The sequence below is a fragment of the Paracoccus sp. Z118 genome (assembly GCF_019061185.1).
GTDB lineage: Bacteria > Pseudomonadota > Alphaproteobacteria > Rhodobacterales > Rhodobacteraceae > Paracoccus.
Genome location: NZ_JAHQZU010000009.1, coordinates 1 through 113721, shown reverse-complemented (window position 1 = coordinate 113721; position 113721 = coordinate 1). Strand labels below are relative to the sequence as shown.

The window sequence follows — 113721 nt, the reverse complement described above, 5'->3', positions numbered from 1 at the left end:
GCAGCGGGCGAGTTCCGCGGTGTTTCGAAGATTACTGCGCGGCGCTGGCCAGCTCGGCATTGGCGGGCGCGGCCTGCGCCAGTGCGGCGTCGATGCGCTCGCGCGCCTTCTTGGGCAGCTTGCCCTCCGCCAGGGCGGCGAGGTTCGAGGCGTCATCGCCGACCTGGATCAGGCCGACCATGCCCATGCCCAGATGCGGCTTGCACTTCACGCCGTAAAGGCCGGGCTGATCCACGGTGAGGACGTATTCCTCGTTGATCTTCGAGGCGAATTTCTCGACGCCCTCGGGCAGCATCCCGTCGATCGATTCGACGTTGTGGCTCTTGTCGGTGGGCAGGAAGGTGATGGTGTCGCCGGGCTGCGCCGCGACGAAGGTGGGCTCGAACACCATCATGCCGGACTCGCCCTTGTTGAGCATCTTGACCTCGTGGTTCGCGGCCATGGCCGGGACCGCAAGACAGGCCAGAACGGCTGCAAGGGTGATGTGGCGTTTCATCTCGTTCGTCTCCTTCAAGAAATCGTCTTCTTGTCCGAAACGACTCATACGGGGCGCAGACCGACCGCTCTTTGCGCTGGCACAACCATTCCGACCAAATCGGTCAGAAGAGAGGCCGGCGGCCCGAATGACGCGGCGTCACTCGGCCGCCGGACCGGGTTGCGGCCGGGCGGCATGGCCCGATTCGTCATCCCGCGGCGCGCGCGGCAGGAAACGTCCGGCGAAGCGGCCGAAGCTGTCCAGATAGGTCAGCATCACCGGCACCACGACCAGCGTCAGCAGCGTGGACGAGATCAGCCCGCCGATCACCGCATGGGCCATGGGCGCGTTCTGGCTGCTGCCCTGATGCAGGTTCAGCGCCAGCGGCGTCATCCCCAGGATCATCGCCAGCGTCGTCATGATGATCGGCCGGAACCGCACCCGCCCCGCGGACACCAGCGCATCGTAGAGGTTCGCGCCGCCCTCGCGCACCTGCTGGTTGGCGTTGTCCACCAGCAGGATCGCGTTCTTCACCACCAGACCCATCAGCATGATGAAGCCGATCATCGACATCATGTTCAGCGTCGAGCCGCCCACCAGCAGCCCCAGCACCACCCCGATCAGCGACAGCGGCAGCGAGAACATGATGGCGACGGGTTGCAGGAAGCTGCCGAACTGCGAGGCCAGCACCAGATAGATGAAGATCACCGCCAGCAGCAGCGCCGACCCGGCGGATGCCCCCGATTCCGCCAGCGCCTCGGCATCGCCGCCAAGGCCGAAGCGGTAGCCGTCGGGCAGCACCATTTCCTGCGTGATCGCGCCGACCTGCGCCAGCACGTCGGGGGGCGCGGCGGGGGCGATGTTGGCGTCGATGGTGACGCGCCGGTCCAGATCCTGACGCAGGATCTCGGCCTGCCCCACCGTCCGGGTGATCGCCGCGACCTGATCCAGCCGCGCGATCTCTCCCGTCTGGGCGTTCGCCCCGATGGGCAGGTTGCCGAGCGCGGCGATCTCGCTGCGCGCCGCCTCGTCCAGCCGCACGACCACGTCGTAGCTTTCGCCGTCCGGCGCGGTCCATTCGGCGACGTTCGTCCCGCTCATCATCGGGGTCAGCGCGCCGCTGATCTGTTGCAGCGAGATGCCCAGTTCGCTTGCCAGCAGGTTGTCCACCTGGATCGCGATCTGCGGCTGGGCGGCGTTCATCGACGAATCGATATCCGCCAGCCCGTCGATCTGCGCCAGCCGCGCGGCGATCTGCTCGCCGATCCGGGCCAGCGTTTCGGTGTCGTCGCCATAGACGATGATCTCGACGGGCTTGGAGCCGGGGCCGAAACTGTCCTCGGCGCTGACCACGGTCTCGAGGCCGGGCAGCCATTGCAGCGTCTCGCGCGTGCGGGCGGCGAATTCCTGCGCGGTGATCGCGCGCTCGTCATGGGGGACCATCGTCACGGTGATCGTCCCCGCATTGGCGGTGCCCGAGCCGACCACCGCCCCCGCGATGGAACTGTAGGTCGAGGCGACCGCCGGGTCCGCGCGCAGCATCGCGTCGATCTGCGCGGCGCGCGCGCCGGTGTATTCCAGCGACGATCCCGGCAGCGTCTCGAGCGTGACCGTCACCTTGCCGTTGTCCTGAGAGGGCAGGAACTCGGTCCCGACCAGCGGGATGAGGGGGAAGCTGCCGATGAACAGCCCGAAGGCCACCGCCAAGACGGTCAGCCGGTGGCGCAGCGCCCAGCGCAGCACGCCGACATAGCGCAGCGTCATGGCGTCGAACCAGCGGTTGAACGCGGCCACCGCCCGGCCGATGGGGCCGCGCTTCGCGTCCGGCTCGGCGTCGGGGTCATACCAGACGCTCGACAGCATCGGGTCCAGCGTGAAGGCCACGAACAGCGAGATCATCACCGCGACCGAGACCGTCACCCCGAATTGCAGGAAGAACCGGCCCATGATGCCTTCCATGAACGCGACGGGCAGGAACACGGCGACGATGGACAGGGTGGTCGCCATCACGGCAAGGCCGATCTCGCGCGTCCCTTCCAGCGCCGCATCCCGATGGCCCTTGCCCATGTGCAGGTGGCGCATGATGTTCTCGCGCACGACGATGGCGTCGTCGATCAGGATGCCGACCGACAGCGACAGCGCCATCAGCGTCATGATGTTCAGCGAGAAGCCCAGCAGATACAGCGCGAACATGGTGCCGATGATGGAAATCGGCAGCGTCAGCCCGGTGATGATGGTCGAGCGCCACGAGTTCAGGAACAGGAACACGATCACCACCGACAGGATCGCGCCCTCGATCAGCATGTTCTGGACCGCCTCGACCGAATCCTCGATGGCGGTCGCGTCGCTGGCGATCACCTGCACCCGCACGTCGCCCGGCAGGACATCGGCGCTCAGCCGTTCGGCGGCGGCGACGATGTCGCGGGCGACCTGCACGGTATTGGCGCCCTGCACCTTCATCACGTCCACGGCCAGCGCCTGCTCGCCGTTGAGAAAGGCGAGGCTGGTCGCCTCGGCCGGGCCGATGCTGACATTGGCGACATCGGCCAGATAGACCGCCTGCCCGCCCTGCCGGCCGACGATGATCCGGCGGAAATCCTCGACCGTATCGAGGCTGCCGCGGATCTGGATCGACTGCTCGGTCGCGCCCTCGTTGATCTCGCCCGCCGGCAGGTCCGAGGCGTTGTCGTTGATCGCCGCCATCACGTCCGTCACCGGAATCCCCTGCGCCGCCAGCCGTTCGGGGTCGATGGTCACGTCCACCTGCGCGGGCAGGCCGCCGACGACCGAGACGCTGCCGACGCCGCTGACGTTGCGCAGCGGGTTGACGATCATGTCCTCGGTCAGCGTGGTCAGTTCCGGGATCGACCGCACCTGCGAGCTGACCGCGATCGAGATGATCGGCATGGCCGAGGGGTCGAAGCGCAGGATCGTCGGCGCATCGGCCCGGTCGGGCAGCGCCGCCTGCACGCCCGACAGCTTGTCGCGCACGTTGTCCATCGCCTCGGCCGAGGTCACGTCCAGGTCGAACTGCAACAGCACCATCGCCTGCCCCGCCTGCGCGGTGGACTGGATCGTGTCGATGCCGCTGATCGTCGCCATCGAATCCTCGATGGGCTGGATGATGTCGTTCTCGACCGCCTCGGGCGAGGCGCCGTCATAGGCGACGACGACCGCGACCACGGGAATATCCACGTTCGGCAACTGCTCGACCGGCAGGCGCTGCCACGAGAACAGGCCGAGGATCACGATGGCCACCATCATCATGGTGGCGAAGACGGGGTGGCCGACGCTGATGCGGGTCAGGAACATTACATCGCCTCGGTCACGCGGACGGCCATGCCGGCGGTGAGGTCGGGCAGACGCCCGGACACGATCCGCTCGCCCGCCTCCAGCCCTGCCGGTATCCCGACCATCGTGTCGCCCTGCCACAACCGCCCGGTTTCCACCGGCTGGCGGACCAGCGCGCCCTCGACGATCTTCAAGACGAACTGGCCGGCGTCATCCTCGCGCACGCTGCTGCGCGGGACGGCGACCGCCTCCGGCTGGGTCCGCAGCAGGATCTCGCCGGTCGCGTACATGCCGCCGCGCAGGATTCCGTCGGGGTTCTCGACCACGATCGACACCGGCGCGTTGCGGCTGCCCGAGGCAGAGGTCGGGCTGATCCCCTCGATCCGCCCCTCGAAGCTGCGGCCCGCCAGCCCCTCGACGGTGAAGGCCACCGCCTGTCCGGTCTCAAGCTGCACGGTCCGCGCGACCGGCACCAGCACCTCCAGCGTCATCACCGACAGGTCCGCCAGCTGGAACAGTGCGGCCCCGGCCGTGACCGTCTGCCCCGGCTCGACCGAACGCTCCGCGATGATCCCGTCGATGGGCGCGCGGATGGCCGCGTCGTTCAGGGTGATCTCGGCGCTCGCGACGGCGGCTTCCTGCACGTTCATGTTGGCCTGCTGCACGGCGAGGTTGCTGCGCGCCGCCTCAAGCGCGGCCGAGGCGGAAACGCCCCGCCCAGCCAGTTCCTCGGCCCGCCGCGCCTCTGTCTCCGCCAGCGCGAACTGCGCCCGCGTCGCTTCCAGCGCGGCGACCTGCTGGGCAAGCTGCGCCCGCAGCGCCTCGGCGTCGATCTGCGCCAGCAGGTCGCCCTGGCTCACCCGGTCGCCGAGACGGGCGTTCAGCTCGGCGATGGTGCCCGACAGCTTGCTGTTGATCTGCACCTGCGTGCGCGGCTGAAGCGTGCCGCTGATCCGCAGCGTATCGCGCAAGGTGCCGCGCTCGACATCGGTCACGTCCAGCGGATGCACGAGGATTTCCCCCGCGGCGGCCGCGACGCCCGTCGAGGCGATGGTCGGCGGCGCGGCGTCCTGCCGGCTCTGCCACAGCATCGCGGCGGCAAGCGCGGCGGCCAGCAGCGCGACCACCGCCCAGGGCCAGCGGCTGCGCCGGGTTCCGCGCGCCTCGCGCCGCAAGTCGCGCGGGGTCTTGGCCCAGTCTGGTTTCACCGCAGGGGCAGGCCTGTTCATGTCGTCGGTGGGCAAGTCTCGGTCTTCCTTCCTGCCGGGTTTCGCCGTCAGGCGAGCCGTCTGCGGCCTTGTGCCACGCTCTGGCGCAACGGCCCCCAAATGGCCACTTGGGAACGCAGGACAACAAGCGGCTCAGGGGCAGGGTTCCATCGGCATGAGCGAGAGCATGGGGACGACAGGCTGCGGGCGCATGGGTTGGCGGGGCGAGCGCATCCCACGCGGGCGTGCTGCGCCATTGCCGCGGGGCCGCTTCGCCGACGCCGACTGAACCGGGCGGCTGACCGCCGCGGCCTACGCCCCCAGCATCCGCCGCTGCTCGGCCCGGATCTCCGCGATCGTTTCCGCGTCCAGATAGCGGGTGCGGGCCAGATCGGCGTCGCTGGCGTCCACCAGCTGCCGCAGGTTCTCGATCCCCACGCGGCTCAGCCCCTCGCGGGCCTGATGGCTCAGCACCAGATGCTTCACGGCGACGCGGTGCAGCTCGCCCGCTTCGACGAACGCCTGCATCATCCGTGCCATCGTGTCCGAGCGCAGGCGGTCGCCGTCGGCGCGGATGGGATCATGGGGATCGGACTCGCTCATGCCCGCCATGCTACATCCGCCGCCCCGCGCCGAACAGCCCCGGCTCCGAACAATCCCGGCCGGCGCTTGCCAGCCCCGCCCCGAACCTGCCATGCTCCGCTCGCGCATCGCAGGAGGAGAAGATGAGCAAGGCACAGATCGTCGGCTGGGCGCATTCCAACTTCGGCAAGGTCGAGGCGCCCGATACCGAAGCCCTGATGGCAGGGGTCGTGCCGAAGGCGCTCGACCACGCCGGCATCGCGCCCGAGGATGTGGACGGGATCTTCGTCGGGGTCTTCAACAACGGCTTTTCCCGCCAGGATTTTCAGGGCGCGCTGGTGGCGATGGGCGACGAGCGTTTCGCGCACACGCCCGCCACGCGATACGAGAACGCCTGCGCGACCGGCACGGCGGCGCTGCACGGGGCGATGGACTTCATCGAATCGGGGCGCGGCAGGATCGCGCTGGTGGTCGGGGCCGAGAAGATGACGGCGACGCCCAACGTCGAGGTGGGCGACATCCTGCTGGGCGCGTCCTACCGGAAGGAGGAAGCGGACGTCGAGGGCGGCTTCGCGGGCCTTTTCGGGCAGATCGCCGACAAGTATTTCCAGCGCCACGGCGACCGTTCGGAAGAGCTGGCGATGATCGCGTCCAAGAACCACCGCAACGGTCTGGAAAATCCCTACGCCCATATGCGCAAGGACTTCGACACCGCCTTCTGCAACACCGTCAGCGACAGGAACCCGCGCGTCGCCGGGCCGCTGCGGCGCACCGACTGCTCGCTGGTGTCGGACGGGGCGGCGGTGCTGGTGCTGGCCGACGAGGAGACGGCGGCGGACATGACCCGCGCCATCGGCTTCCGCGCCCGCGCGCAGGCGAACGACATCATGGCGATGTCCCGCCGCGACGTGCTGGAGTTCCGGGGCGCGCGGATGGCGTGGGCGAAGGCGCTGGAGCAGTCGGGCCTGACGCTGGACGATCTGTCGCTGGTCGAAAGCCACGACTGCTTCACCATCGCCGAGCTGATCGAATACGAGGCGATGGGGCTGGCCGAGCCCGGTCAAGGCCACCGCGTCATCCGCGAAGGGATCACCCAGAAGGACGGCCGCCTGCCGGTGAACCCCTCGGGCGGGCTGAAGTCCAAGGGTCACCCGATCGGCGCGACCGGCGTGTCGATGCACGTCATGGCGGCGATGCAGCTGGCGGGCGAGGCCGAGGGGATGCAGATTCCGGGCGCGAAGCTCGCCGGGGTGTTCAACATGGGCGGCGCGGCGGTGGCGAACTACGTCTCGATCATGGAGCGGGTGAAGTAGGGATCGGCCGCGCGGGCGGGTCCGGCGGGGTCAACCCGACCGGGGCTACCCGGCGGATTACCGCGCCGCGCCCACTCACCGAGGGGGCACCTCAGCCGAACACCTCCTCCGAGGCATCGCGCAGCCACGCCGCGACCAGCCCCGGCTGGGTGATCGGCAGCATGTGCCCGCCGGGCACCAGCGTCAGCCGCACCCGGTCGCTTTCACCGGCCAGCCGGATCGCGTGCTCGCGGGGATCGACGAGGTTGTCCTGCTCGCCCTGCAGGACATGGACCGGCACCGACAGCTCGCCATAGCGGCGCGACAGGCGCGGCAGTTCGGCCAGCGCCATCCGCAGGTCGCGCCCCACGACCGCGTAGTTGCCGGGGCGGGCCGGCATCAGCCCGCCGCCCTCCCAGCCGACCGACCACTCCCATTCCTCCGGCGCGAAGATGATCTCCGCCACCACCGGCGACAGCGCCAGCGAGACCGGCGTGGCGAGCGTCTGCGCGAAGGGTTGCAGCAGCGGCGGCGCCAGCAGCGCCCGCAGCAGGGCCGAGGTTCCGGGCGAACGCAGCCGGTGGGTCGCCGGCCCGATCAGCGCCGCGCCGCGGATCAGGCCGGGGAAATCCAGCGCCATCTGCAACGCGATGCTGCCGCCAAGCGAGTGGCCCACGACCAGCGGCCGGTCCAGACCCAGCCTGCGGATCAGCCCCGCCATCAGCGCCGCCTGCGCCTTCAGCGTCCCAGTGTCGCCCGGCAGGTCGTCCGAATAGCCCGAGCCGGGCCGGTCCACGATATGCATGTGATGGCCGGACATGCGGCGGCTCAGCCGCATGGTAAAGTTGCGGACCTGCCCGCCGAGGCCGTGAATCATCAGGACGGGCCGGCCGCTCCCCTCTTCGGCGACATGCAGGCGGGTGCCGTCCACCTCGATCAGCCGGCCGTCGCGGGGCACGGCGCGCTCGATCGCCGCCTGCAATCCGCGCGAGATCAGGGCCGAGGCGGCGAGGACGGAAACCGTCCTGGCGAGAGTCGAAGTCCTGCGGGGCATGTTTGGCCTTTCCTGCTGCTGGCACGCCAACGCACGAAGGTCCGATTCGGACCCGTTTACCGTTGCCGCCCCGGCCAGCCGCATGGCCAGCTTCCCCGATGCGGGTGGTCCCAGTCCGGCATGTCGAGCCACGGATACCAGCAAATCCCCGCGACGTTCACACCCGACAGGGCGATCTCGTCCCGCACATGGCTCAGCCAGCCCCAGCGGTCATGGACATGCGGAAAGCGGCGATGCGCGGCGGGCAGGCCGTCATGCCAGCCGGTCTCGGTAATCATCACCGGCAGGCGATAGCGGTCCGCCACGGTTCGCAGCACGACATGCAGCGGCTCGATGGCGTGGTGGGGGTAGTAGTTGATCCCAACCATGCGGATCAGGCCGGTCGCGACCAGTTCGTCCGTTGCCTTGAACACCGAGGGCGCGAGGTGGTGAAACGGGTCGCAGGTGGCGAAGCGCGGGGCGTTCGGCAGCATGTCCACGCTGGTCATCATCCGCTTGGCCGCGGCGATCGCCTTCGACGGCGTGATCCCCGACACCCGCCGCCCGACGGACGGCTCGTTCACCGCGATGGCCCACGACCCCGGCGGCAGCGCCGTCGCGCAGGCGATCGCGTGGGCGGCCGGTTTCGGCGGCAGGTCGAAATGGCAGAAGTCCCAGATCACCGGCAGCCCCTCGGGCGCGGCCTGCACCCGCGCCACGATGTCGTGCCGCCAGGACAGTCCGTCGCGGGCGCCCGCCACCCCCTGCTCCAGCGCGGTGGCGTAGTGGTGGGCCATCTGGCCATGCGGCAGGTGGTCGGTCGAATGCAGCAGGTCATGCCCGTTCCAGTGCAGCCGCCCGCATTCGAACCCGGCGAGGATCGGCGGCGTGCCGTCCTCGGTGCCGAAGCCGGTGTGATGGAGCGCGGCGAGGTCCTTCATGCGAATCCCCCTGGACAAAGCAGGAACGATCTACAGGAGTTCGGTGCGGAGGGACAACAGCCCATAGCCCACCTAATGGGACCGCTGTGCGACCTAAATAATTCGCGGCCTTTGCAAAGGCTTACTCGGCGCCGGAAGGAAATTGGAATATACGTCAGTACTGCTTACTTTTCCTGCTGAAGTCGCTGATTTACAACGAATCCCAGAGACGCAGCGAAGGACGCAGCCGATGGCCACGCAGAAGATGCTCAAGTTCGTGACGCTGGGTCGCGAGATGCCCGAGAAGCGCGGCGCAGGCGAACGCGCCGGCGACTTCCACGAGATCTACCGCGAATATGCCGACGCCAAGGCCGCCGAACAGGCCAGCCGCTGCTCGCAATGCGGCGTGCCCTACTGCCAGTCGCACTGCCCGCTGCACAACAACATCCCCGACTGGCTGCGCCTGACCGCCGAGGGGCGGCTGCAAGAGGCGTATCTGCGCAGCCAGGAAACCAATACCTTTCCGGAAATCTGCGGCCGCATCTGTCCGCAGGATCGCCTCTGCGAGGGCAACTGCGTCATCGAGCAGTCAGGCCACGGCACCGTGACCATCGGCGCGATCGAGAAATACATCACCGACACCGCCTGGGAGGAAGGCTGGGTCGAGCCGATCCGGCCCGTGGCCGAACGCACCGAAAGCATCGGCATCATCGGCGCGGGGCCTGCGGGGCTCGCCGCCGCCGATCGGCTGCGGCGGATGGGGTTCCAGGTCACGGTCTATGACCGCCACGACCGGGCGGGCGGGCTGATGATCTATGGCATTCCCGGCTTCAAGCTGGAAAAGCATGTGGTCGAGCGCCGCAGCCGCCTGCTGGCGGATGGCGGGGTCGAGTTCGTGCTGAACGCCGACGTGGGCGGCTCGGTCAGCTTCGACGCGATCCGCGACCGGCATGACGCGGTGCTGATCGCCACCGGCGTCTACAAGGCCCGCGATCTGGACATCGACAACCCGCCCGAACGCGGCGTGGTCGCGGCGCTGGACTATCTGACCGCCAGCAACCGTGTCGATCTGGGCGACGAGGTGCCCGACTTCGCGGATGGGGAACTGAACGCGGCGGGCAAACGCGTCGTGGTGATCGGCGGCGGCGATACGGCGATGGACTGCGTGCGCACCGCGATCCGGCAGGGCGCGACCTCGGTGAAGTGCCTCTACCGCCGCGACCGCGCCAACATGCCGGGATCACAACGCGAGGTGCAGAATGCCGAGGAGGAGGGCGTGGAATTCGTCTGGCTCTCCGCCCCCGCCGCCTTCTCGGGCCATGTCGTGGGCGAGGCCGCCCAGCGGGACGAAGGCAAGGTCGCCAACGCGGGCGGCGACATCGACGGCGACGGGGTGGGCGACAACCCCAAGCTCTCGCCTGCATGGGTCACGACCGAAACCGACCGCTCGACCGGGCCCGTTATCGGCCTGAAGGTCCAGCGGATGCGGCTGGGCGCGCCGGACGTGTCCGGCCGCCAGACTCCCGAGATCATCGAGGGCGCGATTCACGACGAACCCGCGGAACTGGTCATCAAGGCGCTGGGTTTCGAGCCTGAGGATCTGCCCCGCCTGTGGGGGGTGGAGGGGCTGGAGGTCACGCGCTGGAGCACCATTCGCGCCGATCACCGGACCCACCGCACCAGCCTGCCCGGCGTCTATGCCGTGGGCGACATCGTGCGCGGCGCGAGCCTCGTCGTCTGGGCGATCCGTGACGGGCGCGAGGCGGCCGATTCCATCGCGGACTGGCTGGGCCGGTCCGATAGCCGCATCGCGGCGGAATAGGGGAACGATCATGGCATATCCGACAGCATTCGCGCTCGCCTGCCTCGGCCTCGGCCTCGGCGCCGTCCAGCCGGCCGCGGCGGCGACCTTCACCCCGCCCGCCGGCTGCCGGCTGGAGATGACGGTCCAGAACCGAAGCTGCACCGTCTCGCAGCACTACCGCTGCGATGGCGACGCACCGGGCGATCAGTGGGCCGAGTATTTCTCGCGCGAGGGGGCCACCTACCGCTCGCGCATCGATGCCGAGACCCGGTGGATGGAAAGCAGTGACCTCGTGAACGGCATCACCGACCGGCTGGACGGCGAGACGGATCCGGCGAGCCTGACCGAGCTTCTCGCCACCGGGCGGGACGATTTCGATTTCTGGACCAACGCGGATGACGGCCAGCGGCTGCGCCATATCGGCCGCGACGACCTGACCGGCGAGACGGTGGATATCGGCGGGGTGCCGCTGCGCGTGACTCGCTTCCGGCTGCGGACCTTCGACGCCGACGGCAACCTGCTGATCCAGCGCGCCGGGCAGCAATTCGTCAACGAGGAGAACCGCCGCTTCCATGGCGGGATCGAGACGGCGACCGACTGGACCGGCGAGGTGCAGGAAACCAACGACTCGCCGGTGCGCTTCAGCTTCCCCGGCGATCCGGGCTTCGGCTCGATCACGCCGGAATACGACTGCGAGGTGCTGATGACGCGAGCGGGCCGCATCCATGGCTGAGCCGCTGAACGGAGCCTGCCTGTGCGGGGCCGTGACGATCACCGCCGCCCGCTGGAACGGAGAGGTCAGCGCCTGCCACTGCGCCATGTGCCGCCGCTGGGGCGGCGGGATCATGGCGGGATTCGTCGCCCCCGCCGACGCCGTGACCGTGACGGGCGAGGTCGCCCGCTACGCCTCGTCCGACTTCGCCGAACGCGCCTTCTGCCCCCGCTGCGGGTCCGGCCTGTGGATGCGCGACAATGGCGGCGACTACGAGCTTTCGCCCGGCCTTTTCGACGGGGCCGCCGCCTTCCCGCTGGTGCGCGAGGTCTATGCCGATCAGGCGCACCGCTTCGCCGCCTTCGAGGGCGATCATCCGCGCATCACGCGGGCCGAATACGAACAGGAACATCCCCACGTGAAAAGGGACGCATGATGCAGGACTGGCAAGCCGAGGAAGAATCCCGCCGCGCGTGGATGGCGGAGCATTCGCTCTATCGGGCCGAGGATGAGCATTCGTCCTGCGGCGTCGGCCTGGTCGTCAGCATCGACGGGACCGCCTCGCGCAAGGTGGTGGAGCACGGCATCGACGCGCTCAAGGCCGTGTGGCACCGGGGCGCGGTCGATGCGGACGGCAAGACCGGCGACGGGGCAGGCATCCACGTCCAGATTCCCGCGCCGTTCTTCGCCGATCAGGTGCGCCGCACCGGGCATGAACCCGACCTGACGAAGATGATCGCCGTGGGCCAAGTCTTCCTGCCGCGCACCGACTTCGGCGCGCAGGAACGCTGCCGGACCATCGTGGAATCCGAAGTGCTGCGGATGGGCCACTACATCTACGGCTGGCGGCACGTTCCGGTGAACACCGCCGTTCTGGGCGAAAAGGCCAACGCCACCCGCCCCGAGATCGAGCAGATCCTGATCCGCTGCGAAAAGGACATCGACGAGGAAACCTTCGAGCGCGAACTTTACATCATCCGCCGCCGGATCGAGCGGGCGGCGGTCGCCGCGCAGATCGCGGGGATGTATATCTGCACGCTCAGCTGCCGGTCGATCATCTACAAGGGGATGATGCTGGCCGAGCAGGTCGCCGAGTTCTATCCCGACCTCAAGGACGACCGCTTCCAGTCGGCCTTCGCCATCTACCACCAGCGCTATTCCACCAACACCTTCCCGCAATGGTGGCTGGCCCAGCCCTTCCGCATGCTGGCCCATAACGGCGAGATCAACACGCTGAAGGGCAATCTCAACTGGCTGAAGAGCCACGAGATCCGCATGGCCTCGTCGGCCTTCGGCGAGATGGCCGAGGATATCAAGCCGATCGTGCCGGGCGGCTCGTCCGACAGCGCGGCGCTGGACGCGGTGTTCGAGGTGATGGTCCGCTCGGGCCGGAACGCGCCGATGACCAAGACGATGCTGGTGCCGGAAAGCTGGTCGAAATCGGCCACGGAAATCCCGAAGGCATGGGCCGACATGTATGCCTATTCCAACGCCGTGATGGAGCCGTGGGACGGCCCGGCGGCGCTGGCGATGACCGATGGGCGCTGGGTCTGCGGCGGGCTGGACCGGAACGGGCTGAGGCCGATGCGCTATGTCGTCACCGGCGACGGGCTGCTGGTCGCCGGGTCCGAGGTGGGGATGGTCACGGTCGATGAGACGAGCCTGCGCGAAAAGGGCGCGCTGGGGCCGGGGCAGATGATCGCCGTCGATATGGCCGAGGGGCGGCTTTACCACGACCGCGAACTCAAGGACATGCTGGCCGCCTCGCAGCCCTTCGGGGAATGGGTGCAGAAGGTCGTGCAGCCCTCGGCGCAGATGCGCGAGCTGCCGGAAACCGTGGCCTTCGCCGGGGCCGACCTGCGCCGCCGCCAGATCGCGGCCGGCTACACGGTCGAGGAGCTGGAAACGATCCTCGCCCCGATGGTCGAAGACGGGAAGGAGGCGCTGGCCTCGATGGGCGACGACACGCCGCCCGCCGTGCTGTCGCGCCAGTATCGCCCGCTCAGCCATTTCTTCCGGCAGAACTTCAGCCAGGTGACGAACCCGCCGATTGACTCCCTGCGCGAGACGCGGGTGATGAGCCTCAAGACCCGGTTCGGCAACCTCAAGAACGTGCTGGACGAAAGCTCGGCCCAGACCGAGATCACGATGCTGGAAAGCCCGTTCCTTGCCAGCGCCGAATTCGACGCGCTGATGGCGGCCTTTGCCGACCAATGCACACGGATCGACTGCTCGTTCGAGCCGGGGCCGGACGCGCTGGGACAGGCGCTGCACCGTATCCGGGCCGAGGCCGAGGATGCCGTGCGCTCCGGCGCGGGCCAGATCGTGCTGACGGACGAGGCGCAAGGGGCGGACCGGATCGGCATCCCGATGGTGCTGGCGACCAGCACGGTGCATTCCTGGCTGACCCGCAAGGGGCTGCGGACCTTCTGTTCCATCAACGTCCGCTCGGCCGAGGCGGTGGACCCGCATGACTTCGCCGTGCTGATCGGCTGCGGCGCGACCACGGTGAACCCCTATCTCGCGCAGGACAGCATCGCCGACCGGATCGGGCGCGGGCTGATGGAGGGCGGGCTGATCGAGGCCATGAACCGCTATCGCGACGCGATCGACGCGGGGCTGCTGAAGATCATGGCGAAGATGGGAATTTCCGTCATCTCGTCCTATCGCGGCGGGCTGAACTTCGAGGCGGTCGGGCTGTCGCGCGCGATGGTGGCCGAGTATTTCCCCGGCATGCAGAGCCGGATTTCCGGCATCGGCCTGATCGGCATCCAGCGCAAGCTGGAGGCGGTGCATGAGCAGGCGTTCCACCGCCCCGCCGACCTGCTGCCCATCGGCGGCTTCTACAAGGCCCGTCGCTCGGGCGAGAAGCACGCCTGGGAAGCGAACACCATGCGGCTGCTGCAACTGGCCTGCGAGAAGGCGTCCTATGAGGTGTGGAAGCAGTTCTCCGCCGCGATGCGGGCGAACCCGCCGATCCACCTGCGCGACCTGCTGGACATCAAGCCGCTGGGCAAGCCGGTGCCGCTGGATGAGGTCGAGAGCATCACGAGCATCCGCAAGCGGTTCGTGACGCCCGGCATGAGCCTCGGCGCGCTGTCGCCCGAGGCGCACATGACGCTGAACATCGCCATGAACCGGATCGGGGCGAAGTCCGACAGCGGCGAGGGCGGCGAGGACCCGGCGCACCACGCGCCGCTGCCGAACGGCGACAATCCTTCCGCCAAGATCAAGCAGGTGGCCTCGGGCCGCTTCGGCGTGACGGCGGAATACCTGAACGCCTGCGAGGAACTTGAGATCAAGGTCGCCCAAGGCGCCAAGCCCGGCGAGGGCGGGCAGCTGCCGGGGATGAAGGTCACGAGCCTGATCGCGCGGCTGCGGCACTCGACGCCGGGCGTGACGCTCATCAGCCCGCCGCCGCACCACGACATCTATTCCATCGAGGATCTGGCGCAGCTGATCTATGACCTGAAGCAGATCAACCCGCGCGCCAGGATCACCGTGAAGCTGGTGGCCGGCTCCGGCGTCGGCACCATCGCGGCAGGGGTGGCGAAGGCCAAGGCCGACATCATCCTCATCTCGGGCCACAACGGCGGCACCGGGGCCAGCCCCGCGACCAGCATCAAGTTCGCGGGGCTACCGTGGGAGATGGGGCTGACCGAGGCGCATCAGGTTCTCGCCATGAACCGCCTGCGCGAGCGGGTGACGCTGCGCACCGATGGCGGGCTGCGCACGGGTCGCGACATCGTGATGGCGGCGATGATGGGGGCCGAGGAATACGGCATCGGCACCGCCGCGCTGATCGCAATGGGCTGCATCATGGTGCGCCAGTGCCAGTCGAACACCTGCCCGGTCGGCGTCTGCACCCAGGACGAGAAGCTGCGGGCGATGTTCACCGGATCGGCCGACAAGGTGGTGAACCTCATCACCTTCTACGCGCAGGAGGTGCGGGAAATCCTCGCCTCCATCGGCGCGCGCAGCTTGGACGAGGTGATCGGCCGGGCCGACCTGCTGACGCAGGTCTCGCGCGGCTCAACCTTCCTCGACGATCTGGACCTCAATCCGCTGCTCATCACCGTCGATGGCGCGGACAAGATCGTCTATGACCGCTCGCGCCCCCGCAACGCGGTGCTGGACACGCTGGACGCCGAGATCGTCAAGGACGCCGCCCGCTTCTTCGAGGACGGCGAGAAAATGCAGCTGTCCTACGCGGTGCGGAACACCCACCGGACCATCGGCACCCGCACCAGTTCGATGATCGTGCAGAAATACGGGATGCGGAACAAGCTCCAGCCCGATCACCTGACGCTGCGCCTGACCGGCAGCGCCGGGCAGTCGCTGGGGGCGTTCGCCGCGCCGGGGCTGAAGATCGAGGTTTCGGGCGATGCCAACGACTATGTCGGCAAGGGCCTCTCGGGCGGGACCATCGTGGTGAAGCCCGCGATGGGCTCGCCGCTGGTGGCGGCGGACAACGTCATCATCGGCAACACCGTGCTGTATGGCGCGACTGCCGGATACCTGTTCGCGGCGGGCCGGGCGGGGGAGCGCTTCGGCGTCCGCAACTCCGGCGCGAAGGTGGTGATCGAGGGCTGCGGCACCAACGGCTGCGAATACATGACCGGCGGCGTGGCGGTGATCCTCGGGTCGGTCGGCGCGAACTTCGGCGCGGGGATGACCGGCGGCATGGCCTATCTCTACGACCCCGAGGGGCGCGCGCCGCGGCATCTGAACATGGAGACGCTCGTCACCTGCGCCGTCACCCACCCGCATTGGGAGGCGCAGCTGAAGTCGCTGGTCGAACGCCACGCGGCGGAAACCGGCAGCCTGCGCGCGGCGGAGATCCTGGCCGACTGGCAGCACAGCAAGGGCGCCTTCCTTCAGGTCTGCGCGCGCGAGATGCTGCCGCATCTCAAGTTCCCGCTGGCGGAGACCGGCGATCTGGCGGCGATGCCTGCTGAGTGAACGGCAAAAGGGGGCAGCGATGCCCCCTTTCCGGGTCAGTGCTGCAATTTCCTGAGGATCGGGTAGCGATCCCGGACGTAGTGGCTGAAGAACGCGCCATGCGAGCCGGCAGCGAGAAAACCGCGATAGACGCGTTCGGGGACGCCATCATAGTCGTAGCGGTCGCCCGAGCGGAACCAGACCGAAAGGACATCCCCGCTCCATTCGATTCGCCGGATCGCGGACGATTCGACGTAGGGCATCCTCCCGCTCCCTCCCGTGCTTCCCAAGGACAGGACGCGCCCGGATGCCGGCGGTTCCCGGCCGCCGTCCCGCGGAACCGGCTGGCAGGCCGGGGGGTTGGTCGGCAACTCCATCTTTCGGAAGGAAGCCTCATGTCCGACCTGATCGTAATCGCCTTCGACGACGAGGATGACGCCTTCGCGCTGCGCCAGGACATGATCAAGGCGCAGTCCGAATACCTCGTCGATCTGGAAGACGCCGTCGTCGTCACCCGTCCGACCGAAGGCGAATACCAGCTTCATCAGGCCAACAACCTGACCGCCGCCGGGGCGATCGGCGGCACCTTCTGGGGCGGGCTGATCGGGCTTCTGTTCCTGAACCCGCTGCTGGGCGCGGCGGTCGGCGCGGGCGCTGGCGCGCTGGCGGGCAGCGCCACCGATTACGGGATCGACGACGACTTCATCCGCGAGATCGGCAAGACCGTTCCCGTCGGCAGCGGGGCGGTGTTCATCCTGTCGCGCAAGTTCAACCTCGACAAGCTGCTGCCCCGGCTGGAGCGTTACGGCAGCCGCTCGCACGTGATCCAGACCTCGCTGAGCAACCACGACGAGGCGCGGCTGCGCAGCGCGACGACCCGCCATCATGGAGCAGGCGGCGTTCCCGCGGTCGAGGCCGAGGACACCCCCGCCGAACCCACGGCCCCGCCCCGGCTGTGACCCGGCCGCCGCGACAAGGCGCCGGCGCGCGCGCAGGGCGGCGCGGAACTTGACGCCCCGCGCGGGGGCGTGACAGGACGGCCCCATGCGGCACGTCATCCCCCCTGCCCCGCCGATCGGCGGGGCCGACGATCGGCCTGCGCCACCGGCCCGGCGGCGCAGGCTTGGCCGTGCCCTGCTGACCCGCGTCTGGCGTCCCGTCCGCTGGTTCGGGCTGCGGGTGCTGGCGCTGATGGCGGGGCTGGTGGTGCTCTACTGGCTCATCAACCCGCCGACCACCTGGACCATCGTCTCGGCGGGCGAGACCGCGCCGCGCGAATGGGTGCGGATGGACGACATCGCCCCCGTGGTCGCCCGCTCGGTCGTGGCTGCCGAAGACGCGAATTTCTGTCTCCACTGGGGCTTCGACATGACCGAGATCCGGCACGTCATCGCCGCGGGATCATCGCGCGGCGCGTCCACCATCACCCAGCAGACGGCCAAGAACGTCTATCTGTGGCAAGGGCGAAGCTGGGTCCGCAAGCTGCTGGAGACCGCCTACACCCCGATGATCGAGGCGGTCTGGTCCAAGCGGCGGGTCCTTGAGGTGTATCTGAACGTGGCCGAGTTCGGCCCCGGCATCTTCGGCATCGACGCCGCCGCGCGCGCGCATTTCGGGACCACGCCGGACAAGCTGTCGGCGCGGCAGGCCGCCGCGCTGGCCGCCGTCCTGCCCGCGCCCAAGACCCGCGCGCCGAAGACCGGCTCGGCCCGCGCCCGCGCGATCGCGGACGGCGCGGCGACGATCAACGCAGATGGCCGCGCCGCCTGTTTCCAGCGCGATTGATCGCCGCCTCCGCGCCCTGCGGTTGAAACGCGGGCGTCCGGCGCGTATCACCGGCCAGTCCCGCTGAAAGCCCGTTGCATGTCCATGTCCGCTTCCCCCGTTTCCGCACCCGCGACCCCGCGCCTTTACCACATCACGCTGTCCCCCTTCTGCCGCAAGGTGCGGCTGGTGCTGGCCGAGAAGCGGATCGAGGTCGAGCTGGTCGAGGAACGCTATTGGGAGGCCGGGTCCGAGATCTTCAAGCGCAACCCGGCGGGCAAGATCCCGGTGCTGCGGCTGGACGGGCGGCTGATGGCCGAAAGCCAGGCGATCTGCGAATATCTCGACGAGACGGTCCCGAGCCCGCCGCTGATGCCGACCGGGGCGCTGGACCGCTATGAGGTGCGGCGCCTCTGCACCTGGTTCGACGACAAGTTCAACGACGAAGTCACCAAGCCGATCCTGTCCGAGCGGGTCTGGAAGAAGGTGATGAAGGCCGGCTATCCCGACAGCAGGCTGGTCAAGAGCGGCCTGCGCGCGGTCAAGGATCACATGGACTACATGACGGTCCTGCTGGAGCAGCGCAAATGGCTGGCCGGGAACGCGCTGAGCCTTGCCGATTTCACCGCCGCCGCGCATCTGTCCTGCCTCGACTACATCTCGGACGTGGACTGGGACCGCTCGGCCACGCTGCGCGACTGGTATGCGACGGTGAAGTCGCGCCCCGCCTTCCGCAGCGTGCTGGCCGATCAGGTGCCGGGCGTGACGCCCGCGCCGCATTATGCGCAGCTCGATTTCTGAGAAAGGGGGGGCGTTGCCCCCCGCCGGCGATGCCGGCTCCCCCCAGGATATTTGGGCGAAGAAGAATGCGCTGGTGGCGCAGGCGCTGGCCGAGGGGTTCACCGCCGCGCGCGTGACGACGCCGGACGCGATCCCGCAGGCGGCGGGGCGGCTGGCGGAGTATGTCGCGAAGGGGCGGCACGGGCAGATGGGGTGGATGGCCGAGCGCATGGGCTGGCGCGGCGATCCGGCAGCGCTGTGGCCGCAGGCGCGATCGGTGGTGATGCTGGCCGAGGCCTATACCCCGCCGCATGATCCGCGCGAGGATCTGGAGTGGCGGGAGCGGGGCGCGGTCAGCGTCTATGCGCAGGGCAAGGATTACCACGACATCGTCAAGGCGCGGCTGAAGCGCGTCGGGCGCTGGCTGATCGAGCAGTTCGGCGGCGAGATCAAGGTTTTCGTGGATACGGCCCCGGTGATGGAAAAGCCGCTGGCGCAGGCGGCGGGCCTCGGCTGGCAGGGCAAGCACACCAATCTGCTGTCGCGCGATCTGGGCAACTGGTTCTTTCTGGGCGCGATCTTCACCACGCTGGAACTGCCGCCCGACGCGCCGGAGGCGGAGCATTGCGGCAGTTGCCGGGCCTGTCTGGACGCCTGCCCGACCGGCGCGTTTCCCGCGCCGTTCCAGCTGGATGCGCGGCGCTGCATTTCCTACCTGACGATCGAGCACAAGGGGCCGGTGGACCCGGAACTGCGGCCCATGCTGGGCAACCGGATCTATGGCTGCGACGATTGTCTTGCCGCCTGCCCGTGGAACAAGTTCGCCGTTCAGGCGAGCGAGATGCGCTATCACGGGCCGCATCGCGCGCCGCCGTTGGCGGAGCTTGCGGCGTTGGATGATGCGGGCTTCCGGGCGCGGTTTTCCGGCAGTCCGATCAAGCGGATCGGGCGCGACCGGATGGTGCGGAACGTGCTTTACGCGATCGGCAACAGCGGCCTGCGCGAGTTGCGGCCCATCGCCGAAGGGCTGACCGGCGATCCCGATCCGGCGGTGGCCGATGCCGCCCGCTGGGCCGCCCGGCGGCTTGCATGACGCCCCACGGACTGCCCGCCCCCAGTCCTCTGCGCGGCATCCTGCTGAAGCTCGGCAGCGTGACGGTGTTCACCATCATGGGCGCGATCCTGAAGGCCACCGCCGATGACGTGCCGGTGGGCGAGCAGGTGTTCTTCCGCTCGTTCTTCGCCATTCCGGTGATCCTGTTCTGGCTGGCGCTGAACGGCGAGCTTGGCGTCGGGCTGCGGACCGCCCGGCCGATGAGCCATTTCTATCGCGGCATCGCCGGAACAGTGTCCATGGTCTGCATCTTCAGCGGGCTCGGCCTGCTGCCCTTCCCCGAGGCCACCGCCCTCGGTTACGCCATGCCGCTGCTGACGGTGATCTTCGCCGGCATGTTCCTGAACGAGCGCGTCGGCCTCTTCCGGCTTAGCATGGTGGGGCTGGGGCTGATCGGGGTGCTGATCGTGCTGTCGCCGCAGCTTCGCGGCACGGGGGACGGCGTCTCCACCGCCGAAAAGCTGGGCGCGGTGCTGACGCTGTCAGGCGCGGCCTTTGCGGCGATGGCGCATATCTTCATCCGCAAGATGGTCGCGCAGGAACGGACCTCGGCCATCGTGTTCTGGTTCTCGGTGACGTCTTCGGTTCTGTCGCTGGTCACGCTGCCCTTCGACTGGGTGCTGCCCGGTCTGGAAACCGGCGCGCTGCTGGTCGCGGCGGGGTTGATGGGCGGGCTTGCGCAGATCCTCGTGACCTCGGCCTATCGCTATGCGGATGCCTCGGTGGTGGCGCCGTTCGACTATGCCTCGATGATCCTCGCGCTCGGGATCGGCTGGTTCGTGTTCGGCGAGGCGGCGACGGCGACGATGCTGCTGGGCGCGGGGGTCATCATCGCGGCGGGAATCACGATCATCTGGCGCGAGCGCCAGCTGGGCCTGGAGCGGGCGCGGGCGCGCAAGGTGATGACACCGCAGGGGTGACGGCTCAGGGCCGGTCGGAGAAGCCGAAGGCGACGTAATCGCGCAGATAGGCCGCCTTGGCCGCCTTGCGCAGCGCCGGATCATCCAGCAGCGCGGGACCCGCCTCGGCCTTCGGCGGAGCCGCGTCGATCCCGGCGGCGCGGGTCAGGAAGGCGAGATCGTCAGCCAGCCGGTCCTCGCGCGCGATCAGGTCGGGCGCGCCGAAGCGGGAAAAACCCGAGATGACCTCGGACTGGGTGGCCCAGCCGGGATGGGTCGCGAGCGTCGTCTGGCCGTTCAGGTTGCGGCGCAGGAAGTCGAGAAAGGCGGCGAAGACGCGGGGCTGATCCTTCACCGCGCGCAGCCCGCCTTCGGGCAGCGGGACGCGGTGGGTGGACCGCAGCAGCTCGCGCAGTTCCACGTTGCCGCCACCCGCGAGCGCCGCAAAGGCCGCCCAGGCGCGGAGCAGCGGATGGCGCACGACCGTGAAGCCGCGATGGCCGGGGCGCTGGCGCTTCCACTGGCGCAGGGAGTTCTGGTTGAAATCGTCGGTGACGCCGCCGAGGCCGCGAAGCCAGCCGCCCACCACATCGGACGGCCCGCCCTTCACCGGCATGAAGACCAGCCCCTTCCCTGCGCTCGAGCCCATGAAGGACGGCACCGCCGGTCCCCGGCGCGGCTCGAAGCTGGGCAGGCGGCGGGACTGGAACGGGTCCATCGCCGCCAGCGCGGCCTGCATCTCGTCGAAGTTTTCCACCTTGTCGGCCAGCTCGCGCGGGTTCTGGGGCACCTGGTCGCTGGCGGCTTCCACCCGATCCAGATCGGTGCGGCCGAGCCAGTGCATGAGGCCGGTCATCACGCCGGTGTCGCGCAGATCCTCGTAGCCGAGCCAGAAGGCCGACTGTCCGCTGACCTGAAGCCGGTGCAGGATCTGCAACTGGAACTGCTCGATGTCCGACATCGTGCGCCCGAACTCGGCCGCGTCGAACTGGATGCGGGCGGGGATCGGGGTTTCCGTCTCGTTCAGCTTCCACTGGTTCGTGGCATAGGCGAGGCGGGTGGACACGTAGCTGTCCAGCGGGTTGCGGGCCAGCACGACCTTGGCGCAGCTGTGATCGTCCATGATCGCGTCCAGGATGCGCGGGTCGTGGTCGTGGAAATAGCGGAAGCCCGTCAGGTTCGGGTGCGAGCGGATCGCCTCGAACAGGACCATCGGGTCGGCGTCGCGCTCGGCCATCGTCACGCCGCGCAGCTCGTCCTTGTCGGGCCAGCCCATCATGTAGGGGTTGAACGCCTCGCCGTAGCAGGTGACGCGCTTGATGGCGTTCAGCGTCGCCTCCAGCAGGTTCGACCCGGTGCGCATCTCGGCGAAGATGACGAAGCTGCGGAAGGGCTGGGTCATGAGGCGTCCTTGAGCAGGGGCGCGCGGGCCGTGCGCTGCGGATGGCGGAAATCGCCCAGCTTTCGCGGGCGCAGGCCGGCATTGCGCAGCCGGTCGAGGAAGGGGCGCATCCCGGAAAGATCCGCGACCTGCGGGTGATCCTTTGGCAGATCGGCCCCCAGCAGCGCGGCCAGCGGCGCCTTAGGGTCGGTGCCGACCTGCGCCAGATTCCAGCGATGCACGTCTGCCTTGACCCAGACCGAATCGAGGATCTCCAGGAATGCCAGTTCGCGCCGCTGGAAGATCGCGGCGGCGCGGCGCACATCGTCGAACGGCATCCCCGAATGCAGCAACGGCACCGCCCAAGCGCCTGTGATCACGAGCAGCCGCATGTTGGGATCGGTCGCCATGAACCAGTTGAGGCTCTGCCGGTCGCGCGGGCTGAACTGGAACATCTGCGGCCGTTTCGTCACCCGGATCAGCGAGGTCAGGAATCCCTGCGGGTCCAGATCGCGCACCGCCGGGCTGCCCGCCAACCCGCCGGGGCCGATCCGCCGGCCGGCGCTGAACTCGACCTCGTGTTCGGCGAAAAGATGGCCGTGGACATCGGCATCCACCTTGCCCGGCAGCCAGTCCGGCAGGCCGGGGTAAGCCTCGGCAAGGCCGTAGAGCACGGTGTAGGGCGCGGCGGTCTTGCCGTTCTCGGCGTCCTTTCTGGGAAAGCGGCTCTGCATATACAGCCCCGGCCGTCCCAGATTGCGGCGGGCGACGGCGCTGTCGATCAGCTGGTCGATCAGGTAGCTGTCGGGCTCCTCGGTCCGGCTCTGCGCGGGGAAGGCGGCGTAAAGCCCCTCGGCCCGCGGCCAGATCTTGCGGGCGACGAAACAGCCCGACTGCATCAGCATGTCGCGGTGATCGTCGTAGAAGACATAGGGTTTGCCCTGCGCGTCGAACTTGGACAGCGTCAGCGACCGGCTTTCGATCCCCAGCGTGTGCCGCCGGGCGAGCGTCTGGAAATAGCTCTCGTCGGGTATCCAGACGCGGTGGAAGAAGCGGTCGAACTCGGCCCGGCGCGGATCGGTCAGGATCGCCGCCAGCGTCCGCGCCGTCAGGCACCACCATTGCGAGCCGAGATGCGGCGTGATCCCCTGCGGAACCTTGCGCTTTATCTTCAGCCTGCGCTGAAGCTTCACATAGCGGTCGAACAGCTGGCGCTGGCGGCGGAACGAGAACGGGAAGCGCAGCGTGAACCGTTCCATGTCCAGCCCGCCGACCGCCCAGCCGACATCCAGCGCGTTGACGCTTTCGATGAAGTCGCGGCCGGGATGGCGGGCGAGATAGGCGGCCAGCTCATGCACCGGACGCAGCGGCAGGCAGGCCCCGGACGCGGTCAGGACATGGGTGGTGTCGGACGCCGAGGCGAGCAGCAGCTCGGCCGCATCCTGCGTTGCGGCCACCAGCGAGAAATGCCCCCATTCGCAGCGCCGGCGCGGGGCGAACAGGATGCCGTCGCAACCCTCCAGCGCGCGGCGCATCTCGGCCATGTCCGCCTCGGGCACGCTGGCATCGACGTGGATGGCGACCGTCGCCCCGCCCTGCTGCCAGATCCGCGCCATCCGCGCGGCGAGCGGCAGGTTCTCGTGGCACAGCATCACGACCCCCAGCCGCACGGGGCCGGGGATTGGTCCGGGCGGGACCGGGCTCAGATGGGCGGCCCGCGTCATGCCCAGTTCCCGCGCGAGATCAGCCCCAGATGCTCCAGCTGCCGCCAGCCCTCGTAGCGCGCGGATTCGGGGCACCAGAAATCGGGCTGGTCCTGAAGGGCGGCGTGATAGGCCCTGTATTCGCGGCTGTCGGCGTAGTGCTGGCCGCGGTCCAGCTCCTCGGCCGATTTCTCCACGAAGGTGGACAGGAACTTGGTATGCAGCAGGATGCCCGACGCCCGCTCGCCCCCGCTCTCGTCATAGACGAGGTTCAGCGAGCGGGGCAGCAGCATGTGGGTCGAGCTGACATACGCGTAATGGCGCGACCAGCGCACCAGCGGGATCTTGTTCAGCGCCGGAGACTTCTCGGGCTCGTCGGCGAAGAAGGCGCGGGCGCGCGGGCCGCCCTGAATCCACAGATTGCCGAACTCGCCGTTCTTGCGGATCATGTAGTTCGCCGGGTCGAACCACGACGCGATCTCCAGCGGGTTCTGGCCGGGCGAATAGGGCTGGTCGGTGACGGCGCCCCGCGGATACATGTCCAGCAGCATCGCCGGGAACGACCGGATGGCCGAGCTGTCCAGCCAGTCGGTCAGCGCGCGCAGCGGGCGCACGTCGCTGTGGGGATAGACGAGGATCTCGTCGGGATCGACGGTCAGGCACCAATGACCGGCGCCGTGGCGCAGCAGCAGCCAGTTCAGCCAGTCCAGCCCGAACCGCGCGTCCTTGTAGCTGGCCGAGGTGGTCCACAGCGACACGTCGGGCTGGCGGGTGAGGAACTCGCGGCTGCCGTCGTCGCTGTCATTGTCCACGAACAGGAAATGATCGACGCCCAGCTTGCGGTAATAATCGAGGAACCACGGCAGGCGCACCGCCTCGTTGCGCTGGACGACGAAGCCGAGGATCGCGTCGGGGGCAATCCCCGAGGTGCGGTCCATCACCGGCGTGAGCACCCGCCGACGCCGGATCGCGCGGGCGAGCAGATACTGCCGCTTGGCCCGCAGCTTGATCCGCCGCCGGTATCTGGTCCACCACTTAGGCACAGAGGCCCCCGTCAGGTCACTTTGCCGCGCTGATTACAGCATCGGTGACGGTTCTGAAATGGTCTGGCCACCCCGGAACGGGAATTCCCGTCAAAGTTTCGCGCGGGAGGCGAGCGATCCGCGCGATCTCCGCAGCCCACGGGGCCGGATCGTCGGGGGAAAGCCAGATCGCGCTGTCGCCCAACAGGGCGCGGGCCGGCGCCAGCGGGGCGCTGAGAACCCGTGTCCCCCGCGCCGCCGCCTCGGTCAGCGGCAGGCCGAACCCCTCGCTGCGGCTGGGCATCAGCAGGGCATGGGCACGTTTCAGCAGCGCGGCCACGGCGCCGTCGGAAAGGTCGTTGAACTCGCGGACCGGGCCGCCCGGCGGCAGCGCATCCAGCCGGGCGAAGGTCGCCGCGTTCTCCCAGCCGCGACGGCCGACGATGAGCAGCTGCGGCATGTCGGCCGCGGGCAGGTCCCGCGCCAGCATCTCCCATGCGCCCAGCAGCAGCGCATGGTTCTTGCGCGGCTCGATGGTCCCCAGCGCGACGAAGAAGGGCCGCGACAGGTCCAGATCGGCCGGCAGGTCCGCGGGGACCGGAGCCGCCAGCGTGGTGCCGATGGGGGCGACCACGACCGGCGCCCGAGCGGCTATCCCCAGCCGGTCCCGCCAGCGCAGCATGTCGTCGCGGGTGGCCGCGCTGATCGTGGCGATCACGTCGGCATGGCGCAGCACCGATACCAGCCGCGCCCGGAACACGTCCGACTGCCCGGCACGGGTCAGTTCGGGGTGGTCCAGCGGGATGGTGTCGTGGATCAGCACCGCGCGGGTGGTCCAGCCCAGCCCCGACAGCCACGGCTCGGTCAGGTTCGTATGGCCGACATTCAGATAGGCCACCGCGCCGGGCAGGCGGCGGGAAACGCCGCGTTCCAGGCCCCGTCCGCTCTGCGGCATACGCCGCAGCGCCCGCCGCGCCAGCACCCGCTTGGCGCGGGGCCGCAGGGCGGATTGCCGCAGCAATCGTTCCAGCAGCGAAACCCTGGGCAGGCGGGACAGATCGCCGTTCGCCCACGCCAGCAGATCGGCCCCGGCCTCCACCGGCAGCAGCATCTGCGCGGGGCCGAGCCGTGCCACCAGCAGATGCGGGCGGCCCTGAAGATGGGACAGCCACGCCGCCTCGACCCGGTCGATGCCGGTCAGCGGCCCCTGGCCAAGGCGAGAGATCAGCCGGGTGACGTCCAGCAGGAAGGCCGGATCATCCGCCATAACCGCCGGTCTGGTGCCAGCGCCACGCATCGCCGATCATCTGCGGCAGGGTGGAGCGTTCGGCCTTCCAGCCAAGCTCGGCCCCCGCGCGGCCGCTGCCGGACACCAGCGCCACCGCATCGCCGTCGCGGCGCGGCCCTTCGGTCACGGGCACGGCGCGGTTGGTCGCCAGCTTCGCCTGGTCGATCACCTCGCGCACCGAAAAGCCCGAGCCGGTGCCGAGGCAGAACACGTCCGCCCCGCCCGCCATCCGCGCCTCGCCCGTGCGCTTGCGGCCGTCCTTCAGCCATTCCAGCCCCAGCACATGCGCGTCCACCAGATCCATCACATGCACATAATCGCGCACGCAGGTGCCGTCGCGCGTCGGATAGTCGCTGCCGTTGATCGTCAGCGCCGGCCGCTTGCCGTCCACGGCGTCGAGGATCAGCGGGATCAGGTGCGTTTCCGGCTGGTGGAACTCGCCCACCTCGGCTTCGGGATCGGCCCCCGCCACGTTGAAATAGCGGAAGATCACGCTGCGCAGACCATGCGCCGCGCCGAAATCCTTCAGCATGTCCTCGATCGCGCGCTTGCTGGCGCCGTAGGAGTTCAGCGGCGTCTGCGGGGTGTTTTCGTCCAGCACCACGCCGTCATGGTCGCCATAGGTCGCGCAGGTCGAGCTGAAGACGAAATCGAGGCAACCCGCCGCGACCGCCGCCTCGATCAGGTTCAGCGAGGCGCAGACATTGCCGCGCCAGTATTTCCCCGGCTCGGCCATCGCCTCGCCCACCTGGCTCAGCGCGGCGAAGTGCATCACGGCGATGGGCTCGTGTTCGGCGAACACCTGATCCAGCCGGGCGCGGTCCATCAGGTCGCCCTGCTCGAACGGGCCGAACTTCACCGCCTCGCGCCAGCCGGTGCAGAGATTGTCGTAGGTGACGGGCACGTAGCCCGCAGCGGCCAGCGCCTTGCATGCGTGCGAGCCGATATAACCGGCGCCGCCGGTGACCAGAACCTTGTCGGGCATACGGCTTACTCGGCCGCCTTGCGCATCGCCAGCACGTCGTGAAGATACTCCACGAACTCGTCCCGCAGCTCCTCGCGCTCCAGCCCGAAGGCGACCGTCGCCTGCAGGAAGCCCGCCTTGGACCCGCAGTCGTAGCGCTGGCCGCGGAAGCGCAGGCCGAAGACGTCGCGCCCCGCCTCGATCTCGTCGGCGATGGCGTCGGTCAACTGGATCTCGCCGCCCGCGCCCTGCTTGAGCTTGTTGAGGTTCCCCAGCACCGTGGGCGCAAGGATGTAGCGCCCGATCACCGCGAGGTTCGAGGGCGGGCTTTCCTTGGGCTTTTCGACCATGCCGCGCACCTTGACGATGGCGCCCATGTCCTCCTCGACATCCAGGATGCCGTAGGATTTCGTCTTTTCCTGCGGCACTTCCATCGTGGCGACCATGCTGCCGCCGGTCTCGGCGTGGGCCTCGATCATCTGCTGAAGGCAGGGCGGATCGCCCATCACGACGTCGTCGGTCAGGACCACGGCGAAAGCCTCGTCGTCGTTGATGAGGCGGCGCGCGCACCAGACGGCATGGCCGAGGCCCATCGCCTTGTGCTGACGGACATAGGCGATGGCGCCCGATTCCATGTTGGTCTGGCGCAGCAGGTCCAGAAGCTCGTCCTTGCCGGATTTCTTCAGGTGGTTTTCAAGCTCGTGCGAGTGGTCGAAGTAATCTTCCAGCGCGCCCTTGCCGCGCGAGGTGACGAAGATGAACTCCTCGATGCCGGCAGCGCGGGCTTCGTCGATCGCGTATTGAATGAGGGGCCGGTCCACGAGGGTCATGATCTCTTTCGGGATCGACTTCGTGGCGGGAAGGAAGCGGGTGCCGAGGCCGGCGACAGGGAAAACGGCTTTGGTGACCTTGCGAATCATTGGAATCCAGCTCCGTTCGGGATGCGCCGTGGGACGGCCCTGTTATGTCACCTTTGGCTTAGCCAGTGGCGGGACCTGCCGCAAGCAGTCCACCGGCGTGGACGGACGAATCCCGCCGGTTCGTGTCAATCGGGCCATCCGCGGGTGCGCCCGATCCGCGCCGATTCGCGGGTAATGCGGGCAGGCAGACGCCAGAAGGCGACCGACGAATCGCCCGGCTCCGACGGCCCCCACAGCCCGCCGACCTGTTCCCAATACCCGGCGGAAACAAAGCGGGCGCGATGCGGCAGCATCGTGGGCGTGAGCAGCAGCAGCGTGACGATCTGCCCCTCCCCGGCGGCGCGGGTGGCCTGCGCCCGCAACCGGCCCGCCTGCCGGTGCCAGCCGGCAATCAGCCGCGCGGGGCGGGGGCCGGTGCCGGGCAGATGAGTGGCCTCGGGCGCTGTTCCCGTCATGCTGACCGGCGCAGGCGGCGGGACGGCAATCCCGGTCGCGCCCGCGTGAAAGCCCCGCAGCAGCGGCCCCAGTTGTGGCGGATCGAGCCGCCCCGCCACCATCAGCCGCAGCAGCCGCCGCCACTGCCGTTCGGCCGCGCGCGCCGGATCGCCCCCATGGCGGGCGCAGAAGATTGCAGTGGAGCGCCCGATCGCCCGCAGGTCGGTCGGCACTCCGGCGCCCGTCCGGCGCAGATCGCCCGCCCAGCCATGCACGACCTCGGCCCCCGGCACGATGGCTGTCAGGGCCTCCGGCCAGCGGGCCGCCATCCGCATGTTCAGATCGCTCTCGTCCAGATGATAGGCGAAGGCCGGATCGAACCCGCCGAGTTCCAGCAGCGTGGGCCGCCGAAAGGCGCAGTTCGTGCCGAGCGTGCTGACCGGCTCGCCCTGCTCAGGGCGCAGAAGCTGCATGTCCTGCCCCGGCGGAATGGTTCGGGCGAGGCCGTCGCGGGTCATCCGCTCGGCCCGGACCTGCCAGCCCAGGCCGTCGCGTCCGCGCGTGACGCCGGTCGCCGCCAGAACCGCAGGATCGGTGAAGGGCTCGGTCAACCGGGTGAGCCAGGTCGGCTCGGCCACCGCATCGTCGTCGATGAAGGCCACGATCTCGCCCGAGGCCGCCGCGATCCCCGCATTCCGCGCCGCCGAGATGTTGGGCTCGTCGAAGCTCACCCGCCGGATCGGCAGGTCGGGGCGCAGGTTCACCGACTCCGGGTCGGCGACCAGCACCAGTTGAAACGCCGGATGATCCTGCAACGTCAGCGCCTGAAGGCAGACGCTAAGCGCGGCCGGACGGTGGCGCGACACCACGATCACGCTGACCGGGGGACGGCCCACGCCCCCCGCGCCGCCTCGGGTCAATCCAGCCCCATGCGCCGCATCATCGCCTCGATCCGCGGCACGTCCTCGGGGTTGTTCAGCTCCCAGAACTCGCGGCCCCGCGCCTCGACCTCGACGCAGAGCACCGGGCAGCCCTGCTCCAGGAAGCGCAGCTGCTCCAGCCCCTCCAGCCGCTCCAGCCGGCCTTCGGGCCAGGTGGCATAGGCGGCGAGCGGCGCGAAACGATAGGCATAGACGCCGACATGGTGGAACACCGGGCTGGGGGCGCCGGGGGCGACGTCATGCGGGACGAAGGGAATGACCTCCTTCGAGAAATACATCCCCATCCGGTCCGCGCCAAAGACCGCCGTGGTGCCGCCGACGCGGCCATGGGCGCGGTCCTCCAGCAGATCGGCCCGCATCGCCCCGGTGCAGTTGAGGACCGGCGTGGCGACCTGCGCGTGAGGGTGTTCGCGCAGGCCCGCGACCAGTTCCTCGACGAACCACGCGGGCGTCAGCGGGGCGTCGCCCTGCAGATTGACGACGATCTCGGGCGTGATCCCCAGCGCGGCGACGGCTTCGGCGCAACGCTCGGTCCCATTGCGGCAGGCGCTGCTGGTCATCGCGACCTCGGCGCCGAAATCCCGCGCGTGATCCGCGATCCGCTCGTCGTCGGTGGCGACGATCACCCGGTCGATGCCGCGGACCTGCATGGCCGCGTCCCAGCTGCGCCGGATCAGCGAGCGGCTTTCCCCCGACGCGCCCGCAAGCCCGACCAGCGGCTTGCCCGGATAGCGGGTGGAGGCGTGACGGGCCGGGATGACGATGACGACGGACATGGTGTCAGGCCTGCGGTTGCAGCAGCACGCCGGGGGCGTAGGCGATGAAGAACGGGTTCTCGAACCCCGTCTTGCCATAGGTCAGGGGTGTGTGATCGTCGAAACGCACGACCTCGCCCCCTGCCCCGCGCAGCACGGCATCGCCTGCCGCCGTATCCCATTCCATCGTGCGGCCGACGCGGGGGTAAAGATCCGCCTCGCCGGTCGCGACGAGGCAGAACTTCAGCGACGATCCCGCGCTCGTCATGTCGCGGACGCCGTAGCGGGCAATGTAGTCGTCGGTCGCCTGATCGCGATGCGACTTGGACGCCACCACCATCAGTGCCCGGTTGTCCGGCGTGGGGTTGACGCCGATGGCGCGAACTTCGCCCGGCTTTTCCCCGAACGGACCCGTCTCCTCGACCGAGCGGCCGTCCGGCAGCGTATAGAAAAGCCGGCGCTTGGCGGGCGCATAGACGACGCCCCGCACCGGCACGCCATCCCGCACGAGGGCGATGTTGACCGTGAAGTCGCCGCGGCGCTGCACGAACTCCTTCGTGCCGTCCAGCGGATCGACGATCAGGAAGGTCGAGAGCGTCTGGCCATGGGTGTCCGCCTGCTCCTCGGTCACCAGCGGGATATCCGGGAAGGCCGCGCGCAGCCCGGCCGAGATCAGCGCATCCGCCGCCTCGTCCGCCTCGGTCACGGGCGAATCGTCCTGCTTGCTGCGCACCTCGAAATCGGGGCCATCGTAGATTTCCATGATCCGCGCCCCGGCTTGCAGCGCGAGTTGCCGCATCACGGCGGTCAATTCATCGAATTGCATGCGCTTTTCCTTTCATTCGGTGCGGATCGGCCCGCGCGGATACCCGGCCCGGCGTTGAATCGCAGGGCCACGCCCCTTATGATCGCGGCAACCATTCCGGGCAAGCGGGGCGTGTCCGACGCCCCGTCCGGGCCTCGCCACATGCCTGCCCTGTCCCCCATTCGGGCACAGCGGCAGCCCGACAGACGGAATGCCGCACGGATGTTCGTTCAACGCCGCAACCGCAACATGGCCGAGGCCGCGTTCACCACGCTGTCGCTGATCTATCACCAGACGGTCTACAACCTGCGGAGGACGCACAGCAACGCGGTTATCGGATTGGTGATGCAGGTGGTGCAGTCGCTGATCATGGTTGCAGGCTTCCTGGTGATGTTCGTCGTGCTTGGGATCAGGAGTGCGCCGCTTCGCGGCGATTTCATGATCTTCATCATGACGGGTATCTTCCTGTTCATGACCCACACCAAGGCAATCGGGAGCGTCTCGGGAGCGGGGTCGTCCGTTTCGCAGATGATGAAGCACGAGCCGCTGAGCACGGCGGTCATGATCACTGCTGCCGGGCTCGCGGTGCTGTATCAGCAGATACTGGCCTGCCTCGTGATCCTGTTCTTCTATCATGTGCTGTTTACGCCGGTGGAGCTGGAAAACTGGGTGGGCGTCGCCGCCATGTTCCTGCTGGCGTGGGGCTCCGGCTGCGCGATCGGGCTGATCTTTCTTGCGGCGAAGCCGTGGTGGCCGTCGGGGATCGGCATCATCAGCAGCTTCTATCAGCGCATCAACATGATCGCCTCGGGCAAGATGTTCGTCGCCAACGTGCTGCCGCCGATGATGCTGAACCTGTTCGACTGGAACCCGCTGTTCCACGTCATCGATCAGGCGCGGGGCTTCGCCTTCATCAACTACACGCCGCACAACTCCTCGATCACCTATCCGATCTACGTCACGCTCGGCTGCCTGATGGTCGGGCTGATGATCGAGTTCGTCACCCGCAACTCGGAATCGCTCAGCTGGTCGGCGCGGTCCTGATCGCGAGGGGCGTCAGCCCGCGACGCGCAAGGTCAGATTGACGCGTCCGCCGCCGGGCACGAGGGCGGAGCTGCCCGGCTCGATCCGGTCGATGCCGTGGAAGATCAGCCGCGATTCCCCGCGCAGCACCATCACGTCACCCGAGTCCAGCCAGACGCTATCGGTGCGCCCTCCCCGCTCGGTCCCGCCCGCCCGGAAAAGCGCCCGGTCGCCGAGGCTGACCGAGACGACCGGGCACGAGAGGTCCGCCTCGTCCTTGTCCTGATGCAGCCCCATCCGGGCGCTGCCGCGATAGAGATTGACGAGGCAGCTGTCGGGCCGCCCTGCGCCTCCGGTGACGCTGTCCCACAGCGCCAGCAGACGCGGAGGAATGGGCGGCCAGTCGCGCCCGTCCGGCTGGCGCGGCTCATAGCGGTAGCCGCGCCGGTCGGTCGTCCAGCCGAGCGCGCCGGCCGAGGTCATCGCCACCGACATCGGCTTGCCCCAGCGGGTCACCGGCCTGACCGGCGGCGCGGCGTCCCAGATCGCCTGCACGTCCCCCATCAGCTCCGCCTGCGCCGCGTCGTCCAGACACCCTTGGAACAGCGGGATGCCGCGAAACACCCGAGTCGGACGCAAGGTCCCGGAAAATGGCTGTCCGATGTCGTTCACGCGGCGGTTCCGAGACGCTTGCAGGGCCAAAATGCCCTTCCTATATACCCCTTCGAAGCCGGCCGGGTAACCGGCCATCAACCCCAACGGGATAGGGTTCCGGGGGCCGCATATCGGACCCGCGACCCGCACCATCGCCGCAAGAAAGGTAAACGCATGGCCAAAGTCATCGGTATTGACCTCGGAACCACGAACAGCGTCGTCGCTATCATGGACGGCAGCCAGCCCAAGGTGATCGAGAACTCGGAAGGGCAGCGCACCACGCCCTCGATCGTGGGCTTCACCGAAAACGAACGCCTCGTCGGCCAGCCCGCCAAGCGGCAGGCCGTGACCAACCCTGAAAACACCGTCTTCGCCGTCAAGCGCCTGATCGGCCGCCGCATCGGCGAGCCCGAGGTGGAAAAGGACCGCAAGCTCGTCCCCTACACGATCGTGGACGGCGGCAATGGCGACGCCTGGGTCGAAACCCGTGGCGAGAAATATTCCCCCGCGCAGATCAGCGCGATGATCCTTCAGAAGATGAAGGAAACCGCCGAATCCTATCTTGGCGAAAAGGTCGAGCAGGCGGTCATCACCGTTCCGGCCTATTTCAACGACGCCCAGCGTCAGGCCACCAAGGACGCGGGCAAGATCGCCGGCCTCGAAGTGCTGCGGATCATCAACGAACCGACGGCTGCGGCGCTCGCCTATGGCCTCGACAAGAAGGACAGCAAGACGATCGCGGTCTATGACCTCGGCGGCGGCACCTTCGACATCACCATTCTGGAAATCGACGACGGCCTGTTCGAGGTGAAGTCCACGAACGGCGACACCTTCCTCGGCGGCGAAGACTTCGACATGAAGGTCGTCAACTACCTCGCCGACGAGTTCAAGAAGGAACACGGCGTCGATCTGACCAAGGACAAGATGGCGCTTCAGCGGCTCAAGGAAGCTGCCGAAAAGGCCAAGATCGAACTGTCGTCCTCCAGCCAGACCGAGATCAACCAGCCGTTCATCTCGATGGACAAGAACTCGGGCACGCCGCTGCATCTGGTGATGAAGCTGACCCGCGCCAAGCTGGAAAGCCTTGTCGGCGATCTCATCAAGCGGACCGTCAAGCCGCTGCAGGAAGCGCTGAAGGATGCCGGCCTGTCGAAAGGCGACATTGACGAGGTCGTGCTGGTCGGCGGCATGACCCGGATGCCCAAGGTCATCGAGGAAGTGACCAACTTCTTCGGGAAAGAGCCCCACAAGGGCGTCAACCCCGATGAGGTCGTGGCGCTTGGCGCGGCCGTGCAGGCGGGTGTTCTGCAGGGTGACGTGAAGGACGTCGTGCTGCTGGACGTGACGCCCCTGAGCCTCGGGATCGAGACGCTGGGCGGCGTGTTCACGCGCCTCATCGACCGCAACACGACGATCCCGACCAAGAAGTCGCAGACCTTCTCGACCGCCGAGGACAACCAGAACGCCGTGACGATCCGGGTGTTCCAGGGCGAGCGCGAGATGGCGGCCGACAACAAGATGCTCGGCCAGTTCAACCTTGAAGACATCCCCCCCGCGCCGCGCGGCATGCCGCAGATCGAGGTCACGTTCGACATCGACGCCAACGGCATCGTGTCGGTCAGCGCCCGCGACAAGGGCACCGGCAAGGAGCAGAAGATCACGATCCAGGCCTCGGGCGGCCTGTCCGACGACGAGATCGACAAGATGGTCCGCGACGCCGAGGCGAATGCCGAGGCCGACAAGGGCCGCCGCGAGTTGGTCGAGGCCCGCAACCAGGCCGAAAGCCTGATCCACTCGACCCGCAAGTCGCTGGAAGAGCATGGCGACAAGGTGGACGGCTCGACCGTCGAGGTGATCGAACTGGCGGTTGGCGCACTGGAAGACGCGCTGAAATCCGACGACGCCGGCAAGATCAAGGGCGGCATCCAGAACCTGATGGATGCGTCCATGAAACTGGGCGAGGCGATCTACAAGGCCGGTCAGACCGATACCTCGGCTGGCGGGGCGGATCGCGACGAAGGTCCTCGCGGCGTGGACGACGACATCGTCGATGCCGACTTCGAGGATCTCGGCGAAGAGAAGCGGAAGTAAGAGTTCCGCACCGCTTGGCCGGCCCGTGTTTACCCGCGGGCCGGCTTTTCTTTAGACAGACCTGACACCGGAAAATCATGGCAAAGCGCGATTTCTATGACGTTCTTGGGGTGGCGCGCGGCGCGTCGGCCGACGAGATCAAGAAGGCCTACCGCGCCAAGGCCAAGGAACTGCATCCCGACCGCAATCCCGACTGCGACAAGTCCGAGGGCCGCTTCAAGGAAGTGAACGAGGCTTATGACTGCCTCAAGGACCCGCAGCGCAAGGCGGCCTATGACCGCTTCGGCCATGCCGCCTTCGAGGGCGGCGGGGGCGGGTTCAACGGCTACGGCGGCGGGCGCGGCGGTAACGGCGATTTCGGCGCCGCCTTCGCGGACGTGTTCGAGGATCTCTTCGGCGAGATGATGGGCGGGCGCGCGGGCGCGAGCCGCAGCCGCGCCAGCCGCGGGCAGGATCTGCGCTACAACCTTCAGGTTTCTCTGGAAGAGGCGTTCGCGGGCCTGCAGAAGACGATCAGCGTTCCCGGCTCGGTCGCCTGCGGCGAATGCGACGGCACCGGGGCCGAGGGCGCGGTCGAGCCCGCCACCTGCCCCACCTGCGCCGGCATGGGCAAGGTCCGCGCCAGCCAGGGTTTCTTCACCGTCGAGCGCACCTGCCCGACCTGCAACGGCCAGGGCCAGATCGTGAAGAATCCCTGCACCGCCTGCGGCGGCGCGGGGCGCGTCGAAAAGCAGCGCGCGCTGTCGGTCAACATCCCCGCCGGGGTGGAAACCGGCACCCGCATCCGCCTTGCCGGCGAGGGCGAGGCAGGGCTGCGCGGCGGCCCGCCGGGCGATCTTTACATCTTCGTCGAGGTCAGGGAGCACCCGATCTTCATGCGCGACGGGCGGATGCTCGCCTGCCACGTCCCCGTCAGCATGACGACCGCCGCGCTTGGCGGCGAGGTCGAGGTGCCGACGATCGACGGCGGCCGCTCGCGCATCAAGGTGGCGCCCGGCAGCCAGACCGGCCAGCAGATGCGCCTGCGCGGCAAGGGCATGCCGCCCTTGCGCCACGGCCCCGGCATGCAGGGCGATTTCGGCGACATGCTGGTGGAGCTGTCGGTGGAAACCCCGGTGAACCTGACCGCGCGGCAAAAGGAACTGCTGCGCGAGTTCGACGGGATCGGCGCGGACAACCACCCCCAGACGTCCAACTTCTTCGGCAAGATCAAGACTTTCTGGGAAGGTCTGGGGGCCTGAGCTGCTTTCCGGGTCGGCGCTTAACCTCGCGTTAACGGCTTGCCGTCTAGCATGGCGGCATGTCCGGGAATCACTTTCAGGAAGCCTCACCGTCGCTGTTCCGGTTCGATCCGGCGGCCGACGACGTGCAGCCGGTTGACCTTCCCGCAAGGGGGGCGAGCGAGCCCAGCTACATCAAGGATCACCGCGCCCGCCTGCGCGACCGCTTCATGCAGGGCGGCGCAGCGGCGATGCCGGATTATGAGCTGCTGGAACTGGTGCTGTTCCGCGCAGTCCCCCGGCAGGACATGAAGCCGGTCGCCCGGCGGCTGCTGGACCGTTTCGGCGACTTCAACCGCGTGCTGTCAGCCGAACCTGCCCGGCTCGCGGATGTGGAAGGCGTCGGCCCCGCCATCATCACCGAACTGAAGATCGTGGCCGCCGCCGCCCAGCGTCTGGCCCGTTCGCGCGTCATCCAGCGCCCGGTGCTGACAAGCTGGGCCGCGCTGCTGGATTACTGCCACACCGCCATGGCGCATGGCGAGATCGAGCAGTTCCGGGTGCTGTATCTCGACCGCAAGAACGTGCTGATCGCGGACGAGGAGCAAGCGAAAGGCACCGTCGATCATGTCCCAGTTTACCCTCGCGAGATCGTGCGCCGCGCGCTGGAGCTGAACGCCAGCGCGATGATCCTCGTCCATAATCACCCCTCGGGCGATCCGACCCCCAGCCAGCCCGATATCGACATGACCCGGCGCATCGTGCAGGCGGCCGAGACGATGAGCATCACCGTCCACGACCACCTCATCATCGGCAAGGACCGCGAGCTGAGCTTCCGCGCCTCCGGGCTGCTGTAGGGGTCAACCCTGCCCGTGGAAATGATCGTGGATCGCGCGCGCCATGGTGTCCGAAATGCCCTCCACCGCCTGAAGATCCGCGAGGCCCGCCCGCGCGACCGCCTTGGCGCTGCCGAAATGCGACAGCAGCGCCCGTTTGCGCGCCGTGCCGACGCCCGCGATCTCGTCCAGCGGGTTCGCCATCGCCAGCTTCGTGCGCCGGGCGCGGTGGGTGCCGATCGCCCAGCGATGCGCCTCGTCCCGCAGGCGCTGGATGAAATACAGCACCGGATGGTTCATCGGCAGGGCGTAGGGCCGCTTGCCGGGGCGGTGGAACTCCTCCTTGCCGTGGTCGCGGTCCTGGCCCTTCGCCACGCCGATGATCGGAATGTCGTCCACGCCCAGATCGGCCAGGATCCCCTGCACCGCCGACACCTGCCCCGCCCCGCCGTCGATCAGCAGAAGATCGGGCCACGCCTCGGACGCGCGGTCCGGGTCGTCCTTGAGCAGGCGCGAGAAGCGCCGCGTCAGCACCTCGCGCATCATGCCGAAGTCATCGCCCGGCGTGATCTCCGTCCCCTTGATGTTGAACTTCCGATACTGGTTCTTCATCCAGCCCTCGGGCCCGGACACAACCATGCCGCCGACCGGGGCCGAGCCCTGGATGTGGCTGTTGTCATAGATCTCGATCCGGCGCGGCACGGTGGGCAGGTCGAAGACATCGGCCAGCGCCTCCAGCAGCTTGTGCTGGGCGGCGCTTTCGGCCATCCGGCGCGACAGACTCTCGCGCGCGTTGCGCAGCGCGTTCTCGACCAGCTCCGCCTTTTCGCCGCGCTGGGGGACGCCCAGCACGACCCGGCGCCCCGCGCGGTCGGACAGAAGCTGGGTCATCAGGTCCATGTCCTCGATCCCGTGGCTCAGCAGGATCATGCGCGGCGGCACCTTGCCGTCGTAGAACTGGCCGAGGAACGCCTCCATCACCTCGTCCGGGGATTCGACGCCGCCGAGCCGGGGATAGAAGTCGCGGTTGCCCCAGCCCTGGTTGCCGCGGATGAAGAAGACCTGCACGCAGGCCTGCCCGCCCTCGATGTGCAGCGCGATCACATCCGCCTCGGCCACGCTCTTGGGGTTGATCCCCTGCACCGACTGGACGGCGGTCAGCGCCTTGATCCGGTCGCGCAGCGCCGCGGCGCGCTCGTATTCCATGGCCTCGGCCGCCTGCGCCATCTCGGTGGCGAGATTGGCCTGCACGGCGGTGGACTTGCCCTTCAGGAACCGTTCGGCATCCGCGACCAGCGCCTGGTAATCCGCCAGCTCGATCCGCCCCACGCAAGGGGCGCTGCACCGCTTGATCTGATGCAGAAGGCACGGGCGGGTGCGCGAGGAAAACGTCGCATCCGTGCAGGACCGCAGCAGGAACACCCGCTGCAACTGGTTCAGCGTGCGGTTCACCGCACCGGCGCTGGCGAAGGGGCCGTAGTAATCCCCTTTTTCCGACTTCGCGCCGCGGTGCTTCTTGATCTGCGCGAAGGGATGCGATTTCGCGACGAGGATGTTCGGGAACGACTTGTCGTCGCGCAGCAGCACGTTGTAGCGGGGCTTCAGCTGCTTAATGAGGTTCTGCTCCAGCAGCAGCGCCTCGGTTTCGGTGCGCGTGCTCAGGAACATCATGCTGGCCGTGTCGCGGATCATCCGCGCGATTCGCGCAGAGTGGCCGGACGGCCGCGCGTAGTTCGACACCCTCGCCTTCAGGTTGCGCGCCTTGCCGACATAGAGCACGGCGCCCTGCGAATCGAGCATGCGATAGACGCCGGGGCTGCTGTCCAGACGGCGGCAGTAGTCCGCGATCAGCTTGTGGCCGGTCAGTGCCGGCGGGGGCTCGGACGGGGGGATGAGGGGGTCGGGTTCGTTCATCGCATCAAGAAAGTGATTCCCGCAGCACCCCGCAAGGGCGACCGGAGGACAAGAGGATTACTGTCCACGGAAACTGTGGATAACTCTGTGGAGCAGCGCCGGACTGAATCGCCCCATGCCAGCGTTTGAAGGGCTTTACGGAGTTTGCCTGTTTTCTGGGCAGTCTTGCAGGCCATTGATTTCCAACAGAACTTTATATCGGCGCGGGAAGGTCATGTTTTAGTTGACGGTTTCGCGACAATCTGGACGCGCTTTCGTGCGTGGTGGACAACCTGTCGCATGTGCAGAAATCTCGCCCTATTCAGGGCCGATGACATCCGGCGTTCGCCAGGCCAGATGCTGCCCGCCATCCACGCAGATCAACTGGCCCGTCACGGCGCGGGCTTTCAGAAGATAGTCCAGCGCGGCGGTGACATCGCCCGCATCGGCGCCGCGTTCGAGGATCGTCGCGGCCCGCTGGCGGCGGAAATGCGCTTCGGTCTGCCGCTCTCCCCGCATGGTCGGACCGGGGCCGATGGCGTTCACCCGCACGTATGGGGCGAGCGCCTGCGCCAGCGTTCTGGTCAGCGACCAGAGCGCGGCCTTGGCCAGCGAATAGGTCATGAACTCGGGCGTCGGCTTCAGGACGCGCTGATCGACCATGTTGACGATCAGGCCGTGCGCCTCGGGCTCCTGCCCCTCCGGGGTCGATGCGGGGGGCAGTTGGGCGGCGAAGTGCTGCGACAGCACGAACGGGGCGCGCAGGTTGGACCCGATGTGGCGGTCCCACGAGTTGCGGGTCGCCGTGGCGATGTTGTCATACTCGAAGATCGAGGCGTTGTTGACCAGAACGCCCAGCGAACCCAGCTGCTCGACCGCGCGGGGCACCAGCGCCTCGACCTGATCGAGGTCCAGCAGGTCCGCCCCAAGCGCGACCGCGCGGACTCCGAAGCCGCGGGCCTCGGCGGCCGTGCGCTCGGCCTCGTCGGCGGAATGGTTGTAGTGGATGGCCACGTCATGGCCCGCCTGCGCAAGCTGCAGCGCCATGGCGCGTCCCAGCCGCCGCCCCGCGCCGGTGATCAGCGCCGCGCCCTCAACGGCCACGGCGGATCCCCAGGACACGCAGCAGCATCCGGCGGAACGCCGGTCCCGTGAACAGCGCGACAGCGATCAGCAGCAGAAGGCAGAGGATGACGCCCTTGATCACGGCTCAGCCCCCCAGATCCGGCCAGCGGCTGCGCTCGGCCAGCGCATCCACCAGATCGTCCGCCGACATGCCCATCCGGCGAAGGAACGGCTTGCGCACCCCGTAGCGGCGCAGGCGCACGTCGTCGCCGTAAAGCTCGCGCAGCTTCGGTTCCATGTGGGCGATGCCGTCGGCAAGGCCCAGTTCGACCGCCTGCGGGCCGGTCCAGATGTCGCCGGTGAAGAGGTCCGTTTCCTGCGCCAGCCGCGCGCCCCGCCGCGCGACCACCTGCGCCTTGAAGGCGTCGTGCATCGGCCGCATCAGCCGCTCCAGCCGGGCAACGTCTTCGGGGTTTTCGGGCCGGAACGGGTCCAGCATCGACTTCGAGCGGCCGGCGGTGTGGACCCGCCGCTCGATCCCGTGACGGGCGATCAGGTCGGAAAAGCCAAAACCGGCCGCGATGACGCCGATCGATCCCAGAAGCGAGCTGTCGTCGGCCCAGATATCGTCGGCCGCGCTCGCGAGCCAGTAGCCGCCCGAGGCCGCCACGTCCTCGACGAAGGCATGGACGGGCAGCCTGTGGCGCGCGGCCAGCCGCCGGATGCGAGCGGCGATCAGCGAGGACTGCACCGGCGAGCCGCCCGGAGAGTTGACCGACAGCGCCACCGCGCGCGGCCGCCCCTTGCGGAACGCGCGCTCCAGCAGGGGGCCCAGGGCTGCATCCGACAGGCCCGCGCCGCGCGAGGCGGCGCCGATCGTGCCGTGCAGGCGGATCACCGCCACGGAAGGCGCGGGGTTGAGGAAGGGAAGGCGCATGGGTGGCAGATATGCGCTGCGGGCTGCGCCCGCAAGCGCGGCGGGTCAGGTCTGGCGCGACATGAAGGCGCGGACCTCGGCCAGGGTCGGCATGGCGTCCGCAGCGCCGGGGCGGGTGACCTGCATCGCGGCAGCGGCGGCGGCGTGGCGCAGCGCCCCGGCGGCAGTCTGCCCGGCATCCAGCCCCGCCGCGAACCAGCCGGTAAAGCAGTCGCCTGCCCCCGTCGTGTCCACCGGCGTCACCGCAAATGCCCCCTGTGACGTCACCTCCCCCGAGCGGAGATCGCGGTATTCCGCCCCGCGCGCGCCCAGCGTCACGACCATCCCCTCGCATGGCAGGTTGGCCCCGAGTTCCGCGGCAAGATGCGCGGCCTCGCCCGCGTTGACGGCGAGGATCGCGACATGGGGCATGACCGCCCGCACCGCCTCGACCTCGAATGGCGCGGCGGAGTAGATGACGCGGGCGCCAGCCGCGCGGGCATGTGCAGCGGCTGCCTGTTGATGCGCGGTTTCGTTCTGCAACAGCAGGGTGTCGGCGGGTCCGATTTCGGACAGCGCGTCCAGAACCGCCCGCTCGGCCATGGCGCGGTTCGCGCCGGCATGGACGACGATGGCATTCTCGCCGCTGTCCTCGACCATGATGATGGCGTGGCCGGTCGGCTCATCCGGCAGGCGGGCGATCCGCGACACATCCACGCCGGCCCCGCGCAGGCGATCCAGAGCCCAGCCGTCCGCTTCGCCCATCGCGCCGATATGCCGGACCTCGCGGCCTGCCAGCGCCGCCGCGATCGACTGGTTGGCGCCCTTGCCGCCCAGCCCCAGCGTCAGGCTGCGCGAAGCGATCGTCTCGCCGGGCCGGGGCAGCGTCTGCAGCCGATAGACATGATCGATGTTGATCGAACCGAAGTTGAAGATGGCCATGCCGCCCCTCCGAAAAGCCCACCCCCGAAACGAACGAACGCGCCCCCATGGGACGCGTTCTGTGTATCCAGCCTGGCGATCCGCTCAGCGGTCGTCGCCCAGCTTGTCCTTGCCGTGCTTGAGCGGCCACCACAGGCGCTGGTTGGTGAGATACAGCAGCACCGTCAGCAGGATCAGGAACAGCACCGAGACCAGCCCGACCTGCTTGCGGTCCATCAGCTTGGGTTCCGCCGCCCACATCAGGAAGGCCGACACGTCCATTGCAAGGTTGTGCAGGTCGGCGGGCGAGCCGTCCTCGTAGGTCACCATGTCGTCCATCAGCGGCGGCGCCATCGAGATCCAGCCACCGGGGAAGGTGTGGTTCTCGTAGTAGAAGGTGCCGGCCTGTTCGTTGGTCTCCTCGGTATAGCCGGTCAGCAGCGAGTAGATATACTCGGGGCCGCCCATCCCGCTGACGAGCTGGCTGATGCCGGTGCCGTAGGGACCGTGGAAGCCGGCGCGCGCCTTCGCCATCAGCGACAGGTCCGGGCCCATGCCCTCGCCGGTGACTTCGGGGAAGAAGTCGGTCGGCAGGCGCGGCCGTTCCTCGCCGGTTTCAAGGTCGATGATCGACATCTGCGCGGCATAGGCGCGGACCTGATCCTCGGGGAGGCCCGGCCCGTTCTCGTCGGCCAGCGTGCGCAGGGCCACCTGCTTCAGCCCGTGGCAGGCCGAGCAGATCTCGGTGTAGATCTGCAGGCCGCGCTGAAGCTGGAGCTGGTCGTAGGTGCCGAACGGCCCCTCGAACGAGAAGCTGACATCCTCGATATGCTGCTCGTGGGCGACCGCGACAGCTTCCTCGGCGACGACCTCCTCGGGCGGCACCTCGTCGGCGGCCGCCTCTTCTTCGGCCGGGGCTTCCTCGGCAGGAGCTTCTTCGACAGCCTCTTCGCCGGCGGGGGCCTCCTCGACAGCCGCTTCGTCAGCCGGGGCCTCTTCAACGGCCGGCGCGTCGGTTTCGACGACGACCGGCGCCGTCACGGCGTCGAGGGTCGCGGAGTCGGGCAGGCCTTCCTGCGGGGCGGCGGGCGGTTCGCCTGCCGTAACGGTCGGGACCGGCTCGGCGGGGGCGCCCTCGGGTGCGGCGGTGCCCGTCGCTGCGCGGGTCTGCGCCTCGGCCGGGTTGGCCTGCGGGGCCGGAGTCTCGCCCTCGGCGGTGGGCCGCGGGGTCTGCTCGGTCGTGATCGTCGGCGTGGGCTCCGCCTCGGCATCCGGGTCGGTCATGGGCAGCAGCGGCTGCTCGGCCGGAACGCCGGTTGCGCGGGTTGCGGCGGGATCGCCGGTGCCAGTGGTGCCCGCCGCGACGTTGCCCGGCCCGGCGCTCGATGCGCTCTCACCCGAGATGTCCGCGTCCGTGATGGCGGCGGTCGGCTCGGCCAGCAGGTCGGCGCTGCTCTCGTCCGCGTCGGCGATCGCACCCGGGACCGGCGCGCCGGTCTCGGTCGGCTCCACGTTCGCCTGCGAATCGGCGGTGCCGGCCTCATCGGCGGGCACGCCGCCGATGGTTTCCACGTTGCTCGTCCCGTCCGGGCCGCGCGTCACCACGGTGCCGGGGCCGGTCAGCGCCGGGGCGGCGGCGCCGGGCTCGTTCAGCGGCACGGCGATCGTGCGCTGCTCCTGCGCGTGGGCGGTCATGCCGAGCGTGAGCGCCGCGACCGCCGTCAGCGTAACGGTTCTGAAGGTCATCTCGACGTCTCCTTACTCGGCCGGATGGGCGGACTGCCCGTAGTGTTCGTTGAATTGCTGCTCGATCGTGGCAGGCATCGGGCTCGGCTTCTCGATCAGGCCCAGCAGCGGCAGGATGATCAGGAAGTAGGCGAACCAGTAGGCCGCGCCGGCGAGCGAGATGTAGGGATAGATCCCTTCGGCCGGCATCGCCCCGGCCCAGGTCAGGACCACGAAGTCGATGGCCAGCAGCCAGAACCACCACTTGAACTGCGGCCGGTAGCGGCCCGAGCGGACGCGGCTGGTGTCCAGCCACGGCGCCAGCGCCATCACGATGATCGCCCCGAACATCGCCAGCACGCCGAAGAACTTGGCGTCCACGATCCCGAAGGTGATCCAGTTGACGAACATCACGACCCAGACATCGGCGGTGAAGGCGCGCAGGATCGCGTAGAACGGCAGGAAATACCATTCGGGCACGATATGCGCGGGCGTCACCAGCGGGTTCGCCTCGATATAGTTGTCGGGGTGGCCGAGATAGTTCGGCATGAAGCCGACAACCGCGAAGAAGATCACCAGGATCAGGGCCAGCGCCACGAGGTCCTTGATGACGAAGTAGGGGAAGAACGGAACGGTGTCGCGGTCGGCTTCCTCGCGCGAGGTGCGGCGCACCTCGATGCCCGTCGGGTTGTTGTTGCCGGTGGTGTGGAACGCCCAGAAATGGACGACGACCAGCGCGGCGATCACGAAGGGCAGCAGGTAGTGCAGCGAGAAGAAGCGGTTCAGCGTCGCGTTGTCCACCGCCGGGCCGCCGAGCAGCCAGGTCTGGATCGCCGGGCCGACGCCGGGGATCGCGCCGAACAGGCCGGTGATGACGGTGGCGCCCCAGAAGGACATCTGGCCCCACGGCAGCACATAGCCCATGAACGCCGTCGCCATCATCAGGATATAGATCAGCATCCCGATGATGAAGGTGATCTCGCGCGGGGGCTTGTAGCTGCCGTAATAGAAGTTGCGGAAGATGTGCAGGTAGACGGCGAAGAAGAACAGCGACGCGCCGTTCATGTGCAGATAGCGCAGCATGTAGCCGCCGTTCACGTCGCGCATGATGTGCTCGACCGAGCGGAACGCCATGCTCACATGCGGGGTGTAATGCATCGCCAGCACGATGCCGGTGACGATCTGCAGCACGAGGCAGAAGGTCAGCACGATGCCCCAGATCCACATCCAGTTGAGGTTCTTGGGAGTCGGCAGGGTGACGAAATCGACGATCAGCTCGACGATCGGCAGGCGGCGGTGAAGCCAGCGCTCAGCCCTGGTCTTTGGTTCGTAGTGATCCGTGGGGATACCGGCCATGGTGTCGCGTCTCCTCAGCCCAGCTGGATGGTGGTGTCGTCGATGAAGGCGGCGACGGGAACCGGCAGGTTGGTCGGCGCGGGGCCCCTGCGGATGCGGCCCGACGTGTCGTAGTGCGACCCGTGGCAGGGGCAGAACCAGCCGCCGAAATCGCCCGCGCCGTCACCGATCGGCACGCAGCCCAGATGGGTGCAGACGCCGATCATGACCAGCCAGCGGCCTTCCTCGTCCAGCGTGCGGTTCTCATCCAGCGCGGGCTCGCCCGGCTTGTTGGCGTTCTCGGCACTGTTGTCGATCAGCGCCGCGTCGTCGTCGGCGCGGGCCTGGTCGATCTCGTCCTGTGTGCGGTGACGGATGAAGACGGGCTTGCCCAGCCACTTGACCGTCAGCTGGGTGCCTTCGGCGACGCCGCTGATATCGACCTGGATCGAGGACAGCGCCTGCACGTCGGCCGAGGGGTTCATCTGGTTGATCAGGGTCCAGGCGGCAGCCCCGGCCGCGACGGCGCCGGCACCGGCGGTCGCGTAGTAGAGGAAGTCCCTCCGGGTTGCGCCGTGATCTCCTGCGTTATCATCTGCGTGGGACACGGGCATTCTCCAATTCGGGGCCAGCGCGGAAGGGCCGGGCCGATACGATCATGGGGCCACCCTCGCCAGACAGCCCTCGCAGCCGCGGTTCTAGCCGTCAACATTCCGCCCGTCCAGCGGCGAGCCGCCTTCGCGGTGATGCATTTGGCCGCAGGTGTGGGATTTGTGACGCGGCCGCAGGGCCGCAGGGCCGCAGGACCCCGGCGGGCGCGGATGATCGCCGCGGATCAGTGCCGCGGCGCCTGCCCCGCCGCGGTCGCGTTCCAGCCTTCCATCGCGCCCCGCGAGGCCGGATCGGCCGCCCGCCGCGCCGCCGGCAGATGGGCGATGGCGAGGCCCAGCAGCCACCACGATACGAGCTCGATGCTTTCCTCGATATGTCCGGCCTGGGTATTGACGCGGGCGGAAACGGTGATTCCCACATCCAGCAGCTTGCGCCCCAGCCCGTCGAGCGTCTTGGCGGCCACCGTGAGAACCCCGGCAAGCAGGACCGCGATGGCGTGAAACTCGACCCGCTTCAGGTCCTGCCACCATGGCCGCGCATTGCGGGTGACGATCCGCCAGATCACCACCAGCGAAAAGAGAATCGCCAGACTGCCCAGAAGCTTGACCGCTATCGGCGCGTCGCCCGTATAGGTCCGCAGCTTCAGAAGGCCGTGCTCGGTGAAGCGCTTGTCGAAATCCATCTCGCGCATGGCGAACAGCAGAAGCAGGGCGGGGATCTGCCATTCGCGCCACCCCGCCCGGCCGTGGACGGCGAACCAGCAGATGATGGCCTGAAACAGCAGCACGACCGAGCAGAATTCGACCGTGCGCCCCTCCTTGAAGAACAGCGCCGGGTCGTCCAGCCAGAACCACCCGAGCGCCAGCATGAGCAGCGTGGGAAGGGTGATGAAAGCGACCAGGCGCTGCGAAAGCGACGCGCGCATCATGGCGATCTCCTGTGCCACAAATATGATCGTGTAACAGGGTGATGACGAAAGGGCCAGAATCGGGGGAACGGCCGGTCCGGGCGGATTGCCGTCCGCCCGGACCGGCGCAAGTCCCGCGCGGCTGGCGCCGTAAGCAAACGACGCGCCCCGGCTTCCTAACCGCGTCCGGGCCGTCCGTAGATGCGCCGGTCAAGGGCGTGCCGCTCCGCCTCCGGCCTGCCGATTTCCTCGACGATCCGCCGCTGGGCCAGCAGATCGCCGCGCCGCCGCGCCTGCATCAGCCGCAGCCGCAGCAGCGGCGACCAACGGGCCCGAAGCCGGCCAAGGCCGCTGCGGGTCACATCCGGCGCCATCCGCCACAGCGCGACGCCCATCCCGCCCAGCAGCCCGGTCAGAGTCACGCCGGACAGCAGCGCGATCTGCCCCGCCTCGATCCGGCCCTTCGGCCTCTCACCCGTGTAGAAGCTCGCCAGACCGATCGCGAGCGGCGGGATCTGGACGGCGTCCAACCGATGCTCGCGCGTATTGAACCAGGGGATCGTCACCGGCTCCAGCATGCCCGGCTCGCCCGTATGCGGGCGGAACTGCCAGGTCCAGACCGCCTCGGCGACCGGGCCGTCGGCGGTGAGGGTCAGGTTCCGCTCGACCGGGGCGGCGAAGGTGATCAGCCAGTTCTCCGACACCACCGGCCGGGGCGGCAGATGCTCCGGCAGGGCGCCCAGCACCTTCAGCCGCACCGTGCGGGTGACAAGCTCGCCATCGGCGAGGCGGGCGGCATCGGTCGAAAGCTCGTCCGTCAGCTCCACCGCGCGGCCGGTCATGTGCCAGCCCTTCAGCGTCGGGAACTCCCCGACCGAAACCATCAGCGGCGGTGCCTTCACGGTCACGTGCTGCCGCTGGCTGGCCCGGTCGATGATCGTCAGACGATGCTCGGCCGGGCCGAACTGCAGCGTCCCGGCGCGGCGCGGCCAGATGGCGATCCGCCGCTCGAACACGATCCAGGGCAGGCCGTCGATCCGCTCCTCGCGCCAGTCGTCGGGGTGGGTCTGGATCCAGTCGAAGGCGTCGCCGGGCGCGATCACCAGATCCTCCAGCGCGATCTTGCGGTCATAGACCCCGCGGATCGTGACCTCGATCATCTCGCCCACCACCGGGTTCCGCGCCTCGGTCATCAGCGTCAGCGACAGGTTCCCCTCGGCCCGCAGCGCCCCGGCGAGCGGCCCGATGAGCAGGAGCAGGGACAGAAGGAACGCTCTCACCACGGATCCCCCTCCTCCGCGGCGACGAGGCCAAGCGACATGCGCCGTTTGTGCTCGGCCTCCAGCCGCATGCGCAGGAACTCGGCCGGATCATCGCTCAGCGCCTCCAGCCAGGCGGCATCGGCAACGCGCCGCCCGGAATCGAGCGGGCGGCCGAGCCGCTTGATCTCGTCCAGGGGCGAGCCGCCGGGTTCCGCGATCGCCTCGGCCGCGATCCGTCCGGCGGCGTTCGCCTCGCCCAGATGGGGCGGGATGAGGGCGTTCACTGCATTGCGGTTCTCTCGCGCCTCGCTGTCGGCCGGGTTCCCGAACAGCACGGCGTCGAAATAGGCCAGCGACAGCGGCAGATCGCCGGTCGCGGCGAGCGACAGGCCCCGGTTGTAGGTCGAGCCGCGCCCCGCCTGCCGGAAGGCGTCATCCGCCGCCGCATAGTCCCCGGCCCGGTAATGCGCGACGCCCGCGACCGCCGGGTCATCCAGCAGCGGCGCGGCAAGGCCCGGCAGGCCCAGCACGAGCAGCAGCTTCGCCATCGCCGCCCGCCCCGCGAGCAGGACGAGGACCGCGCCGGTTCCGGCCAGCAGCCCCCGGATCATCGCTGCCTCCGAAAAAGCGGCCAGAGCGCCAGCAGCGCCAGCAGCAGGATCGGCGGCCCGAAGTCGCGGAACGCCTGCCCGGCCGTGCTTTCCTCTGCCAGCCGCGCCGTGCGGGCCCGCGCGATCCGCGCCATCAGGTCGGGCACCGCCGCACTGGCGAAGGCGGCCCCGCCGCCGGCGGCTGCCAGCTGCTCCAGCGCCGCCCCATCGGCGGGCGGCGCGCCCTCGGCCGCGCGCGGCAGGGCGAGGGTCCAGACGCGGGCGCCGTCGGTCTTCATCCGCGCGGCCTCCTCGATCGCGCGGGGCGTGATGCCGCCGCCATCCGACAGCACCACCAGATCGGCGCCGCCAAGGCCCTGCACGTCCGGGGCCGCGAACAGGTCGCGCGACATCGACAGCGCGACGTCGGGGCGGCTGCCCGCGACCGGCACGATGCCCCGGTCCAGCACCGCGACCAGCCCCTGAAGGCTGGCCGCGTCGCTCGTCGGGGCCGAGGCAAGATAGGCGTCGCCGGCATAGAGCAGCACGCCCACGGGCCGCCCTTCGGCCCCCGCCAGCAGCTCCGCCGCGCGGGATCGCAGCTCGTTCAGCACGGATTCGTCGGCGACGACCGAGGGCGACAGGTCCAGCATCAGGATCAGCGGATCGAGCGCCCGGAATTCCGTCGCGCCGGGCCGCAGCACGGCAGGCCCGGACAGCGCGACCGCCAGCGCCCCGGCCGCGAGCCAGGGCAGCAGCGCCATGCGGCGTCCGCCGCCCTCGACCAGCAGGCCGAGCCCGCGCAGCGCCTTCAGCATCGACGGCTCGACCAGCGCCTCCCACCCGCCCGCCGCACCCCGGCGGCGCAGCCAGAGGAACAGCGCGGCCAGCGGCAGCAGCGCCAGCAACCAAAGCGGCCGCAGAAGGACGAAAGCCGTCATGCCAGCCGCCGCCACAGCGCAAGGCCCAGCAGCAGAAGCGCCGCCCCCGCCGGCCACGGCCACAGCGCGCGCGCCACCGCCACGGGCGGACGGGTCGAGGGGTTCGGCTCCAGCCGGTCCAGCGCCTCGGCCATCGCCTGCAGATCGCCGGTGGAGCGGACGCGGAACGTCTCGCCCCCCGACGCGCTCGCGATCTCGCGCAGCGTCGCCACGTCCACCGCGTCGCGGGCCGCGGGCCGGGTCTCCAGATCCTCGGGGCCGAGCGCGACGCTGTGGATGCGCACCCCGCGCTCGGCCGCCAGCCCGCCGACCTGCGCCGCGTCCAGCAGCTCGGCGGTATCGCGGCCATCCGATAGCAGCACGATCACGCGGCTTTCCGCGTCCCCTGCCAGAATGCGCTTCAGCGCCAGACCCAGCCCTTCCGAGATGTTGGTCGAGCGCCCGGAAATGCCGATCTCGGCCTCGTGCAGGGCGCGGGTGACGGCGGGCAGGTCATGGGTCAGCGGCGCGGCCACATAGGCGCGGTCGGCGAAGACCACCAGCCCCATCCGGTCCCCGCGCCGCGCCTCGATGAAGCTTTGGGCGACGCGCTTGACGGCGGCAAGGCGGGTGGTCGTCTCGCCGTCCAGCGCGAAATCCGGCGTCGCCATGCTGCCCGACATGTCGAGGGCGATCAGGATGTCGCGGCCCGAGGCGCTGCGATCCGGGGCCAGTTCCAGCCGCTGCGGCTGGGCCGAGGCCAGCACCAGAAGAACCCAGACGAGCCACAGCGCGACAAGCCCCCGCCGCCCGTCCGGGCCGGGACCGCGGACGCCCGCCGCGCGGACCCCGTCGGGCAGGATCATGGCAAGCCCCGGCGCGGGCCGGGGCGGCAGCAGCCGCGCCAGAAGCGGCAGCGCCAGCGCGAGCAGCATGAGCGGCGCGGCAAGCTGGATCATCGGCGCGCCCCGGCGCGGATCAGCGCCTCGATCCACGCGGGATCGGCGCACTGCCCGCTGTAAAGCGCGGCCCTTGCCTCGTCGGGCAGCGCAACGCCCCGTTCGCGGGCGATCCGGGCAAGGGCGAGCAGCCGCTCCCCCTCGGGCAGGGACGCGGCATGGCCGAGCCGCCCGGAAAGCGACGGGCGGCGCACGCGGCGCGACAGCAGCGGCGCGGCGAGCGTCAGGACCAGCGCGGCGAGCAGCAGCCCCAGCCCGAGCGCCAGCAGCAGGTCCCAGATCGTGAGCCGGGTGAACGCTTCGGGCAGGCGCGGGTCGTGCAGGGCGCCGACGATCTCGGGCGTCATGCCGGACCCCGATGGGTGGCGAGGCGGCGCACCTCCTGCCCCGGCATCGCCAGACGAGCGGCGCGGCGGTCGCGGTCCGGCGCCAGCCCGGCGAAGTCCGCCCAGCCCGCGCCCGCGCCATCCCGCACCGGCAGGGCCGTGGGCGGCGGCGCGGTCTCGAAGGCGTCCTCGACCAGCAGGACGCGCAGCGGACCGCGCGCCCGAAGCGCGGCCAGCGCCGCATCGAGATCGCGCCCCGGCCGGTCCAGCGCCGTCGCCAGCACCATCCCCGCGCCGCGCGGCACATGCCGGGCGACGGCGGCCAGATCGGGGGCCAGATCGCGCTGGCCATCCCGCCCGCCCCGCGCGCGCCGCAACGCGTCGCCATGCGCGCGGGCGAGAAGGCCCGCCACGCCGGCCATGCCGCGATGGCGCGGGCGCGGCGCCTGCACTTCGGGGCCGTGATCCGACAGCACCACCGCGCCGACAGCGCCGCCCGACAGGATCGCCCGCCAGCCGGCGATCACCAGCGCCTCGGCCGCCGCGACCGAGCGCAGCCGCGCCTTGGTGCCCCACAGCATCGGGCGGCGGAAATCGGCGATCAGCATCAGGCTGCGCTCGCGGTCCTCGTGGAAGCCCCTGATCTGCGGCGTGCCGCTGCGGGCGGTGGCGGCGGCGTCCAGATGGCGCAGGTCGTCCCCTTCGACATAGGGGCGGATCTCGCGGATCTCGTGTCCCTGGCCGCGCTTGCGAGTGGCGGTGGTGCCGGGCCGCTCGGCAAGGCTCGCCAGCTCGCGCGGGCCCCGCGCCGCCTGCGGCTCCAGCGCCATGAGCGCCGCTGCGCTCAGGCTCGCGGGGTCGGGATCACCACGGCCGGACATGAGTCACGAGCCGCCCGACCAGATCGCGGGAGGACAGCCCTTCCGACGTCGCCCGCCAGCTGGGGATCAGCCGGTGCGACATGACATCGCCCGCCAGCGCCTCGACATCCTCGGGCAGCGCGTGATCGCGGCCGTGAAGCGCGGCGCGGGCGCGGGCGCTTGCCGCCAGCGCGATGCTGCCGCGCGGCGAGACGGCATGTTCGACGAAACCTTCGAGCGGGCCGCCCGCCGTCTCGCGCGTGGCGACCACCAGCCGCACGATGAAATCCTTGAGCGCCGGGGCCAGATGAATGCCCGCCACCGCTTGCCGGGCGGCGCGGATCGCCTCGCCGCCCAGCCTGTCCGTTGTGGGGGCGCCCGGTCCGGCCTGCCCCTCGGCCTCGACCAGATCGAGGATCGCCCGTTCCGCCTCGGCTCCCGGCAGGCCGAGGTCGAGATGCAGCAGGAAACGGTCGAGCTGCGCCTCGGGCAGCGGGAAGGTGCCCTCGTGCTCGATGGAGTTCTGGGTGGCGACCACCATGAACGGATCGCTCAGCGCCCGCGTGGTGCCGCCCGCCGTGACCTGCGCCTCGCCCATCGCCTCCAGCAGGGCGGACTGCACCTTGGGCGGGGCGCGGTTGATCTCGTCCACCAGCACCAGTTCGTGGAAGATCGGGCCGGGCAGGAAGTCGAAGCGCCCCCCATCCGCCCGGAACACCTGCGTTCCGGTGATGTCCGAGGGCATCAGGTCGGGCGTGCACTGGATGCGGGCGAAACTGCCGCTCAGCCCCGCGGCAAGGCGCTTGACGGCGCGGGTCTTGGCAAGGCCCGGCGGGCCTTCGATCAGCACATGCCCGCCGGACAGGATGGCGGTCATCAGCCGCTCGACCAGCGCCTCATGGCCGACGAGGCCCGCCTGCACCGATTGCGCGAGGGCGATCACCGGCGCGAGCGAAGGGTCCTGTGTCACATCGTCCCTCATGGATCGGCGCCCCTCCGCAAGCATGACCGGATCGTGTCAGCCCTTGCCCGTTGAGGAAAGCTTTTCCGGCTCAGACTTTCGGCTGAGGCGCTCAGAAGCAGATCATCTCGGCCTCGGCCTGCGCCCGGCGCAGTTCCGCGAGCACGTCGCGCGCCGCCGGGGTTCCCCGGAACAGCGCCCCCCGCTCCCCCCCGCCCTGCCGCATCCGCATGACGGTTTCGGCGGCCACATAATCATCAAAGGGCAGGATCGTGGCGATCTGGTCGATCGAGCAGGCGCAGCGGCGCAGCACGTCCTGGCTCTGCCCGTTGGCCGCCATGCAGCCGAAGACATACTCGGCGCGGGCCTCGGTCGGGTAGTCGTTGACGAGATCCGCGCTGAGGCCGGCGGTCGGCGGCAGCGCCAGCAGCAGCGCGGCGAGGGCGGCGCGGATCGGGAAGGCAGGCATCCTCAGTCCTCCGTGACAAGTGTCATCTGTTCCAGATAGTCGGCCGCCCCGGCCTCGGCCCGCAGCTCCAGAAGCCGCGCCGGGTCCGCCGGGTCAAGCCGCAGGGCGATCCGCAGGTCGGCGAAACCGCCTAGGCGGTCGCGGTTCGGATCATCGGCAAAGGGCGCGAGCACGGCCTCCTCGCCGTGCGGGGGCAGGTCGGCGGCGGCCAGCGCCTCGACCATCCGGTTGCGCAGATAGAAGGGGCTGCCGCCGGTCGAGACGGCGAGATGGCGCACCACGTTCTCCAGAAAGAACAGCAGGACCGGATTGCCGCCCGCCGCCGGGAAGCCGGAGATCGGACGGCTCTCCCCCGCCTCGTCGGAATGGAGGATCAGCGTCCCGGCGCCATCGGGCGTCAGCCGCAACTCCGCGCCCTCAACGGCACGCGGCACGGGCAGGCCGCGGCCCGCGCCGGGGGCGACCGCGCCTTCCGGCTGCGCGGGGATGCTGCGGTCGTGGCGATAGCGCAGCGCCTCGCCCTGCGGCATGTCCGCCAGCAATCCCGGCGCCATGATCCGGTCCGTCAGCGGCCCGGCGGGGGCAACGCCAGGGGCCAATAACAGCAGCAGCGCCAGCCCGACGGCGCGCATCCGGTCGATCATCCCTCATCCTCCGACAGCGACAGCACGAATCCCCTGCCCCTCAGCGTGCGAAGCTGAAGCCCGTAAGGCGTGAAATTGCCCAGCTTGCGGCGCAGATAGCCGAGATAGACATCCACGACATTCTCGGTCGAGCCGCCCTGCGGCGCCCAGATCCGGTCGAAGATCTCGCCGCGGGTCAGCACGATGCCGGGGTTGGCAAGGAACAGCGTCAGCAGGTCGCCCTCGCGCTCGCTCATCGCGACGGGCTTGCCCGATCCGGTCGTCTGCCGGCTGGCCGGATCATAGACCAGCCCGCCCAGCGTCATCATCACCGGGCGCGGCGCGGCGCGGTGCAGTTGCACCTCGAGCCGGGCGAGCAGTTCCGAAAGCTGGAACGGCTTGACCACATAGTCCTGCGCCCCCGCCTCAAGCCCTTCGGCGCGGTCCTCGATCCGGGCCAGCGCGGACAGCATGATCGCCGGTATCCGCACTCCCCGCGCCCGCAGGTCGGCCAGCAGCGCGGCGCCGCTTTCGTCGCCCAGCATCATGTCGATGATCGCCGCGTCGCAGGGGGCCGAGCCGGCCAGCGCCAGCGCCGCCTCGGCCGTCTCGGCCCAGTCGGTCGTGTGCCCCGCCGAGGCAAGGCCCCGCTGAAGCAGCGAGGCGATGTCGGGATCATCCTCGACGACGAGAATACGCGCCATCACCCCTCCTCCCACATTGGCAGGCTCATCCGCAGGTGCAGCCCCTGCGGGGCGTCCACCGCAACCAGTTCGCCGTCCAGCGACGTCACGACCCAATGCGCCAGCGCCAGCCCGACGCCGAAGCCGTTGGGCGCGACCGACCGGCGGCCGAAACGGTCGAAGATCCGCGCCGCCTCGCCCGAGGGCAGGCCGAGGCCGTCGTCGGCGATGTCGATCACCGCCCGGTCCCCCTCGGCCCGGCCGGAGATGCGGACGGTCGCGCCGCGGCCCGCGTATTTCGAGGCGTTCTCCAGGAAGCCCGCGAAGACCTGCCGCAACCATTCGCCGTCCCCTGCGACCACCAACGGGGGCAGGTCCGTCTTGGCCGTGATCCCGGCCCGTTTCAGCACCGGCGCCAGATCGGACTGCGCCAGCGCCAAGGTCGGCGCAAGCTCGACCGGTTGCCGGACAAGCTCAAGCTGCCCGCTTTCCGAGCGGGCGATCCGCAGCAGATCCTCGATCCGTCGGAACAGCCGCTCGGCCCGGTTGCGCACGGTGTCGAACGCGGCCCGGACCTGCGGATCGGCGTGGCTGGCCGCAAGCTCCGCCTCGCCCATGATGACGGTCAGGGGCGTGCGCAGTTCGTGGCCAACATCGGCGTAGAAGCGGCGGCGGGTGGCGTCGATCCGCGCCAGCCGGGCATTGGCGGCGGACAGCGCCTCGGTTCGTTCCCCGACGATGGTTTCCAGCCGGTCGTAATCCTGCGCCAGCCGCTGCCGCCGCCGGTCGAGCCGCCGCGCCATCTGCCGCATCCGCGCGAACATCAGTCCCAGCTCGTCATGCCCCCGCGCCGCCGCCGGAAGCTGGCCCAGCGCCAGCCGCTCAGCGTCGCGGGTGGCATGGCCGAGGCGGTCGAACAGCGGCCGCAGCATCCCCAGATACAGGCCGACCAGCACCAGCGGCGCAAGGATGGCGATGCCGATCGCCGCCCCGGACAGCGGCCGCGACAGATCGTCCATCCGCGCCAGTGCGAGATCGCGGCGGCGCATCTCCTGCTCGGCCTGACGGGCGGCCAGCACGGGGGCCTGCGCGCCGTAGAAGGCGATGGCGGCCTCGCCGGCGGCGCTGCCGGGCGGGTTCTGTTCGAGCGCGCGTTGCATTTGCAGGAACATCCCCCGCAGCCGCGCGACCGTGGCGACCTGCGCGGCCCGCAGGTCACGCTCTCGCCCATCGGGCGCAAGGGCCAGATCCTCGGCCACCATCCGGTCCAGATCCTCCAGCGTCGCCAGAACCGGCGCCGGGTCGCGGGCGGACCCCGCGCGGGCCGTGCCGGTCATCAGCCAGCCGAGCATCCAGTCGTTGACCCGCGCGCTGTGGGCGGCATAGCCATCGACCCGGCGCTGCGCCGCCATCGCATCGGCCGCAAGCGCGCGGGTGCGCGCCAGACCATAGACCGCCATCACCGCAGCCAGCACGGCCAGCAGCGCGAGCGCGGCCGCCCCGAGCCACAACCGGCCGCGCAGGCTCGGCCGCGAGAACAGCGGCCCGAGGGACGCCTGCCTCACTGGCATCGGATCAACGCGGCCCTCAGCGCCCGGCGCAGTTCGTCTTCGGCGACGGGTTTTTCCAGCACCTCCACATCCAGCCCGCGGGCCTCGTGGCGGATGGCGCCCACCGTCTCGGCCGAGATGATGAGCGCGGCGATCCGTTTCCCGCGCTCGGCGATCAAGGCTTCAAGCGCGGCGATGCCCGTCTCGCCATTGTCCAGCCGGTAGTCGGTCAGCACCAGGTCGGGCGGCTCGGCGCGGGCCGCCGCAAGGGCGGTGGCGATGTCGCCGATGGCCCGGACCTCCATGCCCCAGCCGCCGAGCAGCATGGCATAGGCCCGCCGCATGGCCGGATCGTTCTCGACCACGAGTATCCGCAGCCCGTGCAGATCATCCGGCAGCCTGCCATCCGCCGCCCCCTGCGGCCGCAGCGCGATCTCCTCGGATGAGACGCGCTTCAGCCCGACCCGGAACACCGATCCCGTGCCGTGGTCGGACAGCAGTTCCAGCGGATGGCCGAGCTGCTCGCAGGCGCGGCGCACGATCGACAGCCCCAGCCCGGTCCCCGGCTGCTTGGCGCGGGAGAGGCGCTCGAACTCGTTGAAGATGCGGTCCTGGTCGGACTTGGCGATGCCCGGCCCCTGATCCAGCACCTCCAGCCAGACCCGGTCGCCCCGGTGACGCAGCCCCACCAGCACCCTGGAGCCGGAGGTGTATTTCAGCGCGTTGGCGATCAGGTTCTGCACGATCTGGCGCAGATAGACCGGATCGCTTTCGACCGCGGCGCGGGTCGGCACGAAGCGCAGGTCGATCCCGCGCGCGTTCGCAAGCGGTTGCAGGTCGATCAGCAGGCGCCGGAACAGCCGCCCCATGGCAACGGGCGCCATGTGCATCTGGAAATTCTGGCTGTCCAGCCGGGCGATGTTCGACAGGGCCTGAATCAGCTCGTCGGCGGAATCGATGGTCGCGATCAGATGCGAGACCAGATCGCGCTGGTGGGTGTCCTGCGACAGTTCGGCCAGATGGGACAGGAACAGCTTGGCCGCGGACAGCGGTTGCAGCAGGTCGTGGCTCGCCGCGCGCAGAAAGCGGGACTTGGCGCGGTTCGCCTGATCCGCGACCTCGCGGGCGGAGGCAAGCTCGGCGTTGCTGGCCGCCAGCTCCTGCATGGTCCGTTCCAGATCGCGGTTGCGGGCCAGCACCTCGCGCTCCAGCACGGCGGTCGCGCGGGTCAGGGCCCAGGCGGGGCCGCGGGCCTCCTCGACGCGCTCGATCCGCTGCATCAACGCGGCGTTGATCCGCTCCAGCTTCTGAATGCGGCGCTCCGGAGGCTCGGCTGGTGGAACGTGCAGGTCAGTCGCGCTTGTCATGAGGGCCATCATTCGGTCGGCGGTCCACGAAGGCGAGTCCGACAAAGGTCTGGTTCACATGGATGCCGCCATGCTGCTCGCCATAGGTGTTGAAGCCGGCGATGCGGAAATCGCGGCAGAGCGCGGCCACCGCCTCCTGCTCGCCCGCCTGCTCGATGGCGATGCGGCGCATGATGCAGTCGAACCCCAGAACCAGCTCGGCCGGGCCGAGCCGCTCCATCCGGGCGCTGAAACCGTCGATGAGGCCCTGCGCCCGTCCGATCGACAGCACCGCCCCCGTCTCGACCGAGGACATCAGCGTCAGCCCGCCGTCGGGCGTCACCGCGCTGATCGCGCGGACATAATGCCGCCCGCCCGAGCGTTCGAGCAGCGGGTTGTGGGCGAAGGCGCTGGGGCCGAGATCCGCGACGGCGACGCCGATCTGGCGGGCGTATTCCGCCGCCGCCGGCTCGGCGTCGATCTCGGTCAGCAGGCGGTTGTCGGGATCGGCATGGGTCACGACCATCCGCGTGCCGACGGCGCTGAAGTGGTCGTAAACCACCTCCTCGACGGCGAAATCGGTCGAGACCATGCAGAACAGCGCGCTTTCCGGCCGCGCCTCGCCGTTCATGGCAAGCTGCGTCTGATCGAACCGCAGCCCGTCCGCCGCCGATCCGCCCAGCACCAGAAGCTCGGGCACGGCGGCATCGACGGTCGCGGCGACAAGCTCCTCGCGCCCGCTCAGCCCGTCGATGAGCAGAAGCCCGAAGCGCGAGCGGTCCGGCTGCGCCGGCACCCGCCCGGCAAGGTCGCGCAGCGCGGCCATCCAGTCCAGCGCGAGATGCTGGCGCAGCCGCGACAGCCAGACCGCTTCGGCCCGGAAAGATCCGGCGGGAAAGCCGATGGCGATCACGCCCTCATCGGCATAGCCGGAAAAGTCGAACGCGCCCGCCGACGAGCAGCCCAGCACGCAGCAGTCCGGCCCGAAACGCGCCGACAGCCGCCCCGACAGCGGCGCGACCTGCGCGCCGTCGGCGGCGAAGAACAGGATCAGGCTGGGGCCGAGACCGGCGAGGCCGGCGACGATCCCCGCCTCGACCGCGTCGATCTCGCCTCGGGCGGCCACGACCTGCGGGCGGCGGATTGTTCCGGCGTTCATCTGCATCATCGGTCAGCGGCTGAACAGCCGCGCCTTGCTGGCCAGCAGCGCGGCCTGGGTGCGGTTGCGCACGTTGATCTTGGACATGATCGCCGCGACATGGGTCTTGACCGTGGCCTCGGCGATCGACAGCTCGTAGCTGATGATCTTGTTCGGCCGGCCCTGACAGATCAGCCGCAGGATGTTCATCTGCTGCGGCGTCAGCGTCGCGAAGGCCTGCGCCAGCTGCGCGGCCTCCTCATCCTCGTCGTCGGGATCATAGCCTTCGGGCAGGACGATCTGGCCGTTCCACATGACGCGGAACGCGGCGATGAGCTCGGCGCGCGGCATCGACTTGCCGACATAACCGCAAGCCCCCGCCCCGATCACCGCCGCGACCATGCCCTGATCCACCTCGGCCGAGATGACCGTGACCGGCGCGCCCTGGCTGCGGACGCTCAGGCTGACGACCCCTTCGACCCCCGCCACGTCCGGCAGGTTGAGGTCCAGCACCACGGCATCGGGCGCCCCTTCTTCGCGGATCGAGGCTTCGGCGGCGGCAAGACTCGCCGCCATGCGGACCCGCGCCAGCCCGAATCCCGCCGTCAGCGTCATCGACAGCGCCTCGCACATGAGCGGATGATCGTCCACGATCAGCACGTCGCGGACCTTGCGTCCGGTCAGCCCAGACCCACACGCCCCGTTCAAGCGTTGGTGTTCTATTGTCACCTCCCTCGTCTCGAACCGCTCCCACGGTTCGGCAGGGATGTTAGGCCATTCTTAATAAGAAGCGAGTATATAATTCCCGCCCCCGTCCCGCCTTGTGAAAAGACGGCGGTTCAGGGCTGTTTCGGAAGCCTCCCGGCGATCATCCGGCCAAGGGCGAAGGCCCGCTGCTCCAGCACGACCGGGGTTTCGCAGACATAGGTCAGCGCCTGCTGCCGATCCTGGAAGATGCGCGTGGACCAGTCGATCTCTGCTTCCAGCCTGTCGATGGCGTCGAAATCCTGCGGCTCGGCGTCCAGCAACTGCTGGAAGCTGTGCCGCTTGTCCTCGATCTGGCTGTCCAGCGCCTCCTGCTGGTGGGCATAGCGGGTGATCCCGGCCATGACCCGGCCACGCGCCGTCTGGATAGGCTCGAACGCGGCGAGGAACAGCGCCGTCAGATCCTCGGCGCTCGCGCCCTCGGCAAAGCCTGCGACCATCGCCTCGGCCTCTTCCAGCGAGGTGCGGCGCAGCGCGATCGCCTCGCCGAGCTGCCGGATCTCGGGCGCGTCGGCCCGCGCCTCGATCGCCTCGTCCACGGGCGGGCCGGCCCAGAGCTGCGCCACGGAAAGCTGCGGCTGCCGGCGCTGGATGCAGGGCCAGTCGGGATCGACCGGGCCTGCCGCATGGCCGGCCAGCGGCAGCGCCAGCGCCGCCGCGAGCGTCAGATATCGGATCATCCCCTTCCCCCCTTCCGGCCGCGCCAGAGGCCCTTGGCCGGATCATACATGAAGATCGTGCCGCCGAAGAACAGCAGCAGACAGCCCAGCACCACGGCCAGGGACAGCGGTGCAAGCTGACCGTAAAGCGCGAAGCGGATCAACTCGACCGAATGGGTGAAGGGGTTCAGCGCGCAGATGTCGTGCAGCAAGGGGCTCGATTCCCGCATCCGCCACAGCGGGTAAAGCGCGGACGAGGCGAAGAACATCGGGAAGATCACGAAGTTCATCACCCCCGCGAAATTCTCAAGCTGGCGGATGGTCGATGAGATCAGCAGCCCAAGCGAGCCGAGCATCAGCCCCGCCAGCACCAGCGCGGGCAGCACGGTCAGATAGCCGATGGCGGGCGGGCGAATCCCCCAGAGCCAGGCGATCAGCAGGAAGGCATAGACCTGAAGCACCGCGACCAGCACCGCCGACAGCAGCTTGGACCCCAGCAGGAACCAGCGCGGGAACGGGCTGACCAGCAGGCTGCGCATCGCCCCCGTCTCGCGGTCATAGACCATCGACAGCGAGCTTTGCATCCCGGCGAACAGCAGGATCATGCCGCAGAGGCCGGGGGTGACATAGACCTCATACAGCACATAGGTCCGGTAGGGCGGCGTGATCGACAGGCCCAGCACCGACCGGAACCCCGCCGCGAAGATGAACAGCCAGACCAGCGGGCGCACGAGCGCGGCGAGGAACCGCTCGCGCTGGCGGGTGAAGCGCAGGAACTCGCGCCGGGCGATCCCGGCAAAGGCGATGGAGGCGCCCCTCATGCCTGCGCCCCTGTCATGGCGAGGAAGGCCGCGCCAAGGTCGCCGCCCGATGCCAGCGCCTCGGCGGTGGTGTCGGCCAGCACCCTGCCGCGATGCAGGATGACGACATGATCCTGCGGCGCGACCTCCTCGAAGATGTGGGTCGCCAGCAGGACCGAGACGCCCTCGTCGGAGATCAGCCGCCGGATCAGCGCCAGAAGCTCGGCCCGCGCGCGGATGTCGAGCCCCGCCGTCGCCTCGTCCAGCAGCAGCAGCTCAGGCCCGTGCAGCAGCGCCCGCGCCACCTCGGCCCGGCGTTGCTGCCCGCCGGAAAGGGTGCTGACCCGCGCCCCCGATTTTTCGGACAGGCCGACCAGTTCCAGAACCTCCCCGGCGCGAACCCGCGCGACGCGCCCGCCCATTCCGTGCAGCGCCGCATGATAGGCGAGGTTCTGGGCAAGCGTCAGGTCGCCGTCCAGCGCCCGGCTCTGGAACACCACGCCCAGACGCGCCAGCGCCTTTCCCGGCGCGCGGCGGGCGTCATGGCCGGCCACCACGATCCGCCCCGAGGTGCTGTCGTAGAGGCGGCAGATCAGCGAGAACAGCGTCGTCTTGCCCGCGCCGTTCACGCCAAGAAGGGCGCAGAACGCGCCCTTCGGGACCGTGAAGCTGACATCATCCAGCGCCGTGACCCGGCCGAAGCGGTGGCTGACCCCCGCGATGACCAGCGCATCGGCGTCTGGCGCCGCCGAAGCGGCGCCGGAGGGCTGCGTCATTCCTTGCGGCGCTCCTTCTCGGTGAAGTCGGCGTTCAGCTTCACGTCATACTGGCCATCGGCGCAGATCACGTCGTCGAGGTCGAAGCTGCCGTCATCCTCCACCTCGATGTTGTCGCTGTCCACCTCGCAGGTCATGGCCGCCAGCGCCTCGTCGATCCGGGCGATCTGCTCCGGGGTGGCCTCGTCATTGGCAAAGGCCGGGGCCGCGAAAGCCGCGATCACGGCGGCAAGAACAATCTTCTTCATGGGTCGCTCTCCTTACTGGATGTTGAAGACGGCTTTCTGGGTGTCGCCGGACGAGCCGGGGATCGACAGGGTGTAGCTGCCGGGGGTGATGGCGATGAAGCTGATCTCGGCCTCGCCCGCCGCATCGAATTCCAGCGAATGCACGCCCATCGGCCGCACTTCGATGCTGTTGATGACGATCTCGTTGATCCAGACCGCGCGGAAGAAATCGCCGCCCGACAGCGCGAGTTCGGCCGACCCGTCCGCCACGATGTTCATCTTGTAATAGGTGCCCGACTTCAGGTCATAGGGCGCGTCCTGCACCGGCTTGCCCGAGCCGAGCGTCAGCGGCGGCAGCTCCACCCGGTTCGCCTTGCCCATCAGCCCGGCGAAACCATAGTCGAATTGCTGCGCGACACCCGCGCCCGCGGTCAGCGCCAGTGCGGCGGCCAGAAAAACTGCTTTCATCATTCCCTCCCTCATTCCGATTTCACCGCGACGACGCCCCAGGGCTGTTCGCCCACCTGGACCGAGACCGTCACCTCGTCCCTGGCGACATCGATCACCGAGATGTCGTTGGAGTTGCCGTTGGTGGTATAAAGAAACTGGCCGTCCGGCGAGAAGCCGAGCTGCCAGACCCGCTGTCCGACCAGCAGATAATCCGTGACCTCAAGGCTCGGCACGTCGATCACTGCGACCCGGTTCGCCGGGCCGAGCGCGACATAGGCCTTGGTCCCGTCCGCCGTCACCCGCATCCCGACCGGCTGCAGCGCTTCGGGCAGCACGCCCGGCACCTCGAAGGTGATCTTCTTCGTGATCTCGTTCGCGGTGGTGTCGATCGCGGAAACCGTCCCGCCGATTTCGGCGGTCACGAACAGGATGCTGCCGTCGGGCGTGTATTCGGCGAAGCGCGGGCGGCTGTCCACCAGCACGTTGGCGACGATCTCGTAGGTCTCGGTGTCGATCAGGTGGGCCATGTTCGTCGTCTCGGACGTGTTCACCACGATGCTGCCATCGGGGCTGACGCCCATGCCTTCCGGCTCCACCCCCACCGGAATCTCGGCCAGCACCTGCCGGGTCTCGACATCGACGACGGTGACGATGTTGTCGTCCTCGTTGGCGATGAACAGCTTCTTGCCATCGGGATGCATCACGAACAGCTCGGGGTCCGGCCCCGAGGGCAGCGAGGGCAGTTCCTCGTAGGTGGCGGCGTCATAGACCCGCACCAGATTGTCGTCGGACGCGCAGACATAGATGGTCTTGCCATCCGGCGACGCGGTGATCCCGCGCGGGCGCTGCATCCCGGTGATCGTGTGGATCACCTCAAGGCTGCCCGCGTCCAGAACCGAGATCGAGTTCCCCTTCTCGTTCGAGACGAAGATCTTGTCGGCAAAGGCCGGTCCGGCCAGCAGCGCCGCCGACGATGCCAGTGCGGCAATCATTCTCATTCGGATCCCCCCGTTTCTATTTCGTGCATTCCGTCTCGGGCCGATCGATCCCGAGCGTGTCGAGCTGGCTCACCTGATGCAGGAACTCCTCCTGCGGGCTGACCGAGGCGACCACGCGGTCCGCCGTCAACAGCACCGGCTGGCGCAGTTGCCCGTCCCAGTCGCGGAAGGTCAGCTTCTGCCCCTTGAAGGCGGCCAGATCGAAATCGGGCGACAGGATGAACTCGCGCACCGCGGCGAAATCGCCGCCCTGCGTGCGGGTCGCGGCCTCGCCCAGAACGCGCAGGGCGGTCCAGACCTGATAATCCTCGTCCCGCGCCGGGCGGTTGTTCTGCTTCTCGAACCGCGACTGGAACTGCGTGGCGCCCCACGCCTCATGCGCCGGATGCCAAGTCTGCGGGACCAGCCCGGCCGAACCGGTCACGGGCCGCGCATCCCAGGTGTGATAGGGCAGCCAGTCGGCAAAGACGCCCGAATGATCGGCGGCAACGACCACGTGATGATCCGCCGCGCGCTGGGTGAAGACCGGCATCTGCGCCTGCACCTGCACATGGCCGGAATCGGTGCGCCGGGCACCACCGGTATCCTCATAGACCCGCTCCTCGACGATCCGGGCGCCGAACTTCTCGGCGGCGCGGCGGTAGGCTTGCGCGAGCGCCTGATCCTCGGGGTGGCTGCCTTCGATCAGGAACCAGTCGGTCCAGCGCTTCCAGACGAGATACTGCGCCAGCGCATCCGCCAGCATCGCGTCGGAGGGCGCGACATGCAGCATGTTCGCCCGGCACTCCGCCCCGCGCAGCCGGTCGTCGGTCGAGGCGGCGTTGACGACCAAGGCCTCCTCCCCCGCCAGATCGCGGGCGACATCCGCCAGCCTCACCGTCATCCCGGCATCCGCGAGGGTGACGATATAGGGAATCCCGGCCTCGATCAGCCGCCGCATCTCGGCCTCGGCCGTTTCCGGCGTGGCGATCACGGTTTCGGTGGTGAATGTCTGGCCCAGGAAACCGCCGGTCGTGGCATTGTCCGCGGTGCCGAGCGCGCCCCCGGCGAAGCCCAGATCCTCGGGCGGCAGGTCCAGCCGCGAGATCGGCATCGGACCCGGCGCATCCACGCGCAGCACGGCCGCGCGATATTCCACCTCTGCCAGAGCGGCCCCCGGCAGCACCAGTGCCAGACAGATTCCGGCCCCTGCAAGCGTCGTTCGTCTCATGCTGTCCTCCCCCGTGCATTGGGGCACAGCGGCGGGCCGGGGCAAAGCATTAAACGCTCATAAGTTTTTCATAAGTCAATGTTTTCCAAGGCGCTAATACCTTTGGCTGACAAGTGCGGAGACCTCGCGCCGGTGGGGTGCGAGGCCTCTTTCCGGGGCGATGCGACCGGGGACAAAAGCCGTCGGCGTCAGGGGGCCTTGACCTCCTTGCCGTAGTCATCGACCAGCGGCACCCCCGCGTCGTGCAGGATGGCGTCGATCCCGTCCTGATGGCGGCGGATCAGGCTGTTCAGCTCGCGCTTCCATTCATCCTCGCCGGCGCGGACGCCCATGGTGATACGGAAGAACAGGCGCGGCGTCGCGGTCTCCTTGACCAGCGGAATGACCTTGAGCGTGTCGTTGCCTTTGGCCAGCGGCCCCGCGATCGGCCCCCAGAGCAGGGCGCCGTCGGTCACGCCCGCCTCGACATCGCGCAGCATGTCGCCCGCCGGGTTCTCGACCCGCCGGTCGGTCATCAGGTCATAGGGCTTGGCGTCCTTCATCATACCCAGCCGGGCGACATGCGTGGTGGGCGGCGCCCCCGCGACCACGCCCAGCTTCCGCCCCGCCAGCCGGGAATCGGACAGGTGGTCCACATCGGCCAGATCGCTGTCCGCCCGCACCACCAGCACATGGGTCGAGGTGTAGTAGTGGTTGGTGTTGAGAACCAGCTCGTGTCCCTGGGCGAAGCCGATCACGACATCGCATTTGCCCGCGCTCAGCGTCTGCCGGATGAAACCCGTGACCTGCGGAAACCAGGTGTACTGGACCGGCACCCCGAGATTTTCGGCCATCAACTCGGCGATCCGGTTCTCGAACCCGCTGCCGTCTTCGCTGGACAGCGGCAGATTGGCGGGATCGGCGCAGACGCGAAAGGCCGACCTGTCCACCAGGTCGGCCACCTGTGCGCTCGCCGCCCCGCTGAAGGCGAGGGCGGCGGCGACGATCGGCAGGAGCAGGCGCACTCAGCCCTCCATACAGGCCTTCTCGGCCTCGGCGTAGGCTTCGGTCTTGTCGGCGCGCTTCGCCGGGCGGCCGCGCGGGATCGCATCGACCCCCCGCGCGCGCAGATAGGTGTAGATGTCGTCCAGATAGCACATCACGTTCGGGTTCATCCCGAAGGCCGGCATCACCTGATTCTGCGCGGCGTTGACCTCCTGCTGGCCGCCGGCGGCGACGCCGACGAACTCGTAATATTCCATGTTCAGGGCCGACTTCTTCAGCGCGGGCGCATAGGTCGAACCCTCCCCATCGGGGCCGTGGCAGACGTGGCATTCGGCGTGATAGCGGCGGTAGCCCGAAAAGGTCGGCCAATCGACGGTGCCGTCCTCGGCGATGTTGAAGGTCGGGACCTCTTCGGCGTTGAACCAGCGGACGCCGTCATCGGTGACGGGCTTGACATCGACGGCCTGGGCCTGTGCGGCGCCCGCAAGGAAAATCGTCAGGGCCACAAACGGCGCAGAACGTAGCATAGGGTCTCTCCTCCCAAAGAGTATTGTCAGCAGCCTAGGCCGATTGGCGATCCGGGCAATTCAACCTTTAGTCGGGGCGCGGATTTTCTCTTGCCCGGCGGCTGCCGAACGCAGGAAGCCGCCCCCGATATCCTCGGGGGCGGCCGATTATGGCTGAACTTCAGACGGGGCTCAGCTTTGGTCGGGCAGCGTGAAGACGGTGAGCTGACCACCCAGCGCGGTATAGTCCGACAGCGCCGCATACCCGCCCACGGCGCCGAGGCCGTCATTGGCGTTGGTCAGACCCGCCGCGAGGCCGATCCCGGCCCAGCCGCCGACACCCGACAGCACGCCGAGATACTGCTTGCCCTCACGCTCGTAGGTGAAGACGTTGCCGATGATTCCCGACGGAGTCTTGAACTTGTAAAGCTCCTCGCCCGTCTCGGAGTCGACGGCCTTCAGATAGCCTTCGAGCGTGCCGTAGAAGACCACGTCGCCCGCGGTGGCCAGGGCGCCCGACCAGACCGAGAACTGCTCGGGCAGCGACCACTTCATCTCGCCCGTGGTGGCGTCCCAGGCGATGAAGTTGCCCATGCCGCCATGGCTGTCCGGCGCCGGGAACATCGACAGGGTCGCGCCGACATAGGGCTGGCCGGCGGCATAGCTGACGCGGAACGGCTCGTAGTCCATGCAGACGTGGTTGGTCGGCACGTAGAACAGGCCGGTCTTGGGCGAGAAGGCCGCCGGCTGCTGGTCCTTCGAGCCGAGCGCGGCCGGGCAGATGCCGGTCGAGTTCACGTCCTCGCCGTTCTGCTCGGTCGAGTATTCGGCCACGACCTGCGGGCGGCCATACTGGTCCGAGGTGGGGTCCATCTCGACATGGGTCGCCCAGTTGACCGCCGGATCGAACTTCTCGGCCACCAGCAGCTCGCCCGTTTCGCGGTCGAGCGTATAGGCGAAGCCGTTGCGGTCGAAGTTCACCAGCAGCTTGCGCATCTGCCCGTCGATCTCCTGATCGACGAGGATGTTCTCGTTCACCCCGTCATAGTCCCATTCGTCATGCGGGGTCTTCTGATAGAACCACTTGGCCATGCCCGTTTCCGGGTTGCGGGCCATGATGGTCATCGACCACTTGTTGTCGCCCGGCCGCTGGCTCGGGTTCCAGGTCGAGGGGTTGCCGGTGCCGTAATAGATCAGGTCCAGTTCCGGGTCATAGGTGGTCCAGCCCCAGGTGGTGCCGCCGCCGATCTGCCACTGGTCGCCTTCCCACGAGTTGAGCGAGCTGTCGGCGCCGATCGGCTTGCCCAGCACCGTCGTGTTTTCGGGATCGACCAGCATGTCCTCGTCCGGGCCGGTCGAATAGGCCCGCCAGGCCATGCTGCCATCCGCGATGTTGTAGGCGGTCATGTGGCCGCGCACGCCATATTCGCCGCCCGAGATGCCGACGAAGATCTTGTCGCGGACGATCAGCGGAGTGGCGGTGGCGGTTTCGCCCTTGGTGGGATCGCCGTTGACCGCCGTCCATTTCACTTCGCCGGTCTTGGCGTCCAGCGCGACCAGCGTGGTGTCGGCCTGGCTGAGGAAGATCGTGCCATCGGCAAAGGCCAGCCCGCGGTTGACGGTATCGCAGCACATCACGCCGATGACGTCCGGGTTCTGTTCCGGGTTATAACGCCACAGGATCCTGCCGTCGTTCTTCAGGTCGAGCGCATAGACGTTGTTCGGGAACGGGGTGTGGACATACATCACGTCGTCGATCACCAGCGGCGAGCCTTCGTGACCGCGCAGAACGCCGGTCGAGAAGGACCACGCGACCTGCAGATCGCCCACGTTGTCCTTGGTGATCTCGTCCAGTTCCGAATAGCTGGTGCCGGCATAGTTGCTCAGCTGCATGGTCCATTGCGTGGGATCGTTGGCCCCCGCAGTGACCGACTCGTTGGCGATGGCCGGCAGAGCGGCCGTCATCATGAGCCCGGCGATGAGGCCGGCAAAACCCTTCTTCATAGTCTCCTCCCTGGTGCGAACACGAATTGCGGCAACCACGTCCCTCGCCATCCTCTCCTCACGGATCTGCGAAATCTGCCGCTCTTATTGCTTTCTTATGAAGCTACCGGGCCGACGTTCTGTCAACGCGCGCGGCGTCCGTTCACCCCAAAGTATGATGCAGAGGCCCCTCTCGATCGCCGCGCAGGATAGGCCGCGGACACGGCCCCCGGCGGTTATCCCTCCGGCCGCCAGCGACGGCAGGCAGGACCGGACAGGCGCATGACGCGCCGCCGGTCCGAGGGGTGCGCGGCTCATCTGCCGCTAACCGCCTCGCCCGCTCAGACGACCTCGCCCAGCCGCGCCGAGTGGAAGCGGACATGGTCCTCCATCACGCTGGCGACATAGAAGTAGCTGTGGTCGTAGCCGTCGATCATGCGGAAATCGACCGGCTGGCGGCGCAGCGCGGCGGCGGCCAGCAGGGTCTCGGGCTTCAGCAGGTCCAGGAACTGGTCCCTGGCGCCCTGATCGATGAGGATCGGACCGGGATAGCCCTTTTCGGCCATCAGCACGGTCGCGTCATGGGCCTGCCACGTGCTCTCGTCCGGGCCGAGATAGGCGGTGAACTGCTTGCGGCCCCAGTCGCTCTTCGCCGGATTCGCGATGGGCGAAATGGCCGAGACCGAGCGGTAGGTCTCGGGATGCGTCATGGCGATGGTCAGCGCGCCGTGGCCGCCCATGGAATGGCCGGTGATCCCCTGCCGCGCCCGGTCGAGCGGGAACTGCTCGAACACCAGATCGGGAAGCTCCTGGACGATGTAATCCCACATGCGGAAATGCGGCGCCCAGGGGGATTCGGTCGCATTGACGTAGAAGCCCGCGCCCTGCCCCAGATCATAGGCCTCGTCATTGGCGACGCCTTCGCCGCGCGGGCTGGTGTCGGGAAAGATCAGCGCGATGCCCTCATCCGCGGCCCAGGCCTGCGCGCCGGCCTTGGTCATGGCGTTCTCATGTGTGCAGGTCAGGCCCGAGAGATACCAGAGAACCGGAACCTTCCCGTATTTCGCCTGCGGCGGCAGATAGACCGCGAACGTCATCTCGCAATCGCAGACGGCGGACTGGTGGGAATAGACGCCCTGGGTTCCCCCGAATGCGGCGTTCTCTGACAGGGTTTTCATCGGCAGGTCTTCCTGTTTCAAGATGGTTCCCGAAAAACGGCGATAGCCGCTTTCCCGCCCGCGAGCGGGACGGGCGGGGACAATTCCCCGCCATGAGCCACGCGCACCCAAGCAGATGCGCGCGGCATGTCAAGGCGAGGGCGGCGTCAGTAGATCACGACCGAGCGGATCGACTTGCCCTCGTGCATCAGGTCGAAGGCGCTGTTGATCTCTTCCAGTGGCATGGTGTGGGTGATCATCGAGTCGATCTCGATCTTGCCGTCCATGTACCAGTCCACCAGCTTCGGAACGTCGGTCCGCCCGCGCGCGCCGCCGAAGGCGGTGCCCTTCCAGACGCGGCCCGTGACCAGCTGGAACGGGCGGGTCTGGATCTCTGCCCCGGCGGGCGCCACGCCGATCACCACGGACACGCCCCAGCCGCGATGGGTGCATTCCAGCGCATCCCGCATCACCTTGACGTTGCCGGTGCAGTCGAAGCTGTAATCCGCGCCGCCGATCTGGTCGAACGGCGTCTTGGTCATGTCCACGATGTGCTGGACGACCGAGCCCTCGATCTCCTTCGGGTTGACGAAATGCGTCATCCCGAACTTCTCGCCCCATTCCTTCTTGTCGTTGTTCAGATCGACGCCGATGATCATGTCGGCCCCGGCCATCTTCAGGCCCTGGATGACGTTCAGGCCGATCCCGCCCAGACCGAAGACCACGGCCTTGGCCCCGATCTCCACCTTGGCGGTGTTGATGACCGCGCCGATGCCGGTGGTCACGCCGCAGCCGATATAGCAGATCTTGTCGAACGGCGCGTCGGGGTCCACCTTGGCCAGCGCGATTTCCGGCATGACCGTGTGGTTGGCGAAGGTCGAGCAGCCCATGTAGTGGTAGATCGGCGTGCCATCCAGCATCGAGAAGCGGGTCGTGCCGTCCGGCATCAGCCCCTGCCCCTGCGTCGAGCGGATCGCCGTGCAGAGGTTGGTCTTCTGCGACAGGCACGACGCGCATTCGCGGCATTCGGGGGTGTAGAGCGGGATGACATGGTCGCCCGGCTTCAGCGAGGTCACGCCCTCGCCCACTTCCAGCACGACGCCGGCGCCCTCATGGCCGAGGATGGCCGGGAAGATGCCTTCCGGGTCCGCGCCCGACAGGGTGAACTCGTCGGTGTGGCAGATGCCGGTTGCCTTGATCTCGACCAGAACCTCGCCCCTTTTCGGGCCTTCGAGGTTCACTTCCATGATCTCAAGCGGCTTGCCGGGGGCAACCGCAACCGCCGCGCGGGTACGCATCATGAATGAAACTCCTTCTTTCGACATGCACCCGTCAGCGGCGCGTTGAGTATTGATAGCGCGGCCCGGCCCATTGGGGAACCGGGCCGCGATGGATCAGGCGGGCAGCGCGCCCGACCGCTTCGCCACATGGGTCGCGATCGCATCCATCAGCGGCGGCGAAAGCGCGTCATAAGGCTCCAGCCCGAGCTCGCGCAGGCGGCCGCGGATGCCGTCCATCCGCGACGGATCGACGCCGGATTCGATGACCGACGAGACGAAGGCCGCGAATTCCGGCGCGGCCCAGCCCGGCTCGTCCGACAGTTCGGTATGGACGAAATCCAGCCCGTAGAAGGGATGGTCCTTGTTCTCGATCCGGCCGAACAGATGCGCTCCGCAGCCGGTGCAGGCATAGCGCTGGATCGGCGCCGCCTCGTTCACGATCTTCAGCTTGTCGGCGTTGGCGGTGACTTCCACCTTGTCGCGGCCCACGACGGCGACCTGGCTGAAGATCGCCCCATCGGGCTTCCAGCATTTGGTGCAGCCGCAGACATGGTTATGGGCGGTCGGCCCGCTCACCTTCACCTCGACGCGGTCCGACGCGCAGTTGCAGTGCAGCGTGCCGCCGCCGAAACTCGCGTCGCCCGCCTTCACCCCGCCATCGACGGCCGGATGGATCTTCACGTTCTCATAGGTCACAGCAGCATCCTCCCCTGAACAGCCGTCCCACTGGCGGGGCATCTTCCCGCCCCGGCCACCCTGCCGCAATTCAGCCAAAGGGCGTAGATCGCGGCGCTTGCACGGGGCGGAATCCTCGTGAGAATCCACGCGATGGGAGAGAGATCCGCCGCAATGACCCGAGCGCCAGACTCCCGCACACCGCCCCTTGCGGCGCTTGATCCGCGCCGTGCGGGCGGGGTGCGGGGCGATGCGCTTCTGACGGCGGGCCTGCGGCTGGGGTTTCTGGCGCTGATCCTTCTCGTCTGGGCCGGCATCGCGCGGGTCGCGCCGCCGGGCCTTTTCGCCTCGCCCATTGCGGTGGCCGAGGCGGGCTGGCGCATGGCAGGCGAAGGGCGGCTGCTGCCCGCGCTCGGGGCCAGCCTCACCGTCTATCTGGGCGGCACCCTGATCGCCGTGATCTTCGGCGCGGGCCTCGGCTTCGCGATGGGCATGTGGCGTATGCTGGGCCGGACCATCGACGTCTATGTGATGGCGCTGGCCGCCACGCCGCGAGTGGCGTTCATCCCGCTCATCATCGTGGCGCTCGGCCTCGGGGTGCAGGCCAAGCTGGTCGTCGTCTTCCTTGGCGCGGTGATGCCGGTGATCCTGAACGCCTATGCCGGGGTGCGGGCGGCCGATCCCGAGCTGCTGGAGATGGCCCGCGCCACCGGCGCCGGCCGCGCGCGCATCCTGCGCCATGTGATCCTGCCGGGCGCCATGCCCTATCTGCTGACCGGCATCCGCATCGGCGCGACCATCGGCCTCATCAATACCATCGTGGCCGAGCTCTACACCGCCATCGCGGGCCTTGGCGGGCTGCTGGCGCTGTATGGCAGCCGGTTCCGCATGGCCGAATACCTGGCCGTGGTCGTGGTCCTTGCCGTGATCGGCGGGACCATGACGGAAACCCTGCGGCTGATCGAGAAACGACTGCTGCGCTGGCGCGACGGCTGATGCACCCTTGAAAGGAATACCGATGAAGCGTCTCTGCATCCTTGCCCTTTCGGCCGCGCTGCTGGCGCTGCCCGCCGCGGCCGAGCCTTTCCGGCTGATCGTGTCGGATGCCGAAACGCCGCTGGTCCCGAACTCGGTCATGGAACTGGCCGACCGGCAGGGCTATTTCGACCGCGCAGGCGTCGAGGTCGAGTTCGTGCGCGTCGAGCAGTCGCCGATGGTGATGACGGCCCTGCGCGCGGGCGAGGGCGAGATGGCCAACGTCTCGCTGGACATCCTGCTTCAATCCGTCGTCGCGGGGGCCGACAACCTGCGGGCGGTGATGTCGCCCAACAAATCCCTGCCCTATCTGATCGCAGGCAAGGAACTGGACGCGATCGGCGATCTGACGGGCAAGCGCTTCGGGATCGGCCGTCCCGGCAGCGTCGATCACCTGCTGTCGATGCGAGTGCTGGCCGCGGCGGGGATCGACCCGGATGACTTGCAGCTCGTTGCGCTCGGCCAGCCGCAGGCCCGCGCACAGGCGCTGCTGGCGGGGCAGATCGACGCCACCACCATGAGCATCGGCAGCTTCACGGCGATCGACGACACGCCCGGCGTTTCGGTGCTGATCGATGTGGCGGGCTATTACGAGGCCGCGCCGATCCTGTCCAAGCTGAACGTCGTGACCAGCAGGACGCTGGCCGAACGAGGCGACGAGGTGCAGGCGGTGATCGAGGCGCTGGTCCTTGCCGCCCGCGATTTCCAGAACGATCCCGAAACCTGGATCGCGGCGATGCAGGAGGCCCGGCCCGACATGGCCGAGGAGGACCTGCGGATGCTCTCGGCCGCCTTCGACGGCGCGTGGACCGTTGATGGCGGGCTGACAGCGGCGGAGCTGACCGAAGCGCAGGCATGGCTGCACGAGGGCGAGGACTTCGCGGGCATCGCCCCCGCACCGCTGGAGGCTTTCGCCGACCTCGCCCCGCTGGAGGCGGTTCTCGGCAAGCTCGGCCCCTTCCCGGCGGGGAACTGAGGGCGGATGCCGACCGGGAACGCACCGATCCTCTCTGCCAGCGGGCTTTGCGCCGAACTCGGGGGGCGTCCGGTGCTGGAGGATATCGACCTCACCCTGAGGCGAGGCGAGGTTCTGGTCGTCCTCGGGCCATCGGGATGCGGAAAATCGACCCTTCTGCGGCTTCTGGGCGGGCTGATCGCACCCGGCTCGGGCCGGGTGCTTCTGGCCGGCCATCCGCCCCGGCCCGGCCGGGGCAGCGCGACGGTGTTCCAGAACTACCGGCTGCTGCCGTGGAAATCCGTGATCGACAACGTGGTCTTCGCTTTGCCCGAGGTGCCGCCGACGCAGGCCCGGCTTCGCGCGGCCGAGGTGCTGGGCCTCGTCGGGCTGTCGCGGGTGAGCGACGCTTTTCCTGCCCAGCTCAGCGGCGGGATGCGGCAGCGCGTGGCGCTGGCCCGCGCGCTTGCGCCACGGCCCGAGGTGATCCTGATGGACGAGCCCTTCTCGGCCATCGACGCGCAGGCGCGCGAGATCATGCAGGGCGAGCTTCTGCGCCTGACCCGCGCCGTCGGCGGGCCGGGCGTGGTCTTCGTCACCCATTCGGTGGACGAGGCGCTGATCCTCGGCACCCATGTGCTGCTGCTGTCGCCCCGCCCCGGCCGCATCCTGCGCCGGATCGCCCCGCCCGATTGGCAGGGCGATCCGATGGCCCATCCGCAATTCGCCCCGCTGCGCCGCCAGCTGTGGGAGGAGCTGAAGGAAAGCGTGCTGAACGATCCCAACTCGGACTTCCACCGCGCCGCCCTGTAAGGCGCTCCACCCATGATGAGGGCGGGCCGTTTCCCGCATCGGGACCATGCTGCACAAACTTGAAATGCTCATCGCCGTCGCCAAGGAGCAGCATTTCGGCCGCGCCGCGACCAGCCTCGGCATCACGCAACCGACCCTCTCGACCGGCATCCGGCAGTTGGAGGAACAGCTGGGCGTCCAACTGGTCTTCCGCAGTTCCCGCTATGGCGGGCTGACGCCGGAAGGGCAGAGCGCGCTGGTCTGGGCACGGCGGATCGTCAGCGACGCCCGGCAGCTGAAGGAGGAGATGCAGGTCAAGCGCCGGGGCTTCGCCGGCGAGTTGCGGGTCGCCGTGATCCCCACCGCCCTGACCTGGGCGGCCCGGCTGACCACACGCTTCGGCGAGCTGCACCCTAACGTGCGCTTCACCATCCTGTCGCGCACCTCGATCGAGATTCTGGCGATGATCGACAATCTCGATGTGGATGCGGGCATCTCCTATCTCGACAACGAACCGACCGGGCGGGTCATCACCGAGCCGCTCTACGAGGAACGCTATTGCCTCATCTGCGCGCCCGCCGCGCCCTTTGCGGGCCGCGAGAGCGCCGGGTGGGAGGATCTGGAGGGCGAGATGCTGGCGCTTCTGACCCCCGACATGCAGAACCGCCGGATCATCGACAAGAGCCTGAACGCCGCCGGCGTCTCGGCCCGCATCGTCCTTGAAAGCGATTCGCCCCTCGCGCTGGTGGCGAACGTCATGGCGGGGAACTGCCTGACGATCCTGCCCGAAGACATCGCCCGCTTTCTCGCCACCGGAACCGACCTGTCGGTGGTGCCTTTGCGCGGCGCGGCGCATAATCGCTTCGTCGGCGTGGTGGCGCCGTGGCGCGAGCCGCGAACACCGGTGCTGGACGCGCTTCTGGCCGAGGCGCGGCGGATCTCGGCCGGGAGTCCATAGGGATTCCCTATCGGTCCACGGAACTTCGATATTGATTTCGGAAGCATGAATCCGCTCTGATGTGGGAAATATACGAAAGATCACAGATGCAATCCGCTCCGGCACTCGCCACCGACGCCAGCCCTGATGAGGGTATCCGCAGCATCGTGTCCGCGCATATCGGCCGCGAAGGACCGCTGCTGCCGATCCTTCACGATGTGCAGCACGCTTTCGGCCACATCCCCGCCACGGCGGTGCCGCTGGTCGCGCAGATGCTGAACATCTCGCGGGCCGAGGTGCATGGCGTGGTCAGCTTCTATCACGATTTCCGCGAGGCGCCGGCCGGGCGGCATGTGCTGAAGCTGTGCCGGGCCGAGGCCTGCCAGGCACGCGGCGCGGCGGCGGTCGAGGCGGCGGCGCTGGACGCGCTGGGGCTGGACGGCCCCGGCACGACGGCCGACGGCGCGGTGACGGTCGAGCCGGTCTATTGCCTCGGCCTCTGCGCCTGCGGACCTGCCGCGATGCTGGACGGGCGGCCCGTCGCCCGGCTGGACGAAGACCGCGTGACCAGCCTGCTGCGGGAGATGCGCGCATGAAGATCTGGGTTCCTCTGGACAGCGCGGCGGTCGCGCTCGGCGCGGGCGACGTGGCGGCGGCCATCGCGCGCGAGGCGGAGGCGCGCGGGCTGGAGATCGAGCTGATCCGCAACGGCTCGCGCGGGATGGTCTGGCTGGAGCCGCTGGTCGAGATCGACCGTGGCAACGGCCGCGAGGCGTTCGGCCCGGTCGCGCCCGCCGATGTGCCCGCGCTGCTGGGCGGCACGCTGCCGTCCCTCGGCCCCGTCGAGCAGATCCCGTTCTTCGCCCGGCAGACCCGGCTGACCTTCGCCCGCTGCGGTCTGATCGACCCGCTTTCGCTTACGGATTACGCCGCGCATGGCGGCCTGACCGGGCTGCGCCGGGCGTTGGCGATGCAGCCTGCCGAGGTAGTCGAGGAAGTCACCCGTTCCGGCCTGCGCGGGCGCGGCGGCGCGGGGTTCCCGACGGGCATCAAGTGGAACACCGTCCTGAACGCCCCCGGCGCGCGCAAATACATCGTCTGCAACGCCGACGAGGGCGACAGCGGGACCTTCGCCGACCGCATGATCATGGAAGGCGACCCCTTCAGCCTGATCGAGGGCATGGCCATCGCCGGGCTCGGCACCAACGCGACGCAAGGATATGTCTACATTCGCTCGGAATACCCCATCGCCATCGACGTGATGGAACGCGCCATCGCCAGCGCCCGGCGCGAGGGCGTGCTGGGCGCTGACATCCTCGGCTCGGGCCGCGTCTTCGACATGGAGGTGCGGGTCGGCGCGGGCGCCTATGTCTGCGGCGAGGAAACGGCGCTGCTGAACTCGCTGGAGGGCAAGCGCGGCGTTGTCCGCGCCAAGCCGCCGCTGCCGGCGCTGGAAGGCTTCCTCGCGCGGCCGACGGTGGTGAACAACGTCATCACCCTGGCCACGGTGCCGGTCATCCTCGAGAAGGGCGCGCAGCATCACGCGGACTTCGGCGTCGGCCGCTCGCGTGGAACCGTGACGCTTCAGATCGCCGGCAACGTCAGGTTCGGCGGGTTGTTCGAAACTGCCTTCGGCGTGACACTGGGCGAGATCGTGGACGAGATCGGCGGCGGCACCGCCTCGGGCCGCCCGGTCAAGGCGGTGCAGGTCGGCGGCCCGCTGGGCGCCTACATGCCACGCGGCAAGTTCGACACGCCCGTGGGTTACGAGGAATTCGACGCCCAGGGCGGGCTGATCGGCCATGCGGGCCTTGTCGTCTTCGACGACAGCGCCGACATGCTGCACATGGCCCGCTTCGCGATGGAGTTCTGCGCGGTGGAATCCTGCGGCAAATGCACCCCCTGCCGGATCGGTTCGGTCCGCGGGGTCGAAACCATCGACCGCATCGCCGCGGGCGATCCCGCGGGCATCCCGCTGCTGACCGATCTGTGCGAGACGATGCGCGACGGCTCGCTGTGCGCGCTCGGCGGGTTCACGCCCTTCCCGGTGATGTCGGCGCTGACCCATTTCCCCGAAGACTTCACCCCCCGCAGGGAGGAAGCGGCATGAAGGACATCATCATCCCGTGGGACGACCGCGACCTCGGCACGCCCCCCCGGACCGGCGCGCCCGTGACGCTGACCGTGGACGGCTTCGACGTGACGGTGCCCGAGGGCACGTCCGTCATGCGCGCCGCCGCGCTGGCGGGGATCGAGGTGCCCAAGCTCTGCGCGACCGACAGCCTTGAAGCCTTCGGCTCGTGCCGCCTCTGCGTGGTCGAGATCGAGGGGCGGCGCGGCACCCCCGCCTCCTGCACGACGCCGGTGGCGCCGGGCATGATCGTGCGCACGCAATCCGACAGGATCCGCCACCTGCGCCGCGGGGTGATGGAGCTTTACATCTCGGACCACCCGCTCGACTGCCTGACCTGCGCGGCGAATGGCGACTGCGAACTTCAGGACATGGCCGGCGCCGTGGGCCTGCGCGATGTCCGCTATGACGCCGCCCCGCAGGTCGCGAACCACTTCGCCCCGCGCGACAGCAGCGGCGAGGCGAATCCCCGCTGGCTGCCCAAGGACGAATCCAATCCCTATTTCACCTTCGACCCCGCCAAATGCATCGTCTGCAGCCGCTGCGTGCGCGCCTGCGAGGAGGTGCAGGGCACCTTCGCGCTGACCATCGCCGGGCGCGGCTTCGACAGCGTCGTGGCGGCGGGCGAGGCGGGCGACAATTTCCTGACCTCGGACTGCGTCAGCTGCGGCGCCTGCGTGCAGGCCTGCCCCACTGCGACGCTTCAGGAAAACTCGGTGATCGAGCTTGGCGTTCCGCAGCGTTCGGTCATCACGACCTGCGCCTATTGCGGCGTCGGCTGCAACTTCAAGGCCGAGCTGAACGGCGACCAGCTTGTCCGCATGGTGCCCTGGAAGCACGGCAAGGCGAACCACGGCCACAGCTGCGTCAAGGGCCGCTTCGCCTATGGCTACGCCCAGCATCAGGACCGCATCCTCAGCCCGATGATCCGCGACAGCATCGACGAGCCCTGGCGCGAGGTCGGCTGGGATGAGGCGCTGACCTTCGCCGCCCGCCGCCTGCGCGGGCTGCAGGAAACGCATGGGCGGGGCAGCATCGGGGTCATCACCTCGTCGCGCTGCACCAACGAGGAAGCCTATCTGGTCCAAAAGCTGGCCCGCGCCGTCTTCGGCAACAACAACACCGACACCTGCGCCCGCGTCTGCCACTCGCCCACCGGTTACGGGCTGGGGCAGGCCTTCGGCACCTCGGCCGGCACGCAGGACTTCGACAGCGTGGACCATGCCGACGTGGTGATGGTGATCGGCGCCAACCCGACCGACGCGCATCCGGTCTTCGCCTCGCGGATGAAGAAGCGGCTGCGCGAGGGCGCGAAGCTGATCGTCATCGACCCGCGCCGCATCGATCTGGTGAAATCGCCACATGTCGCGGCGGCCCAGCATCTGCCGCTGCGTCCGGGCACGAACGTCGCGGTCGTCACCGCGATGGCGCATGTGATCGTGACCGAGGGGCTGGCCAACGAGGCCTTCATCCGCGAGCGCTGCGACTGGGACGAGTTCCAGCACTATGCCGAATTCGCCGCCGACCCGCGCCACAGCCCCGAGGCGACGGCGGCCCTGACCGGCGTCGATCCCGAGGCGCTGCGGGCCGCCGCCCGGCTCTATGCGACGGGCGGCAACGCGGCGATCTACTACGGCCTCGGCGTCACCGAACATTCGCAGGGCTCGACCACGGTCATGGGCATCGCCAACCTCGCCATGCTGACCGGCAATATCGGCCGCGAAGGCGTCGGCGTGAACCCGCTCCGCGGGCAGAACAACGTGCAGGGCTCGTGCGACATGGGCTCGTTCCCGCATGAGCTGCCGGGATACCGCCATGTCGGGCTGCCCGAGGTCCGCGCCGTGTTCGAAGCCGCATGGGGCGTGCAGATCGACCCCGAGCCGGGCCTGCGCATCCCCAACATGTTCGATGCCGCTCTCGCGGGCAACTTCAAGGGCCTCTACTGTCAGGGCGAGGATATCCTGCAGTCGGACCCCGACACGACCCATGTCGCCGCCGCGCTTGCGGCGATGGACTGCGTCATCGTCCACGACCTGTTCCTGAACGAGACGGCGAACTACGCGCATGTGTTCCTGCCCGGCTCGACCTTCCTGGAAAAGGATGGGACGTTCACCAATGCCGAGCGCCGGATCAACCGCGTCCGCAAGGTGATGGCGCCCCGCAACGGGTTCGAGGACTGGGAGGTCACCCAGATGCTCGCCAACGAGATGGGGGCGGGCTGGAGCTACACCCATCCCGCGCAGATCATGGACGAGATCGCGGCGACGACGCCGACCTTCGCCGGCGTGGATTACGACCTGATCGACCGCCTCGGCTCGGTGCAGTGGCCCTGCAACGAGGCCAACCCGGCAGGCACGCCGACCATGCACGTGGACGGTTTCGTGCGCGGCAAGGGGCGGTTCATCGTGACGGAATACATTCCGACCGAGGAACGCACCGGCCCCCGCTTCCCGCTGCTGCTGACCACCGGGCGCATCCTGTCGCAATACAACGTCGGCGCGCAGACCCGGCGGACCGCCAACACGGTCTGGCACGACGCCGACCTGCTGGAGATCCACCCCCACGACGCCGAGACGCGCGGCATCAACGAAGGTGACTGGGTCAAGCTCGCCTCGCGCGCGGGGGCGACGAGCCTGCGGGCGACGCTGACCGACCGCGTGTCGCCGGGGGTCGTCTATACGACCTTCCATCACCCCGACACGCAGGCGAACGTCATCACGACCGAGCTTTCGGACTGGGCGACCAACTGCCCCGAATACAAGGTGACGGCCGTGCAGGTCAGCCAGTCGAACGGCCCGACCGAATGGCAGCAGGATTACGCCGCCCGCGGGGAACGCTCGCGCCGGATCGTGACGGCCGCGGAATGAGGCCGCCGCGCATGACGAAGGACGCGACATGAGCGACGAAAACCTGATCCGCATGGCCAACCAGATCGCGGCGTTCTTCCGCACCCAGCCGGGCGGCGACGCCAGCGCGAAGGTGGCCGAGCATCTGCGCAATTTCTGGGCGCCGGGGATGCGCCGTCAGTTGCAGGAGATCGCGCTGAAGGATGGCTCTGGGCTGGACGCGATTGCGGTCGAGGCGGCCTCGGGCGGGCTGGGCCTGCCCCGCGTTACTGTCTGATCCCCGCGGGCGCGCGCCGTGCCCTGACCGTCAGCGCGGCATCCGGCGGTATTCGAAGACCGGCGGCGGCGCGTCCGTCTCGGTCGCGATGATCGCGTCCAGCGCGGCGCGGTGGGGCGAGTGGCGGCAGACCGGATCGGTCGCCCGCGCATCCCCCGCGATCGCCATCGCCTGACAGCGGCAGCCGCCGAAGTCGATGTCGCGCCGATCGCAGCTCTGACACGGCTCGGGCAGCCAGTCGGTGCCGCGGAAGGCGTTGAAGGCCGCGCCATCGTTCCAGATCTCGGCCAGCGGCGTCGTCCGGACGTTCTGGAACTCCAGCCCCGGAATGATCTCGGCGGCGTGGCAGGGCAGCACCTTGCCATCGGGCACGACATTCAGCCCGGTCGAGCCCCAGCCGTTCATGCAGGCCTTTGGGAAATCCGCGAAGTAATCGGGCGGCACGAAGTCGATGGCCAGCCTCCCCGCATATTCCGCCCGCGCCGATGCCACGATGCGCTTGGCCTCGTCCACCTGCTCGCGCGTGGGCTGCAGGGCGGCGCGGTTCCTCAGCGCCCAGCCCTGGAACTGGACGCAGGCGATCTCGATCCGGCGGGCGCCGAGCTCATGCGCCAGCGCGATGGTCCGGGGCAGATCGGGAAGGTTGTGCCGGTGCATGACGGCGTTGATGGTCAGCGGAAAGCCGACCCGCGCGATCTCGGCCGCGACCAGCATCTTGCGGTCGAACCCGCCCTTGTAGCCGCCGACATGATCGGCGATCCCGGCATTCACGCCCTGCACGGACAACTGCACATGGTCGAGCCCGGCGGCGTCCAGCTCATCCAGCCGCTTGCCCGTCAAGCCGATCCCGGAGGTGATGAGGTTGGTGTAAAGCCCCGCCTCTCGGGCCGCCGCGACGATCTGCACCAGATCGGGACGCGAGGCAGGCTCGCCGCCTGACAGATGCAGTTGCAGCACGCCCAGATCGGCCGCCTGCCGGAAGACGTCGGCCCATTGCTCGGTCGTCAGCTCGCCGTTGCGGGCGGTCAGTTCCAGCGGGTTCGAGCAATAGGGACAGGACAGTGGGCAGCGATGTGTGAGTTCGGCCAGCAGCGCCAGCGGCGGTGCGGGCCGGGGCCTGACCTGCTGGGCGGGTGCCAAGACGGGGTTCAATGCGGTCATCTCGCCTCCACCAGCCGGCGCAGGGCCATGTCGTTCAGGAACTCGATCACGTCGCCCTCGATCATCTCGACGGGCGCCGCGTAGCGTTCGGCCAGCGCCGCGCTGATCGTAGCGATATCGCGCTGCCCGTCCACCTCGGCCAGCACCGCCTGACCCACCGGGTCCAGCATCAGCGCGGTTTCCGGCCCCAGCAGCACCGGCACATCCCGCACCCGGTCGTGATGCAGCCGCACCCCGCGCGGCAGGAAGGGGCGGTCCGCGCCGGTCATGGCGCGCGCTCCAGCAGCCCCTCGCCCGGCTGCCAGCCGCCCGGCGGGATGCGGCCGGGGGCGACATAGGCCGAGTGCAGCGCGTCCAGCTGCGCCCACAGCACGTCCGTCTTGAAGATCAGCGCGGCGGTCGCCTGGTCCTGCTGCTCGGCGGTCCGGGCGTGGTCCAGCACCCAGCCGAGCCCGAAGGCGACGTCCTTGGGCGCCTCGGTCAGGCGGTGCTGGAAATAGCTGATCGTCTGCGGGTTGGCGAAATCGTAATGCGCCAGCAGCCCGGCGATGCGCTGCTCGTGGATCGCGGGGGCGAAAAGCTCCGTCAGCGACGAGGCCACCGCCGCCAGCAGCGGCTGTTCGCGGACATAGCGGACATAGGCATCCACCGCGAAGCGCGTCGCGGGCAGGACGCCGCGCGTCGAGGCGACGTAGTCCGGGTCGAGCCCCACCCCTTCGGCCAACCGCAGCCAGCGCCAGATGCCGCCGGGCTGGCCCTCGGTGCCGTCATGATCCTCGATGCGCGAGCGCCACGCGCGGCGCAGCGCCGGGTCCTCGACGCGGCTTATGAAGGCCGCATCCTTCATCGGGATGCGGGACTGGTAATAATAGCGGTTGATGACCCAGGCCCGGACCTGATCGATGGTGCAACCGCCGGAATGCAGCAGGGCGTGGAACGGGTGCTTGTCGTGATAGCGCTCGACGCCGATCTGGCGCAGCCGCGCCTCGAAGGCGGAACGGTTGGGGGTGAGGTCGTTCACAGGGTCATCTCCATCCCGTCATGGGCAAGTTCCCAGCCCGCCGCCTCAAGCTCGGCCCGTTCGGGCGAGCCGGGTTGCAGCACGGGGTTGGTGTTGTTGATATGGACGAAGACGCGCCGCGTTCCCGTCAGCCCGGCGAGGCAGGCGATGCTGCCCTCGGGCCCCGACATCGCCATGTGCCCCATGCGCGCGCCGGTCTTGGCGCCGGTGCCGGTGCGGGCCATCTCGTCATTCGCCCAGACGGTGCCGTCGAACATCAGCAGATCGGCCCTGTCCAGCCGCGCCAGCAGATCGCCGGTCACGGCCGCGCAGCCGGGGATGTAGAAGGCCGTGCGGCCATCCGCCTCCAGCTTCAGGCCCACTGTCTGCTCGCCCATCAGCGCCGTGTCGGGCTCGCCCTCCTCCAGATACAGCGCGACTTTGCCGGGCACGGCGAAGGGCGTGACGGTCAGCCCCGGCACCGGCTGGAACGGCTGGTCCAGTGCGATCGGCGACTGGCTCACATGGTCGGGGTTCAGGACGCGGAAGATCGGCTGGCGCAGGATGTCCAGCGTCGCCGACGTCGCGTGGACGGTGAAAGGCGAGCTTTCGCGCAGGCTCAGGAGGCCCGCGACGTGATCCACGTCGCCGTTGGTCAGCACCACGGATGCGGCCGGGCTGCCGCGCAGGCCCGCCGGGTGCAGGCCGCATGCGTCAAGCTGCGCGCGGATGTCGGGCGAGGCGTTCAGGATCACACGCTCGCCCGCGACCGATACGGCGACCGAGGACTGCGTCATCCGCGCGATCCGGCCGGCGCGCGCGTCGTCGCAGTTCGCGCAACCGCAATTCCATTGGGGCAGCCCCCCACCGGCGGCTGCCCCAAGTATCGTGAGTTTCATCCCTGCGGACGGTCAGAGAACGTCGCGGGCGTCGCGATCATCCTCGGCGGGACCATACATGTTGATTTCCATCCCGCACTTCACTTCGACCGCCTTGGGCTTCGACCAGGTCATGCGATTACCTCCTCACAAGTTGGCATGAGCCTTGAGCGTTGCGGCCATGGCGCCCCAAGTCAACCCATACCAAAGGCGATCCCCTCACGGCGGGTTCAAACTTCGGTGCCTGCCCGCTCGCGCAGTTCGGTCTTCAGCACCTTGCCATAGCTGTTCTTGGGCAGCGCGTCGGTGAAGATGTAGCGTTTGGGACGCTTGAAGGCGGCGATCTGGGTTCGGCACCAGCCGTCCAGCGTGGCGGCGTCGCAGTCCCTGCCGGGCACGGTGACGACGAAGGCGACGACGCTTTCGCCCCAGTCGGGGTCGGGGGTGCCGATCACCGAGACCTCGTGGACCTCGGGGTGCAGCAGCAGCGCCTCCTCGACCTCGCGCGGGTAGATGTTGGTGCCGCCCGAGATGATGACGTCCTTGGAGCGGTCGGTCAGCGTCAGGAACCCGTCGGCGTCCATGCGGCCCAGATCGCCGGTGCGCAGCCAGCCATCCACGATGGTCTCGGCCGTGGCCTCGGGGCGGTTCCAGTAGCCCAGCATGACGGTCGCGCCGCGCACCATGATCTCGCCCGTCTCGCCGGGCGGCAGGCGGGCGCCATCGGCGCCCCTGATCTCGACCTCGACCGGGGCCTGCGCGAAGCCTACGGAATCGCGCCGGGCGCGCCAGTCCGGGTGGCTGCGATCCGCGACAAGATCGCGCGGCAGGACCGAGATGGTCATCGGCGTCTCGCCCTGGCCGTAGATCTGGATGAAGCGGGGGCCGAACTGCGCCAGCGCCTCGTCGAGATCGGCGCCATACATCGGGCCGCCGCCATAGACGATGGACTTGATCCCCTCGCCCGCGAACCCGGCCGCCTTCGCCGCCGTCACCAGCCGCTTGACCATGGTCGGTGCGGCGAAGAAGCAGAGGCCACCCAGACTGCCCGCCAGCCCGATGATCTCGGCCGGGTCGAACCCGCCGGACACCGGGATCACATGGGCGGCGCCTGCGCGGATATAGGGCAGCGCGTAAAGCCCCGCACCATGCGACATCGGCGCGGCGTAGAGGCTGTGATCGCCCGGTTCGATCCGGTCCACGTCCATCGCATAGGAAAAGCTCATCGCCATCAGGTTTGCGTGGCTGAGCATCACCCCCTTGGGCCGCCCGGTCGTGCCGGAAGTGTAGAAGAGCCATGCCACCGCGTCGCCTTGCAGCGACGGCGGGCGCGTGAGGTCCGCGCCGGGCCGGGCCGCCACGCGATAGGCCTCCGAGTCGATGGCGATTTCGGCGCAGCCCTCGGGCAGCAGCCCCGCATCCGCCATCTCGCCGCTGCGGGTGAGGATCACGCGGGCGGCGCAGTCCTCAAGTATCCACGCGGCCTCGCGCGGGTGCAGCTTGTAGTTCACCGGCACCACCGTCGCGCCGATCCACCAGCAGGCATGCAGGATTTCCAGATACTCCGCGCAGTTCGCGGCGAACAGCGCGACCCGGTCGCCCGCCCCCACGCCGCGGCCGGCCAGATGCCGCGACAGCGCCTCGGCCCGGCGGGCGAGCGTGGCGTAGTCGCAGAAGACCCCCTCTCCGACCTTGATCGCCGGCGCCGAAGGCCGCGCCAGAGCGGACTGATAAAGCCACTGCGCGATGTTCATCAGGCGCGATCCTCCGCGTGAATCGAAGCCACAGGGCCACTGACCGTGACAAAGATGTCCTGCGCCATGCCGAGCCTCCCTTTGACGCGGGATGATCGCGCGTGCGTCTGCGGATATCCACTCTCACAACGCGGTCCCATCGCCCGCGCCCCGCTGAGCCCAGCCTCGAAGCAGGCTTTCCGGCCGCGCTGGTGGCGCAGATGGCGACGCGCCGCCGTGTCATCGCCGATTTCGATCATCCGTTCATCGCCATGTCGGCCGCGGAGCCAGCGACCTGATCGACCCTCTCGCGGCCCGCATCGCCCGCCTGCGGCAAGGTCTCGACGAAGCGCGTGAAGGAGGCGACCGTCTCACGCTCGGTCGCAAAGCCGTTCTCCGGCGCGGCCCTGTCGGCGTGACCCAGCGCCATGCCGACGATGACCTGCCGCCCCTCGGGGATGTCCAGCAGCCGCGCGACCGTCGGGGCGTAGTGGGCGAAAGCCGCCTGCGGGCAGGTGTCAAGGCCGAACGTCCGCGCGGCGATCATGATATTCTGCAGGAACATGCCGAGATCGAGCCAGCTGCCGATCTCCATGTCGCGGTCCATCGTGAAGATCATGCCCACCGGCGCATCGAAGAACGCGTAGTTGCGGGCGTGCTGCCGGGCGGTGGCCTCGTGGTCGCCCCTGCCGATCCCCAGCGCGCCGTAGAGATCCCATCCCACCTTGCGCCGCCGGGCCAGATAGGGCTCGCGCCAGTGCCGCGGATAATAGGCATACTCCTTCTCGCCGGGCGCCCCGGCGAGCGCGTGGGCGGTCAGGTGGTCGGTGAACTGCTTCAATGCGGTGCCGGTCAGCACCACCGCCTGCCACGGCTGGATATTGCTGCCCGACGGGGCGCGGGCCCCCGCGGCAAGGATGCGCTCCACCGTTGCGCGCTCGACCGGCGTCGGCAGGAAGGCCCGGATCGAGCGGCGCCCGGTGATCGCGTCCAGCACGGTTTCGGTGGCCCCCCTCATGCCGCGCCATCCGCCCCGGCGCTGCCGGCCATCAGGCGAAGCGGCGTGTAGGTGATGACGGTCTCTCCCCGCTGGTTGACGACGCTGTTCCTCGTCCGCACCAGCCCGCGGTTGTTCTTCCTGGCGGGGCGCACCTCGGTCACCTCGATCTCGACATGGATCGTGTCGCCCTGCATCACCGGGCCCTCGACGTTCAGCTCCATATGCAGGAAGGCCAGCCCCGTGCCCTGCCCCGTGGCATTCAGGACCATGCCTTCGGCGATGGCATAGACGAGGGCCGCGGGCGCAGGTCTGCCGCCGATCGCCGAATGGGCGGCGCGATATTCCGCATCCAGGAACAGCGCCTCCAGCATCCCGACGGAGGACACGAAGTTCACGATATCGGTTTCGGTGATGGTGCGCCCGAAGGTGCGGAAGCGGTCGCCGACCGTCAGTTCGTCCCAGTGAAAGCCTTCGCCGAGCAGCTTCATGAGTCATTCTCCCTTTGCGGAAGCGGCGCCGGAGGCCAGGGCAGAGGCGCCGGGTTCCTGAGCCGCGATGAATACCAGAACGGCGACACCGCGCCCACGACGCTCGCCGCCGAGAACAGGAAGGCGGCGCGGTAGTCGCCCGTCAGATCGTGCAGGAACCCGGTGATCCACGCCCCGAGCGCCGAGCCGAACGACATCGTCATGAAGATCACGCCGAAGATCGCACCCACCTGCCCGCGCGCGAAGATGCGGGTGGACAGGGTGGAGATGACCGGCCCGCGCGCGCCCTGGCTGACGCCGAAGGCGAGGACATAGACCAGCACCAGCCAACCGGCCGGCACGAAGGAAAAGCTCAGCAGGGCGAGGATGCCGATGAGCGTCGCCGTGAAGGACAGCGTGACCGTGTAGCGAAAGCCCTTGCGGGCCGCGAGCCAGCCGGAGCCGAGCACGCCCACGATAGACAGCATGCCCGAGGCCCCGAAGGCGAACGCGGCCTCGATGGCGGGATATCCCTCGTCCACGAGGAAGCTGATGGTCTGCACGACGACGCTGTAGGTGGAGCAGGCAGTGAAGAAGAAGCACTGGACCAGCAGCCAGAATTCGGGCGTGCGGGCCGCCGTTCCGATGCTCCAGCCCCGCGCCCCCGCCCCTGTCGGGGCAGCGGATGAGCCCGCCGCCGCCTGATCCGGCACGCGGCGCGCCGCCATCAGCGCCGGGTTGCCGCGGGCGATCCGCTCCCACGGAAGCAGCATGAGGACCGGCAGGAGGCTCAGCAGCAGGATCGACAGCGTGCGATAGGCGGACCGCCAGCCGTCGCCGTCGATCAGCCCCTGCGTCAGCGGCACGATGACGAGAATGCCCGAGCCGAAGCCCGCATAGGCGAAGGCCACCGCAACGCTCAGCTTGCGGTCGAACCAGCGCCCGATCAGGGCCGCCGCCGGCACGATGCCCAGACACGCCGCGGCGATGCCGCCGAACACGCCGTGAAACAGGTAGATCTGCCACAGCGCGTTCGCCATCGACGCGGCGCCCATGCCGCAGGCAAGCACGACGAGGCCGAGCGCGTAGGTCCAGCGCGGCCCCCAACGATCGACCAACGTGCCGGAGAGGGGCGAGGCCAGCCCCGCGACGATCAGATAGGCCGAATAGACGCCGGTCAGGGTCGAGCGGCTCCACGCGAACTCGGCCTCGAGCGGCAGGATGAACACCATGAAGGTGTCCACCACGCCCCGCACGACGAAGTTGAACAGGAAGCCCGTAGCCACGACGATACCCGCCATGATCGCGATCGAACGCCCGGTAGGCGCTTCCAGAGGGGGCTTGTCTGTCAAGGACGTCATGTTCGCCGCTGTGGGAAATGGCCGCCCGGCGCAAGGCCGGGCAGCTGGTCAGGCCGGTGCCTTACTGGCCGGCCGCAGTCTCGGTGGCGGGCTCGGCGGCGGGCTCGGCCGCAGTCTCGGCGGCAGTCTCGGCGGCGGGCGCGTCTGCCGGCGCTTCTGCGACCGCAGCCTCGCCCCCGGTTTCGGCGGCCAGCGCCTCGCGGAAGGCGGTCAGGACTTCGGTGCCCGCCAGCCCGCGCGCGTCCAGATCGGCGGCCCATTGCTCGCCGATCCCGGCGAGGTCGGCCTCGATCTTCGCCTTGTCGGCATCCGGCAGCGAGACGAAGGTCACGCCGGCGTCCGCCATCTCCTGCTTGTCCTGAAGGTCCATTTCCTCGCCGATGGCGCAGGCGGAAACGATCACCTCCTCTGCCGCGTCGGTCATCGCCTTCTGGACCTCGGGCGAGAGCTGCTGCCAGCGGTCCTCGCTGATGACGTAGCTGGCCACGAACGAGCCGAAGTTCATGTCCTGCGTGCCCCATTTCAGCTCGGGCTCCAGCCCGTAGGGCAGGACGCTGGAATGGGGGAACAGCACGCCGTCGATGGTGCCGCGCGACAGCGCCTCGCGCGTTTCCGGCGCGGGGATCGAGATCGGGGTGGCGCCCAGCAGCTCGACCGCAATCTCCTTGGTGCCGCCGGTGGTGCGCAGCTTCAGCCCGCGGAAACTGTCGCCGCCGGTGATCTCCTTCCGCGCGGTCATGACCTGATAGGGCGACAGCACCATGACGAACAGCATCCGCACATCCTGCGGCGCAAGCTCGGCCTGGTCGAGAACCCCGCCCGGCTTGGCGATGGTCCAGTAGGCGTTGGTCCCCTGGCAGGACTGGGTGAACGCCTCGGGCAGTTCGCCCACCGCCGCCAGCGGCAGCTTGTCGGCGAGATAGGACACGCCCGCATAGCCGATGTCGATGACGCCGGTCTGGGCCAGCGACATCAGGTCCTTGGATTTGCCCATCTGCTCGGCGGGATAATACTCGAATTCGATCTCGCCGTTCGTCAGTTCGGTGACCCGGTCCATCCAGACCTTGGTCATGTTCTCGGCGATGTAGTGCCCGACCGGAAAGCTGTCGGCGAGGCGCAGCGTCTCGGCCGAGGCGGTGCCGGACGCCAGCGCCGCCACGCTGCACAGGGCGGCTGCGGTGAAGGAAGCGTTCAGTTTCATTTCGATCTCTCCCAGTTTTCGTTCTTGGTTTGCGGTTTCGTCACATCGTCGAGGGCAGCCACAGGATCAGCGCCGGGAAGGCCAGCATCAGGGCGATGACGATCAGATGCGCCCAGACGTGGGGCATGACGCCCCGGAACAGCTCGCCCAGCGGCCTTCGGGTGTAGCGGGCGACGACGAAGACGTTCATGCCCATCGGCGGCGTCACCATCCCGACCTCGGCGGTGATGACCACGATGACGCCGAACCACACCGGATCGTAGCCAAGCTGCATGACGACCGGCAACATCACGGGAACGGTCAGGATCAGGATCGCGATCTGGTCCATGAAGAAGCCGAGGATGATGTAGCCGAACAGGATGATGATCATGATGAGGGTCGGCGACAGCTCCAGCGCGCCGACCCACATGCTCAGATCGTTGGTCACGCGCGACAGCGTCAGGAAATAGCCGAAGACATGCGCGCCGAGGATGATGAACAGGATCATGCAGCTCGTCTGCGCGGTCGAGCGCAGGGCGTGCCAGAAGCCGCGCAGGGTCAGCTTGCGCTCCCACAGCGCGATCAGCATGGCGACGAAGGCGCCGAGGCCCGCGGCTTCCGTGGGCGTCGCGAACCCCGAATAGATCGAGCCGCTGACCGCGATGAGCAGGATCAGCATGGGGCCCACCGTCCTCAGCGAGGCGAACTTCTCGCGCATCGTGTAGGCCCGTCCGGCGGGTGCTGAGTCGCGGTCGATCCGCACGATGAAGGCGACCGTCAGGATGATCGCCAGCGTCACGATCAGCCCCGGAATGACGCCGCCGATCAGCAGATCGCCGATCGCCACGTCGGCAATGATGCCGTAAAGGATCAGCGCGATCGACGGCGGGATCAGCATCGCCAGCGTGCCCGAGATGGCCACCACCCCGCCGGCCAGCTTTGGGTCATACCCCTCGCGCAGCATCGCGGGCATGGAGGTCGAGGCGAGCGTCGCCGCCGCCGCCGTCGATGAGCCCGAGATCGCGCCGAACCCCGCGCCCGCCAACGCCGTCGCCATGGCAAGGCCCCCGCGCAGGCGCCCGACCCAGATGCTGGCCGAGCGGAACAGGTCGTTCGCGACGCCCGAGATGATGACGAACTCGGCCATCAGGATGAACATCGGAATGGTGATGATCTCATAGCTGTTGGCCGTGGACAGCGGCGAGGTGCGCAGGATGCCGGTCAGGAACTGCATCCCGCCGAGCATGTAGAGGCCGACAGCGCCGGATACCGCCATCGACAGTGCGACCGGCAGCCCCACCACGAGGAAGAAGGCCAGGATCAGAAGGACGATCGTGACGGTCATACGCCATGCTCCGATTCATGGGGTGCCGTGATGGGCGGGGGCGGCAGGTCGGCCAGCTCCTGCCCGGTCACGAACGACGCGGCGTGGGTGAGCGTGCGCAGGGCGGTCCGCATGGTGACGAGCGCCGCGCCGACGACGACCATGAAATACGACGGCCAGGTCGGCCAGGGCACGGTGGCGCTGATCAGGTTGTTCGCGTTCCATGCGGCGGAGGTCCGGTGCCACGCCTGCCAGGCGATCATCGCAAGAAGCAGCGCCGACAACCCGTAGCCGACCGCCAGCGAGATATGCACGAGCCGCCGCGGAAGCTTCGGCGCGAAGATGTCGATGGCGATATGGCCGTGATGGTGCAGCGTGTCGGACAGCGCGAAGAAGAACACGCAGACCATCAGATAGGTGCCGATGAGATCGTAGCTCCAGCCCAGCGGGCGCTGGAATGCGTAGCGCATGGTGACGTCGGCGACGACCACCACCATGATCACCGCCAGCGACACACCGGACAGGAACACCAGCGCGGTTTCCGCGCGGGCGAGGATCGCCGAGAGCCCGGTGTCGTTCTTTGCTTCCGTGGGTCCTAACATGCGTTTCGGGCCTCCCTCCCGTTCCTGCTGTCGTCAGCGCCGGAGCGCGGCGAGGATCTTCTGCGCCGCGCGTTCATGCGGCTTGTCGATCATCCGCCCGTCGATGGTCACGACGCCGGCCTCGGGATCGTCGCGAAAGGCCGCGGCGACCCGCTGCGCCCATGCCGCCTCGGCCTCTGTCGGCGTGAAGGCGCGGTTGACGATCTCGACATGGGTCGGATGGATGACGGCCTTGGCCCCGAAGCCGTCGCGCCGGGCCGCCCGCGCTTCCGCCTCGACATGCTCCAGATCCTTGATGCGGGTGCTGACGGTGTCGATCGCGACGATCCCCGCCGCCGCCGCCCCCATCAGGCAGAGATTGCGCGCCAGCATGAAAGGGCTGGTGAACGCGCCGTCCACGTTGTTCTCGGTCGCGCCGAGCGAGGCGGCCAGATCCTCTCCGCCCCACATGATGCCCCAGAGGCGCGGGCTGGCGCCCTTGTAGCCGCCAAGGTTCCAGATCGATTCCGCCGTTTCGGTGGCGACGCCGACGATGCGCGTCGCCCCGGTCTCATGACCGGCGGCGGTCTCGAACGCGTCGAGATAGTTCGAAAGCCGCGCGACATCGGCCGCGCTCGCGCATTTCGGCAGGACGATCCCGTCCGGGCGCAGCGGCATCACGGCGGCCAGATCGCCCAGCGTCCGGCCGGTATCGAGCGCATTGACCCGCACGAACAGCGCCTGGGGGCCGCGTTCCGCCGACAGCATGGTCGCGGTGATCTCACGCGCCGCATCCTTCTGGCCCGCGGCGACCGAATCCTCGAGATCGAGGATCAGGGCGTCGGCGGCGCCTTCGCGCGCGCGCTCGAACTTGCGGGCGCTGTCGCCGGGAACAAAGAGGAACGAGCGCATCATCCGTCCTTCCGTTTCCACATCATCGCCGCCCGGCGGCATGTCGCCACCACCTCATCCCGCTGATTGAAGCAGGTATGCTCGAACTCCACGATGCCGACATCGGGGCGCGACTTGCTCTCGCGGGCAGAGATGACGCGCGTCTCGGACCGCAGCGTGTCGCCGTGAAACACGGGCTTGGGGAAGCGCACGTCGCTCATGCCCAGATTGCCGACCGTGGTGCCGAGGGTCGTATCCTGCACCGACATGCCGATCATGATCGCCAGCGTCATCAGCGAGTTGAACAGGCGCTGGCCCCACTCGGTCCCTTCCGAGAAATGCGCATCGATATGCAGGGGCTGCGGATTCATCGTCATCAGGCTGAACATCGTGTTGTCCGCCTCGTTCACCGTGCGGGTCAGCGGATGGCGGAAATGCCGATCCACGGTGAAGTCCTCGAAATACAGACCTGCCATAGCGGTTTCTCTTTCTATCGCTGCGCGCCCAGCGCGCCGGTTTCGATCAGGCTCTCGACGCGCGCGGCCTCGACGCCCCACTCCTTCAGAAGCGCGGCCCCGTCGGCGCCGGGGTGGTCCTCGGGCGGTTCGGGCAGCGGCGGCGGCGTTCTCTCGAAGCGCGGGGCCGGGGCCGGCTGCACGATGCCGCCGACCGAGACATGGGTGCCGCGCGCGGCGTTGTGCGGGTGGCCGGGCGCCTCGCCCAGCGTCAGCACCGGGGCAACGCAAGCCTCCCGCCCCTCGAAGATGGCGCACCATTCGTCGCGAGGCCGCTCGGCAAGGCGCGCGCCGATGAGGCGCCGGGCGTCTGGCCATACGCTTTTGTCGTCCATGTCGGGGAAACCGGCCGGATCGAAGCCGAGACCTTCCAGAAACACGGCGCGGAACCTCGCCTCGATCGGCGCGACCGAGAGATACTTGCCGTCCGCGCAGGGATAGACATCGTAATAGGGCGCGCCGCCGTCGAGGATGTTGGTGCCGCGCGGCCCGTCATGCAACCCGGCGGCGCGCAGCCCCGTCATCGCCGTGCCGAGCAGCGCGACGCCGTCCACCATCGCGGCATCCACCACCTGCCCTTCGCCCGTGCGCTGCGCGTTCACCAGCGCGGCGAGCAGCCCGGCCACCAGCATCAGGCTGCCGCCCGCATAATCCGCGACGAGATTCAGCGGCGGGACCGGCGGCCCGTCCTCGCGCCCGATCATGTCGAGAACGCCGGTGAGCGCGAGGTAGTTGAGGTCGTGCCCGGCGGTCCGGGCGAGCGGCCCGTCCTGCCCCCAGCCGGTGAGCCGGCCATAGACGAGGCGCGGGTTCCTCGCGCGGCAGGGTTCCGGCCCGAGGCCCAGCCGCTCCATCACGCCGGGGCGGAACCCCTCGATCAGCGCATCGGCGTTTTCCACCAGATCGAGGACGCAGGCGACCGCCTCGGGGCGCTTCAGGTCGAGCGCCACCGCCCGGCGGCCGCGCGCGACGAGGTCGAAGCGCGGGGCGCGCGGGATGCCGTTGCCTGACGGCGCGGGGCGGTCGATGCGGATGATTTCGGCCCCCAGATCGGCCAGGATCATGGCCGCGAACGGCGCGGGGCCGATGCCGACCATCTCGACGATGCGGATGCCGCGCAGCGGGCCGCCCTCAGCCATGGCGATGCCTCCCCTCGTCGTGCCAGTAGCGTGCCAGATCCTCGCGGAACTGCGGTGCGGAAATCTCGATCATGCGCCGGGCGCGTTCGGCCAGCGGAACGCCCGCAAGCTCGGCCACGCCCCATTCGGTGACGACCGTGTCGGCGTCGGCCCGCGCCACCGTCACGCTGGCGGCACGCCGGACGATGCGCGAGACGGAACCGGCCCGCGCGGTGGACGGCAGCGCGACGATGGCCCGCCCGCCCGGCGAAACCTGGGCCGCTCGGGTGAAATCCACCTGCCCGCCGGTCCCGCCGACGCGGCGGCCACCGGCATGTTCGGCATTGATCTGGCCGGTGAGATCGACCTCGATCGCCGAATTGATGGCCATGAAGCGAGAGAGCCTTGCGATCGCCGCCGCAGAATGGGTGTGCGCCGTGGGGCGCACCTCGATCGCGGGGTCCTGCCGCACATGGTCCAGCAGCAACGGGCCGCCGATGAGGACACCCGCGACCGAAACCCCGGCGTCGATCTCCTTGGCCGCGTTGGTCAGCGCGCCGGCCCGGACAAGCGCCGCGGCACCATCGCTGAGAACGCCCGAATGCAGGCCGAGATCGCGATGGCCGCGCAGGGCGTCCAGTATCGTGTCCGGCAGGCGGCCGATGCCGATCTGGATCACGGCCCGGTCGGGCACAAGGCCGGCGACATGGGCAGCAATCGCGCGCTCCTCGTCGCCCGCGTCGCCCGGCTTCGGCGCAAGCGGCGCGGCCTCTGCCCTGACGGTCAGGTGCACCGGCAGGTCATCCGGCCAGCGCGTGCCGGGCGTGGGCGGCGTATGCGGGTTGATCTCGGCGATCACCACCCGCGCGCGGCGGGCCGCGTCGATCAGGTGCAGATCGCCCATGCCGAGGAAGACATGGCCGCGCTCGTCCGGCGTCGAAAGCTGGACGAAAACGACATCGCAGGCCAGCCGGCCATCAACGATCCGCGCGACGAACTGCGAATAATGGAGGGGAAGGACCGCAAGGGATGCCTCCGGCAGCCGTGCCGCGGTGCCGATCGCGCCGTAGCTCTCGAAGCGCAGGCCGTTCTCTGCCCCCGGCAGATGGCCCAGCGTTGCCCCAATGACGGCCGTCAGCCCGCTGCGCGCCTGCGCGGCCCCGGCCAGCAGACGCATCAGCGTGGCCGGCTCGCCGGAACCCTGACCGACAAGGATGCGGTCCCCGTCCCGCAGCCAGCGGGGCAGGTCGGCAGAAGCGGCTGTGACCGGCTCCGGCAGTCTCGTCATCGGCAAGCCCCCTCCCAAAGGCCGTCGCGCGGTCAGTAGGACTTCGGCAGTCCGAGGACCCGTTCGGCCAGGTAGGACAGGCAGAGCTGCGGGCTGATCGGCGCGATGCGGGGGATGAAGACCTCGCGCAGATAGCGCTCGACGTGGTATTCCTTGGCATAGCCGAAGCCGCCATGCGCCATGACCGCGGTCTCGCAGGCCTTGAATCCCGCCTCGCCGGCCAGATACTTGGCCGCGTTCGCGGCGGCCCCGCAGGGCAGGCCCCGATCGTATTGCGAGGCGGCGGCCATCACCATCATCCACGCCGCCTCAAGCTCGGCCCAGCATTTGGCCAGCGGGTGCTGGATCGCCTGGTTCTGGCCGATGGGGCGGTTGAAGACGATCCGTTCCTTGGCGTATTTCGTCGCCCGCGCCACGGCGAGCATGCCCAGGCCCACCGCCTCGGCCGCGATCAGCACGCGCTCCGGGTTCATCCCGTGCAGGATGTATTCGAAGCCACGCCCCTCCTCGCCGATCAGATCGGCCTCGGGGATCTCGAACTCGTCGAAGAACAGCTCGTTGGAATCGACGGCCTTGCGGCCCATCTTCTCGATCTCGCGCACGCGGATGCGGTCGCGGTCGAAACGGGTGTAGAACAGGCTAAGGCCGCGCGTCGCCTTCTCGACCTCCTCCAGCGGCGTGGTGCGGGCCAGCAGCAGGATGCGGTCTGCTTCCTGCGCGGTGGAGATCCACACCTTCTGCCCGTTAACGACGTAACGGTCGCCCGTCTTCACCGCCCGCAGCTTCAGCTGCGTCGTGTTCAAGCCCGTGTCCGGCTCGGTGACGGCGAAGCAGGCCTTCTCGCGCCCCTCGGCCATCGGCCGCAGCATCCGCGCCTTCTGCTCGTCGGTGCCGAAGACGGCGACCGGGTTCAGGCCGAAGATGTTGATGTGGACGGCAGAGGCGCCGGTCATCCCCGCGCCGGACTCGGCGATGGTGCGCATCACCAGCGCCGCCTCGGTGATGCCGAGGCCGGAGCCGCCATGCTCCTCGGGCGTGCAGATGCCCAGCCAGCCCTCGCGTGCCAGCGCCGCGTAGAAATCGTGGGGAAACTCGCCGTCCGTGTCGCGGGCCAGCCAGTAATCGTCACCGAAACGCGCGCAGATGGCGGCGACGGCATCGCGGATGGCTTCCTGATCCTGAGTAAGCTCGAAGTTCATTCCGGTTTCCCCTTCAAATCCTTGCCGCGGCCTTGGGCGCTGAATCGTCCGTTGCCCCACAGGCACCCAGAGCGGCGATCTCCTCCTCCGAGAAGCCGGCCTCCCGCAGGATCTCGGCGGCATGTTCGCCCTGACGCGGGGCCAGCCGGTCCGGCACGGCGGGCGTCCGCGACCACCGGGCGGGAACGTCCATCTGGCGGATGGGCCCTTCGCTGGGATGCTCCACCGTCTTGAAGAACTCGGTCGCCACCAGATGCGGGTCGTTCAGGACGCCCTCGAAATCATACATCGGCATGGCGGGGACATCGGCCTTTTCCAGAAGCTCCATCCACTCGGCCGTCGTCCGGGTCAGGAATATCTGGGCAAGCTCGCCATAGACCTCGTTGATGTGCTTCATCCGGGACACGAAGTCCCGGTAGCGGGGATCGGCCTGCGGCATGTCCGGGCGGCCGATGGCGGCGAAGAACCGGCGCCAGTGCCCGTCATTGTAGACCAGCGCGCAGATATGGCCGTCCTTCGTCTGATAGGGGCGGCGATCCGCGGAAAGCTGGCGGGCATAGCCGCCGTGATCCAGCGGCGGCTCGAAGGTCAGGCCGCCCATGTGGTCGCCCAGCACGAAGGACACCATCGTTTCGAACATCGGGACGTCCAGCCGCTGGCCCTGCCCGCTCCTGTTCCGCTCCACCACCGAGGCGAGGATCGCGCTCGTGGCGACCAGCCCGACGACGCGGTCGGCCACGGCCGTGGGGACGTAGCGCGGCTTGCCCTCGTTCACGCGCGAGAACAGGTAGGGAAGCGTGGATGCCCCCTGGATCAGATCGTCATAGGCCGGGCGATCGGCGTAGGGTCCGTCCTGCGCATAGCCGAACATGCCCGCGTAGATGATGCCGGGGTTGACGGCGGCGACATCCTCGTAGGACAGGCCGAGCCTCGCCATCGCCCTGGGCCGCACATTGTAGACGAGGACGTCCGCGCCTTCGCAAAGCCGCAGCAGCGCATCCCGGCATTCGGGCCGCTTCAGGTCCAGCGTGATCGAGCGCTTGGACCGATTGGCGTTGAGGAACAGCGGTCCCATGTCGGGATGGCGTCCGGGGCCGATCTGGCGGACCAGATCACCGTCCGGCGCCTCGATCTTGATCACGTCCGCGCCGAAATCGCCCAGCATCTGGGTCGCATAGGGCCCCATCAGCACGGAAGTCATGTCGATGATGCGCAAGCCCGAAAGGGGGCCCATGGCATTTCCTCCCACCGGAAATCCCGGCTGCATTGTCCACATATAGAGACATCATGTCCCTTGCCATGAACATACTCGACGGACTATGCCTGATGTCAACTACCAGATCGCACACTGACGGAATTCGAGGGCAGCATGTCCACACACATGGACCGTAAACATCGATGGAGCGCGCCATGCTGGTGAAGCAGGCCGCCAACGTCCTTGATCTGCTGGAGTATTTCGCCCGCGAGCAGAAATCCGCGAGCCTCGCGGAACTCTCCGCCCATTTCGGCTGGCCCCGGTCCAGCACGTTCAACCTGATCCAGACGCTGGTGGAACGCGGCTTCCTCTACGAGCCGAAGCCGCGCGGCGGCTATTATCCGACCGGCCGCTGGCTCGCCCTCGCGCAGGATGTCGCGAGCGCGGAACCCTTGCCGCAGGCCGCGCTTGCCCTGATTCGCGATCTTGCCGACTGGTCCGGCGAGACGACATGGATCGCCGCGCCGAGCGGCCAGCACGCGGTGCTTCTGGCGGTGGTCCCGTCGGCCCACGCGGTGCGTTACACGGCCGAGCCGGGCAAGCGGGTGCCCATTCATGGCACCGCGTCGGGTCAGGCCATCATGAGCCAGATGAGCGCGACGCAGACCGCCGCGATCCTGCGCAAGGCCGTGTTCGAGCGCTTCGGTTCCGGCACCCCGCTCAGCGTGGAGGAGGTGGAGCAGAGCATCGCCGCGTCCCTGCGGCGCGGCTCGTTCCGCAGCGCCTCGGCCTTCAGCCCCGACCTCGGCGGCGTTTCGGTCCCGCTGGTCCTGGGCGGAAGGATCTTTTCGGCCACCGTCGCCGGGCCGCTGTTCCGCATCGAGGGGCGGATGGACGAGACCGCCGAGGAAATCCACCGCGCCGTCGCCCGCCATTTCGGAGACGATTATTTCCGCAAGCAGGTGCCGAACCTCCACCGCCTGCTGAGCGATGGGGCGACGGCCGACCCGGAGAGAGGAGGAAACATGAGCACCCCCGCGAAGGCAAGGCAGCGCCGATGAGCCTGACCCATCTGTTCCCCCGCTTCGACGAGGAAGCCCCGCGCCCGGTCATCGACGAGGCCGCCCTGCGCGCCGAAGTCCGCGGCTTCGTGCGCGGCGAGATCGAACGCGGCACGATCCGGCCCGGACGCCAGACCTGGACGACCTTCGACCGCGACTTCTCGCGCAGCTGCGCGGCGGCCGGCTACATCGCCATGACCTGGCCCCGCGCGTTCGGCGGCCACGAACGCTCGCTTTTCGAGCGCTACGTCGTCTGCGAGGAGCTTCTGGCCGTCGGCGCGCCGCAGGGCGCCCACTGGATCGCCGACCGGCAGAGCGGACCGCAGATCATGCGGAACGGCACGGATGCGGTGAAGCGCGCCATCCTGCCCCGCATCGCAGCCGGCGAATGCACCATCGGCATCGGCATGAGCGAGCCCGACAGCGGCTCGGACCTGTCCTCCATCCGCACCCGCGCCGACAAGGTGGACGGCGGCTATCGGGTCTACGGCCGCAAGGTCTGGACCACCAACGCCCAGCATGCGGACTACGTCATCGCGCTGTGCCGCACCGCGCCGGGCACGGAGGATCGTTACGCCGGGCTGTCGCAGCTCGTTGTTCCCATGCGCGGCGACGGCATCACCGTCCGGCCCCTGCGCGACCTGCGCGGCGAGGATGAGTTGAACGAAATCACCTTCGACGGCGCGTTCGTTCCCGAGGATCACCTGCTTGGGGCCGAGGGCGACGGCTGGAAGCTCGTCAACGAGGAACTCGCCTTCGAGCGCAGCGGCCCAGACCGGTTCCTGTCCACCTTCGGGCTGCTGTCCGTGATGGCCGAGCTGGCGGGCCGCGATCCCGACCGCTTCGCGGCGATGGAGATCGGCCGCCTGACCGGGCGGCTGACGGCGATCCGGCAATTGTCGCTGCTCATCAACCGCCGGCTCGCCGCGGGCCGGACTGTCGGGGCACTGGCGCCGATCATGAAGGATCTCGGCACCGCGCTGGAGCAGGAGATCCCCGAGGTCGCCCGCCGCATTCTGGACATCCGCCCTTTCGACGAAGGCGAGGCAACCCGCGGCGCGCTGGCAACCGCCATCCTCAGCGCGCCGAGCTTCAGCCTGCGGGGTGGCACGCGCGAAATCCTCAAGGGAATCATTGCACGGGAGATGGGTCTGCGATGAGCCAGACACGAATGCTCGACGACACGCTGGACCGGCTTCTCGGCAGGCGGCTGTCCGAACCGGCGGCACATGCCGATCCCGCCCTGCCCGATACCCTCCGCGCCGAGATGACGGAGGCGGGGCTTCACCTCGTGCTGGTGCCCGAGGAAAGCGGAGGACTGGGCGGCACCCTCGCCGAAGCGGCGACCGTGGCATGGCGCTGCGGATGGCATGCCGCGCCGGTGCCGATCGTCGAGACGCTGCTTCTGCCGCTGATCGACCCCGCGGCGGAAGGCGGTTCTCCGGCCTCCGTTTCATTCGCACCCCCCTCGCGTGCAGGAGCCGCCGGCACATCAGACCGCGAGAGAAAGTCGGTCCTGCCGCTGCCGCAGATGCCCGCGCTGCTCATCGGCGGCACCGAGGCTCCGCTGCCACCCCACATCGCCGCAAAGGGCATGCTGCTCACCGCAGCGATGATGACGGGCGCGATGGCCCGCGTGGTGGAGATCACTGCGGATTATGCCAATACGCGCGTCCAGTTCGGGCGGCCGCTGGTGAAGTTCCAGGCCATTCAGCACAAGCTCGCGGAAGCGGCGAGCGAGCTGGCGGTCACGGAAGCGGCGCTGGCCGCGGCGCTGGAGGCCGAGGATGAGGGCCGGGGCAGCGATCTGCTGCGGCTGTCGGCGAAAGCGCAGGCCGGGCACGCCGCGACGGTGATCGCCGCAACGGCCCATCAGCTGTTCGGCGCCATCGGCTTCACCCAAGAGCATGAGCTGCACCGTTACACCCGCCGCCTGTGGGCCTGGCGCGACGACTGGGGCCGGCAGGCCGATTGCGATCTCGCCATCGGCCGCGCGGGCTGCGGCGATCCCGACGGCCTCTGGTCCTGCATCGTCGACGAGAGAAGGAACTCCGCATGAACGACGCCGTCCAGATCGAGCGCAGGGGCGCGGTCGCCATCCTGACGCTCGACCGGCCCGACACCCGCAACGCGCTGTCCGGTGACGTGATCGACGCGCTGGCGGAATTTCTCGGCAGCGCCAATGCCGATGCGAGCCTCGGCTGCATCGTCCTGACCGGCAACGGCGACGCCTTCAGCTCGGGCGGAAACGTCAAGGACATGCGGGGCGGCGACCACCCCATGTTCACCGGCACCCCGCTGGAGATGCAGGAGGCTTACCGCAACCATATCCAGCGGCTCCCGCGCCTGTTCGACCGGCTCGACGTGCCCGCCATCGCGGCGGTCAACGGCCATGCCATCGGCGCGGGGATGGACCTCGCCACCATGTGCGACATCCGCGTCGCCTCGACCAACGCGCGCTTCGCCGAGAGCTTCCTGCGCGTCGGTCTGGTGTCCGGTGACGGCGGCGCGTGGTATCTGCCGCGCGTGGTGGGCTACGCCAAGGCGATCGAACTGGCGTTGACGTGCAGGACGCTCGACGCGCAGCAGGCGCTCGACTGGGGTCTCGTGACGCATGTGGCCGAACCCGACGCGCTTCTGCCGACCGCCCTGTCGCTGGCCGAGCAGATCACCGCGTTTCCACCGAAAAGCATCAGGCTGAACAAGCGGCTTCTCAGGCAATCACCGGGGCTGCCACTGGAATCGGCGCTGGATCTGGCTGCCAGCTTCCAGGCGATCATCCAGCATACGAAGGACCATGGAGAGGCCGTGGACGCCCTTCTCGACAAGAGAGCGCCGCGCTACTCCGGCCAGTGAGGGCCGCGCCATCCCGCCATGTCAGCCCGGGATGGCCGCCCTGCTCAGCACCCGCAGCGCCTCGTCGGCGATCACCTGTTCCTCGTCGGTCGGGATGACATAGGCGCCGACCCGCGCGTCCGGCGTGCTGATCCGCGTGGCGTTCGCCAGGTTGGCGGCCGGGTCTAGCTCCAGCCCCAGCCATGCCAGCCGCTCGCAGACCATCTGGCGGATGCGGGGTTGGTTCTCGCCGATGCCGGCGGTGAAGACCACCGCGTCGAGGCCGCCCATGGAGGTGGCGAGCCGCGCGACCTCGCCCGCGATGCGGCGGGTGAAGACGCCGAGCGCCTCGGCGGCCTCGGGACGGTCGCTTTCCAGCAATTCACGCGAATCCGCGTCGATGCCGGACATGCCCAGAAGCCCGCTTTCGCGGTAGAGCAGCGTCTCGACCCGGCCCGGCTCCCAGCCCATCCGCCCCGTCAGATGCAGGATGACGCCGGGGTCCAGCGCGCCGCAGCGGGTGCCCATCGGCACCCCGTCGAGGGTGGAGAAACCCATCGACCCGTCGCGGCTGATCCCGTCCGAGATGGCGCAGAGGCTCGCGCCGCTGCCCAGATGCGCGGCGACCACCTTCGCCCCCGGCGCGATCCCCGCGCCCGCCAGGGCCCCGGCGATATGCTGATAGGACAGCCCGTGGAAGCCGTAGCGCTTGATCCCCTGATCGTGCAGCGCGCGGGGAATGGCGAAACGGCGGTTCAGCGGGTCCTGCGTCGTGTGGAAGGCGGTGTCGAACGAGGCGGTCTGCCGGAAGCCGGGCCGCAATTGCCGCACGGCGTCGATCAGGCTCAGGCTTTGCGGCTGGTGCAGGGGGGCCAGCACCGAAAGGTCGCGCATCCGGCTGAGGGTTTCATCGTCGATCAGCGCCGGGCCGGTGAAGATCTCGCCGCCATGCACAACCCGGTGGCCGACGGCGGCGATCCGGTCCAGCGGCAGGTGCTGCCCCAGCCACCGGAAGGCGGGCCGGAGGACCGAGATCATGTCGCCGGGATTTGCCGCGGGCAATGCCTGCGCCGTGCGCGCGCCGTCCTTCTTCAGCCGCACCTCCAGCGGATCGACGCGGAAGTCGATGGAGGCGCTCGCGAGCCGCCGGGCCTGCGCGCCCTCGATGGCGAAGAACCCGAGCTTCACCGTCGAGGAGCCCGCGTTCATGGTCAGGATCACGTCACGTTCGGTCATTTCGTCCCCTTCTTCCGCGAGCTTCGCCAGCAGGGCTGAGGCGATGCGAGGTTCGGAGCGGCTGGCGGGATGATCCGCCCCCCGTGTCCGCAATACCGCCGCCGCAGCCCCGCGAAACAGATTATCTGCCGGGCCGACACACGGCAGATGCAGCGCAAATCGACCTCGGGCACGGCGGCCCCCCTGCTTTCGCCATGCGCCCCATCACTCCCCCGCGACGCCTTTCGCGCAGGGGGTCAGCAGCAACGGCGCGCCGGGCTCGGCGCCGATGATCCGGCAGCCGCTGTCAGTGCAGAGCCGCCACCCCTGCCCCGTCGCGCCCGAGGCCGCCAGCGACAGCGACGGGACCGAGATGCCGGGCGACCAGACCCACCAGCCGTCCTTCAGCACCGCGCCTTCGCCCGGCTCCATCCCCGCGCCGGAACCGCGAACGGCCGCCTGCGTCAGATGCAGGCGGCCGTCGTCGATCTGCCATTCCTCGACCCACCCGACCCGTTCGACCGAATGGGTCCAGCCGAGCGTGAAACCCTGGCTGACGGCAAGGGCGATTGCCCCCGCCATCAGGCAGCCGCTCATGCGACCGCGCGCGGGCGGCGGGCGAACCAGAGCGCGGCGAAGGCCACGACCAGCACCCCGCCTATGGTGTCGGTGACCGGACCCGCCGCGACGAGGGTGAAGGCGGCGGCGACGGCCAGACCACGCTCGAACACATTGAGATCGCGGCCCAGCCAGCCGATCACGGCGACCCCCCACAGCCCCATCGCGATGACCGCCTTGGCGACGATATAGGCGACCGCCGGCCAGTAGCCGATGGCGCTTGCCAGCGGCCCCCCGTCCTGCAGCATCAGCGCGGGCGTATAGACGGCCATGAACGGCACGACGAAGCCGGCGGCGGCGATCTTGATCGCCTCGATGCTGATCTTGAGGCCGCCTTCCTTGGCAATCGGCGCGGCGGCGAAACAGGCCAGAGCCACCGGCGGCGTCAGGTCGGCGAGGATGCCGAAGTAGAACACGAACATGTGGCTGACGATCAGCGGCACGCCCAGTTCCAGCAGGGCCGCACCGGCGATCGAGCTGGTGATGATGTAGTTCGGGATCGTCGGGATCCCCATCCCCAGCACGATGCAGGTGATCATTGTCAGAACCAGCGACAGGAACAGGTTGCCCGAGCCGATCTGGACGATGAAGCTGCCGAAAGTGGTGGCCAGCCCGGTCAGCGTCATGGTGCCGATCACGATGCCGACCAGCGCGCAGGCGACGCCCACCGGCAGCGCGGTCTTGGCGCCTTCGGCAAGGCTCTCGATCACGCTCCACAGGGTTTCGCGGCCGCCGCGGGTGACGGCGTTCACCGCCAGCAGCGCCAGCACGGTGATGCCGACCCAGCGGATCGCGGTGCTGAGACCGAGGCTGAACAGCCCCGCCATGAGGACGCCCAGCCCCACCCACAGGATGATGCGGATGACGCCTTCGGGCATGCCGAGGATGATCGAACCCGCGAGGATCAGCACGATGGTCAGCGCCAGCCCCACGGTGCCCGCGTAAAGCGGCGTGTAGCCCGAGAACAGCAGCCACACGAGAACGGCCAGCGGCAGCAGCAGATACCAGCCGACCCGGATGGCCGCGCGGGCGCTGGGAAGCTCGTCCCGGCTCATGCCGACGAGGCCCTTACGGCCGGCTTCCAGATGGGTCATCCAGAAGGCCGCGCCGAAATACAGGATCGCCGGGATCAGCGCCGCCTTGACGACCTCGACATAGGCGACGCCCAGCGTCTCGGCCATGATGAAGGCCACGGCGCCCATGACCGGCGGCATCAGCTGCCCGCCCATGGACGCCGTCGCCTCGACGCCGCCCGCGAAGGCGGGGCGATAGCCGAAGCGCTTCATCAGCGGGATGGTGAACTGGCCGGTGGTCACGACGTTGGCGACGCCCGAGCCGGAGATCGTCCCCATCATCGCCGAGCTGATGACCGCCACCTTGGCGGGACCGCCCAGCATGTGGCCGACCAGCCCCAGCGAGACGTCGGTGAACAGCCGGATCATCCCGGCCTTCTCTAGGAACGCGCCGAACAGGATGAACAGGAAGATATAGGTCGAGCTGACATAGATCGGGATGCCGTAGATGCCCTCGGTCCCGTAGGCCATGTGCTCGATCACCTGGCCGAAGTCGTAGCCGCGGGTCTGCAGCATGCCCGGCAGGTATTGGCCGAAGAAGCAGTATGCGAGGAACAGCCCGGCGATGATCGGCAGCGCCGGTCCCATCAGCCACCATGCGGCGACGAACACCGTGGCGATGCTGATGACGCCCATCACCAGATCCATCTGGTTCGGCGTGCCCGCGCGCAGCAGCAGCTCGGTATATTCCCACGACTGATAGGCGGCGACGGCGACGCCGCCTGCGGCCAGCACCCAGGCCAGCGCCATCATCGCGGGTCCGCGCCTGCGGGCCAGCGCCAGCAGCGGGAAGGTCAGCAGCAGCAGGAATGCGACGTGGACCGCGCGGACCACCTGACTGGCGAAATCGACCAGATGCGCCGCCGTGGCGATCTGGAACAGCGAGAACGCAACCGCGATCCAGAACAGCAGCCGTCCCTGCGGCGTGTGGGGAAAGCTGTCGGCCAGCGGATCATGCAGGCCAAGATCGACCTGGCCCTGCGGATCGGGATGCTCGGGAACGGTGGAATGGGACATGCTGACCTCGGAAATAGAAGTCCCCGGCGCGGATCGGCGCCGGGGGAGGGGTCATGACAGCGGCATCACTGCAGGATGCCGACCTCGCGGTAATAGCGCTCGGCGCCCGGATGCAGCGGCAGCGGCAGGTTCTCGGTCGCTTTGGCGGGGTCGATGTCGTTGGCCGCCGAATGCGCCGCCTTCAGCGTGTCGAGGTTGTCGTAGAGCAGCTTGGTCATCTGATAGGCGGTCTCGTCCGAGACATCCTCATGCGTGACGAGGATGTTGATGACCGAGACGCTGGGAACATCGACGTCCTGCCCGTCATAGGTGCCCGCCGGGATCACCGAGGGGATATAGGCCGCGCCCAGCTTGGCCGAAACGTCCTCGGGGACCGTCACCACCTGGATCGGGATCGAGGTCGCCAGGTCCTTCAGCGAGGCGACGCCCAGCCCTGCGGATTGCAGGGTGGCGTCAAGCTGGCGGTTCTTCATCAGCTCGACCGACTCGGCGAAGGGCAGGTATTCGACCTTCTCCAGATCGTCGTAGGTCATGCCTGCGGCTTCGAGGATGGCGCGCGCGTTCAGCTCGGTCCCCGACTTGGCGGCGCCGACCGACAGGCGCTTGCCCTTGAGGTCTTCCAGCGTGGTGATGCCGGATTCCTTCGACGCGACGATCTGGATGTAGTTCGGATAGATCGCGGCGATGGCGCGCAGCTTGTCCAGCGGCGCGGTGAAGCCCGCCTCGGGATCGCCGGCGACCGCCATCTCGACGGAATCGCCCAGCGCGAAGCCGATCTCTCCCTTGCCCTGCTGAAGCAGGTTCAGGTTCTCGACCGAGGCCTTGGTCGCCTGCACCTGGGTGCGCGCATCCTCCATATTCTTGGCGTAGATGTCCGAGATCGCCGCGCCCATCGGGTAGTAGACGCCCGAAGTGCCGCCGGTCAGGACGTTGATGAATTCGCGCGCCTGCACCGAAAGCGGCAGCGCCGCGATGGCGGCGGCGAAGGCTGCGGCGCGGAATGCGCGCCGGGTCAGATTGGTCATGCGTCTCTCCCTTTCACGCCCTGCCTGTAGCGACAGCAGGGCTGCGATGCCATTCTTTTCTATCCGCCTGCCCCGCGCAACTGTCGTTCAGGACAACTTGCGCGTGGGACGGCGATAGCACCGATGGAATCGGCCCCGGAGGACACGTCCGAAGGGCCGGGCGCGCGCCTGCGCGACCCGTTCACGACTGCCGGAAACTGTCCTTGAACCGCTCGCGCAGCAGGTTCTTCTGCACCTTGCCCATGGTGTTGCGGGGCAGGACGTCCTGGACGACATAGCGCTTGGGTTGCTTGAACCGGGCGAGACGCGAGGAGATCGCGGCCTCGAGCTCGGCGGGCTTCGGCTCGCCCCCCGGCGCGGGGACGATGACCGCCACCACGCCCTCGCCGAAGTCGGGATGGGGGACGCCGATCACGGCGCTTTCCAGCACGCCCGGCTGCTCGTCCAGCAGCAGCTCGATCTCTTTCGGGTAGATGTTGTAGCCGCCCGAGATGATGAGGTCCTTCTGCCGGCCGACGATGGTCACATAGCCGGCTTCGTCGATCACGCCGATGTCGCCGGTGATGAAGAACCCGTCGGGGCGCAGCTCCTCGGCGGTCTTCTCGGGCATCTGCCAGTAGCCCTTGAAGACGTTGTGGCCGCGCACCTCGATCATGCCGGGGGTGCCCTGCGGCAGGGGCTCGCCGGTTTCCGGGTCGGTGATCCGAACCTCGACGCCGGGCAATGCCGGACCGACCGTCCCGGCCCGGCGCTCGCCGTCATAGGGGTTGGACGTGGACATGTTCGTTTCCGTCATCCCGTAGCGTTCGAGGATGCGGTGGCCGGTGCGCTCCTCGAACTGGCGATGCGTCTCGGCCAGCAGCGGGGCCGAGCCCGAGGTGAAGAGCCGCATATGCCCGCTCAGCGCCCGGTCGAAGCGGGGATCGTCCAGCAGCCGCGTGTAGAAGGTCGGCACGCCCATCATCGCCGTCGCCTGCGGCAGCCAGCGGATCGCACGGTCGGCACTGAAGCCGGGCAGGAAGATCATCTTCCCGCCGGTCAGCAGCGACACGTTCGAGGCGACGAACAGCCCGTGGGTGTGGAAGATCGGCAGCATGTGCAGCAGCACGTCGCTGTCGGTGAAGCGCCACGCCTCGGCGAGCACCTGCGCGTTGTCCAGCAGATTCGCCTGCGTCAACATCGCGCCCTTGGAACGCCCCGTGGTGCCGGATGTATAAAGGATCGCCGCCAGATCGTCGCGGTCGCGGCTCACCGCGTCGAAGCTGTCCGGCCGCCCCGCCGCGAGATCGGCGAGGCTTCCCTGCCCCGCGCCGTCCAGCGCCTGGAACCCGGCCCCGAAGCGGCGCGCCACCGGCTCCAGCACCTCGGCCGCGGCGGGGTCGCCGACCAGCAGCGCGGCCCCGGCATTCTCGACGAAATAGGCGACCTCGTCGGGGGTGTAGGCGGTATTCAGCGGCAGGAACACGACGCCGGTCGCCAGCGCCGCGCCGTAAAGCGCCAGCGCCTCGGCGGATTTCTGGATCTGCACCGCCATCCGGTCGCCGGGCTTCAGCCCCAGCCCGGTCAGCGCATGGGCGAAGCGGTGGGACATCGCCGCGAACCCCGCGCCGCTGATCTCGCCGGTTTCGGTAATCAGCAGCGGGTCGGTCCGGTCGATCTGCGGGGCGATGAGCGCGTCATGGAGCGGGTTGGTCATGGCTTCGTCTTTCCTGTCGGCTTCCCCTTCGGAAGCAAGGCCCTGATATCCTTCGATGTCACGACCAGGTTCTGCGTGGCGAACGCCTCGTGGTTGGCTTCGACGCTGGCCAGATCATAGAGATAGCTGACCATCGCCGATGCCGACTGCTTCATGCCGTTGGGGGACACGTCCGCCAGCGTGTGGATCTGATGCAGCTCGGCCCCGTTGCCAAGATGGAAGCGGGCCACCGGATCGGCGGGCGTGCCGTCCGGGCGCTTGGTTTCCACCAGCCAGCGGGCGACGTGGGCGCGAAGCTCACCCTCCAGCGCGCCGAGGGCCTGCCGGTCGCCCGCATCGGCGGCGGCGACCAGCTTGCGGGCGCTGTCGCTGTCCTGTTCGCGCAGGTGCCGCATCAGCCCCGGAACCGGGGAAAGCGTCACGAAGGTCCGCAGTTGCGGCAGTTCCTGATGCAGCTCCTCCACCACCTGCTTGATGAGCGAGTTGCCGAAGGAAATGCCGCGCAGCCCCTCCTGACAGTTCGAGATCGAATAGAAGACGGCGGTGTCCAGATCGTCGTCGGCAAGAACGTCGCGGTTCTCGGCCAGAAGCCCCTGCACCGAGTCCGGGACGCCGTCGCACAGCGCGACCTCGACGAAGATCAGCGGCTCTTCCAGCATGGCGGGGTGGAAGAAGGCGAAGCAGCGGCGGTCCGCCGGCATCACCCGGCGCTGAAGATCGGACCAGTCGTTGATGGCGTGGACGGCCTCGTATTCCACGATCTTTTCCAGGATGTTCGCCGGCGTGTGCCAGTCGATCGGCCGCAGCACCAGAAAGCCGCGGTTGAACCACGACCGGAACAGGTGCTTGAAGTCCAGATCGAGCGCGGCAAGCTCGGGGTGGGCCGGAAGCAGACGCAGCAGGTCGAGCCGCATCCGCACCAGATCGAGCGTCGCCCCCGCCGCCTGATTGAGCCGGCGCAGCAGCTCCTGCCGGCACGGCTCGGCGGCGTCGGCCAGCCGGGCGTAGCTGTCCACGTCGCCGCCGTCCCGATAGGCCTCGGCTGCGGCGATGATCGCGCCGGGATCGACGTCCAGCTCGCGGGCCATCCAGCCAAAGAAGGCGGTCCGCTGCGCCTCGTCCAGATCCCCGTAGCGGGCGAGGATGTCGGCCGCCAGCCGCATCCCCGACACCTCGCCCCGGCCCGACAGCAGGGCCGCCGCCATGGTCTCGATGCTTTCGCCGCCCGCCGAGCCGCCGCGCTGCGGCTCGCGTTCCAGCAGCCCTGCCATCATGTGGGTGAAGAACGAGAAGCGTCCCATGCTCAGCCTCCGATCATGGGACCCATGAGCGCATCGGGCAGCGCCGTCGCGATCCACGGGAAGAAGCACAGGAGCACGATGGCCAGCACCATGCACAGCACATAGGGCAGCGAGCCGATCAGGATCGTCTTGAGCGAAATTTCCGGCGCGATGGAGTTGATGACGAACAGGTTCAGCCCGACCGGCGGGGTGATCAGCCCGATCTCGAGGTTGATCGTCAGGATGACCGCGAACCAGTAGGGATCGAAGTTCGCCGCCTCGAGGATCGGCAGCAGGACCGGCGCGGTCATCAGGATCACCGCGACCGGCGGCAGGAAGAAGCCCGCGACCAGCAGGAAGATGTTGATGATGAGCATCAGCACCCAGCGGTTCACCTCCAGCTCGGTGATCCACGCGGCGATGGACTGGGTGATGAACAGCGACGACATCATGTAGGCGAACACGCCCGCCGCGGCCATGATGAACAGGATCATGATGCTTTCGCGGGTGGAATCGCGCAGGACGCCCCAGATCGCGCGCGGGCTCCACATCCTGTAGATGACGATTGCCATCAGCAGGCAGGCGACGGCCCCCACGGCGGCGGTTTCCGAGGTCGTGGCGATGCCGCCATACATGGCGTAAAGCACCAGCCCCACGACGATCAGGAACGGCAGGACGCGGGGCAGCACCTCCAGCCGCTCGCGCAGCGAATAGCTGCGGGCCTGGAACACTTCCAGCCCGCCCGCCTGCCAGGTCGCGAAGATCGACCACAGCATGAAGATGCCCGCCAGCATGACCCCCGGCACCAGCCCGGCCAGGAACAGCCGCCCGATCGATGTTTCGGTCGCGATGCCATAGACGATCATCGTCACCGATGGCGGGATCAGAATGCCCAGCGTCCCGCCGGCGGCGATGGACCCCGCCGCCACCGTGTCGGGATAGCCGCGCTTGCGCATTTCCGGGATGCCCATCTTGCCGATGGCGGCGCAGGTCGCGGGCGAGGAGCCGGACATCGCCGCGAACAGCGCGCAGGCCCCGATGTTGGACACGACCAGCCCGCCCGGCACACGGGTCAGCCAGCGCTCGATCGCCTCGAAGATGTCGGCCCCCGCGCGGGTGGATGCGATGGCCGCGCCCATGACGATGAACATCGGGATCGACAGGATGGTGAACGAGTTCAGGTCGCCGAAGAAGATCTCGGGCATCATCTGCAGGGACCGGCTGCCGTCGAAGATCAGCAGGAACAGCGCCGACACGGTCAGCAGCCCGACCCCGACCGAGATCCCGCTCATCAGCACGGCGATCGTGGCCAAGCCGACGATGACGCCAAGAAGCAGGGGGTCCATCAGGTCGTCTCCAGCGAGAAGGGTTGGTCGATCCCGCGAAGCAGCGCGTAGAGATCCGAAAGCAGTTGCAGCAGCAGCATCGCGAACCCGGCCGTGATGGCCGCCCAGACCGGCCAGATCTTGGGCGCCCAGACGGAGGGCGAGCGCCAGTTGCGCGACCAGGCCTGATGCAGCACGTCAAAGCTGTACCAGGCCATGAGCGCGATCACGACGACCGTCACCAGCTTGATCGTCACCGCCCAGGCGAAGCGGATGCGCGGCGACATGGCCAGCGGCAGCAGGTCCACGTTCACATGCCCCCGGACCAGCTGGACGTAGGAAAGGCCAAGACAGACCCCTGTGATGACCATGTAGATGACGGTTTCGGTCTGCCAGATCGTCGATTGGCCCATCACGGCCCGGACAAAGATCATCTGGCAGGTGATCAGCAGGCTGGCGACCAGCAGCCCGGCCGCCAGCCAACCGCAGAAGATCGAGATGGCGTGGACCGTGCGGACGAAGGGATCGCCGCCGTGCCGCGCGGGGACAGCTACGGTTTGTCCTGACATCGAGTGCTTTCCGGGTGGGGTTGGGGGCGGAACGGAGGGCGCCATTCCGCCGGTTCCGATCACTCGACGGCGGTCGCCAGATCCAGCCAGCGCTGGCCGTCCGGCACCTCTTCGGCGAAGATCCTGTAGGACGACTCCTCGGCCAGCGCCTGCCAGGCCGCATAATCCTCGTCGCTCATCTCCGCGATCTCGACGCCCGCCTCGCGGAACACCTCGACCGAGGCCGCGTCCTCCTTGGCGGCTTCCTCGGCGTAGAACGCCTCGGCGCGCGCGGATGCGTCCAGCAGGGCCTGCTGCTGTTCCGGCGTCAGATCCTCGAAGGTGGTCTTGTTGATGAGCAGCGGCTGATACATGAACCACAGCGCCCTGTCGGTCGCCGGGGTGTAGCATTCCGCCAGTTCGTAGAGCCGGAACGACACGAACGAGGACGAGCTGGTGTTCAGCGCCTGCAGGATGTTCTGCTGCATGGCGTTGTAGTTTTCCGACGACGGCATCGACGCGATCGAGGCGCCGGCGGCTTCCAGCATCTCCTCGAAGCCCTTGCCGGCCGCGCGGACGGTCTTGCCCTGCACGTCCTCGGGGCGGCGGACGCAGCCATCGACCGACGCGAACCCGCCCGCCAGATACCCGCGGACCAGCGTCATCACATCGTCTTCGTTCAGCACCTTCTCGATCTCGTCCATGAAGGGCGACTCGTTCACGCGCTTGGCGTGTTCGTGGCTTTCGATCAGCCCCGGAAACAGCGTCAGGTTATAGACCTGCTGCTGGCCGCCCGCGTAGGACAGCGGAAACAGCGTCATGTCGAGCTGGCCGCGGGTCAGCGGAATATACTGGTCGTTCGCCTTGAAGAGCGAGCTGGCCGGAAAGATCCTGATCTCCAGATCCACGTCCGCCGCGGCGACATCGCTCGCGACCATCTCGGCCACCTTGTGCCGCAGATCGCCGACGGCGAACTGGTGCGACAGGCGCAGTTCCTTGGCGGCCAGCGGCGCGGCCAGCGCCGTGCCTGCGGCAAGCGCGATTGCAGCCAGAGTGATGGCTTTCATGATTGTCCCCTCCCGGTTCGCGCGGAAGTTTCCGCGCGCAGTCCCCTCTGCGTCGGTCAGGTTGCCGAGTGGTTGCATGCCCTGTCAAGCAGTTTGTATACAGAATCGTGACGTTTGCATTTTCAGGTCGCGCGACATGAGCTCCCCCCGCCCTGCCCTCGTCATCCGCGACGCGCTCATCGAGCGGATCATGAGGGGCCTGTTCTCGCAGGGAGAGCGGCTGAACGAGGAACGGCTCGCGCAGGAGTTCAACGTCTCGCGCACGCCTTTGCGCGAGGCGCTGCAACTGCTGTCCTCGTCGGGGCTGGTCAGGCTGGAACACCGCCGGGGCGCGTTCGTGCACTATCCCTCGCTGGATGAGCTGATCGAGATGTTCGAGTTCATGGCCGATGTGGAGGCGCTCTGCGGCCGCTACGCCGCCCAGCGGATCGATCAGGAGCGGCTCGACCGCCTGCAGGTCACGCTGGACGACTGCGAGAAGGCGGCCGACGCGGGCGACATCGACGCCTATTACATCGCGAACCGGGATTTCCACCGCATGATCTACGCCGCCTCGGGCAATTCGTTCCTGGCCGCCGAAGCCGAGCGCCTGCTGAACCGACTCGCCCCGTTCCGGCGGACGCAGCTTCAGGCCCGCGGGCGGATGCGGCAATCGCTGGCCGAGCATCGCGCGATCTACGAGGCGCTGGTGGACAAGGACGCCGACCGCGCTGCAGCGATCGTGCATCCCCACGTCGCGCTGCAGGGCGAGCGGTTCAACGACCTCGTCGTCTCCTACCGCCGCGTCCGGCAGGGGCGGGGGTAGAGGGCGGGGGGCGGTCGCAGTAGGGCCGTTGGGGAGAAGGTTTCCAAAGCCGCGCGGACGACGCTGCCGCGCATAGCTCGGGAAGTTGCCGACACCGACGCGTTCGCATGCGATGGCACGGTGCGGCGCCATCACACGATGCGGATCATCCGCTTGCCGTTGTTGCGCCCCGCGTAGAGGTCCGCGATGGACCCTGCGGCGTGTTCGATGCCGTCGAGGATTTCCAGCCGCAGGTCGATCCTGCCCGCGGCATACCACTCGGCCAGCTGGCGCGAGGCGCGCCTGAACTCGGCCATGTGATCGAAGAGCACAAAGCCGCTCCATTGCAGCCGGCGGGTCAGGATCTCGCGCTCGTTCCGCGGGCCGGTCGGCGGCGGCGTCCAGCTGGGAACCGAGGCGGTTCCGCATTGCACGACCCGCGCCCCGACGGCGAGATGCCGCAGCGCCCTGTCGAGGATCGTGCCGCCGACATTGTCGAAATAGACGTCGAGACCCTCGGGCACGGTATCGGACAGCACGGCATCGAGGTCTGCAGTCCTGTAGTTCCACGCCGTCTCGTAGCCGTATTCCCCGGTGCAGAGCGCGACCTTGTCGTCACTGCCGGCCAGGCCGAAGCACCGGCACCCGAGGATGCGGCCGATCTGCCCGACGAGGCTGCCCACGCCCCCCGCCGCGGTGGAGACGAGCATCCTGTCCCCCTTGACCGGGCGGCCGCATTTCGTCAGCGCAAGATAGGCCGTCAGGCCGTTGATGCCGACGAGACCGCCGAACTGGGCGAGCGGGACCGGAAGGTCGGCGCGCAGGATGATGGCTGAAGGCTCCGCGATGGCGAAGTCCTGCCAGCCGAACCAGCCATAGAGATATTCGCCCTCGGCCACCTCATCGCAGCGGCTGGCGTCCACCACCCCGATTGCCAGCGCCCGCATCGGCCCGTCCAGTGCAACGGGCGCGGCGTAGTTCGCCTCGGCCGAGGCCCATCCGCGCTGCGCGGGATCGACCGAGAGATAGAGGTTGCGCACCCGGAACTGTCCCTCGCCCGGCTCGGGAACCGGCGCCTCGGCAAGGGCGAAATCGTCCCGCTGCGGGATGCCGCCCGGACGTCTCATCAGACGGACCTGACGGTTGATGCGCGTTGCCGGGGCAGCGGGAATGTCGGTCGGCGTGGTTCGATCGTTCGGCAAGGGAAACTCTCCTGCGGGGCCATCATCCGCCAGGTTTCATGGCGGATGCGTTTCGATCCGGGGTCTCATCGAAGCAGAAAGAAGCGCGCTTCCGTCCCGGTCAGGACCGCAGGCTGCTCACACGCCCCCGATACCACCCAAGCGTCTGGGGGCGGACCTGCGCCAGCGCCTGCACCAGCATGCCGGTGATCGCCGCCTTCAGCAGGTCGCCGGGAATGAAGACCGCGATCAGCATGAAAGCCTCGGGCAGCGGCTTGTCCGCCACCAGCGACAGGCCAACCGCTCCGCAGACATACAGCACCGCGATTCCGCCGATCACCGCGCCAAGCGCCGCGCGCAATCCGGCCGAGCGCAGGCGGACCTGTTCGACGATCAGCCCGGTCACGAAGGCGGCCGGCATGAAGCCCAGTGCAAAGCCGGTCGTGGGCGCGGCGAAGACGCCCAGTCCGCCCCGGCCGCCCGACAGCAGCGGCAGGCCGAGCGCCACCAGCAGCAGGAAAAGCCCCATCGACGCCGCTCCCGCGCGGGCGCCCAGCACCGCCCCCGCCAGCATGGCGCCCATCGACTGCGCCGAAATCGGCACGCCGAAGCCCAGCGTGATCGGCGGCACCACCCCCAGCGCCGCAACCATTGCGGCGAACAGGGCGATCTGGGCGATATTGCGTTCCATGCGGTCAGTCCTTCACAGTTGATCCGAGCACTCCTCCTCGGGCGCGCAGAGCTTCGC

108 protein-coding genes are annotated in these 113721 nt (G+C 68.7%); 27 read left to right on the top strand and 81 right to left on the bottom strand.

Features of this window, described 5'->3' with window-relative positions:
- Window positions 1–31 precede the first annotated feature (31 nt).
- The 4 genes from KTN05_RS09850 to KTN05_RS09835 form a co-directional block, all read right to left on the bottom strand.
- The gene (locus KTN05_RS09850) at window positions 32–496 is read right to left on the bottom strand and encodes a pseudoazurin (protein WP_217329225.1); all 465 of its coding nucleotides are present in this window, start codon (window positions 494–496) and stop codon (window positions 32–34) included.
- A 138-nt stretch (window positions 497–634) separates the two neighbouring features.
- A complete protein-coding gene (locus KTN05_RS09845) occupies window positions 635–3787 on the bottom strand; it encodes an efflux RND transporter permease subunit (RefSeq protein ID WP_217329224.1) in 3153 nt (1050 codons plus the stop codon).
- The gene (locus KTN05_RS09840; RefSeq protein WP_217329223.1) at window positions 3787–4974 is read right to left on the bottom strand and encodes an efflux RND transporter periplasmic adaptor subunit; all 1188 of its coding nucleotides are present in this window, start codon (window positions 4972–4974) and stop codon (window positions 3787–3789) included. Before KTN05_RS09840 ends, KTN05_RS09845 begins: the two co-directional genes overlap by 1 nt.
- A gap of 312 nt (window positions 4975–5286) precedes the next feature.
- Window positions 5287–5577, bottom strand: coding sequence for a DNA-directed RNA polymerase subunit alpha C-terminal domain-containing protein (locus KTN05_RS09835; RefSeq protein WP_217329222.1), 291 nt, complete (start codon window positions 5575–5577; stop codon window positions 5287–5289).
- Window positions 5578–5699: 122 nt separating this feature from the next.
- Between KTN05_RS09835 and KTN05_RS09830 the strand changes: the two genes are divergently transcribed.
- Window positions 5700–6869 carry an acetyl-CoA acetyltransferase gene (locus KTN05_RS09830; protein ID WP_217329221.1) on the top strand — a complete coding sequence of 390 codons (1170 nt, stop codon included), beginning with the start codon at window positions 5700–5702 and terminating at the stop codon, window positions 6867–6869.
- 91 nt (window positions 6870–6960) lie between these two features.
- Here KTN05_RS09830 and KTN05_RS09825 read toward each other — a convergent pair whose 3' ends face one another.
- Window positions 6961–7902: an alpha/beta fold hydrolase gene (locus KTN05_RS09825; RefSeq protein WP_217329220.1), complete on the bottom strand. Its 942-nt coding sequence runs from the start codon at window positions 7900–7902 to the stop codon at window positions 6961–6963.
- Between the two features lie 56 nt (window positions 7903–7958).
- Window positions 7959–8822 (bottom strand): arabinogalactan endo-1,4-beta-galactosidase, encoded by an 864-nt coding sequence (locus KTN05_RS09820; RefSeq protein ID WP_217329219.1) that lies wholly within the window; start codon window positions 8820–8822, stop codon window positions 7959–7961.
- 229 nt (window positions 8823–9051) lie between these two features.
- Here KTN05_RS09820 and KTN05_RS09815 point away from each other — a divergent pair, with 229 nt between their 5' ends.
- From KTN05_RS09815 to gltB, 4 genes are read left to right on the top strand one after another with little or no spacing between them, the layout of a single operon-like run.
- Window positions 9052–10623, top strand: coding sequence for an NAD(P)-dependent oxidoreductase (locus tag KTN05_RS09815; protein WP_217329218.1), 1572 nt, complete (start codon window positions 9052–9054; stop codon window positions 10621–10623).
- A 10-nt stretch (window positions 10624–10633) separates the two neighbouring features.
- The gene (locus tag KTN05_RS09810) at window positions 10634–11338 is read left to right on the top strand and encodes a hypothetical protein (RefSeq protein WP_217329217.1); all 705 of its coding nucleotides are present in this window, start codon (window positions 10634–10636) and stop codon (window positions 11336–11338) included.
- Entirely contained in the window at window positions 11331–11753 is a 423-nt protein-coding gene (locus KTN05_RS09805; RefSeq protein ID WP_217329216.1) for a GFA family protein, read from the top strand. The genes KTN05_RS09810 and KTN05_RS09805 overlap by 8 nt, the downstream gene beginning before the upstream one ends.
- Entirely contained in the window at window positions 11753–16279 is a 4527-nt protein-coding gene (gene gltB, locus KTN05_RS09800) for a glutamate synthase large subunit (RefSeq protein WP_371823326.1), read from the top strand. The genes KTN05_RS09805 and gltB overlap by 1 nt, the downstream gene beginning before the upstream one ends.
- 35 nt (window positions 16280–16314) lie before the next feature.
- Here gltB and KTN05_RS09795 read toward each other — a convergent pair whose 3' ends face one another.
- Window positions 16315–16521 (bottom strand): KTSC domain-containing protein, encoded by a 207-nt coding sequence (locus KTN05_RS09795; protein ID WP_217329214.1) that lies wholly within the window; start codon window positions 16519–16521, stop codon window positions 16315–16317.
- A gap of 132 nt (window positions 16522–16653) precedes the next feature.
- Here KTN05_RS09795 and KTN05_RS09790 point away from each other — a divergent pair, with 132 nt between their 5' ends.
- The 5 genes from KTN05_RS09790 (at window position 16654) to KTN05_RS09770 (ending at window position 20836) form a co-directional block, all read left to right on the top strand.
- On the top strand, window positions 16654–17217 hold the full coding sequence (locus KTN05_RS09790) for a DUF1269 domain-containing protein (protein WP_217329213.1): 564 nt from the start codon (window positions 16654–16656) through the stop codon (window positions 17215–17217).
- 85 nt (window positions 17218–17302) lie between these two features.
- Window positions 17303–18043, top strand: coding sequence for a monofunctional biosynthetic peptidoglycan transglycosylase (gene mtgA, locus KTN05_RS09785; protein WP_217329212.1), 741 nt, complete (start codon window positions 17303–17305; stop codon window positions 18041–18043).
- Window positions 18044–18121: 78 nt separating this feature from the next.
- Window positions 18122–18823 (top strand): glutathione S-transferase family protein, encoded by a 702-nt coding sequence (locus KTN05_RS09780; protein ID WP_371823325.1) that lies wholly within the window; start codon window positions 18122–18124, stop codon window positions 18821–18823.
- A 13-nt stretch (window positions 18824–18836) separates the two neighbouring features.
- A complete protein-coding gene (queG, locus tag KTN05_RS09775) occupies window positions 18837–19895 on the top strand; it encodes a tRNA epoxyqueuosine(34) reductase QueG (protein WP_254368105.1) in 1059 nt (352 codons plus the stop codon).
- A complete protein-coding gene (locus tag KTN05_RS09770; protein WP_217329209.1) occupies window positions 19892–20836 on the top strand; it encodes a DMT family transporter in 945 nt (314 codons plus the stop codon). The genes queG and KTN05_RS09770 overlap by 4 nt, the downstream gene beginning before the upstream one ends.
- 4 nt (window positions 20837–20840) lie before the next feature.
- Here KTN05_RS09770 and KTN05_RS09765 read toward each other — a convergent pair whose 3' ends face one another.
- From KTN05_RS09765 to cysQ, 9 genes are all read right to left on the bottom strand, one after another.
- Complete coding sequence (locus KTN05_RS09765; protein WP_217329208.1) at window positions 20841–22217, bottom strand: hypothetical protein; 1377 nt, start codon at window positions 22215–22217, stop codon at window positions 20841–20843.
- Window positions 22214–23920, bottom strand: a complete 1707-nt coding sequence (locus KTN05_RS09760; RefSeq protein WP_217329207.1) for a beta-1,6-N-acetylglucosaminyltransferase — start codon at window positions 23918–23920, stop codon at window positions 22214–22216. The genes KTN05_RS09765 and KTN05_RS09760 overlap by 4 nt, the downstream gene beginning before the upstream one ends.
- Entirely contained in the window at window positions 23917–24942 is a 1026-nt protein-coding gene (locus tag KTN05_RS09755; RefSeq protein WP_371823324.1) for a glycosyltransferase family 2 protein, read from the bottom strand. Before KTN05_RS09755 ends, KTN05_RS09760 begins: the two co-directional genes overlap by 4 nt.
- A gap of 16 nt (window positions 24943–24958) precedes the next feature.
- The gene (locus KTN05_RS09750; RefSeq protein WP_217329206.1) at window positions 24959–26188 is read right to left on the bottom strand and encodes a glycosyltransferase family 1 protein; all 1230 of its coding nucleotides are present in this window, start codon (window positions 26186–26188) and stop codon (window positions 24959–24961) included.
- A complete protein-coding gene (gene galE / locus KTN05_RS09745) occupies window positions 26178–27194 on the bottom strand; it encodes a UDP-glucose 4-epimerase GalE (RefSeq protein ID WP_217329205.1) in 1017 nt (338 codons plus the stop codon). The genes KTN05_RS09750 and galE overlap by 11 nt, the downstream gene beginning before the upstream one ends.
- Window positions 27195–27199: 5 nt before the next feature.
- On the bottom strand, window positions 27200–28093 hold the full coding sequence (locus KTN05_RS09740) for a UTP--glucose-1-phosphate uridylyltransferase (RefSeq protein WP_217329204.1): 894 nt from the start codon (window positions 28091–28093) through the stop codon (window positions 27200–27202).
- Window positions 28094–28218: 125 nt separating this feature from the next.
- A complete protein-coding gene (locus KTN05_RS09735; protein WP_217329203.1) occupies window positions 28219–29424 on the bottom strand; it encodes a glycosyltransferase family 2 protein in 1206 nt (401 codons plus the stop codon).
- A 20-nt stretch (window positions 29425–29444) separates the two neighbouring features.
- Entirely contained in the window at window positions 29445–30245 is an 801-nt protein-coding gene (locus tag KTN05_RS09730) for a 3-deoxy-manno-octulosonate cytidylyltransferase (protein ID WP_217329202.1), read from the bottom strand.
- A 4-nt stretch (window positions 30246–30249) separates the two neighbouring features.
- On the bottom strand, window positions 30250–31050 hold the full coding sequence (gene cysQ / locus KTN05_RS09725; RefSeq protein ID WP_217329201.1) for a 3'(2'),5'-bisphosphate nucleotidase CysQ: 801 nt from the start codon (window positions 31048–31050) through the stop codon (window positions 30250–30252).
- A 201-nt stretch (window positions 31051–31251) separates the two neighbouring features.
- Between cysQ and KTN05_RS09720 the strand changes: the two genes are divergently transcribed.
- Window positions 31252–32073 (top strand): ABC transporter permease, encoded by an 822-nt coding sequence (locus KTN05_RS09720; RefSeq protein WP_217329200.1) that lies wholly within the window; start codon window positions 31252–31254, stop codon window positions 32071–32073.
- Between the two features lie 12 nt (window positions 32074–32085).
- Here KTN05_RS09720 and KTN05_RS09715 read toward each other — a convergent pair whose 3' ends face one another.
- Window positions 32086–32724, bottom strand: a complete 639-nt coding sequence (locus KTN05_RS09715; RefSeq protein ID WP_371823323.1) for an alpha-ketoglutarate-dependent dioxygenase AlkB — start codon at window positions 32722–32724, stop codon at window positions 32086–32088.
- A gap of 156 nt (window positions 32725–32880) precedes the next feature.
- Between KTN05_RS09715 and dnaK the strand changes: the two genes are divergently transcribed.
- The 3 genes from dnaK to radC all read left to right on the top strand — a co-directional run bounded on the left by dnaK (window position 32881) and on the right by radC (window position 36874).
- Complete coding sequence (gene dnaK, locus KTN05_RS09710; protein WP_217329198.1) at window positions 32881–34797, top strand: molecular chaperone DnaK; 1917 nt, start codon at window positions 32881–32883, stop codon at window positions 34795–34797.
- 77 nt (window positions 34798–34874) lie between these two features.
- Entirely contained in the window at window positions 34875–36038 is a 1164-nt protein-coding gene (dnaJ, locus tag KTN05_RS09705; RefSeq protein ID WP_217329197.1) for a molecular chaperone DnaJ, read from the top strand.
- Between the two features lie 59 nt (window positions 36039–36097).
- The gene (gene radC / locus KTN05_RS09700; protein ID WP_217329196.1) at window positions 36098–36874 is read left to right on the top strand and encodes a DNA repair protein RadC; all 777 of its coding nucleotides are present in this window, start codon (window positions 36098–36100) and stop codon (window positions 36872–36874) included.
- A 3-nt stretch (window positions 36875–36877) separates the two neighbouring features.
- On the opposite strand, the gene uvrC is transcribed toward radC, so the two are convergent.
- From uvrC to gfa, 35 genes are all read right to left on the bottom strand, one after another.
- Window positions 36878–38767: an excinuclease ABC subunit UvrC gene (gene uvrC, locus KTN05_RS09695; protein WP_217329195.1), complete on the bottom strand. Its 1890-nt coding sequence runs from the start codon at window positions 38765–38767 to the stop codon at window positions 36878–36880.
- A 297-nt stretch (window positions 38768–39064) separates the two neighbouring features.
- Window positions 39065–39850: an SDR family oxidoreductase gene (locus tag KTN05_RS09690; RefSeq protein WP_217329194.1), complete on the bottom strand. Its 786-nt coding sequence runs from the start codon at window positions 39848–39850 to the stop codon at window positions 39065–39067.
- A 106-nt stretch (window positions 39851–39956) separates the two neighbouring features.
- Window positions 39957–40748, bottom strand: coding sequence for a S49 family peptidase (locus KTN05_RS09685; RefSeq protein ID WP_217329193.1), 792 nt, complete (start codon window positions 40746–40748; stop codon window positions 39957–39959).
- A 45-nt stretch (window positions 40749–40793) separates the two neighbouring features.
- Window positions 40794–41669 carry a ribokinase gene (locus tag KTN05_RS09680; protein ID WP_217329192.1) on the bottom strand — a complete coding sequence of 292 codons (876 nt, stop codon included), beginning with the start codon at window positions 41667–41669 and terminating at the stop codon, window positions 40794–40796.
- Between the two features lie 84 nt (window positions 41670–41753).
- Window positions 41754–42533 carry a cytochrome c1 gene (locus KTN05_RS18100; protein WP_371823330.1) on the bottom strand — a complete coding sequence of 260 codons (780 nt, stop codon included), beginning with the start codon at window positions 42531–42533 and terminating at the stop codon, window positions 41754–41756.
- Window positions 42534–43406: 873 nt separating this feature from the next.
- Window positions 43407–44729: a cytochrome b N-terminal domain-containing protein gene (locus KTN05_RS09670; RefSeq protein ID WP_217329191.1), complete on the bottom strand. Its 1323-nt coding sequence runs from the start codon at window positions 44727–44729 to the stop codon at window positions 43407–43409.
- 14 nt (window positions 44730–44743) lie between these two features.
- Entirely contained in the window at window positions 44744–45322 is a 579-nt protein-coding gene (gene petA, locus KTN05_RS09665) for a ubiquinol-cytochrome c reductase iron-sulfur subunit (RefSeq protein ID WP_254368103.1), read from the bottom strand.
- A gap of 221 nt (window positions 45323–45543) precedes the next feature.
- On the bottom strand, window positions 45544–46248 hold the full coding sequence (locus tag KTN05_RS09660; RefSeq protein WP_217329190.1) for a hypothetical protein: 705 nt from the start codon (window positions 46246–46248) through the stop codon (window positions 45544–45546).
- Between the two features lie 155 nt (window positions 46249–46403).
- A complete protein-coding gene (locus KTN05_RS09655; RefSeq protein ID WP_371823322.1) occupies window positions 46404–47507 on the bottom strand; it encodes a hypothetical protein in 1104 nt (367 codons plus the stop codon).
- Window positions 47504–48100 (bottom strand): hypothetical protein, encoded by a 597-nt coding sequence (locus KTN05_RS09650; RefSeq protein WP_217329189.1) that lies wholly within the window; start codon window positions 48098–48100, stop codon window positions 47504–47506. The genes KTN05_RS09655 and KTN05_RS09650 overlap by 4 nt, the downstream gene beginning before the upstream one ends.
- A complete protein-coding gene (locus tag KTN05_RS09645; protein ID WP_217329188.1) occupies window positions 48097–49020 on the bottom strand; it encodes a VWA domain-containing protein in 924 nt (307 codons plus the stop codon). The genes KTN05_RS09650 and KTN05_RS09645 overlap by 4 nt, the downstream gene beginning before the upstream one ends.
- Window positions 49017–49958: a VWA domain-containing protein gene (locus KTN05_RS09640; protein ID WP_217329187.1), complete on the bottom strand. Its 942-nt coding sequence runs from the start codon at window positions 49956–49958 to the stop codon at window positions 49017–49019. Before KTN05_RS09640 ends, KTN05_RS09645 begins: the two co-directional genes overlap by 4 nt.
- On the bottom strand, window positions 49955–50305 hold the full coding sequence (locus KTN05_RS09635) for a hypothetical protein (RefSeq protein ID WP_217329186.1): 351 nt from the start codon (window positions 50303–50305) through the stop codon (window positions 49955–49957). The genes KTN05_RS09640 and KTN05_RS09635 overlap by 4 nt, the downstream gene beginning before the upstream one ends.
- Window positions 50302–51165, bottom strand: coding sequence for a DUF58 domain-containing protein (locus KTN05_RS09630; RefSeq protein ID WP_217329185.1), 864 nt, complete (start codon window positions 51163–51165; stop codon window positions 50302–50304). The genes KTN05_RS09635 and KTN05_RS09630 overlap by 4 nt, the downstream gene beginning before the upstream one ends.
- Entirely contained in the window at window positions 51149–52126 is a 978-nt protein-coding gene (locus KTN05_RS09625; protein WP_217329184.1) for a MoxR family ATPase, read from the bottom strand. The genes KTN05_RS09630 and KTN05_RS09625 overlap by 17 nt, the downstream gene beginning before the upstream one ends.
- A gap of 91 nt (window positions 52127–52217) precedes the next feature.
- Entirely contained in the window at window positions 52218–52574 is a 357-nt protein-coding gene (locus tag KTN05_RS09620) for a hypothetical protein (RefSeq protein ID WP_217329183.1), read from the bottom strand.
- Between the two features lie 2 nt (window positions 52575–52576).
- Complete coding sequence (locus tag KTN05_RS09615) at window positions 52577–53218, bottom strand: hypothetical protein (RefSeq protein WP_217329182.1); 642 nt, start codon at window positions 53216–53218, stop codon at window positions 52577–52579.
- Complete coding sequence (locus tag KTN05_RS09610; protein WP_217329181.1) at window positions 53215–53901, bottom strand: response regulator transcription factor; 687 nt, start codon at window positions 53899–53901, stop codon at window positions 53215–53217. Before KTN05_RS09610 ends, KTN05_RS09615 begins: the two co-directional genes overlap by 4 nt.
- Entirely contained in the window at window positions 53901–55445 is a 1545-nt protein-coding gene (locus tag KTN05_RS18670; RefSeq protein WP_217329180.1) for a HAMP domain-containing sensor histidine kinase, read from the bottom strand. Before KTN05_RS18670 ends, KTN05_RS09610 begins: the two co-directional genes overlap by 1 nt.
- Window positions 55442–56797 (bottom strand): HAMP domain-containing sensor histidine kinase, encoded by a 1356-nt coding sequence (locus tag KTN05_RS09600; protein ID WP_217329179.1) that lies wholly within the window; start codon window positions 56795–56797, stop codon window positions 55442–55444. The genes KTN05_RS18670 and KTN05_RS09600 overlap by 4 nt, the downstream gene beginning before the upstream one ends.
- Window positions 56781–57944: an FIST N-terminal domain-containing protein gene (locus KTN05_RS09595; protein ID WP_254368102.1), complete on the bottom strand. Its 1164-nt coding sequence runs from the start codon at window positions 57942–57944 to the stop codon at window positions 56781–56783. Before KTN05_RS09595 ends, KTN05_RS09600 begins: the two co-directional genes overlap by 17 nt.
- Window positions 57945–57947: 3 nt before the next feature.
- Window positions 57948–58622: a response regulator transcription factor gene (locus KTN05_RS09590; RefSeq protein ID WP_254368101.1), complete on the bottom strand. Its 675-nt coding sequence runs from the start codon at window positions 58620–58622 to the stop codon at window positions 57948–57950.
- A 131-nt stretch (window positions 58623–58753) separates the two neighbouring features.
- Window positions 58754–59359: a hypothetical protein gene (locus tag KTN05_RS09585; RefSeq protein WP_217329178.1), complete on the bottom strand. Its 606-nt coding sequence runs from the start codon at window positions 59357–59359 to the stop codon at window positions 58754–58756.
- Window positions 59356–60159 carry an ABC transporter permease gene (locus tag KTN05_RS09580; RefSeq protein WP_217329177.1) on the bottom strand — a complete coding sequence of 268 codons (804 nt, stop codon included), beginning with the start codon at window positions 60157–60159 and terminating at the stop codon, window positions 59356–59358. Before KTN05_RS09580 ends, KTN05_RS09585 begins: the two co-directional genes overlap by 4 nt.
- Entirely contained in the window at window positions 60156–60914 is a 759-nt protein-coding gene (locus KTN05_RS09575) for an ATP-binding cassette domain-containing protein (RefSeq protein ID WP_217329176.1), read from the bottom strand. Before KTN05_RS09575 ends, KTN05_RS09580 begins: the two co-directional genes overlap by 4 nt.
- Complete coding sequence (locus KTN05_RS09570) at window positions 60911–61162, bottom strand: PepSY domain-containing protein (RefSeq protein ID WP_217329175.1); 252 nt, start codon at window positions 61160–61162, stop codon at window positions 60911–60913. Before KTN05_RS09570 ends, KTN05_RS09575 begins: the two co-directional genes overlap by 4 nt.
- Before the next feature lie 12 nt (window positions 61163–61174).
- Window positions 61175–61609, bottom strand: a complete 435-nt coding sequence (locus KTN05_RS09565) for a hypothetical protein (protein WP_371823321.1) — start codon at window positions 61607–61609, stop codon at window positions 61175–61177.
- An 11-nt stretch (window positions 61610–61620) separates the two neighbouring features.
- The gene (locus KTN05_RS09560; protein ID WP_217329173.1) at window positions 61621–62589 is read right to left on the bottom strand and encodes a PQQ-dependent catabolism-associated beta-propeller protein; all 969 of its coding nucleotides are present in this window, start codon (window positions 62587–62589) and stop codon (window positions 61621–61623) included.
- Between the two features lie 16 nt (window positions 62590–62605).
- Window positions 62606–63799, bottom strand: coding sequence for an ABC transporter substrate-binding protein (locus KTN05_RS09555; protein WP_217329172.1), 1194 nt, complete (start codon window positions 63797–63799; stop codon window positions 62606–62608).
- 188 nt (window positions 63800–63987) lie between these two features.
- The gene (locus tag KTN05_RS09550; protein WP_217329171.1) at window positions 63988–64803 is read right to left on the bottom strand and encodes a substrate-binding domain-containing protein; all 816 of its coding nucleotides are present in this window, start codon (window positions 64801–64803) and stop codon (window positions 63988–63990) included.
- On the bottom strand, window positions 64804–65310 hold the full coding sequence (locus KTN05_RS09545) for a c-type cytochrome, methanol metabolism-related (RefSeq protein WP_217329170.1): 507 nt from the start codon (window positions 65308–65310) through the stop codon (window positions 64804–64806).
- A gap of 171 nt (window positions 65311–65481) precedes the next feature.
- On the bottom strand, window positions 65482–67293 hold the full coding sequence (locus KTN05_RS09540; RefSeq protein WP_217329169.1) for a methanol/ethanol family PQQ-dependent dehydrogenase: 1812 nt from the start codon (window positions 67291–67293) through the stop codon (window positions 65482–65484).
- A gap of 320 nt (window positions 67294–67613) precedes the next feature.
- The gene (gene fghA / locus KTN05_RS09535) at window positions 67614–68450 is read right to left on the bottom strand and encodes an S-formylglutathione hydrolase (protein ID WP_217329168.1); all 837 of its coding nucleotides are present in this window, start codon (window positions 68448–68450) and stop codon (window positions 67614–67616) included.
- Between the two features lie 146 nt (window positions 68451–68596).
- On the bottom strand, window positions 68597–69727 hold the full coding sequence (locus KTN05_RS09530) for an S-(hydroxymethyl)glutathione dehydrogenase/class III alcohol dehydrogenase (RefSeq protein WP_217329250.1): 1131 nt from the start codon (window positions 69725–69727) through the stop codon (window positions 68597–68599).
- 96 nt (window positions 69728–69823) lie between these two features.
- Window positions 69824–70447: an S-(hydroxymethyl)glutathione synthase gene (gfa, locus tag KTN05_RS09525; protein ID WP_217329167.1), complete on the bottom strand. Its 624-nt coding sequence runs from the start codon at window positions 70445–70447 to the stop codon at window positions 69824–69826.
- 111 nt (window positions 70448–70558) lie between these two features.
- Here gfa and KTN05_RS09520 point away from each other — a divergent pair, with 111 nt between their 5' ends.
- The 8 genes from KTN05_RS09520 (at window position 70559) to KTN05_RS09485 (ending at window position 79357) form a co-directional block, all read left to right on the top strand.
- Window positions 70559–71380, top strand: coding sequence for an ABC transporter permease (locus tag KTN05_RS09520; protein WP_217329166.1), 822 nt, complete (start codon window positions 70559–70561; stop codon window positions 71378–71380).
- Window positions 71381–71402: 22 nt separating this feature from the next.
- The gene (locus KTN05_RS09515) at window positions 71403–72395 is read left to right on the top strand and encodes an ABC transporter substrate-binding protein (RefSeq protein ID WP_217329165.1); all 993 of its coding nucleotides are present in this window, start codon (window positions 71403–71405) and stop codon (window positions 72393–72395) included.
- A 6-nt stretch (window positions 72396–72401) separates the two neighbouring features.
- Entirely contained in the window at window positions 72402–73187 is a 786-nt protein-coding gene (locus tag KTN05_RS09510) for an ABC transporter ATP-binding protein (RefSeq protein ID WP_217329164.1), read from the top strand.
- 46 nt (window positions 73188–73233) lie between these two features.
- Complete coding sequence (locus KTN05_RS09505; protein WP_217329163.1) at window positions 73234–74124, top strand: LysR family transcriptional regulator; 891 nt, start codon at window positions 73234–73236, stop codon at window positions 74122–74124.
- A gap of 86 nt (window positions 74125–74210) precedes the next feature.
- Window positions 74211–74699: a formate dehydrogenase subunit gamma gene (locus KTN05_RS09500; protein WP_217329162.1), complete on the top strand. Its 489-nt coding sequence runs from the start codon at window positions 74211–74213 to the stop codon at window positions 74697–74699.
- Window positions 74696–76213, top strand: a complete 1518-nt coding sequence (locus tag KTN05_RS09495; RefSeq protein WP_217329161.1) for an NADH-quinone oxidoreductase subunit NuoF — start codon at window positions 74696–74698, stop codon at window positions 76211–76213. The genes KTN05_RS09500 and KTN05_RS09495 overlap by 4 nt, the downstream gene beginning before the upstream one ends.
- Window positions 76210–79101 (top strand): formate dehydrogenase subunit alpha, encoded by a 2892-nt coding sequence (gene fdhF, locus KTN05_RS09490; RefSeq protein WP_217329160.1) that lies wholly within the window; start codon window positions 76210–76212, stop codon window positions 79099–79101. Before KTN05_RS09495 ends, fdhF begins: the two co-directional genes overlap by 4 nt.
- A 28-nt stretch (window positions 79102–79129) precedes the next feature.
- Complete coding sequence (locus KTN05_RS09485; protein ID WP_217329159.1) at window positions 79130–79357, top strand: formate dehydrogenase subunit delta; 228 nt, start codon at window positions 79130–79132, stop codon at window positions 79355–79357.
- Window positions 79358–79387: 30 nt separating this feature from the next.
- Here KTN05_RS09485 and pqqE read toward each other — a convergent pair whose 3' ends face one another.
- From pqqE to KTN05_RS09395, 18 genes are all read right to left on the bottom strand, one after another.
- Window positions 79388–80518: a pyrroloquinoline quinone biosynthesis protein PqqE gene (gene pqqE / locus KTN05_RS09480; protein ID WP_217329158.1), complete on the bottom strand. Its 1131-nt coding sequence runs from the start codon at window positions 80516–80518 to the stop codon at window positions 79388–79390.
- On the bottom strand, window positions 80515–80787 hold the full coding sequence (gene pqqD / locus KTN05_RS09475) for a pyrroloquinoline quinone biosynthesis peptide chaperone PqqD (protein ID WP_217329157.1): 273 nt from the start codon (window positions 80785–80787) through the stop codon (window positions 80515–80517). Before pqqD ends, pqqE begins: the two co-directional genes overlap by 4 nt.
- Window positions 80784–81539, bottom strand: coding sequence for a pyrroloquinoline-quinone synthase PqqC (pqqC, locus tag KTN05_RS09470; RefSeq protein ID WP_217329156.1), 756 nt, complete (start codon window positions 81537–81539; stop codon window positions 80784–80786). Before pqqC ends, pqqD begins: the two co-directional genes overlap by 4 nt.
- Complete coding sequence (pqqB, locus tag KTN05_RS09465) at window positions 81536–82417, bottom strand: pyrroloquinoline quinone biosynthesis protein PqqB (RefSeq protein WP_217329155.1); 882 nt, start codon at window positions 82415–82417, stop codon at window positions 81536–81538. The genes pqqC and pqqB overlap by 4 nt, the downstream gene beginning before the upstream one ends.
- A gap of 12 nt (window positions 82418–82429) precedes the next feature.
- Entirely contained in the window at window positions 82430–82531 is a 102-nt protein-coding gene (pqqA, locus tag KTN05_RS09460; protein WP_217329154.1) for a pyrroloquinoline quinone precursor peptide PqqA, read from the bottom strand.
- 95 nt (window positions 82532–82626) lie between these two features.
- Window positions 82627–84150 (bottom strand): class I adenylate-forming enzyme family protein, encoded by a 1524-nt coding sequence (locus KTN05_RS09455; protein WP_217329153.1) that lies wholly within the window; start codon window positions 84148–84150, stop codon window positions 82627–82629.
- 235 nt (window positions 84151–84385) lie between these two features.
- Window positions 84386–85147: a nitroreductase gene (locus KTN05_RS09450; protein ID WP_254368100.1), complete on the bottom strand. Its 762-nt coding sequence runs from the start codon at window positions 85145–85147 to the stop codon at window positions 84386–84388.
- Window positions 85144–85617: a MaoC family dehydratase N-terminal domain-containing protein gene (locus KTN05_RS09445; RefSeq protein WP_217329152.1), complete on the bottom strand. Its 474-nt coding sequence runs from the start codon at window positions 85615–85617 to the stop codon at window positions 85144–85146. The genes KTN05_RS09450 and KTN05_RS09445 overlap by 4 nt, the downstream gene beginning before the upstream one ends.
- Complete coding sequence (locus KTN05_RS09440) at window positions 85614–86957, bottom strand: MFS transporter (RefSeq protein WP_217329151.1); 1344 nt, start codon at window positions 86955–86957, stop codon at window positions 85614–85616. Before KTN05_RS09440 ends, KTN05_RS09445 begins: the two co-directional genes overlap by 4 nt.
- A 61-nt stretch (window positions 86958–87018) precedes the next feature.
- Entirely contained in the window at window positions 87019–88158 is a 1140-nt protein-coding gene (gene dctP / locus KTN05_RS09435) for a TRAP transporter substrate-binding protein DctP (protein ID WP_217329150.1), read from the bottom strand.
- 40 nt (window positions 88159–88198) lie between these two features.
- Window positions 88199–89482 (bottom strand): TRAP transporter large permease, encoded by a 1284-nt coding sequence (locus KTN05_RS09430; RefSeq protein WP_217329149.1) that lies wholly within the window; start codon window positions 89480–89482, stop codon window positions 88199–88201.
- The gene (locus KTN05_RS09425) at window positions 89479–90063 is read right to left on the bottom strand and encodes a TRAP transporter small permease (RefSeq protein ID WP_217329148.1); all 585 of its coding nucleotides are present in this window, start codon (window positions 90061–90063) and stop codon (window positions 89479–89481) included. The genes KTN05_RS09430 and KTN05_RS09425 overlap by 4 nt, the downstream gene beginning before the upstream one ends.
- 33 nt (window positions 90064–90096) lie before the next feature.
- Window positions 90097–90954, bottom strand: a complete 858-nt coding sequence (locus tag KTN05_RS09420; protein ID WP_217329147.1) for a CoA ester lyase — start codon at window positions 90952–90954, stop codon at window positions 90097–90099.
- Window positions 90954–91409 (bottom strand): MaoC family dehydratase, encoded by a 456-nt coding sequence (locus KTN05_RS09415; RefSeq protein WP_217329146.1) that lies wholly within the window; start codon window positions 91407–91409, stop codon window positions 90954–90956. Before KTN05_RS09415 ends, KTN05_RS09420 begins: the two co-directional genes overlap by 1 nt.
- A 14-nt stretch (window positions 91410–91423) precedes the next feature.
- Entirely contained in the window at window positions 91424–92587 is a 1164-nt protein-coding gene (locus KTN05_RS09410) for a CaiB/BaiF CoA-transferase family protein (protein ID WP_217329145.1), read from the bottom strand.
- The gene (locus KTN05_RS09405; protein WP_217329144.1) at window positions 92580–93854 is read right to left on the bottom strand and encodes an acetyl-CoA hydrolase/transferase family protein; all 1275 of its coding nucleotides are present in this window, start codon (window positions 93852–93854) and stop codon (window positions 92580–92582) included. The genes KTN05_RS09410 and KTN05_RS09405 overlap by 8 nt, the downstream gene beginning before the upstream one ends.
- Window positions 93855–93886: 32 nt before the next feature.
- Complete coding sequence (locus KTN05_RS09400; RefSeq protein WP_217329143.1) at window positions 93887–95053, bottom strand: acyl-CoA dehydrogenase family protein; 1167 nt, start codon at window positions 95051–95053, stop codon at window positions 93887–93889.
- Between the two features lie 13 nt (window positions 95054–95066).
- A complete protein-coding gene (locus KTN05_RS09395) occupies window positions 95067–96287 on the bottom strand; it encodes a CaiB/BaiF CoA-transferase family protein (RefSeq protein ID WP_217329142.1) in 1221 nt (406 codons plus the stop codon).
- A 176-nt stretch (window positions 96288–96463) separates the two neighbouring features.
- Between KTN05_RS09395 and KTN05_RS09390 the strand changes: the two genes are divergently transcribed.
- From KTN05_RS09390 to KTN05_RS09375, 4 genes are read left to right on the top strand one after another with little or no spacing between them, the layout of a single operon-like run.
- The gene (locus KTN05_RS09390) at window positions 96464–97309 is read left to right on the top strand and encodes an IclR family transcriptional regulator (RefSeq protein WP_217329141.1); all 846 of its coding nucleotides are present in this window, start codon (window positions 96464–96466) and stop codon (window positions 97307–97309) included.
- Window positions 97306–98469, top strand: coding sequence for an acyl-CoA dehydrogenase family protein (locus KTN05_RS09385; protein WP_217329140.1), 1164 nt, complete (start codon window positions 97306–97308; stop codon window positions 98467–98469). The genes KTN05_RS09390 and KTN05_RS09385 overlap by 4 nt, the downstream gene beginning before the upstream one ends.
- Window positions 98466–99368, top strand: a complete 903-nt coding sequence (locus KTN05_RS09380; RefSeq protein ID WP_217329139.1) for an acyl-CoA dehydrogenase family protein — start codon at window positions 98466–98468, stop codon at window positions 99366–99368. The genes KTN05_RS09385 and KTN05_RS09380 overlap by 4 nt, the downstream gene beginning before the upstream one ends.
- Window positions 99365–100165 (top strand): enoyl-CoA hydratase-related protein, encoded by an 801-nt coding sequence (locus KTN05_RS09375; RefSeq protein ID WP_217329138.1) that lies wholly within the window; start codon window positions 99365–99367, stop codon window positions 100163–100165. The genes KTN05_RS09380 and KTN05_RS09375 overlap by 4 nt, the downstream gene beginning before the upstream one ends.
- 21 nt (window positions 100166–100186) lie before the next feature.
- On the opposite strand, the gene KTN05_RS09370 is transcribed toward KTN05_RS09375, so the two are convergent.
- The 9 genes from KTN05_RS09370 to dctP (KTN05_RS09330) form a co-directional block, all read right to left on the bottom strand.
- Window positions 100187–101380 carry an acetate/propionate family kinase gene (locus KTN05_RS09370; protein ID WP_217329137.1) on the bottom strand — a complete coding sequence of 398 codons (1194 nt, stop codon included), beginning with the start codon at window positions 101378–101380 and terminating at the stop codon, window positions 100187–100189.
- Window positions 101381–101584: 204 nt separating this feature from the next.
- Window positions 101585–101956, bottom strand: a complete 372-nt coding sequence (locus tag KTN05_RS09365) for a DUF1850 domain-containing protein (protein ID WP_217329136.1) — start codon at window positions 101954–101956, stop codon at window positions 101585–101587.
- A complete protein-coding gene (locus KTN05_RS09360; RefSeq protein ID WP_217329135.1) occupies window positions 101953–104067 on the bottom strand; it encodes a TRAP transporter permease in 2115 nt (704 codons plus the stop codon). Before KTN05_RS09360 ends, KTN05_RS09365 begins: the two co-directional genes overlap by 4 nt.
- Before the next feature lie 65 nt (window positions 104068–104132).
- Window positions 104133–105083 carry a TAXI family TRAP transporter solute-binding subunit gene (locus tag KTN05_RS09355; RefSeq protein WP_371823329.1) on the bottom strand — a complete coding sequence of 317 codons (951 nt, stop codon included), beginning with the start codon at window positions 105081–105083 and terminating at the stop codon, window positions 104133–104135.
- A gap of 190 nt (window positions 105084–105273) precedes the next feature.
- Window positions 105274–106788, bottom strand: coding sequence for a malonyl-CoA synthase (locus KTN05_RS09350; RefSeq protein ID WP_217329133.1), 1515 nt, complete (start codon window positions 106786–106788; stop codon window positions 105274–105276).
- Window positions 106785–108089: a malonyl-CoA decarboxylase domain-containing protein gene (locus tag KTN05_RS09345; RefSeq protein ID WP_217329132.1), complete on the bottom strand. Its 1305-nt coding sequence runs from the start codon at window positions 108087–108089 to the stop codon at window positions 106785–106787. Before KTN05_RS09345 ends, KTN05_RS09350 begins: the two co-directional genes overlap by 4 nt.
- 2 nt (window positions 108090–108091) lie before the next feature.
- Window positions 108092–109414, bottom strand: coding sequence for a TRAP transporter large permease (locus KTN05_RS09340; protein ID WP_217329131.1), 1323 nt, complete (start codon window positions 109412–109414; stop codon window positions 108092–108094).
- Window positions 109414–109962, bottom strand: a complete 549-nt coding sequence (locus tag KTN05_RS09335) for a TRAP transporter small permease subunit (protein WP_217329130.1) — start codon at window positions 109960–109962, stop codon at window positions 109414–109416. Before KTN05_RS09335 ends, KTN05_RS09340 begins: the two co-directional genes overlap by 1 nt.
- 59 nt (window positions 109963–110021) lie before the next feature.
- Entirely contained in the window at window positions 110022–111008 is a 987-nt protein-coding gene (dctP, locus tag KTN05_RS09330) for a TRAP transporter substrate-binding protein DctP (protein WP_217329129.1), read from the bottom strand.
- A 136-nt stretch (window positions 111009–111144) separates the two neighbouring features.
- On the opposite strand from dctP (KTN05_RS09330), the gene KTN05_RS09325 reads away from it, so the two are divergent.
- A complete protein-coding gene (locus tag KTN05_RS09325) occupies window positions 111145–111813 on the top strand; it encodes a GntR family transcriptional regulator (RefSeq protein ID WP_217329128.1) in 669 nt (222 codons plus the stop codon).
- A gap of 131 nt (window positions 111814–111944) precedes the next feature.
- Here the strand turns inward: KTN05_RS09325 and KTN05_RS09320 are convergent, their stop codons facing one another.
- Window positions 111945–112994, bottom strand: a complete 1050-nt coding sequence (locus KTN05_RS09320; RefSeq protein WP_256449497.1) for an NADP-dependent oxidoreductase — start codon at window positions 112992–112994, stop codon at window positions 111945–111947.
- Between the two features lie 100 nt (window positions 112995–113094).
- Complete coding sequence (locus KTN05_RS09315; RefSeq protein ID WP_217329126.1) at window positions 113095–113664, bottom strand: biotin transporter BioY; 570 nt, start codon at window positions 113662–113664, stop codon at window positions 113095–113097.
- Window positions 113665–113721: the final 57 nt, after the last annotated feature.

Coding starts and splice junctions, on each gene's coding strand:
- KTN05_RS09640 (WP_217329187.1), bottom strand. CDS start 49,958: ATGATCCAGCTTGCCGCGCCGCTCATGCTGCTCGCGCTGGCGCTGCCG.
- galE (WP_217329205.1), bottom strand. CDS start 27,194: ATGCCCGACAAGGTTCTGGTCACCGGCGGCGCCGGTTATATCGGCTCG.
- KTN05_RS09580 (WP_217329177.1), bottom strand. CDS start 60,159: ATGAGGGGCGCCTCCATCGCCTTTGCCGGGATCGCCCGGCGCGAGTTC.
- KTN05_RS09345 (WP_217329132.1), bottom strand. CDS start 108,089: ATGGGACGCTTCTCGTTCTTCACCCACATGATGGCAGGGCTGCTGGAA.
- KTN05_RS09570 (WP_217329175.1), bottom strand. CDS start 61,162: ATGAAGAAGATTGTTCTTGCCGCCGTGATCGCGGCTTTCGCGGCCCCG.
- fghA (WP_217329168.1), bottom strand. CDS start 68,450: ATGAAAACCCTGTCAGAGAACGCCGCATTCGGGGGAACCCAGGGCGTC.
- dctP (WP_217329150.1), bottom strand. CDS start 88,158: ATGAAACTGAACGCTTCCTTCACCGCAGCCGCCCTGTGCAGCGTGGCG.
- KTN05_RS09845 (WP_217329224.1), bottom strand. CDS start 3,787: ATGTTCCTGACCCGCATCAGCGTCGGCCACCCCGTCTTCGCCACCATG.
- KTN05_RS09520 (WP_217329166.1), top strand. CDS start 70,559: ATGACCCGAGCGCCAGACTCCCGCACACCGCCCCTTGCGGCGCTTGAT.
- KTN05_RS09365 (WP_217329136.1), bottom strand. CDS start 101,956: ATGAGCGGCTGCCTGATGGCGGGGGCAATCGCCCTTGCCGTCAGCCAG.
- KTN05_RS09440 (WP_217329151.1), bottom strand. CDS start 86,957: ATGACGTCCTTGACAGACAAGCCCCCTCTGGAAGCGCCTACCGGGCGT.
- KTN05_RS09395 (WP_217329142.1), bottom strand. CDS start 96,287: ATGGGCCCCCTTTCGGGCTTGCGCATCATCGACATGACTTCCGTGCTG.
- pqqD (WP_217329157.1), bottom strand. CDS start 80,787: ATGACCGGCGCGGACCGCCCCTTCCTGCCGCGCGGGGTGCGGCTGCAT.
- KTN05_RS09455 (WP_217329153.1), bottom strand. CDS start 84,150: ATGAACATCGCGCAGTGGCTTTATCAGTCCGCTCTGGCGCGGCCTTCG.
- dnaK (WP_217329198.1), top strand. CDS start 32,881: ATGGCCAAAGTCATCGGTATTGACCTCGGAACCACGAACAGCGTCGTC.
- KTN05_RS09370 (WP_217329137.1), bottom strand. CDS start 101,380: ATGACCGAACGTGACGTGATCCTGACCATGAACGCGGGCTCCTCGACG.
- KTN05_RS09830 (WP_217329221.1), top strand. CDS start 5,700: ATGAGCAAGGCACAGATCGTCGGCTGGGCGCATTCCAACTTCGGCAAG.
- cysQ (WP_217329201.1), bottom strand. CDS start 31,050: ATGCAATTCGATGAATTGACCGCCGTGATGCGGCAACTCGCGCTGCAA.
- KTN05_RS09720 (WP_217329200.1), top strand. CDS start 31,252: ATGTTCGTTCAACGCCGCAACCGCAACATGGCCGAGGCCGCGTTCACC.
- KTN05_RS09820 (WP_217329219.1), bottom strand. CDS start 8,822: ATGAAGGACCTCGCCGCGCTCCATCACACCGGCTTCGGCACCGAGGAC.
- KTN05_RS09645 (WP_217329188.1), bottom strand. CDS start 49,020: ATGACGGCTTTCGTCCTTCTGCGGCCGCTTTGGTTGCTGGCGCTGCTG.
- KTN05_RS09770 (WP_217329209.1), top strand. CDS start 19,892: ATGACGCCCCACGGACTGCCCGCCCCCAGTCCTCTGCGCGGCATCCTG.
- KTN05_RS09795 (WP_217329214.1), bottom strand. CDS start 16,521: ATGCCCTACGTCGAATCGTCCGCGATCCGGCGAATCGAATGGAGCGGG.
- KTN05_RS09340 (WP_217329131.1), bottom strand. CDS start 109,414: ATGGACCCCCTGCTTCTTGGCGTCATCGTCGGCTTGGCCACGATCGCC.
- KTN05_RS09445 (WP_217329152.1), bottom strand. CDS start 85,617: ATGAAGCTGCTCGGCGAAGGCTTTCACTGGGACGAACTGACGGTCGGC.
- KTN05_RS09585 (WP_217329178.1), bottom strand. CDS start 59,359: ATGATCCGATATCTGACGCTCGCGGCGGCGCTGGCGCTGCCGCTGGCC.
- KTN05_RS09450 (WP_254368100.1), bottom strand. CDS start 85,147: ATGAGGGGGGCCACCGAAACCGTGCTGGACGCGATCACCGGGCGCCGC.
- KTN05_RS09545 (WP_217329170.1), bottom strand. CDS start 65,310: ATGCTACGTTCTGCGCCGTTTGTGGCCCTGACGATTTTCCTTGCGGGC.
- fdhF (WP_217329160.1), top strand. CDS start 76,210: ATGAAGGACATCATCATCCCGTGGGACGACCGCGACCTCGGCACGCCC.
- KTN05_RS09650 (WP_217329189.1), bottom strand. CDS start 48,100: ATGATCCGGGGGCTGCTGGCCGGAACCGGCGCGGTCCTCGTCCTGCTC.
- pqqA (WP_217329154.1), bottom strand. CDS start 82,531: ATGACCTGGTCGAAGCCCAAGGCGGTCGAAGTGAAGTGCGGGATGGAA.
- KTN05_RS09620 (WP_217329183.1), bottom strand. CDS start 52,574: ATGCCTGCCTTCCCGATCCGCGCCGCCCTCGCCGCGCTGCTGCTGGCG.
- KTN05_RS09325 (WP_217329128.1), top strand. CDS start 111,145: ATGAGCTCCCCCCGCCCTGCCCTCGTCATCCGCGACGCGCTCATCGAG.
- KTN05_RS09835 (WP_217329222.1), bottom strand. CDS start 5,577: ATGAGCGAGTCCGATCCCCATGATCCCATCCGCGCCGACGGCGACCGC.
- KTN05_RS09560 (WP_217329173.1), bottom strand. CDS start 62,589: ATGAGAATGATTGCCGCACTGGCATCGTCGGCGGCGCTGCTGGCCGGA.
- KTN05_RS09815 (WP_217329218.1), top strand. CDS start 9,052: ATGGCCACGCAGAAGATGCTCAAGTTCGTGACGCTGGGTCGCGAGATG.
- KTN05_RS09380 (WP_217329139.1), top strand. CDS start 98,466: ATGAGCCAGACACGAATGCTCGACGACACGCTGGACCGGCTTCTCGGC.
- KTN05_RS09415 (WP_217329146.1), bottom strand. CDS start 91,409: ATGGCAGGTCTGTATTTCGAGGACTTCACCGTGGATCGGCATTTCCGC.
- KTN05_RS09810 (WP_217329217.1), top strand. CDS start 10,634: ATGGCATATCCGACAGCATTCGCGCTCGCCTGCCTCGGCCTCGGCCTC.
- KTN05_RS09750 (WP_217329206.1), bottom strand. CDS start 26,188: ATGGCGGATGATCCGGCCTTCCTGCTGGACGTCACCCGGCTGATCTCT.
- KTN05_RS09505 (WP_217329163.1), top strand. CDS start 73,234: ATGCTGCACAAACTTGAAATGCTCATCGCCGTCGCCAAGGAGCAGCAT.
- KTN05_RS09610 (WP_217329181.1), bottom strand. CDS start 53,901: ATGGCGCGTATTCTCGTCGTCGAGGATGATCCCGACATCGCCTCGCTG.
- radC (WP_217329196.1), top strand. CDS start 36,098: ATGTCCGGGAATCACTTTCAGGAAGCCTCACCGTCGCTGTTCCGGTTC.
- KTN05_RS09565 (WP_371823321.1), bottom strand. CDS start 61,609: ATGAAAGCAGTTTTTCTGGCCGCCGCACTGGCGCTGACCGCGGGCGCG.
- KTN05_RS09485 (WP_217329159.1), top strand. CDS start 79,130: ATGAGCGACGAAAACCTGATCCGCATGGCCAACCAGATCGCGGCGTTC.
- KTN05_RS09850 (WP_217329225.1), bottom strand. CDS start 496: ATGAAACGCCACATCACCCTTGCAGCCGTTCTGGCCTGTCTTGCGGTC.
- KTN05_RS09495 (WP_217329161.1), top strand. CDS start 74,696: ATGAAGATCTGGGTTCCTCTGGACAGCGCGGCGGTCGCGCTCGGCGCG.
- KTN05_RS09760 (WP_217329207.1), bottom strand. CDS start 23,920: ATGACGCGGGCCGCCCATCTGAGCCCGGTCCCGCCCGGACCAATCCCC.
- gltB (WP_371823326.1), top strand. CDS start 11,753: ATGCAGGACTGGCAAGCCGAGGAAGAATCCCGCCGCGCGTGGATGGCG.
- KTN05_RS09660 (WP_217329190.1), bottom strand. CDS start 46,248: ATGATGCGCGCGTCGCTTTCGCAGCGCCTGGTCGCTTTCATCACCCTT.
- KTN05_RS09555 (WP_217329172.1), bottom strand. CDS start 63,799: ATGAGACGAACGACGCTTGCAGGGGCCGGAATCTGTCTGGCACTGGTG.
- KTN05_RS09680 (WP_217329192.1), bottom strand. CDS start 41,669: ATGGCCATCTTCAACTTCGGTTCGATCAACATCGATCATGTCTATCGG.
- KTN05_RS09360 (WP_217329135.1), bottom strand. CDS start 104,067: ATGTCCCATTCCACCGTTCCCGAGCATCCCGATCCGCAGGGCCAGGTC.
- KTN05_RS09510 (WP_217329164.1), top strand. CDS start 72,402: ATGCCGACCGGGAACGCACCGATCCTCTCTGCCAGCGGGCTTTGCGCC.
- KTN05_RS09375 (WP_217329138.1), top strand. CDS start 99,365: ATGAACGACGCCGTCCAGATCGAGCGCAGGGGCGCGGTCGCCATCCTG.
- KTN05_RS09630 (WP_217329185.1), bottom strand. CDS start 51,165: ATGTCCGGCCGTGGTGATCCCGACCCCGCGAGCCTGAGCGCAGCGGCG.
- KTN05_RS09595 (WP_254368102.1), bottom strand. CDS start 57,944: ATGATGCAGATGAACGCCGGAACAATCCGCCGCCCGCAGGTCGTGGCC.
- KTN05_RS09385 (WP_217329140.1), top strand. CDS start 97,306: ATGAGCCTGACCCATCTGTTCCCCCGCTTCGACGAGGAAGCCCCGCGC.
- KTN05_RS09315 (WP_217329126.1), bottom strand. CDS start 113,664: ATGGAACGCAATATCGCCCAGATCGCCCTGTTCGCCGCAATGGTTGCG.
- mtgA (WP_217329212.1), top strand. CDS start 17,303: ATGCGGCACGTCATCCCCCCTGCCCCGCCGATCGGCGGGGCCGACGAT.
- KTN05_RS09740 (WP_217329204.1), bottom strand. CDS start 28,093: ATGATTCGCAAGGTCACCAAAGCCGTTTTCCCTGTCGCCGGCCTCGGC.
- KTN05_RS09730 (WP_217329202.1), bottom strand. CDS start 30,245: ATGTCCGTCGTCATCGTCATCCCGGCCCGTCACGCCTCCACCCGCTAT.
- KTN05_RS09335 (WP_217329130.1), bottom strand. CDS start 109,962: ATGTCAGGACAAACCGTAGCTGTCCCCGCGCGGCACGGCGGCGATCCC.
- KTN05_RS09780 (WP_371823325.1), top strand. CDS start 18,122: ATGTCCATGTCCGCTTCCCCCGTTTCCGCACCCGCGACCCCGCGCCTT.
- KTN05_RS09625 (WP_217329184.1), bottom strand. CDS start 52,126: ATGAGGGACGATGTGACACAGGACCCTTCGCTCGCGCCGGTGATCGCC.
- petA (WP_254368103.1), bottom strand. CDS start 45,322: ATGCCCGTGTCCCACGCAGATGATAACGCAGGAGATCACGGCGCAACC.
- KTN05_RS09765 (WP_217329208.1), bottom strand. CDS start 22,217: ATGACCCAGCCCTTCCGCAGCTTCGTCATCTTCGCCGAGATGCGCACC.
- KTN05_RS09515 (WP_217329165.1), top strand. CDS start 71,403: ATGAAGCGTCTCTGCATCCTTGCCCTTTCGGCCGCGCTGCTGGCGCTG.
- pqqE (WP_217329158.1), bottom strand. CDS start 80,518: ATGACCGCATTGAACCCCGTCTTGGCACCCGCCCAGCAGGTCAGGCCC.
- KTN05_RS09805 (WP_217329216.1), top strand. CDS start 11,331: ATGGCTGAGCCGCTGAACGGAGCCTGCCTGTGCGGGGCCGTGACGATC.
- KTN05_RS09425 (WP_217329148.1), bottom strand. CDS start 90,063: ATGTTAGGACCCACGGAAGCAAAGAACGACACCGGGCTCTCGGCGATC.
- KTN05_RS09410 (WP_217329145.1), bottom strand. CDS start 92,587: ATGGCTGAGGGCGGCCCGCTGCGCGGCATCCGCATCGTCGAGATGGTC.
- dctP (WP_217329129.1), bottom strand. CDS start 111,008: ATGAAAGCCATCACTCTGGCTGCAATCGCGCTTGCCGCAGGCACGGCG.
- KTN05_RS09575 (WP_217329176.1), bottom strand. CDS start 60,914: ATGACGCAGCCCTCCGGCGCCGCTTCGGCGGCGCCAGACGCCGATGCG.
- KTN05_RS09685 (WP_217329193.1), bottom strand. CDS start 40,748: ATGCGCCTTCCCTTCCTCAACCCCGCGCCTTCCGTGGCGGTGATCCGC.
- KTN05_RS09430 (WP_217329149.1), bottom strand. CDS start 89,482: ATGACCGTCACGATCGTCCTTCTGATCCTGGCCTTCTTCCTCGTGGTG.
- KTN05_RS09400 (WP_217329143.1), bottom strand. CDS start 95,053: ATGAACTTCGAGCTTACTCAGGATCAGGAAGCCATCCGCGATGCCGTC.
- KTN05_RS09635 (WP_217329186.1), bottom strand. CDS start 50,305: ATGACGCCCGAGATCGTCGGCGCCCTGCACGACCCGCGCCTGCCCGAA.
- KTN05_RS09825 (WP_217329220.1), bottom strand. CDS start 7,902: ATGCCCCGCAGGACTTCGACTCTCGCCAGGACGGTTTCCGTCCTCGCC.
- pqqB (WP_217329155.1), bottom strand. CDS start 82,417: ATGAAACTCACGATACTTGGGGCAGCCGCCGGTGGGGGGCTGCCCCAA.
- KTN05_RS09670 (WP_217329191.1), bottom strand. CDS start 44,729: ATGGCCGGTATCCCCACGGATCACTACGAACCAAAGACCAGGGCTGAG.
- KTN05_RS09540 (WP_217329169.1), bottom strand. CDS start 67,293: ATGAAGAAGGGTTTTGCCGGCCTCATCGCCGGGCTCATGATGACGGCC.
- KTN05_RS09500 (WP_217329162.1), top strand. CDS start 74,211: ATGCAATCCGCTCCGGCACTCGCCACCGACGCCAGCCCTGATGAGGGT.
- uvrC (WP_217329195.1), bottom strand. CDS start 38,767: ATGAACGAACCCGACCCCCTCATCCCCCCGTCCGAGCCCCCGCCGGCA.
- KTN05_RS09790 (WP_217329213.1), top strand. CDS start 16,654: ATGTCCGACCTGATCGTAATCGCCTTCGACGACGAGGATGACGCCTTC.
- dnaJ (WP_217329197.1), top strand. CDS start 34,875: ATGGCAAAGCGCGATTTCTATGACGTTCTTGGGGTGGCGCGCGGCGCG.
- gfa (WP_217329167.1), bottom strand. CDS start 70,447: ATGCCCCGCCAGTGGGACGGCTGTTCAGGGGAGGATGCTGCTGTGACC.
- KTN05_RS09615 (WP_217329182.1), bottom strand. CDS start 53,218: ATGATCGACCGGATGCGCGCCGTCGGGCTGGCGCTGCTGCTGTTATTG.
- KTN05_RS09350 (WP_217329133.1), bottom strand. CDS start 106,788: ATGACCAACCCGCTCCATGACGCGCTCATCGCCCCGCAGATCGACCGG.
- KTN05_RS09600 (WP_217329179.1), bottom strand. CDS start 56,797: ATGACAAGCGCGACTGACCTGCACGTTCCACCAGCCGAGCCTCCGGAG.
- KTN05_RS09530 (WP_217329250.1), bottom strand. CDS start 69,727: ATGCGTACCCGCGCGGCGGTTGCGGTTGCCCCCGGCAAGCCGCTTGAG.
- KTN05_RS09420 (WP_217329147.1), bottom strand. CDS start 90,954: ATGCGCTCGTTCCTCTTTGTTCCCGGCGACAGCGCCCGCAAGTTCGAG.
- KTN05_RS09405 (WP_217329144.1), bottom strand. CDS start 93,854: ATGACGAGACTGCCGGAGCCGGTCACAGCCGCTTCTGCCGACCTGCCC.
- KTN05_RS09390 (WP_217329141.1), top strand. CDS start 96,464: ATGCTGGTGAAGCAGGCCGCCAACGTCCTTGATCTGCTGGAGTATTTC.